Annotated in this window: 98 protein-coding genes, 1 tRNA gene and 1 pseudogene (1 of these 100 running past the window's edge); 34 read left to right on the top strand and 66 right to left on the bottom strand. The window is 57.4% G+C overall.

Features of this window, described 5'->3' with window-relative positions; all coding sequences use genetic code 11:
* A protein-coding gene (leuS, locus tag HMPREF0183_RS02555) for a leucine--tRNA ligase (RefSeq protein WP_005882510.1) crosses the window boundary here: on the bottom strand, nt 1-1,573 show its 5' portion. The gene continues 1,256 nt to the left of window position 1, outside the view; only the first 1,573 of its 2,829 coding nucleotides appear in the window; the start codon lies at nt 1,571-1,573; its stop codon lies beyond the left edge, outside the window.
* Between the two features lie 208 nt (nt 1,574-1,781).
* Here leuS and HMPREF0183_RS02550 point away from each other — a divergent pair, with 208 nt between their 5' ends.
* From HMPREF0183_RS02550 to HMPREF0183_RS02520, 7 genes are all read left to right on the top strand, one after another.
* The gene (locus HMPREF0183_RS02550; RefSeq protein WP_005882508.1) at nt 1,782-3,599 is read left to right on the top strand and encodes an AMP-dependent synthetase/ligase; all 1,818 of its coding nucleotides are present in this window, start codon (nt 1,782-1,784) and stop codon (nt 3,597-3,599) included.
* Between the two features lie 69 nt (nt 3,600-3,668).
* Entirely contained in the window at nt 3,669-4,721 is a 1,053-nt protein-coding gene (ppk2, locus tag HMPREF0183_RS02545; RefSeq protein WP_005882505.1) for a polyphosphate kinase 2, read from the top strand.
* A gap of 10 nt (nt 4,722-4,731) precedes the next feature.
* A complete protein-coding gene (locus tag HMPREF0183_RS02540; RefSeq protein ID WP_005882503.1) occupies nt 4,732-5,769 on the top strand; it encodes a YhjD/YihY/BrkB family envelope integrity protein in 1,038 nt (345 codons plus the stop codon).
* 88 nt (nt 5,770-5,857) lie between these two features.
* Nucleotides 5,858-7,291 carry a glyceraldehyde-3-phosphate dehydrogenase gene (locus HMPREF0183_RS02535; protein WP_005882502.1) on the top strand — a complete coding sequence of 478 codons (1,434 nt, stop codon included), beginning with the start codon at nt 5,858-5,860 and terminating at the stop codon, nt 7,289-7,291.
* Between the two features lie 2 nt (nt 7,292-7,293).
* Nucleotides 7,294-8,769 carry a glycerol kinase GlpK gene (gene glpK / locus HMPREF0183_RS02530; RefSeq protein WP_005882500.1) on the top strand — a complete coding sequence of 492 codons (1,476 nt, stop codon included), beginning with the start codon at nt 7,294-7,296 and terminating at the stop codon, nt 8,767-8,769.
* A gap of 1 nt (nt 8,770) precedes the next feature.
* On the top strand, nt 8,771-9,955 hold the full coding sequence (locus tag HMPREF0183_RS02525; protein WP_005882498.1) for a sensor histidine kinase: 1,185 nt from the start codon (nt 8,771-8,773) through the stop codon (nt 9,953-9,955).
* Nucleotides 9,952-10,566, top strand: coding sequence for a response regulator transcription factor (locus HMPREF0183_RS02520; protein WP_005882496.1), 615 nt, complete (start codon nt 9,952-9,954; stop codon nt 10,564-10,566). Before HMPREF0183_RS02525 ends, HMPREF0183_RS02520 begins: the two co-directional genes overlap by 4 nt.
* 2 nt (nt 10,567-10,568) lie before the next feature.
* On the opposite strand, the gene dnaG is transcribed toward HMPREF0183_RS02520, so the two are convergent.
* Genes dnaG through HMPREF0183_RS12005 form a run of 8 tightly spaced genes read right to left on the bottom strand, consistent with a single transcriptional unit; the run spans nt 10,569 to nt 18,925 of the window.
* Entirely contained in the window at nt 10,569-12,446 is a 1,878-nt protein-coding gene (dnaG, locus tag HMPREF0183_RS02515) for a DNA primase (RefSeq protein ID WP_005882494.1), read from the bottom strand.
* 14 nt (nt 12,447-12,460) lie between these two features.
* Entirely contained in the window at nt 12,461-13,741 is a 1,281-nt protein-coding gene (locus HMPREF0183_RS02510; protein ID WP_005882493.1) for a deoxyguanosinetriphosphate triphosphohydrolase, read from the bottom strand.
* Entirely contained in the window at nt 13,742-14,917 is a 1,176-nt protein-coding gene (gene dusB, locus HMPREF0183_RS02505; RefSeq protein ID WP_156798060.1) for a tRNA dihydrouridine synthase DusB, read from the bottom strand.
* A gap of 53 nt (nt 14,918-14,970) precedes the next feature.
* A complete protein-coding gene (locus HMPREF0183_RS02500; protein WP_005882489.1) occupies nt 14,971-15,579 on the bottom strand; it encodes a response regulator transcription factor in 609 nt (202 codons plus the stop codon).
* Entirely contained in the window at nt 15,576-16,634 is a 1,059-nt protein-coding gene (locus HMPREF0183_RS02495) for a sensor histidine kinase (RefSeq protein WP_005882488.1), read from the bottom strand. The genes HMPREF0183_RS02500 and HMPREF0183_RS02495 overlap by 4 nt, the downstream gene beginning before the upstream one ends.
* A gap of 10 nt (nt 16,635-16,644) precedes the next feature.
* Nucleotides 16,645-17,424: an ABC transporter permease gene (locus tag HMPREF0183_RS02490; protein ID WP_005882486.1), complete on the bottom strand. Its 780-nt coding sequence runs from the start codon at nt 17,422-17,424 to the stop codon at nt 16,645-16,647.
* A complete protein-coding gene (locus HMPREF0183_RS02485; RefSeq protein WP_005882484.1) occupies nt 17,421-18,353 on the bottom strand; it encodes an ABC transporter ATP-binding protein in 933 nt (310 codons plus the stop codon). Before HMPREF0183_RS02485 ends, HMPREF0183_RS02490 begins: the two co-directional genes overlap by 4 nt.
* Before the next feature lie 26 nt (nt 18,354-18,379).
* Nucleotides 18,380-18,925 (bottom strand): hypothetical protein, encoded by a 546-nt coding sequence (locus HMPREF0183_RS12005; protein ID WP_005882482.1) that lies wholly within the window; start codon nt 18,923-18,925, stop codon nt 18,380-18,382.
* A 130-nt stretch (nt 18,926-19,055) separates the two neighbouring features.
* On the opposite strand from HMPREF0183_RS12005, the gene HMPREF0183_RS02475 reads away from it, so the two are divergent.
* Nucleotides 19,056-20,405 carry an L-lactate permease gene (locus HMPREF0183_RS02475; protein ID WP_040347720.1) on the top strand — a complete coding sequence of 450 codons (1,350 nt, stop codon included), beginning with the start codon at nt 19,056-19,058 and terminating at the stop codon, nt 20,403-20,405.
* A 4-nt stretch (nt 20,406-20,409) separates the two neighbouring features.
* Here HMPREF0183_RS02475 and HMPREF0183_RS02470 read toward each other — a convergent pair whose 3' ends face one another.
* From HMPREF0183_RS02470 to HMPREF0183_RS02445, 6 genes are all read right to left on the bottom strand, one after another.
* Nucleotides 20,410-21,240: an amino acid ABC transporter permease gene (locus HMPREF0183_RS02470; protein WP_005882478.1), complete on the bottom strand. Its 831-nt coding sequence runs from the start codon at nt 21,238-21,240 to the stop codon at nt 20,410-20,412.
* On the bottom strand, nt 21,237-21,899 hold the full coding sequence (locus tag HMPREF0183_RS02465; RefSeq protein WP_005882476.1) for an amino acid ABC transporter permease: 663 nt from the start codon (nt 21,897-21,899) through the stop codon (nt 21,237-21,239). Before HMPREF0183_RS02465 ends, HMPREF0183_RS02470 begins: the two co-directional genes overlap by 4 nt.
* 54 nt (nt 21,900-21,953) lie before the next feature.
* The gene (locus HMPREF0183_RS02460; RefSeq protein WP_005882474.1) at nt 21,954-22,841 is read right to left on the bottom strand and encodes a glutamate ABC transporter substrate-binding protein; all 888 of its coding nucleotides are present in this window, start codon (nt 22,839-22,841) and stop codon (nt 21,954-21,956) included.
* Nucleotides 22,842-22,851: 10 nt separating this feature from the next.
* Entirely contained in the window at nt 22,852-23,604 is a 753-nt protein-coding gene (locus HMPREF0183_RS02455; RefSeq protein WP_005882472.1) for an amino acid ABC transporter ATP-binding protein, read from the bottom strand.
* 93 nt (nt 23,605-23,697) lie between these two features.
* Nucleotides 23,698-24,837 (bottom strand): YibE/F family protein, encoded by a 1,140-nt coding sequence (locus HMPREF0183_RS02450; protein WP_005882470.1) that lies wholly within the window; start codon nt 24,835-24,837, stop codon nt 23,698-23,700.
* Nucleotides 24,831-26,207, bottom strand: coding sequence for a glycine--tRNA ligase (locus tag HMPREF0183_RS02445; protein ID WP_005882468.1), 1,377 nt, complete (start codon nt 26,205-26,207; stop codon nt 24,831-24,833). The genes HMPREF0183_RS02450 and HMPREF0183_RS02445 overlap by 7 nt, the downstream gene beginning before the upstream one ends.
* Before the next feature lie 243 nt (nt 26,208-26,450).
* Between HMPREF0183_RS02445 and HMPREF0183_RS02440 the strand changes: the two genes are divergently transcribed.
* Genes HMPREF0183_RS02440 through HMPREF0183_RS02430 form a run of 3 tightly spaced genes read left to right on the top strand, consistent with a single transcriptional unit; the run spans nt 26,451 to nt 31,711 of the window.
* Complete coding sequence (locus tag HMPREF0183_RS02440) at nt 26,451-28,211, top strand: DEAD/DEAH box helicase (RefSeq protein WP_005882466.1); 1,761 nt, start codon at nt 26,451-26,453, stop codon at nt 28,209-28,211.
* 12 nt (nt 28,212-28,223) lie between these two features.
* On the top strand, nt 28,224-29,969 hold the full coding sequence (locus HMPREF0183_RS02435) for an ABC transporter ATP-binding protein (protein WP_005882464.1): 1,746 nt from the start codon (nt 28,224-28,226) through the stop codon (nt 29,967-29,969).
* The gene (locus HMPREF0183_RS02430) at nt 29,966-31,711 is read left to right on the top strand and encodes an ABC transporter ATP-binding protein (RefSeq protein WP_005882463.1); all 1,746 of its coding nucleotides are present in this window, start codon (nt 29,966-29,968) and stop codon (nt 31,709-31,711) included. The genes HMPREF0183_RS02435 and HMPREF0183_RS02430 overlap by 4 nt, the downstream gene beginning before the upstream one ends.
* On the opposite strand, the gene HMPREF0183_RS02425 is transcribed toward HMPREF0183_RS02430, so the two are convergent.
* The 4 genes from HMPREF0183_RS02425 to HMPREF0183_RS12000 form a co-directional block, all read right to left on the bottom strand.
* The gene (locus HMPREF0183_RS02425; RefSeq protein ID WP_005882461.1) at nt 31,708-32,484 is read right to left on the bottom strand and encodes an isoprenyl transferase; all 777 of its coding nucleotides are present in this window, start codon (nt 32,482-32,484) and stop codon (nt 31,708-31,710) included. The genes HMPREF0183_RS02430 and HMPREF0183_RS02425 overlap by 4 nt on opposite strands.
* The gene (recO, locus tag HMPREF0183_RS02420; protein WP_005882459.1) at nt 32,481-33,209 is read right to left on the bottom strand and encodes a DNA repair protein RecO; all 729 of its coding nucleotides are present in this window, start codon (nt 33,207-33,209) and stop codon (nt 32,481-32,483) included. The genes HMPREF0183_RS02425 and recO overlap by 4 nt, the downstream gene beginning before the upstream one ends.
* Nucleotides 33,206-34,966: a 2-isopropylmalate synthase gene (gene leuA, locus HMPREF0183_RS02415; protein WP_005882457.1), complete on the bottom strand. Its 1,761-nt coding sequence runs from the start codon at nt 34,964-34,966 to the stop codon at nt 33,206-33,208. The genes recO and leuA overlap by 4 nt, the downstream gene beginning before the upstream one ends.
* A gap of 179 nt (nt 34,967-35,145) precedes the next feature.
* Nucleotides 35,146-36,114, bottom strand: a complete 969-nt coding sequence (locus HMPREF0183_RS12000) for a DUF6636 domain-containing protein (protein WP_050775315.1) — start codon at nt 36,112-36,114, stop codon at nt 35,146-35,148.
* Nucleotides 36,115-36,197: 83 nt separating this feature from the next.
* On the opposite strand from HMPREF0183_RS12000, the gene HMPREF0183_RS02400 reads away from it, so the two are divergent.
* Together HMPREF0183_RS02400 and HMPREF0183_RS02395 are read left to right on the top strand one after the other, a co-directional pair.
* Nucleotides 36,198-36,989 carry a L,D-transpeptidase family protein gene (locus tag HMPREF0183_RS02400; RefSeq protein WP_005882451.1) on the top strand — a complete coding sequence of 264 codons (792 nt, stop codon included), beginning with the start codon at nt 36,198-36,200 and terminating at the stop codon, nt 36,987-36,989.
* The gene (locus tag HMPREF0183_RS02395; RefSeq protein ID WP_005882449.1) at nt 36,986-37,762 is read left to right on the top strand and encodes a dihydrofolate reductase family protein; all 777 of its coding nucleotides are present in this window, start codon (nt 36,986-36,988) and stop codon (nt 37,760-37,762) included. The genes HMPREF0183_RS02400 and HMPREF0183_RS02395 overlap by 4 nt, the downstream gene beginning before the upstream one ends.
* An 18-nt stretch (nt 37,763-37,780) precedes the next feature.
* Here the strand turns inward: HMPREF0183_RS02395 and HMPREF0183_RS02390 are convergent, their stop codons facing one another.
* Nucleotides 37,781-38,974, bottom strand: a complete 1,194-nt coding sequence (locus HMPREF0183_RS02390) for an alpha/beta hydrolase (RefSeq protein WP_040347718.1) — start codon at nt 38,972-38,974, stop codon at nt 37,781-37,783.
* Between the two features lie 84 nt (nt 38,975-39,058).
* On the opposite strand from HMPREF0183_RS02390, the gene msrB reads away from it, so the two are divergent.
* Nucleotides 39,059-39,445 (top strand): peptide-methionine (R)-S-oxide reductase MsrB, encoded by a 387-nt coding sequence (msrB, locus tag HMPREF0183_RS02385; RefSeq protein WP_005882446.1) that lies wholly within the window; start codon nt 39,059-39,061, stop codon nt 39,443-39,445.
* 49 nt (nt 39,446-39,494) lie between these two features.
* Here the strand turns inward: msrB and hemQ are convergent, their stop codons facing one another.
* Genes hemQ through hemE form a run of 3 tightly spaced genes read right to left on the bottom strand, consistent with a single transcriptional unit; the run spans nt 39,495 to nt 42,648 of the window.
* Nucleotides 39,495-40,199: a hydrogen peroxide-dependent heme synthase gene (gene hemQ / locus HMPREF0183_RS02380; protein WP_005882444.1), complete on the bottom strand. Its 705-nt coding sequence runs from the start codon at nt 40,197-40,199 to the stop codon at nt 39,495-39,497.
* Nucleotides 40,196-41,605, bottom strand: coding sequence for a protoporphyrinogen oxidase (gene hemG, locus HMPREF0183_RS02375; protein WP_005882442.1), 1,410 nt, complete (start codon nt 41,603-41,605; stop codon nt 40,196-40,198). Before hemG ends, hemQ begins: the two co-directional genes overlap by 4 nt.
* Nucleotides 41,602-42,648, bottom strand: coding sequence for a uroporphyrinogen decarboxylase (gene hemE / locus HMPREF0183_RS02370; protein WP_005882440.1), 1,047 nt, complete (start codon nt 42,646-42,648; stop codon nt 41,602-41,604). The genes hemG and hemE overlap by 4 nt, the downstream gene beginning before the upstream one ends.
* 121 nt (nt 42,649-42,769) lie before the next feature.
* Between hemE and HMPREF0183_RS02365 the strand changes: the two genes are divergently transcribed.
* Both HMPREF0183_RS02365 and HMPREF0183_RS02360 read left to right on the top strand, forming a co-directional pair.
* Nucleotides 42,770-43,381, top strand: coding sequence for a DUF3000 domain-containing protein (locus HMPREF0183_RS02365; RefSeq protein WP_005882438.1), 612 nt, complete (start codon nt 42,770-42,772; stop codon nt 43,379-43,381).
* 2 nt (nt 43,382-43,383) lie between these two features.
* Complete coding sequence (locus HMPREF0183_RS02360) at nt 43,384-44,541, top strand: HRDC domain-containing protein (RefSeq protein ID WP_005882436.1); 1,158 nt, start codon at nt 43,384-43,386, stop codon at nt 44,539-44,541.
* Between the two features lie 4 nt (nt 44,542-44,545).
* On the opposite strand, the gene dxs is transcribed toward HMPREF0183_RS02360, so the two are convergent.
* The gene (gene dxs / locus HMPREF0183_RS02355) at nt 44,546-46,483 is read right to left on the bottom strand and encodes a 1-deoxy-D-xylulose-5-phosphate synthase (protein WP_005882434.1); all 1,938 of its coding nucleotides are present in this window, start codon (nt 46,481-46,483) and stop codon (nt 44,546-44,548) included.
* A gap of 231 nt (nt 46,484-46,714) precedes the next feature.
* Here dxs and HMPREF0183_RS02350 point away from each other — a divergent pair.
* A pseudogene (locus tag HMPREF0183_RS02350) lies at nt 46,715-47,689 on the top strand (DUF5129 domain-containing protein); the annotation flags it as partial.
* Between the two features lie 98 nt (nt 47,690-47,787).
* Here the strand turns inward: HMPREF0183_RS02350 and acnA are convergent.
* The 3 genes from acnA to HMPREF0183_RS02335 form a co-directional block, all read right to left on the bottom strand.
* Nucleotides 47,788-50,475 carry an aconitate hydratase AcnA gene (gene acnA / locus HMPREF0183_RS02345; protein WP_005882429.1) on the bottom strand — a complete coding sequence of 896 codons (2,688 nt, stop codon included), beginning with the start codon at nt 50,473-50,475 and terminating at the stop codon, nt 47,788-47,790.
* A gap of 156 nt (nt 50,476-50,631) precedes the next feature.
* Nucleotides 50,632-51,885 carry a class I SAM-dependent RNA methyltransferase gene (locus HMPREF0183_RS02340; RefSeq protein WP_005882427.1) on the bottom strand — a complete coding sequence of 418 codons (1,254 nt, stop codon included), beginning with the start codon at nt 51,883-51,885 and terminating at the stop codon, nt 50,632-50,634.
* Entirely contained in the window at nt 51,882-53,801 is a 1,920-nt protein-coding gene (locus HMPREF0183_RS02335; RefSeq protein ID WP_040347748.1) for an APC family permease, read from the bottom strand. Before HMPREF0183_RS02335 ends, HMPREF0183_RS02340 begins: the two co-directional genes overlap by 4 nt.
* Before the next feature lie 130 nt (nt 53,802-53,931).
* Here HMPREF0183_RS02335 and HMPREF0183_RS02330 point away from each other — a divergent pair, with 130 nt between their 5' ends.
* Nucleotides 53,932-54,603 carry a potassium channel family protein gene (locus HMPREF0183_RS02330; protein ID WP_005882422.1) on the top strand — a complete coding sequence of 224 codons (672 nt, stop codon included), beginning with the start codon at nt 53,932-53,934 and terminating at the stop codon, nt 54,601-54,603.
* Nucleotides 54,600-55,253, top strand: coding sequence for a potassium channel family protein (locus tag HMPREF0183_RS02325; RefSeq protein ID WP_005882420.1), 654 nt, complete (start codon nt 54,600-54,602; stop codon nt 55,251-55,253). The genes HMPREF0183_RS02330 and HMPREF0183_RS02325 overlap by 4 nt, the downstream gene beginning before the upstream one ends.
* Before the next feature lie 9 nt (nt 55,254-55,262).
* Here HMPREF0183_RS02325 and HMPREF0183_RS02320 read toward each other — a convergent pair whose 3' ends face one another.
* The 3 genes from HMPREF0183_RS02320 to dut all read right to left on the bottom strand — a co-directional run bounded on the left by HMPREF0183_RS02320 (nt 55,263) and on the right by dut (nt 56,808).
* Nucleotides 55,263-55,484 (bottom strand): single stranded DNA-binding domain-containing protein, encoded by a 222-nt coding sequence (locus HMPREF0183_RS02320; protein ID WP_005882418.1) that lies wholly within the window; start codon nt 55,482-55,484, stop codon nt 55,263-55,265.
* A gap of 83 nt (nt 55,485-55,567) precedes the next feature.
* Nucleotides 55,568-56,362: a DUF3710 domain-containing protein gene (locus HMPREF0183_RS02315; RefSeq protein ID WP_005882416.1), complete on the bottom strand. Its 795-nt coding sequence runs from the start codon at nt 56,360-56,362 to the stop codon at nt 55,568-55,570.
* A 5-nt stretch (nt 56,363-56,367) separates the two neighbouring features.
* The gene (dut, locus tag HMPREF0183_RS02310; protein WP_005882415.1) at nt 56,368-56,808 is read right to left on the bottom strand and encodes a dUTP diphosphatase; all 441 of its coding nucleotides are present in this window, start codon (nt 56,806-56,808) and stop codon (nt 56,368-56,370) included.
* A gap of 81 nt (nt 56,809-56,889) precedes the next feature.
* Here dut and HMPREF0183_RS02305 point away from each other — a divergent pair, with 81 nt between their 5' ends.
* On the top strand, nt 56,890-57,339 hold the full coding sequence (locus HMPREF0183_RS02305) for a DUF3093 domain-containing protein (protein ID WP_005882413.1): 450 nt from the start codon (nt 56,890-56,892) through the stop codon (nt 57,337-57,339).
* 18 nt (nt 57,340-57,357) lie between these two features.
* On the opposite strand, the gene HMPREF0183_RS02300 is transcribed toward HMPREF0183_RS02305, so the two are convergent.
* Nucleotides 57,358-57,660 carry a DUF4193 domain-containing protein gene (locus HMPREF0183_RS02300; protein WP_005882411.1) on the bottom strand — a complete coding sequence of 101 codons (303 nt, stop codon included), beginning with the start codon at nt 57,658-57,660 and terminating at the stop codon, nt 57,358-57,360.
* 271 nt (nt 57,661-57,931) lie between these two features.
* Here HMPREF0183_RS02300 and HMPREF0183_RS02295 point away from each other — a divergent pair, with 271 nt between their 5' ends.
* Nucleotides 57,932-58,153 carry a hypothetical protein gene (locus tag HMPREF0183_RS02295; RefSeq protein ID WP_040347742.1) on the top strand — a complete coding sequence of 74 codons (222 nt, stop codon included), beginning with the start codon at nt 57,932-57,934 and terminating at the stop codon, nt 58,151-58,153.
* 14 nt (nt 58,154-58,167) lie between these two features.
* Here HMPREF0183_RS02295 and HMPREF0183_RS02290 read toward each other — a convergent pair whose 3' ends face one another.
* Entirely contained in the window at nt 58,168-59,265 is a 1,098-nt protein-coding gene (locus HMPREF0183_RS02290; RefSeq protein ID WP_005882408.1) for a ferrochelatase, read from the bottom strand.
* A 115-nt stretch (nt 59,266-59,380) separates the two neighbouring features.
* Here HMPREF0183_RS02290 and sepH point away from each other — a divergent pair, with 115 nt between their 5' ends.
* Nucleotides 59,381-60,319, top strand: coding sequence for a septation protein SepH (gene sepH, locus HMPREF0183_RS11995; protein ID WP_169309652.1), 939 nt, complete (start codon nt 59,381-59,383; stop codon nt 60,317-60,319).
* 13 nt (nt 60,320-60,332) lie between these two features.
* On the opposite strand, the gene cydC is transcribed toward sepH, so the two are convergent.
* From cydC to HMPREF0183_RS02265, 4 genes are all read right to left on the bottom strand, one after another.
* Complete coding sequence (gene cydC / locus HMPREF0183_RS02280) at nt 60,333-63,590, bottom strand: thiol reductant ABC exporter subunit CydC (protein ID WP_245527085.1); 3,258 nt, start codon at nt 63,588-63,590, stop codon at nt 60,333-60,335.
* Between the two features lie 14 nt (nt 63,591-63,604).
* Nucleotides 63,605-64,639 carry a cytochrome d ubiquinol oxidase subunit II gene (gene cydB / locus HMPREF0183_RS02275; RefSeq protein ID WP_005882402.1) on the bottom strand — a complete coding sequence of 345 codons (1,035 nt, stop codon included), beginning with the start codon at nt 64,637-64,639 and terminating at the stop codon, nt 63,605-63,607.
* Between the two features lie 9 nt (nt 64,640-64,648).
* Complete coding sequence (locus HMPREF0183_RS02270; protein ID WP_005882400.1) at nt 64,649-66,220, bottom strand: cytochrome ubiquinol oxidase subunit I; 1,572 nt, start codon at nt 66,218-66,220, stop codon at nt 64,649-64,651.
* 167 nt (nt 66,221-66,387) lie between these two features.
* Nucleotides 66,388-68,490: a DNA gyrase/topoisomerase IV subunit B gene (locus HMPREF0183_RS02265; protein WP_005882398.1), complete on the bottom strand. Its 2,103-nt coding sequence runs from the start codon at nt 68,488-68,490 to the stop codon at nt 66,388-66,390.
* A gap of 71 nt (nt 68,491-68,561) precedes the next feature.
* On the opposite strand from HMPREF0183_RS02265, the gene HMPREF0183_RS02260 reads away from it, so the two are divergent.
* Nucleotides 68,562-69,410, top strand: a complete 849-nt coding sequence (locus tag HMPREF0183_RS02260) for an N-acetylmuramoyl-L-alanine amidase (protein ID WP_005882396.1) — start codon at nt 68,562-68,564, stop codon at nt 69,408-69,410.
* Complete coding sequence (locus tag HMPREF0183_RS02255) at nt 69,407-70,150, top strand: VOC family protein (RefSeq protein WP_005882394.1); 744 nt, start codon at nt 69,407-69,409, stop codon at nt 70,148-70,150. The genes HMPREF0183_RS02260 and HMPREF0183_RS02255 overlap by 4 nt, the downstream gene beginning before the upstream one ends.
* Nucleotides 70,151-70,178: 28 nt before the next feature.
* On the opposite strand, the gene HMPREF0183_RS02250 is transcribed toward HMPREF0183_RS02255, so the two are convergent.
* Nucleotides 70,179-71,585 (bottom strand): RNA polymerase sigma factor, encoded by a 1,407-nt coding sequence (locus tag HMPREF0183_RS02250; RefSeq protein ID WP_040347716.1) that lies wholly within the window; start codon nt 71,583-71,585, stop codon nt 70,179-70,181.
* Between the two features lie 114 nt (nt 71,586-71,699).
* Nucleotides 71,700-71,975, bottom strand: a complete 276-nt coding sequence (locus HMPREF0183_RS13170; RefSeq protein ID WP_156798055.1) for a hypothetical protein — start codon at nt 71,973-71,975, stop codon at nt 71,700-71,702.
* Nucleotides 71,976-72,949: 974 nt separating this feature from the next.
* Between HMPREF0183_RS13170 and HMPREF0183_RS02240 the strand changes: the two genes are divergently transcribed.
* The 3 genes from HMPREF0183_RS02240 (at nt 72,950) to HMPREF0183_RS02230 (ending at nt 76,714) form a co-directional block, all read left to right on the top strand.
* Nucleotides 72,950-73,708 carry a spermidine synthase gene (locus HMPREF0183_RS02240; RefSeq protein ID WP_005882388.1) on the top strand — a complete coding sequence of 253 codons (759 nt, stop codon included), beginning with the start codon at nt 72,950-72,952 and terminating at the stop codon, nt 73,706-73,708.
* 91 nt (nt 73,709-73,799) lie between these two features.
* On the top strand, nt 73,800-75,986 hold the full coding sequence (locus HMPREF0183_RS02235) for a HelD family protein (RefSeq protein ID WP_245527084.1): 2,187 nt from the start codon (nt 73,800-73,802) through the stop codon (nt 75,984-75,986).
* A 62-nt stretch (nt 75,987-76,048) separates the two neighbouring features.
* The gene (locus HMPREF0183_RS02230) at nt 76,049-76,714 is read left to right on the top strand and encodes an 8-oxoguanine DNA glycosylase OGG fold protein (protein WP_342610854.1); all 666 of its coding nucleotides are present in this window, start codon (nt 76,049-76,051) and stop codon (nt 76,712-76,714) included.
* A gap of 163 nt (nt 76,715-76,877) precedes the next feature.
* Here the strand turns inward: HMPREF0183_RS02230 and nrdR are convergent, their stop codons facing one another.
* From nrdR to mraZ, 22 genes are all read right to left on the bottom strand, one after another.
* On the bottom strand, nt 76,878-77,345 hold the full coding sequence (nrdR, locus tag HMPREF0183_RS02225; protein ID WP_040347715.1) for a transcriptional regulator NrdR: 468 nt from the start codon (nt 77,343-77,345) through the stop codon (nt 76,878-76,880).
* A complete protein-coding gene (hisD, locus tag HMPREF0183_RS02220; RefSeq protein WP_245527083.1) occupies nt 77,345-78,652 on the bottom strand; it encodes a histidinol dehydrogenase in 1,308 nt (435 codons plus the stop codon). Before hisD ends, nrdR begins: the two co-directional genes overlap by 1 nt.
* Nucleotides 78,653-78,714: 62 nt before the next feature.
* A complete protein-coding gene (dnaE, locus tag HMPREF0183_RS02215; RefSeq protein ID WP_050775323.1) occupies nt 78,715-82,206 on the bottom strand; it encodes a DNA polymerase III subunit alpha in 3,492 nt (1,163 codons plus the stop codon).
* A 50-nt stretch (nt 82,207-82,256) separates the two neighbouring features.
* Nucleotides 82,257-83,186, bottom strand: coding sequence for an RluA family pseudouridine synthase (locus HMPREF0183_RS02210; RefSeq protein WP_040347714.1), 930 nt, complete (start codon nt 83,184-83,186; stop codon nt 82,257-82,259).
* Nucleotides 83,183-83,677: a signal peptidase II gene (locus HMPREF0183_RS02205; protein WP_040347713.1), complete on the bottom strand. Its 495-nt coding sequence runs from the start codon at nt 83,675-83,677 to the stop codon at nt 83,183-83,185. Before HMPREF0183_RS02205 ends, HMPREF0183_RS02210 begins: the two co-directional genes overlap by 4 nt.
* A gap of 118 nt (nt 83,678-83,795) precedes the next feature.
* Entirely contained in the window at nt 83,796-84,551 is a 756-nt protein-coding gene (locus HMPREF0183_RS02200) for a DivIVA domain-containing protein (RefSeq protein WP_005882374.1), read from the bottom strand.
* A gap of 101 nt (nt 84,552-84,652) precedes the next feature.
* Nucleotides 84,653-84,952, bottom strand: a complete 300-nt coding sequence (locus HMPREF0183_RS02195; RefSeq protein WP_005882372.1) for a YggT family protein — start codon at nt 84,950-84,952, stop codon at nt 84,653-84,655.
* A gap of 68 nt (nt 84,953-85,020) precedes the next feature.
* Nucleotides 85,021-85,509, bottom strand: a complete 489-nt coding sequence (locus HMPREF0183_RS02190; RefSeq protein ID WP_005882369.1) for a cell division protein SepF — start codon at nt 85,507-85,509, stop codon at nt 85,021-85,023.
* A 58-nt stretch (nt 85,510-85,567) separates the two neighbouring features.
* Nucleotides 85,568-86,353, bottom strand: coding sequence for a peptidoglycan editing factor PgeF (gene pgeF / locus HMPREF0183_RS02185; protein ID WP_005882367.1), 786 nt, complete (start codon nt 86,351-86,353; stop codon nt 85,568-85,570).
* Nucleotides 86,354-86,355: 2 nt separating this feature from the next.
* Complete coding sequence (ftsZ, locus tag HMPREF0183_RS02180; RefSeq protein WP_005882365.1) at nt 86,356-87,507, bottom strand: cell division protein FtsZ; 1,152 nt, start codon at nt 87,505-87,507, stop codon at nt 86,356-86,358.
* A gap of 121 nt (nt 87,508-87,628) precedes the next feature.
* Complete coding sequence (locus HMPREF0183_RS02175; protein ID WP_005882363.1) at nt 87,629-88,318, bottom strand: cell division protein FtsQ/DivIB; 690 nt, start codon at nt 88,316-88,318, stop codon at nt 87,629-87,631.
* Complete coding sequence (gene murC, locus HMPREF0183_RS02170) at nt 88,315-89,673, bottom strand: UDP-N-acetylmuramate--L-alanine ligase (protein WP_005882362.1); 1,359 nt, start codon at nt 89,671-89,673, stop codon at nt 88,315-88,317. Before murC ends, HMPREF0183_RS02175 begins: the two co-directional genes overlap by 4 nt.
* Nucleotides 89,670-90,824 (bottom strand): undecaprenyldiphospho-muramoylpentapeptide beta-N-acetylglucosaminyltransferase, encoded by a 1,155-nt coding sequence (gene murG / locus HMPREF0183_RS02165; protein WP_005882360.1) that lies wholly within the window; start codon nt 90,822-90,824, stop codon nt 89,670-89,672. The genes murC and murG overlap by 4 nt, the downstream gene beginning before the upstream one ends.
* Nucleotides 90,817-92,073 (bottom strand): putative lipid II flippase FtsW, encoded by a 1,257-nt coding sequence (ftsW, locus tag HMPREF0183_RS02160; protein ID WP_005882358.1) that lies wholly within the window; start codon nt 92,071-92,073, stop codon nt 90,817-90,819. Before ftsW ends, murG begins: the two co-directional genes overlap by 8 nt.
* 2 nt (nt 92,074-92,075) lie before the next feature.
* Nucleotides 92,076-93,581 carry a UDP-N-acetylmuramoyl-L-alanine--D-glutamate ligase gene (gene murD, locus HMPREF0183_RS02155; protein ID WP_005882356.1) on the bottom strand — a complete coding sequence of 502 codons (1,506 nt, stop codon included), beginning with the start codon at nt 93,579-93,581 and terminating at the stop codon, nt 92,076-92,078.
* The gene (mraY, locus tag HMPREF0183_RS02150) at nt 93,574-94,665 is read right to left on the bottom strand and encodes a phospho-N-acetylmuramoyl-pentapeptide-transferase (RefSeq protein WP_005882355.1); all 1,092 of its coding nucleotides are present in this window, start codon (nt 94,663-94,665) and stop codon (nt 93,574-93,576) included. The genes murD and mraY overlap by 8 nt, the downstream gene beginning before the upstream one ends.
* On the bottom strand, nt 94,662-96,107 hold the full coding sequence (locus HMPREF0183_RS02145; RefSeq protein WP_005882353.1) for a UDP-N-acetylmuramoyl-tripeptide--D-alanyl-D-alanine ligase: 1,446 nt from the start codon (nt 96,105-96,107) through the stop codon (nt 94,662-94,664). Before HMPREF0183_RS02145 ends, mraY begins: the two co-directional genes overlap by 4 nt.
* Nucleotides 96,108-96,121: 14 nt before the next feature.
* Complete coding sequence (locus HMPREF0183_RS02140) at nt 96,122-97,597, bottom strand: UDP-N-acetylmuramoyl-L-alanyl-D-glutamate--2,6-diaminopimelate ligase (protein WP_005882352.1); 1,476 nt, start codon at nt 97,595-97,597, stop codon at nt 96,122-96,124.
* On the bottom strand, nt 97,584-99,368 hold the full coding sequence (locus HMPREF0183_RS02135; RefSeq protein WP_005882350.1) for a peptidoglycan D,D-transpeptidase FtsI family protein: 1,785 nt from the start codon (nt 99,366-99,368) through the stop codon (nt 97,584-97,586). Before HMPREF0183_RS02135 ends, HMPREF0183_RS02140 begins: the two co-directional genes overlap by 14 nt.
* A gap of 13 nt (nt 99,369-99,381) precedes the next feature.
* Nucleotides 99,382-99,891 (bottom strand): cell division protein FtsL, encoded by a 510-nt coding sequence (gene ftsL / locus HMPREF0183_RS02130; RefSeq protein WP_050775312.1) that lies wholly within the window; start codon nt 99,889-99,891, stop codon nt 99,382-99,384.
* Nucleotides 99,888-100,859, bottom strand: a complete 972-nt coding sequence (gene rsmH / locus HMPREF0183_RS02125; protein WP_040347712.1) for a 16S rRNA (cytosine(1402)-N(4))-methyltransferase RsmH — start codon at nt 100,857-100,859, stop codon at nt 99,888-99,890. The genes ftsL and rsmH overlap by 4 nt, the downstream gene beginning before the upstream one ends.
* Nucleotides 100,860-101,013: 154 nt before the next feature.
* The gene (mraZ, locus tag HMPREF0183_RS02120) at nt 101,014-101,445 is read right to left on the bottom strand and encodes a division/cell wall cluster transcriptional repressor MraZ (RefSeq protein WP_005882343.1); all 432 of its coding nucleotides are present in this window, start codon (nt 101,443-101,445) and stop codon (nt 101,014-101,016) included.
* Nucleotides 101,446-101,754: 309 nt separating this feature from the next.
* Between mraZ and HMPREF0183_RS02115 the strand changes: the two genes are divergently transcribed.
* From HMPREF0183_RS02115 to HMPREF0183_RS02105, 3 genes are read left to right on the top strand one after another with little or no spacing between them, the layout of a single operon-like run.
* Nucleotides 101,755-102,705, top strand: coding sequence for an AAA family ATPase (locus HMPREF0183_RS02115; protein ID WP_040347711.1), 951 nt, complete (start codon nt 101,755-101,757; stop codon nt 102,703-102,705).
* Entirely contained in the window at nt 102,705-103,841 is a 1,137-nt protein-coding gene (locus HMPREF0183_RS02110) for a DUF58 domain-containing protein (protein ID WP_005882339.1), read from the top strand. The genes HMPREF0183_RS02115 and HMPREF0183_RS02110 overlap by 1 nt, the downstream gene beginning before the upstream one ends.
* Nucleotides 103,838-105,967 (top strand): transglutaminase TgpA family protein, encoded by a 2,130-nt coding sequence (locus HMPREF0183_RS02105; RefSeq protein ID WP_005882337.1) that lies wholly within the window; start codon nt 103,838-103,840, stop codon nt 105,965-105,967. Before HMPREF0183_RS02110 ends, HMPREF0183_RS02105 begins: the two co-directional genes overlap by 4 nt.
* 2 nt (nt 105,968-105,969) lie before the next feature.
* On the opposite strand, the gene HMPREF0183_RS02100 is transcribed toward HMPREF0183_RS02105, so the two are convergent.
* Together HMPREF0183_RS02100 and dinB are read right to left on the bottom strand one after the other, a co-directional pair.
* Nucleotides 105,970-106,368: a DUF3040 domain-containing protein gene (locus HMPREF0183_RS02100; protein WP_005882335.1), complete on the bottom strand. Its 399-nt coding sequence runs from the start codon at nt 106,366-106,368 to the stop codon at nt 105,970-105,972.
* Between the two features lie 15 nt (nt 106,369-106,383).
* On the bottom strand, nt 106,384-107,664 hold the full coding sequence (gene dinB / locus HMPREF0183_RS02095) for a DNA polymerase IV (RefSeq protein WP_005882333.1): 1,281 nt from the start codon (nt 107,662-107,664) through the stop codon (nt 106,384-106,386).
* A gap of 24 nt (nt 107,665-107,688) precedes the next feature.
* Between dinB and HMPREF0183_RS02090 the strand changes: the two genes are divergently transcribed.
* Nucleotides 107,689-108,753: a polyprenyl synthetase family protein gene (locus HMPREF0183_RS02090; protein WP_005882331.1), complete on the top strand. Its 1,065-nt coding sequence runs from the start codon at nt 107,689-107,691 to the stop codon at nt 108,751-108,753.
* A 28-nt stretch (nt 108,754-108,781) separates the two neighbouring features.
* On the opposite strand, the gene HMPREF0183_RS02085 is transcribed toward HMPREF0183_RS02090, so the two are convergent.
* Nucleotides 108,782-109,114 carry an Rv2175c family DNA-binding protein gene (locus HMPREF0183_RS02085; protein WP_005882330.1) on the bottom strand — a complete coding sequence of 111 codons (333 nt, stop codon included), beginning with the start codon at nt 109,112-109,114 and terminating at the stop codon, nt 108,782-108,784.
* Between the two features lie 104 nt (nt 109,115-109,218).
* Between HMPREF0183_RS02085 and HMPREF0183_RS11990 the strand changes: the two genes are divergently transcribed.
* Together HMPREF0183_RS11990 and pknB are read left to right on the top strand one after the other, a co-directional pair.
* Nucleotides 109,219-110,319, top strand: a complete 1,101-nt coding sequence (locus HMPREF0183_RS11990; RefSeq protein WP_005882328.1) for a lytic transglycosylase — start codon at nt 109,219-109,221, stop codon at nt 110,317-110,319.
* Nucleotides 110,316-112,208: a Stk1 family PASTA domain-containing Ser/Thr kinase gene (gene pknB / locus HMPREF0183_RS02075; RefSeq protein WP_005882326.1), complete on the top strand. Its 1,893-nt coding sequence runs from the start codon at nt 110,316-110,318 to the stop codon at nt 112,206-112,208. Before HMPREF0183_RS11990 ends, pknB begins: the two co-directional genes overlap by 4 nt.
* Before the next feature lie 28 nt (nt 112,209-112,236).
* On the opposite strand, the gene HMPREF0183_RS02070 is transcribed toward pknB, so the two are convergent.
* From HMPREF0183_RS02070 to HMPREF0183_RS13470, 3 genes are read right to left on the bottom strand one after another with little or no spacing between them, the layout of a single operon-like run.
* Complete coding sequence (locus tag HMPREF0183_RS02070; protein WP_050775320.1) at nt 112,237-113,601, bottom strand: class II 3-deoxy-7-phosphoheptulonate synthase; 1,365 nt, start codon at nt 113,599-113,601, stop codon at nt 112,237-112,239.
* Nucleotides 113,602-113,628: 27 nt separating this feature from the next.
* Nucleotides 113,629-114,096 (bottom strand): bifunctional nuclease family protein, encoded by a 468-nt coding sequence (locus HMPREF0183_RS02065; protein ID WP_005882321.1) that lies wholly within the window; start codon nt 114,094-114,096, stop codon nt 113,629-113,631.
* A 2-nt stretch (nt 114,097-114,098) separates the two neighbouring features.
* Nucleotides 114,099-114,923 carry an FHA domain-containing protein gene (locus HMPREF0183_RS13470; protein WP_005882319.1) on the bottom strand — a complete coding sequence of 275 codons (825 nt, stop codon included), beginning with the start codon at nt 114,921-114,923 and terminating at the stop codon, nt 114,099-114,101.
* Nucleotides 114,924-115,267: 344 nt separating this feature from the next.
* Between HMPREF0183_RS13470 and HMPREF0183_RS02055 the strand changes: the two genes are divergently transcribed.
* Nucleotides 115,268-115,341 (top strand) — tRNA-Pro (locus HMPREF0183_RS02055).
* The last annotated feature ends 2 nt before the right edge of the window (nt 115,342-115,343 follow it).

Genomic DNA, 115,343 nt, shown 5'->3' with positions numbered 1-115,343 from the left:
GGGGTGTGCCTTCTTCGTCATAGACGATAGGGAACGGTTCGCCCCAGTAGCGCTGGCGGCTAAACAGCCAGTCACGCAAGCGGTACTGCGTGGTTTGTTGCGCGAGCCCCTGCTCAGCCAACCACTGGACCACACGGTTCTTAGCCTGGTCGACGTCCACGTCGTTGACATCGATGTGTTCGTTCGCCGAATTGATCTTCCGACCTTCGCCCAAATACGGCTGATCTTCATCGTGATCCGCAGGAGGTTCAACCGTGCGAATGTAGGGCAAACCAAATGCCTTCGCAAAGTCCCAGTCGCGGCTGTCTTCAGCTGGCACACCCATGACCGCGCCGGTTCCGTACCCCATGAGCACGTAGTCGGCCACAAACACGGGCATGTTGTGTCCAGTTGCAGGGTTCTTCACGTAGCTACCTGTGAACACACCCGTTTTGTTCTTGTCTTCCTGACGCTCGGCCGGGGTCTTCGCTGCCGCGGCACGCTGGTACTCAGCTACCGCCTCGGCGGGGGTTGCTGCCCCCTGGGTCCACGCGGGGTTCACATCTTCTGGCCACGTAGCAGTCACAAACTCATCGACCAGCGGGTGTTCCGGGGAAAGAACCGCGAACGTCGCACCAAACAGCGTGTCGGCGCGAGTGGTGTACACCTCGAGCTGGGGGACGCTGTGGCCCGTGAAACGCACCAACGCACCCACAGATTTCCCAATCCAATTGCGCTGCATGTGCTTGACCGCCTCGGGCCACTCCACCGTGCCCAGGTCAGCGTCCAAACGGTCGGCGTACGCGGTGATTCGCATGTTCCACTGCTTGAGTTTGCGCGTATAGACCGGGAAGTTACCGCGTTCAGAACGACCTTCGGCAGTCACTTCTTCGTTAGCGAGCACCGTACCCAAGCCGGGACACCAGTTGACTGGCGATTCGCTCACATACGCCAAACGGTAATCTTGCAAAACTTCTTCACGTTCACGCGGGCTCAGCTCAGCCCACGCGCCCCGCCCGGTGTCACGCGCACCAGTTTCGAACTGCTCAATCAGTTCACTGATGGGGCGTGCCTTGGCCGCATCGGCGTCATACCACGCGTCAAAAATTTTGGCGAAGATCCACTGTGTCCACTTCACGAACTCAGGGTCGGTTGTGGCAAACGAACGGCGAGGGTCGTGGCCCAGCCCCAAGCGTCGCAACTGCCTGCGCATGTTGTCGATGTTTTGGTTGGTGGTGATGCGTGGGTGCTGTCCCGTTTGCACTGCGTACTGTTCAGCTGGCAGACCAAACGCGTCATATCCCAGCGCGTGCATCACGTTACGGCCCAACATTCGCTGGTACCTGGCATACACGTCTGTTGCCAAGTACCCCAGCGGGTGTCCTACGTGGAGACCCTTCCCGGACGGGTACGGGAACATGTCCATGAGGTACATAGGTGCACCCAAGTTGCGGTTGTCACTCGCCAAGTCACCTACCGGGTTGGAAGACGCGAAAGTACCGTCTTCTTCCCACCGGTCTTGCCATTTAAGTTCAATGTCTCCCGCCAGCTGCGCATCGTAGCGATAGGTGGGCTGCTCGGGAGCGTTACTCATTGGCGTCCTTTCGGTTTTTAAGACTCAGCTTTGCATAGCGAGCCTTATGTGGCGTGGCGTACGTACAGTCACTTTAGGCTATCTCACGCCCGCCAACGTAACTCTTTCACTCGTCAGTAGGTACAGCTTAGAAAATACCTCTCCACCCCGTAGGATAGGTACTTGAATATTCACGCCGATGGTGCCGCATACACGACAGGGAGCTTCGATGTCCGCAACGATGAGTTCATCTTCCACGCCTTTAACTTTTGACCTGCCAGAACGCGACACCATCACCGACGTGTTTGTAGCCCGGGTCGCATCAGATCCTCACGCACACATGCTGTCTCTTTTGGAAAACGACCGCGAGGTCGCAATTTCTGCTCAGCAGTTCCACCGCGAAGTAGTCGAGGTAGCCAAGGGCCTTATTGCAAAGGGCATCAAGCCTGGTGACAGGGTAGGTATTTTCGGAGCCACCAGTTATGAGTGGACCACATATGACTTCGCTATTTGGTTCGCTGGTGGGGTGTCAGTTCCTTTCTATGACACGTCGAGTGAAGATCAACTGGCGTGGATCCTCAAGGACACTGACCTCACATTTGTTGTTGCCCAATCTCAAGACCACAGTGACCGCGTCGCCCAGGCCGCTCAGGCAAGCGGGATCGAAGCAACCTTGGACATCAGCGTGTGGGATGAGGAAGGTCGCCGTTCACTTGTGGCCGCTGGCCGTGATGTGACCGCCGAGGCCGTTGAAGCTGCCCGCTCCTCGCGCAGCAAGTCCGATGACGCGACCATCATTTACACCTCGGGAACAACGGGCCGTTCACGCGGGTGCGTTCTCACCCATGCGAACTTTGTCGACACTGCAGCCAGTGCCGCAGTACAGATCAACCAGGTGGTGACACCCGGTGCACGGTGCCTTCTGTTTATCCCCACCGCGCACGTTTTCGCCCGGTTCATTGAAGTGATGAGCATTCTGCACGGTGTCACGCTGGCACACGAATCGGACCTGACACGGCTCACGGAAGCCTTGGGAGTGTTTCGACCGACGTTTATTCTGGGTGTTCCACGCGTCTTTGAAAAGGTCTTCAATTCAGCATTGCAAAAGGCTGAAGCTGAGAACAAAGCACCTATTTTCCGTGCTGCGGAAGCCGTTGCCGTGCAATATTCCGTTGCCTTAAGTGAAGGCAAAGTGTCCCCGTGGCTCAAAGCCAAGCACAAGTTCTTCGACGTTTTGGTCTACTCCAAACTCCGCGCCGTTCTGGGCGGACAGGCAACGCACGCCGTGTCTGGTGGCGGTCCACTGGGTTTCCGTTTGGGGCACTTCTTCAAGGGAATCGGCGTGGACATTCTCGAAGGATACGGACTCACGGAAACCACCGCCCCAATCGCGGTGAACACGCCCGGGAAGTCCAAGATTGGGACCGTGGGCGTTCCTCTGCCTGGAAACACGGTTGCTGTGGCTCCTGATGGCGAGATCCTTGCCAAGGGTGTCAGCGTTTTCAAGGAATACCTCAACGACCCGCAAGCTACCCAGGACGCTTTTATCGACGGATGGTTCTGCACGGGAGACTTTGGAACGCTTGACGAAGACGGATATGTCAGTGTCACCGGGCGCAAGAAGGAACTCATTATTACTGCAGGTGGCAAGAACGTTGCTCCTGCCCCGTTTGAAGATGAACTTCGACGCCACCCAGTCATTGGTCAAGCGGTCGTGATTGGTGAAGGTAAGAAGTTCGTTTCGGTACTCATCTTCCCAGACATGGAAATGCTCCCAGCCTGGTTGGAAAACCGTGGCCTTCCTGCTCTGTCACTTGAAGATGTGCCTGGCAATGAGAAGATCAACGAATCTGTCTCCCGGGCAATTGAAGTGGCCAACCGCAGGGTTTCACGTGCTGAGTCGATCCGTGAGTACCGGATTGTTCCTGCTCAACTCACGGAACAAAATGGGTACCTTTCAGCCAAGCAGTCTGTGAAGCGTCACATCGTCAATAAGGACTTCAGCTCCTACATTGACGACATTTACGGTCCAGAAAACGCACGATAAAGGTCTTCACGCGGGCTCTGGTCCCACCACTTGTGGCACCTGGGTACTTCAAAATATAGACTTAAAGGTATGAGTGAACACACGCCCACAAACGACACCGAAACAACTGCCCCACACAACGTGAAAGACGGTGTCGAGGCCGACGCCAAGCAGGTTGATTCCACGAAGGCTGACGCTTCACAGAACGAATCAGCTGAGGAAACACCTAAGTTTGAGCTGACCCCTGAAGGTATTCCTGACTTCGCCAACGAAATTGACTCTCTACGTTCCTTGCAAAGGCAGGTAGAGGGAACAAAGTCAAAGTCCAAGGCATGGAAGAAGGGGTACCCGTACCGCACCAAGATGGCGCGGCCTGCGTATGAGCGTGAGAAGCGCAAACTGCAGATTGAGCTCCTCAAGCTTCAAACGTGGATCAAGGAGACCGGCGAACGCGTTGTCATCATCTTCGAAGGACGTGACGCTGCCGGTAAGGGCGGCGCGATCAAGCGGTTCACTGAACACCTTAACCCGCGTGGAGCCCGCGTTGTTGCCCTAGAAAAGCCCACCGAACGCGAACAGACCCAGTGGTACTTCCAGCGCTATGTCCAGCACTTGCCCGCTGCGGGCGAAATCGTCATGTTCGACCGCTCGTGGTACAACCGTGCCGGTGTTGAACGTGTGATGGGCTACTGCACACCGGCTGAGTACCTCGACTTCACCCGTTCGTGCCCGCAGTTCGAAACCATGTTGGTGAACTCGGGAATCAAGATCATTAAGTTCTGGTTCTCAGTTGGGCGAGAAGAACAGCTCCACCGCTTCACATCCCGTTCAACCGACCCTGTCAAACAGTGGAAACTCTCCCCCACTGACCTTGCCAGCTTAGATAAATGGGACGCATACACTGAAGCCAAAGAAGCAATGTTCTTCTACACGGACACGGCTCAAGCACCGTGGACCGTGGTGAAGTCCAACGACAAGAAGCGCGCTCGCCTTGAAGCGATGCGCCACGTGCTCGCACAGTTCGACTATCCAAACAAGGACCGCCGCATCGCACGTCGCCCCGACCTCTTGCTGGTGGGTCACCCCAAAGATATCTACGATCAGGGCGAGGGCCCCGCAGACTTTAGCGCTCTGGAAATCTGACGAGGATTGAATGTCACACGTAGCTCTTCTGACTAAGCGTTCGTCAGCGCTTGCACGTTCACAGCAACTACTCAACAAACCCTTTGTCGTTCACCTCAAGGACACGGTGACACGTTTTGGGGCCCGCCTCGGAAACCAGTTCGCCGCTGCGATTACGTACTTCCTCGTTCTTGCGATCATCCCCATCCTCATGTTCGCGTTCGCGATCCTGGGCTTCACACTTGACGTGCTCAAGCCCGAATGGGTGGGTGTCGTCAACGACTGGATAACCGAAACGGCACCCGGCCAAGATGAACTCGTCGCAATGCTCCAGAACTTCCTGGACAACTGGCAAGCTGTTGGAATCGTGGGTGTACTGTCTGCCTTGTTCACGGCTCAGGGTTTCATTGGGAACCTCAAGGACGCTATTCGGGCGCAGCTCACCGACGACATGGACGACATTCCCAAGGAACCGTTCCTTGCGCGCACCTTCAACAACGTGTATACGCTCCTGGGAATTCTCGTTCTTGTTTTCCTCACGCTGACCGCGACCGTGCTGGGTACTGGTTTGCAGAGCGCAATCGCAAGCTGGCTGGACCTCCCCGGCTGGTTTGCGGTCGTGTTTAACATCCTCACAATCGCGCTCACCGTTGCCATGAACTGGCTACTCTTCATGTTCGTGTTCACCACGATCCCGGACAAGAAGATCCCCATGCGGACGCGTGCGATCGGTTCTTTGACTGGTGCTTTGGCACTCGCTGTCTTGTTGAACCTGGCAACCGTGCTCATCAGCATCTTCTCCGGTTCGCCCACAGCGGCGCTCTTTGGTCCCATCATTGCGATCATGTTGTCCATGAACTTGTTTATCAGGATCCTACTCATGGTTGCTGCCTGGATGGGAACCAGTCATGACGATCGCGTTTTCGCCAAGGTCCCCGAAGGCAAACCAGTTCAAACAGAACAGCAGGACGACATCGACATGACGAGCTCTCTGCTTGCCGTTCTGACTGCTGTGGGGCTCATTTTTCTCACACTGTTTGGCCTCAAACGGTACGAGGGTCGCGAATAATCACATCACAACACAAGGTTTAAGCGCAGCAACCCTGCGAGCAAAATAAATCAGCACAAAACGTGCACACAAACACGAAGGAGTCGCTGTGAGCGAAGTGGCAAACACCAAACTGCAAGAGTGGAACACTAAGTCCGAACTTGCCGAACAGATCCTGCCTGGAGTTGGGCGTCTGTTCCGTAACAACGACGTTCTGCTGACTATCTATGGACGTTCTTTACTGAACAAGTCCACCATCGGAATCGTCAAGGCGCACCGCTACGCACGCCACTTTGACGGAAAAGACCTGGACCTCAACGAAACCCTTGCGATCGTCAACGAACTCCAGAAACTCAACTTGACCGGCGCCCGCCTGGACCTGGGACGCCTGGCTGCCGGATACCGCGAAGCCGGCGGCGACCTCGGCGAGTACCTCAAAAACGAACTTTCCACCGTTATTGACGGGCCAGAGTCCCCAGAGCCACGCGACGTTGTCCTCTACGGGTTCGGACGTATCGGTCGCCTGGTTGCCCGAATTCTGGTGGACCGCAACGGCGGAACCGGGATGCGTCTTCGCGCGATCGTGGTCCGCAAGAACGGTGAAAACGACATCATCAAGCGCGCCTCGCTTCTGCGTCGCGACTCCGTTCACGGAAAGTTTGACGGCTCCATTACGGTGGACGAAGAGAACAACACGATCCTGGCCAACGGTGTCCTCATCCAGGTCATCTACTCCTCTGACCCATCAACCGTGGACTACACCCAGTACGGCATCAACGACGCGATCGTCGTGGACAACACTGGTCGTTGGCGCGACGAAGAGGGTCTGGGCCAGCACCTGAAAGCCAAGGGCGTTGGCAAAGTCATCCTCACCGCTCCTGGTAAAGGTGACATCAAAAACATTGTGTACGGTGTCAACAACTCCGCTATCGAAGACAGCGACACGATCCTCTCCGCCGCGTCGTGCACCACGAACGCGATCACCCCGGTGCTCAAGGTGCTCAACGACGAATACGGTGTGAAGAACGGTCACGTGGAAACGGTTCACTCTTTCACGAACGACCAGAACCTCATCGACAACTTCCACAAGGGTGCACGCCGTGGACGTGCCGCCGGACTCAACATGGTGCTCACCGAAACCGGTGCAGCTAAGGCTGTTGCCAAGGCACTTCCTGAACTCAAGGGCAAGCTTTCGGGTAACGCGATTCGCGTCCCCACCCCTAACGTGTCCATGGCGATTCTGAACCTCAATCTAGAGCGCGAAACCACGGTTGACGAACTCAACACGTTCCTGCGCAACACTTCCTTGCACTCGAGCCTGCGCAACCAGATTGACTACATCAACTCCCCCGAGGTCGTTTCCACCGACTTCGTGGGTTCAAAGCGTGCCGGTGTGGTGGACGGTCTGGCGACGATCGTCGACGGCGACCGTGTTGTGGTGTACGTGTGGTACGACAACGAGTACGGCTACTCGTGCCAGGTAGTCCGTTGCTTGGCTGACATGGCTGGAGTCGACTTCCCTGCCCTGCCTAAGCGCGCCTAAAGATGGGTTACGTTCTTTCACTCGACGAAGGAACGACGTCAACACGTGCGGTCATCTTCACTGAGGATGGCCGCACTGTTGCTCAGTCCTCCCAAGAGTTCACACAGCACTTTCCGCGTGGCGGTTGGGTCGAACACGATCCGCTAGAAATTTGGCGCACAAGTCGCCAAGTGATCGGTTCTGCTCTGGGTAAAGCCCAGTTGACAGGCGCAGACATCGCCTGTGTGGGGGTGACGAATCAACGCGAAACCACAGTCGTGTGGGACGCCTCCACCGGCCGGCCCATTTACCCGGCAATCGTGTGGCAAGACACGCGTGGAAGTGAGTATGTCGAACAGTTAAGCGAAAACGCTGACGACATCGCCGCCATCACCGGATTACCCGTCAACACGTACTTTTCAGCCATCAAGCTCATGTGGATCCTGGACCACGTGGAGGGCGCCCGCGCACGCGCAGAAAAAGGTGAACTCCGGTTTGGCACGATCGACGCGTGGCTCCTGTTCAACCTCACCGGTGAGCACGTCACTGACGTGACAAACGCGTCGCGCACCATGCTCATGGACATTCGCACCGGCCAGTGGTCCCAGCACATGCTGGACCTCACCGGCATCCCTGAGCACCTGCTCCCCCGTATCTGCCCGTCGGTGGGCGAACTGGGCACGGTGCGTTCCAACCAGCTGTTGAGTGGAACTGCCGTGACCGGTGTTCTAGGTGATCAGCAGTCTGCCGCATTTGGGCAGGTGTGTTTCAGCCCCGGCGACACCAAGGTCACGTTCGGCACTGGATGTTTTTTGCTGACCAATACGGGCACGGAGATTGTCCGTTCGAACCACGGCCTCGTATCCACCGTGGCGTATCAGATCGCTGACGGACCACTCCAGTACGCGTTGGAGGGCTCAATTGCGGTTGCCGGTTCCTTGGTTCAGTGGTTGCGCGACAACCTGGGAGTTATTTCCTCATCAGAGCAGGTCGAAACGCTGGCTGCTTCCGTGGAAGATTCCGGTGGCGTGTTTTTTGTTCCCGCGTTCGCTGGGCTGTTCGCACCCCGGTGGCGACCGGATGCGCGCGGCACCATTGTGGGCATGACTGGTTTTACCACCGCAGCTCACATTGCCCGCGCGGCTTTGGACTCAACGGCTTTTCAGGCCGCCGAGGTCGTTGACGCTTTGGTTTCGGACGTGGGTACGGATTTGAGGGCGATCCGGGTAGACGGCGGGATGAGCGTGAACGACGCGTTCTTGCAGTTCCAATCCGATATTCTCAGCACTCCGGTTGTGCGCCCAAAAGAAACCGAATCGACTGCCGTTGGGGCGAGTTTCGCCGCTGGCGTGGGAGCGGGCTTGTATTCGCACGGGGATGTCGCGTCGTTGTGGAGAAAAGACCGCGAATTTGTCCCTCACATGGATTCTCGTACGCGTGAGCATTTGCGTGCCCGGTGGAATGAGGCGGTCGAACGTAGCCTCAACTGGGAGCACTAGGATGTCGCACAGTCAGTTGCCGCAGATCCTGCGCGCTATGCGCGTGACCCTGCATGTCGCTTTTGCTGTCATGCTGGGTGTGGGAGTCGTGCGCTTCATCGTCACATTTGATCAGCACCCGGCCGTGCTCATGATGATTCTCATTTTGACGTTGATGCTTGCGGGGCTGTACCTGGTGGGCACGGTCGCCGAAATGCAGCACTCCAAACATCCTGAGCGTTTCAACCCTATTCCGCTCAGGTCGTGGTGGCTAGCGGCGATCCTCATTTTGTGGGCGGGCCTGATGCTGTCGTCCATGAGTTTCGCGTGGGTGAGCTTTCCCCTGTTTTTTATTGTTCTCCACGCGTACCGGCCGTATGTGGCAGCTCCAGTGATCCTGGTCATGTTGTTCACGATTCTGGCCAGTTCGTATCGCCACGGAGTATTCAATACCGGGTACTTGTTGGGCCCTACGATAGGGGCGTGTGTCGCAACCGTGGTGAGCATCCTGTACCAAGAGCTGCGAAAAGAGGCCGAAGCCATGGGCAACGCGTACGAGGAACTGCAACGTGCACAAACGCAGATTTCTTTGAGCCAGCACCGGGCGGGTCGTCTTGCTGAACGTGAGAAGCTCGCCGCAGATGTCCACGACACGCTTTCACAGGGCTTCACCTCGATTCTTCTTTTGAGCCGCTCGCTCGAACCGCATGTGGACACTTCCGGGCGTGAAACCCTTCATCTCATCGAAGATACCGCTCAAAGCAACTTGCAACAGGCCCGTGAATTCTTACACGGGTCCCCTCTTGGCACCTCTGACTTACACCCCACTCTGAGGGCGGAATGTCACGCAGTTGAACGGGCGAGTACCGCAGTGGGCGCTGACATCGACTGCGAGTTTGAAGTGACCGGGGACCCATACCCGCTCACACCGGAGGTGAAACAGTCGCTGATCCGTGCCACGCAGAGCCTGTTGTCCAATGTGTCATTCCATTCACGGTGCACGCGTGCAAAGGTGACTTTGGCGTACTGGGACGCCCACGTGAGCTTAGACGTTGTGGATAACGGAGTGGGCTTTGCGGGGGCGTACGGCTACGGCTTGCGCGCTTTGACTGAAAGGGTAGCGAGCGTACGAGGTCAGCTCTCTGTCGAGACCGCTGTTGGCGAAGGCTGTTCAGTGCACATTGTGATTCCGGTGGAGGATAGATGATTCGGGTTCTCTTAGTCGATGACCATCCGGTTGTCCGAGCGGGTTTGAGCGCGGTTCTTAACACTGGGGACGACATCGACGTAGTGGCGCAGGCTGGAACGGGCCGCGAAGCACTCGACATTCTGGCTTCCACCCAGGTCGATGTTGTGGTCAGCGACATTCAGATGCCCCAGATGGACGGCGTGGAGCTCACTGCGGAGCTGGGAAGAATGGGCGGCCCACCGGTGTTGATCTTGACCACTTTCGACACAGAGAACCTCATCGTTGCTGCCATGAATGCAGGTGCGCAGGGGTATCTTCTCAAGGACGCGCCACCAGAAGAGCTCACGCGTGCTGTTCGCGCGGTGAATGAGGGCAGACCGGTCATGTCTGATGAGGTGACTGTGGCCCTGACACGCAGGCTCACGCAGCCGCGCACGTCACTTTCTGCCCGTGAGCTTGAGATTCTCCAAGCTGTTGCCACCGGACACACGAACAAAGAGATTGCCCAAGAGTTGTTTATTTCCCAGGCCACAGTGAAGACACACTTGGTTCATATCTTCGACAAGTTGGGTGTGGACAATCGCACCAGCGCTGTTGCGAAAGCACGCGAACAGCAGCTGATTGACTGACGTCACATGAACTGCCGTAGGTGAACGCGTTGCTGTTCTAACAGGGTGAGTTGTTGTAACAATTCCGAGGTCGTTGCGGTGTCGTTCGGGTCCGTGCGGCGCAGGCGGGCGTGGAGGAGTCCGCTAATTCGCACCATGTCTTTGTCGAACAGGCGGGCTACGATTCCTCGGCTGTAGCGCTCGATTCCGTCGGCATTGGTGGCAGGAAGTGGCGCCATAGTGAGTTCGCTCACCAAGGGGACAAGCTCGTGGGGTGTTGCTTCGCGGACGGCATCTGCCCAGCGTGCGGGGTATTCGGCGCCGCTCCGCACTCCCCCGGCCTGTTTCATCGCTTCGTGAATGGCGCGGTGGCGAGGGTCGTCGAACACTTTTCCGTTGAGCGCGTCAAAGAGTTTGGCGTTGACGTACTGCGGGTACTGGAGTGCCACCATGAGTGCTCCGCGTTCCACCCGGTACCCCGCTGACTGGGTGGGGTCCGGTCCGCTGAGCGGGCTCTGAGTAGCCTGTTGAAACTGGTGTTGAGGCTGGTTGGGTTGTTGCTGGTTTGATTGCTGACGCTGGTTCTGATTGCGCTGGTACGCCCGCACCGCGCGTACCACTTGGTCGGTGTCGACTCCTACCAGGCCCGCTACGTAGCGTTCATATCCAGGTCGCAGCGCCACGTCTTTGATGCCCGCGATCACGGGTGCGGCCGCTCTGATCGCTGCTACTTGACCTTCGACTGTTGAGGCGTCGAACTGTGCGACGGTCATGTCGATGACGAACTCAAAAAGCGGGCGTCTGGATTCGATGAGGTCACGCACGGCCCCTTCGCCTTTTTCCTTCCAGAGGTCTGCGGGGTCACGTCCGCCCGGTTCAACCACGACCGAGGTCTGCGCCAAGAACCGCTGATCGTCACCGAATGCTTTCAAGGCTGCTTTCTGTCCGGCTTCGTCACCGTCGAAGGTGAAGATCACTTCCGCGGTCGCGTCGTCGTTCATCATGCGCCGAAGGATACTCACGTGTTCAGATCCAAAAGCGGTTCCACACGTGGCGACGGCTTGCGTGACACCGCTGATGTGGGCGGCCATGACGTCCGTGTAGCCTTCAACAACCACTGCGCGTTTCGTCTTTGCGATAGGACGTTTCGCGAGGTCAAGACCGTAGAGCACTTTGTTCTTGTGATACACAGGCGTCTCTGGCGTGTTGAGGTACTTAGGGCCTTGGTCCTCATCAAACAGTTTGCGAGCCCCAAAACCGATCACCCGCCCGGTGACATCCCGGATGGGCCACATGAGACGACCTCGGAAACGGTCATAGTGACCGCGCCTGCCCGCAATGACAAGACCGCCTTTTTCCATGTCCTCAACTCGGAAACCGCGCCCGCGCAAGTGCGACAGCAAACCATCCCAACCCTGCGGGGAGAAACCAACGCCGAACGTGTCCAGCGTCTGCTGTTCGAAACCTCGGCCCGCCATATATTCCCGTGCAACGGACGCGACAGGTGACGCGAACTGTTCACGGTAGAAGTCCGCTGCGACCTGGTGCATTTCCATAATGCTTTGACGCACGGAACCCGAATCTCCACTGGGTGCGCCGGTATAGGACAGTTGGACTCCGGCGCGTTCGGCCAGGCGTTGAACGGCTTCAACGAAAGTGAGGCCGTCCATTTCCATGATGAACTCAAAAACGTCACCGGATTTCCCACACCCAAAACAGTGATAACGCCCGATCGAAGGCCGGACGTTGAAGCTGGGGGTGCGTTCGTCATGGAAGGGGCACAGGCCCTTCTTCGAGTCGATTCCCGCGTTCTTGAGCGATACGTATTCGCCTACGACTTCGTCGATAGGCGAACGCGACCGAACCTCGTCGATATCTTCTCTGCCGATACGTCCCACCATGGTGCCTACGCTACCTACAACAGAGTTGCGGTGTTGGCTTGCATCTTGTGGTATTCCGCCCATGCTGAGTGGTCGGTGAGCGAGGCCACTTGGTCGACGACGATGCGCACTTTTGCACTGTCGTCTTCAGCGTCCCGGTAGTCGCACCAGAACATGGTGTCCATGGACTCCGGGTGGGTCATGTAGTAGTCACACAGATCGCGCAGAACCCCGGCCTGAATACGCTGGAGGCGCACGCGGTCTTCGGCCACCATGACCGTCACGGTGGCGAGTCCCTTGAGAACCGCGATTTCATGGCGCGTGGCAGCCGGAACGACGACGTTGCCCGCGTACCTGGTGAGGGGTTCCCACCCGTATTCTTCACGCGTGGCCGCTTCGGTTGCCGAGGTGAACCGTCCGATGAGCTGGCTCGTCATATGCTTAAGCGTTGCCTGTGCCCGGCGCGATCCGTCGTAGGGTTCCTTGGGCCAGTACTTGGCGGCTTGCAGGCGGTCGAACGCCGCCACAATGTCGTCGTCGCGCGCCCCTGGCATGTACCACGACCGGGTCACGTCGATGAGTCCTGCGAGCGCTTCGTCATGTGTGTAGGCGAACAGGTTCAAGTGACCGGAGTTCACTGCGTCTTCCACGTCGTGAACGCAGTAGGAGATGTCGTCGGACACGTCCATGATCTGGGCTTCGATACACCTGGTTCCGCTGTCCCGGCCCTCGCGTACAAAGTCGTAGACGTCGCGGTCGTCGTCGTAAACGCCAAATTTTCGGATCGACCCTGACGCGCTTTTCGGCGTGGGGGCTTCTGCGCGGCTCCACGGGTATTTGATACAGGCGTCCAGAGTTGCGCGCGTGAGGTTGAGGCCAGCAGACCTGCCGTCTTCCAGCAGAACTTTCGGTTCCAGACGGCTTAAGACTCTCAGCGTCTGCGCGTTCCCTTCAAACCCACCAATGTCTTTGGTCACTTCGTCTAGGACGGTTTCGCCGTTGTGTCCAAAGGGAGGGTGCCCGAGGTCGTGGCTCAGGCACGCTGTTTCGACAATGTCTGGGTCCGCGCCTAGGTACCGGCCCAGTTCACGTCCTACCTGGGCCACTTCGAGTGAGTGGGTGAGGCGGTTACGGACGAAGTCGTCCGTTCCGGGTGAGACCACCTGGGTTTTTGCCGCGAGACGGCGCAGTCCCGAGGAGTGCAGGACACGACCTCGGTCGCGTTGGAAAGCTGAACGGCGCGGGTTCTTTGCGGCTTCGTCGACCCACCGTTCGCGGTCGGTGCCGCTGTATTCGCCTGTCTGACTTACCAGCACTTATCCGCCTGACACGTCGAGTTCAGCAAGGGACAGTTCTTCGCGCAGGTCTTCGCTAAAGGTGCGCGATGACAGCCACCCGTCGGGAAGGTGCGGACGCTTCGCCCGGGTGGTGCGACCTCGGGACCCTTCTGCCGCCTCACCGGGGTACGGTGCGGTGTGGTCGAGTTCGTCTAGCAGCGCGCGCAGTTCCTCTAACGAGGACACGTGCGCCAGCCGTTTGCGGAGGTCTCCACCCACGGGGTAGCCCTTGAAATACCATGCGATGTGTTTGCGCAGGTCACGCACACCGTAGAACTCGTCGTCATAGTATTCGGCCAGATACACGCCGTGGGTGTACACGGTTTGGGCAACTTCACCTAAGTTGGGACGAATGCGTTCATCAGATCCGTTCAAAGCCGCCTGCAGATCACCAAACAGCCACGGACGGCCCTGACAACCTCGGCCAATCACAACTCCGTCGCACCCGGTTTTCGCCATCATGGCTTGAGCGTCCTCGGCGCTGAAAATGTCGCCGTTACCCAACACGGGTATGGCGTCACCGATCGTGTCTTTGAGCCTAGCGATCGCGTCCCAGTCGGCGGTTCCGGAGTAGAGATCAGCAGTAGTGCGACCGTGCAAAGTCATGGCTGCGACTCCAGCGCGGGCTGCGATCTGACCGGCGTCAAGGTACGTCAAGTGATCTGCGTCGATGCCCTTGCGCATTTTCACGGTCACGGGAATGTCGCCGGCTTCGCGAACTGCGGTGGTGACAATCGCTGTGAAAAGGTCGATCTTCCACGGAAGCGCCGATCCCCCGCCTTTGCGGGTCACTTTGGGCACTGGGCAACCGAAGTTGAGGTCAATGTGGTCGGCCCGGTCTTCTTCGACCAGCATCCGTACCGCCTGCCCTACGGTTACCGGGTCGACTCCGTAGAGTTGAACCGACCGAGGTGTTTCATAGGGTTCGTGATGGATGATCCTCATGCTTTTGGGGCTGCGTTCGACCAGTGCGCGTGTGGTCACCATTTCGGTGACGTAGAGGCCAGCGCCGTATTCGCGGCACAGACGGCGGAAGGCCGTGTTGGTAATTCCAGCCATGGGCGCCAACACAACCGGGGAGTCCAATTCAATAGGACCGATTGAAAGCGCAGGCGGGGTGGCAGGCACATTGGGTCGTTCGATTACAGCAGTCACCCTTCTATTGTCTCGTGGTAGTCAAATTGGGTGAAGCTGACTCACAACCATTCTCACAACCATCCGCGTTTGGCAGCTTCGATTGCTGCCGTTGAACGGTTGTCGACCCCGAGCTTGCTGATCGCTGATGACAAGTGATTGCGGACTGTTCCCTCGGATAGGAACAGTGAGTCTGCGATTGTACGGACACTTGCCCCGGTGTGGGCAACTGCGAGGACTTCGCGTTCGCGTTCTGTCAGCGGTGACGGGCCCAAGGAAATCGACTCGATCGCTAATGAAGGGTCGACGGCCTGTTCTCCGCGGTGGACTTTTCGGATGGCTTCAGCAAGTTCCTCTGCAGGAGCGTCTTTGACGACAAAGCCTTTCGCACCAGCGGCAAGTGCCCGTTGCAGATATCCCGGGCGACCAAATGTGGTGACAATGAGAACCTTGGTATCGCACCCCTTGTCGTGTAGTTCACGTGTCGCCTCTATTCCGTTGAGGCCCGGCATTTCGATGTCGAAAAGCGCTACATCAACACTGTTATTGAGGCACATGTCGACAGCGTCGGTGCCCGATGCCGCTTCGCCCACAACAGTGATATCGGGTTCTAACCCGAGGAGTGCCGACAGTGCTCCCCGGACGAGCGCCTGATCGTCTGCGATAGCAATGTTGATGGTCATGCAAACTCCACACGTAGCTCGGTTCCGTCTCCCATGTCGCTCAACGTCACGGTGCCGCCTGCTTCGTCTACTCGGCGACGTAGCCCAGTGAGACCGTGTCCTTCACGGCTTCCTTCTAGGCCGTTTCCGTTATCCGTTACGGTGACCCCGTTGTCATCAAATGCGAGTGTGCATGATGTCGCGTTGGCGTGGCGGATGATGTTGGTACTGGCCTCGCGTACAGCCCATGCCACGACTGCTCGGCGTTCCGGATCCCATGTCGCCCAGTCTCCCTGGCGCGTGACGTGAACACCGGCGGCACGCATGGCATTCTCTGCTTCATCTACCTGTGTTGCCAGATCTGGTGTTCGTAGGCGCCCAACGGTCGTTCGCACATCCTCAAGCGCACGCTGGTTCAGGGTCATGAGCTCCCTCAGTTCAGCTTCACATCGCGCTGGGTCGGTGTGCACAGTTTTCAGAGCAAGCTGGGATTTCAAGGACACCACAGTGAGCGTGTGTCCTAGCATGTCGTGCACGTCGCGTGAGATAGCTTCGCGCTCCTTAACAAGATCGAGCTCGTTCTTCATTTTCTGTTCGGCAACTTCACGAACCTCAATGAACTTCACCAACGTCAAACACAGGATCACGAGAGCGGGCCCCGCTACGGACATGAGAAAACTCTGTGGACTAAAAATCAGAGGCACTGCAACCGTGAAAAATAGCGTCGCAGTTGACCAGCACAGAGCAGCAACGAATGACAGTCCGAAGACACCCAGGGACGCGAAGTACGGAGCAAAGGACGTCACCGCCACGCCCAAGGAGGGAATCGTCAAACACACCGGAATGAGCAGAAGACCCGCCGCGGCAACCACGTGTCGTATTTTCAGTGGTTCGACCCGGTCAAACGGCTTCTGCCCACTCACCGCAATCCAGCAGTAGACCACACCGAAGAGAACCGTTCCACAGGTCCCTAGGACCTTCCACCCGACTGCTACCGGATGCAGCGTCCACACGAGCACCAGCGGGATGATCAGAAAAACGAGCCAGATCAGCCCGTACATATTCCGCGCGTTCATGCCCTACTTCCTATTTGCGCCCAGTTCCGCGACGAGCGCCTATGACACAAAGTACCGCGAAAACAATCGACCATGCCACCACGTTGAGAAGGATCTGCCAAAATTCGTACTGAATCACATCACCTGTAGCCGCGTCGAAGCTTTCACCTTGATCAAGTGGGTACGCCGCCAACCGAGTGATGCCCCATACGGGGACAAACACGGACACTTTGAGCAAGATTCCGGACAAGGGCATAAACGCGTTACCCAAAAACATCATGACGACAACAAGCCCGCTAGCAGCGCTTACTGCTGCTTCACTGCGGAACAGCAGTCCAAAGGCTAGGCCGTAAAGTGCAAACGTGACTGCGCCTAAAATCAGTAATCCAAACGTCGCTGGCCACACCCACGCGTCCATGCGCGTGCCAACAAACAGCCCCGTAACATACACCGCTCCCACCGCAAGGATCGAATATGTCAGTGCAACGACAACCTTGCTTGTGATGAACCCAGCTGTGGGGAATGGAGTAATGCCGATTTGCCGACCCCACCCCTGCTGAAGTTCGACCGCCGCTGACCCAGCGAGTCCTGTCGTTGCCGTAATCGCGGCGTAGGCGCCCATGTTGACCATAATGCTCGCGGTGACATTCCCCCGACCGCTGCCCAGTTCGTTACTCGAGAAGTCTGCCATGGTTCCGAAAATGACGAACATGAAAACCGGCAAGAAGACTGCGAAGAAAAGCCCCACGTACTGTCGCAGATTGCGCTTGAGGTCAATCCAGATGTATCCCGTGTTCAGAATCGTACTCATGAGTTCTCCTTGGTTGTGAGGAGCGCGAACACGCTGTCAAGGCTGGCCGTGTGGATTTCTAGATCACACGCTGTGGTTTCGGTGAGCAGATAGCGTGCAGCGGAGTCCGCGTCGTCACATGTGAGCTCAACGCGGTCGCCTGAGCGCTGTATGTTCGTCACACCCGGCAGCTGACTGATATCAAAATCAGCCTCCAGATGCGCAGTGATTGTTTTGCCTCCTAGACGAGAGCGCATTTCACTCGTGGGACCATCGGCAATAATCTGCCCGTGTGCCATGAGCACCGTTCGCTGTGCGAAGTCTTCAACTTCCTTCAGATAGTGCGAAGCGAAGATGATAGTGCGTCCTTCGGTTGCTTCGGAGCGCATCGTTTCCCAGAACGCGGTACGAGCATTCACGTCCATCCCCGTGGTGGGTTCGTCAAGAATCAGCAAACGGGGATCCGGAAGCAACGCCAAAGCAAAGCGGAGCCTCTGCTGCTCACCGCCCGAACACTTGGATACCCTGCGGTGCGCAAGTGCCTCAATACCGGCCCGGTTGATGGCCTCATCGGCACCAATGTGGTTTGTATGGGTGGAAGCGATCATCTGCACGGTCTCCTTGACCGTGAGGTCCCCTAGGAGCGCACCCGTTTGAAGGATTGCCGACACGTGCCCTAAGCGCACCGCTTCTTTTGCACTCACCCCCAGCACGCGCAACGAACCGCTGTCTGGTTGCGACAGTCCTAACACCATGTCAAGGGTCACGGTTTTCCCTGCCCCGTTGGGACCTAGAAGGGCCACGATCTCGCCTTGGCCAACTGTGAGCGAAAGGTCGTTGACCGCGCGTACCTGCTTACCCTTTGGACCCCGGAAGGATTTAAGGACGTGTCTGATCTCAAGTGCGGGAGTATCCGCATCACTGCATGTGACCGAGCTGTTTTCGTTCATACTTTTATTCTTGAGAACCAATCGTTTCAGAACGGGTAGCCGTGTTTGATGAGGAAGTTGATGCCCGAGACGATGGCGAAGAGGAGAAACGTCACCGCGATCCAGGGGCAGGCCCAGCGACTCGTCGCATAGGTACCGCGTCGCAACGCCGGCAGCATCAGCAACAGCCCGATCACCTGCACGATCGTCAGCACGAGATACGACCAATCCTCGAACACCCAGACCAGCGCCACGAAGTGCAACGCCACGCACAGCCCGATCCACCATCCGTACCATCGTGTCTGCTTGCGGCGAGCGAGCACGATGCATCCACCGCCGATGATCACTGTCTCGGCCAGCACGACGAGGCCGAACACCCAGTAGCGCCCCTCGAGCATGGTCGGCGTCGACCAGTTGCGCCACACCAGGATCCCGAACGCGATCGCGAAGAGGAGCCCGATGACGGAGCCTGCTCCCAGCCAGCCGCGAAGTCTCGGCTTCGGGTCTTCCTGTGACCATCCGAACCATCCGGCGGCCATCACAGCGAGCCAGGCGATTGCGAACGCCTGGTCCCGCACGAACTCGGTCAGCATGATTCTTCTTCCTCAACCGTGAGCGAGCTGTTTTCGTTCATACTTCTAACTTTAAGGACCAAGCGTTTGAGCACATGAGGCAAAAATCATGACCTAGCCATGACAAATGTCATGCTGATACAACAGAGAAGTGAATCCGTTACTCGCGTCTGTCCCCCTCGTGCTTCCGTGCGTGTTGTTGGCGTGCAGGCTGTCGCCCACAGTCGCCGGCGTGTGTGCGGTGGGCGCAGCCGTGCTGGTGGTCTTGTTCACCGGCGCTCCCCTCGACTGGCCCAGCCTGCCCGACTATCTGGGTATCACCGCTGAAGTTCTGTTCATCTTGCTCAACGGCATGATCTTGGCCAGGCTCATGCAGATCAGTGGTGCGATGCGCTCCATCGGCAACTGGGTCTCAAACGCCACTCCCGGAATCGGCGCTGGTACCGCGTTCGTCGTCTTTGGAGTGGTGCCGTTTGTCGAGTGCGTCACCGGATTTGGGATCGGCGTGACCGTGGGTGTCCCGATCCTGGTGACCTTGGGCCATAAACCGGCAAAAGCTGCCCTTTTTGGCCTTCTGGGTTTGTGCGCAGTTCCGTGGGGCGCCTTGGCTCCGGGAACCGCTGTTGCGAGCTCGCTAACCGGTTTTGATTTCACCACCCTGGGAGTCATGTCCGGGTGGTACAACTCGGTGGTACTTGTGGTCGTTGCGCTCACAGTTGCGTGGGGAACAGGGCTTGCGCGAGCGGCTCTTCCCACGTTCGCCTCAGCCGGGTTCCTGTGGGGTTCAATCCTTGTGACAAACCTGCTCATTGGAACTCCGCTTGCCGGTGTGATCGGCTCCGCGCTACTCATGGGTCTGTCCCTGGTGGTGTACCGCTTGGGTGGGGCCCGTATCCCGGCTCCTCCGGTTCGCGAACTCGTGCCCTATGCGGTGTTAGCGGGCGGTCTGTTGTGCGCCAGCGTGCTTGCCATGTTTGTTCCTGCCCTGGAATGGTTGGCGCTCCCGCCCGTGTGGTTGGCTGTTGCGTGCGTCGTTGCGTACCGGGTGTTGCCCGGGCAGTCGGGGATGATCGCCGAGGTGCCAGAGGCTTTGCGCTCATGGGTTCCCATTGGCGTGAGCACGGGGCTGTTTATGATCCTGGGGTGGGTCATGGCGGCCTCCGACATGAGTACCGCAATTGGGGAGGCGCTGAGTCCGGCAGGCGCGTGGCCGGGTCCCCTCTTGGGTGCCGTGGGATCGATTCTGACCGGTTCAAACACCGCATCAAATGCGATGTTTGCCCCTACCATTGCAACACTCTCAGTAACGGGTAGCTTAAGCGTTGTCGCCGCCGCTAATGTGGCTGGTTCGTTCATGATTTTGGCGGCCCCGCCACGTGTTCTCATGGCCGTCACGTTGGCTGGTGACCGAGAGTCATACGGCCGCACGCTCATGTGCGCAATAGCAATCGCCAGCGCTCCCCCACTTGTAGGTGCGGTAGCGCTGGCGATATGGCTGTAGTCCTTTAGTCTTCGCCCTTGGAAGTTCCTGTGGTAGCCGCGGTCTTGCGCTGCATGCGCGATTCGAGCCACCGCGCAATTCCGGCGACGATCAGGTTGATCGCAATGTAGATCACCGCGCCCACGATGAACGTGGGGAGCAGATTTCCGTACTGGCGACCAATGATGTTGACCTGGTGGAGAAGGTCTTGGTACGTCACCATATAGCCCAAAGCCGAGTCTTTGAGAAGAACCACGATCTGAGCAATCAGCGTGGGCATCATAGCCCGGAACGCCTGTGGCATGAGCACCAGACTCATCGTCTGCGAATCGGACAGTCCGATCGACTGCGCTGCTTCACGCTGCCCGCGGGGCACTGCCAAGATCCCGGCGCGAACGACCTCGGCGATCACCATGCCGTTATACAGTGTTAGCCCAATCACCACCGGCCAGAACGACCCAATGGTCTTTCCGAACAGCAGGTACGTTGCAAAGATCAACAACAGAACCGGGAGTCCACGGAAGAACTCCAGCACTAAGGTCGCTGGGACCGAAATCCACTTCTTAGACGACAGGCGCAAAAGCGCAAACACGACCCCCAGAATGAGCGCCAGAACGGACGCGACAACCGCGACCTTGAGGGTAGCGAGGAGACCTTTGAAAAGTGCCTTCTGGATCGTCGCGTAGGCGAATGGTTCCCACTTAGCTGCGTCGAGCTGACCGGCAGCAGAGAACTTCCACACGACAAACGCAACAATTCCAAGGAGCAGAACACCTGAGACGATCGACAGGATCACATTGTTGCGCTTGCCTTTGGGTCCTGGCTCATCGAATAGCACCTGAGTAGATGCGCTCATCGGTGAATCACCCACTTGTTTTCCAGAATTGTGAATACTCGGCCAAGAATCAGTGCCAAAATCAGATAGGACACGGCTGCTCCGGCAATGACGAGAAGTGTGATGTCACCACGCATCTCGATCGCGTTGCGCATCGCTGAAATGATCTCTCGGTTGTTGAACGCTGATGCGATTGACGTGTTCTTCAGCATCGCAATAATGACGCTTCCCAAGGGTGGAATGACCGTGCGAAACGCCTGTGGCATGATGACGTAGCGCAAGGTTTGACCAAAGTTCAGACCAATCGCACGGGCTGCTTCTGCCTGCCCTACCGGGATCGTTGAAATACCTGAACGGAGAACTTCAGCGACGAAGCAACTGGTGTAAGCGATGAGTGCAACACATGCGAGCACAAACGAGTTGATAGCCGAATCATGGCTTGCGCGGATATCCAAAAACGGCAACCCGAACACGCAGAAAAACATCACAAGCGTCAGAGGCGTGTTTCGTACCGTGGTGATGTACACCGAGGCAGCAGCTCGCAACACCGGGGTTGGTGACACGCGCATGGCAGCCAGGATTGAACCCAGCACCAGGCACCCCACCAAGGTGACGCCAAAAAGCTTCACCGTTCCCCATACACCGCTGAGGAACAGCATGACAATATCAGCGAAATCCACAAGGATCCTTCTCAGACTGGTGGTCGCCGGGAGAACCCGGCGACCACGTCAACATTAGTAACGGTCAGGTTGAGGCTGTTCAACACCACTGGAGTCACCCAGCGTGTATTCGAATGCCTTCTTCCAGTCGCCGCTGTCCTTCGATGCTTCGAGAGCGTCGTTCACTGCGTCACGCAGAGCCTTGTCGTCCTTTGGAAGACCAATTCCGTAAGGCTCTTCTGTGAATGGTTTGCCAACGACCTTGAATTCGTCCTTGTACTGAGCAGCGTATCCGCGCAGGATCGCGTCGTCAGTGGTGACGGCGTCGACGTTGCCACTCTGGAGGTCGGTCACACACTTGGAGTATGCGTCATAGGTGACCAGTTCAGCGTCTTTGTACTTCTCCTGAATGTTCTGAGCGGGGGTCGATCCGTCTACCGAGCAGACCTTCTTTCCAGCAAGGCTGTCAGGTCCATCGATGTCAGAGTCAGCCTTCACCAGGAGGTCCTGACCAGCTACGTAGTACGGACCAGCGAAGTCAACGACTTCCTTACGCTTGTCATTGATGGTGTAGGTTGCCACAATCATGTCGACGTTGCCCTGCTGCAGGAACGGTTCACGGTTAGCTGAAACCGTTTCCACGAACTCGATTTCGTCAGCCTTGAATCCCAGGCTTGCGGACACCATCTTGGCGATTTCGATGTCGAAGCCTTCGGGCTTGTCAGCACCGGCGCTGATGTTACCCAGACCTGGCTGGTCGTACTTCACGCCCACCTTGATCTTGCCAGCGTCCTTGGCCTTCTTCCACGTTGGGCTGTCTGCCAGGTCGACGCCTTCAGCAACCTTGTATTCAGGAGCTTCTCCGCCGGAGCCCTGTTCGCCAGGTGCACCTTCTTTACCGCAACCGGTAAGCGCGAGAATGCCCACAGCCAAGCCCGCAACGAGTGTCGTTACTTTCTTCATTGGTTTCTCCTCAGTGAGTCAGGATCTTAGACAAGAAATCTTTTGCCCGATCCGATTGGGGGTTGGTAAAAAACTCTTCTGGTTCGGCGACTTCAACAATTTCGCCGTCTGCCATGAACACCACACGGTTTGCTGCTTTGCGAGCAAATCCCATTTCGTGAGTGACGACCACCATGGTCATACCTTCTTTTGCCAGGTTGACCATGGTGTCCAGAACTTCGTTGATCATTTCTGGGTCCAAGGCCGAGGTGGGCTCATCAAACAGCATAAGTTTGGGTTTCATCGCCAGCGAGCGGGCAATCGCCACACGCTGTTGCTGACCACCAGAGAGCTGTGCCGGGTACTTTTGAGCTTGGTGATCCACGCCAACACGCTTGAGCAGTTGCATCGCAAGTTCGTCCGCGTCCTTTTTCGACATTTTGCGAACCTTGATGGGGCCCAGCGTGACGTTTTCCAAAATGGTCATGTGCGCGAACAGATTGAATGACTGGAATACCATTCCCACATCCGACCGCAGGGCTGCTAGCTCAGCACCTTCCTGCGGGAGGTCTTTTCCATCAATCGAGATGGAACCTTCGGAGATGGTTTCCAACCGGTTAATGGTGCGGCACAACGTGGACTTACCTGAACCGGACGGCCCAATCACAACAACAACCTCGCCCTTGTCGACAGTGAGGTTGACATTTTTTAGGGCATGGAAGTCGCCGTAGTACTTTTCCACGCCCGTAATCTCCACAAGCGGAGTTGAAGTCTGATCGGTCATAAAGTGAACTCTAATGATTTATTGATCTACGTCACAATTCGGATTGCCGATCAGTGGCCAATTACCGCATTTTGTAACCGTTTCTTGACCTAACTACGCGTTTTCACGCAAGTGATGGGACGCGTCGTCATCGCTCGTGACGACAAAAGCAGCAATGAGTGTCGAAAGCGGAATGGCACACACCAGCCCAATGGATGTCACAAGAGTGAGTACGACATGAGCCGACATTTCGCCCAAAGTGAGTTGCGTGAAAAGATTGGCGCCACTTGTCACAGTCACCAGAAGAACCGCAAGTGAACTACCTGCGAAAGCAAAAACCACGGTATAGACGGTCGAAGCGATATGGTCTCTTCCGATTCGCATGGCCGAGCGGAAAAGAGATCGCACAGAGGAAACTTGAGCAGTTTGTGCAAGCTCCCACACCGTAGCAACCTGCGTGATGGCAACATCGTTGAGTACGCCAATACCGGAAATCAGCACCCCACAAATCACGATGTCGGATGCTGAAAGTTCGTAGTAGGTGTTCAGAATGAACAGTTCGTCTGTATAGAGCCCACCCAAGTGCGCCCAACGTGTCCAGATCACCGCGAGAACCCCAGAGATCGCGACACCGGCCAGCGTCCCAATGAGCGCCACAGTTGTTCTAGCGCTTAATCCGTGGGCCAGATACAGGACAGAAAAAAGAATGGCAGCCGATGATGTCAGCCCCGCACCGATCGCTGAGTGACCGCTCAGAATCGAGGGGAGCATGAAACCAACAATGACCACCATCGCGATACTCAGACCAATGAGCGCACGGGCACCTCTGAATCCTGCCACCACAAGAATCGCTAGGACGTAGATCGCGCCTAGAACACCCAAAGGAACGCGCCGGTCGTAGTCGATGAACACCACCTCTTCATCGGTCTGCCCATCAACAACACGCAGAGTATCTGACACCTCGGGAATGGACGCTTCTTGAGGAAGCTTCACCACTGTGTCCCCAGCCTTCACCGTCACGCAGGCAGGCGTGACCGCTTCCTGGCACTTACCGGCGTCAACAGCGGTGACAGTGACCGTATAAATATCACGATCGTCAGTGCTCTCGACGTGATGGGGCCAGTACACGATCACGCCCACAATTGTCAGGAGCGCGAACGGTGCGAGCGCTACGAGCATGAGCGCCCACACGTACCGCGACGCGCGGGGCTCATGCTGAGAAGTGACGTGCACGCGCTCTGAGCGCTCTAGCACCCCAGGCCTTGCGCCAGGTAGTTTTCGACGTCGTCGATAGCGATACGTTCCTGGCTCATGTCGTCACGCTTGCGCACCGTGACAGCGTTGTCGTCAAGCGAGTCGAAATCAAACGTGATGCAGAATGGTGTACCGATCTCGTCTTGGCGACGGTAACGGCGACCGATAGCACCGGCGTCGTCGAAGTCGATGTTCCAACGCTTGCGCAGGTTCGCGGCCAAAGCGCGTGCCTGTGGTGACAGTTTTTCGTTGCGCGACAATGGAAGAACCGCAGCCTTGACCGGTGCCAAACGTGGGTCGAGTTTGAGCACAATGCGCTTGTCTGTTCCGCCCTTTGTGTTGGGAGCTTCGTCTTCGCTGTATGCGTCGACAAGGAACGCCATCATGGAACGAGTCAGACCGAAGGACGGTTCGATGACGTACGGCGTGTACCTGTCTCCGGTCGCCTGGTCGAAGTACTGGAGTTTAGCCCCAGAAGCCTCCGTGTGGTTGGACAGGTCGAAATCAGTGCGGTTTGCCACACCCATGAGTTCTCCCCACGGGTTGCCCTGGAAACCAAACTTGTACTCCAGGTCAATCGTGGCGTCCGAATAGTGCGCGCGCTCATCTGCTGGAACATCGAACTTGCGCATGTTGTCCGGGTTGATGCCCAAGTCCACGAACCAGTTCCAGCACGCGTCGACCCATTCGTCGAAGTATTTTTGCGCGTCGTCTGGGTGGGTGAAGTACTCGATCTCCATCTGCTCGAATTCGCGGGTACGGAAGATGAAGTTTCCGGGAGTGATTTCGTTGCGGAACGCCTTACCCACCTGGCCGATACCAAACGGTGGTTTACGACGGGCAGCCGTGACGACGTTGTTGAAGTTCACGAAGATACCCTGGGCTGTTTCCGGGCGCAGGTAGTGCAGGCCTTGACCGTCGTCAACAGCGCCCAAGAAGGTTTTCATCAAGCCCGAGAACTGCTGTGGTTCGGTCCAGTTACCCGGTTGCCCTGTTTCTGGGTCGTTGATGTCAGCCAACCCGTTTTCTGGTTCTTTTCCGTGCTTTGCGACATACGCTTCAATGAGGTGGTCAGCACGGTAACGCTTGTGCGTGTGCAGGGATTCCACAAGAGGGTCCACGAAGGTTTCGACGTGGCCAGAGGCTTCCCACACCTGACGCGGAAGAATGATCGACGAGTCCAGCCCCACCATGTCTTCACGACCTCGGACAAATTCTTGCCACCACAGTCGCTTGATGTTTTCTTTCAGTTCCACGCCCAGCGGGCCGTAGTCCCATGCCGAACGAGACCCGCCATAAATGTCACCGGCCTGAAAAACGAAGCCACGTCGTTTAGCCAGGGTGATGACGGAATCTAGTGTCGATGCCACGAATCTCTCCTTTTAGTTAGGTGCAACCGGCTGGCTGCCGGGCCAATGTGCACACGTGCACGTGAGTAAGCGTACCCAAGATCACACCCGGGCTCACACTCGCCCCGTTCAAGCACGGGTACACTTGAAAGGCACCCAAACCATCTCATGGCTCCTCGTGCTTTCGGGTTGCACACGCGAGCCTCGGTAGACCGCCAAACAGTCATCTGCGGTCAAGTGTGTTCAATCAAGAAAGAGATATCCATGGGTAATGCCACTGAACAGGCTTCCGAAAACACTGACATTCGTTTTTCCGACTTTGACCTCGACGAACGTGTCGCTCGAGCAGTCGCCGATCTGGGATATGAGTCCCCTTCCCCCATCCAGGCCAAAACCATTCCGTTTCTTCTTCAAGGGCGCGACGTTATTGGGCTGGCACAAACCGGAACGGGTAAAACCGCTGCTTTCGCTCTTCCACTTTTAAGTAGCATCGCGGGGCGCGAACGCCCCACAAGCCCACTGGCGCTTATCCTTGCTCCTACCCGCGAACTCGCAATCCAGGTAGCCGAGGCTCTCACCAGCTATGCCACCCACCTCGGCGACTTTTCTGTTCTCCCCATCTACGGTGGACAGTCCTACACTCCACAGATCTCCGGTCTGAAGCGGGGCGCACACGTGGTCGTGGGAACACCCGGCCGCGTCATCGACCACATAAAGCGCGGAACGCTTGATTTGAGCCACGTCGAACATTTGGTTCTCGACGAAGCCGACGAGATGCTCAAGATGGGATTCCAAGAGGACATCGAAGAGATCTTCGCGAAGACCAACCCTGACCGCCAGGTGGCGCTGTTTTCGGCAACCATGCCCGCGTCTATTCACCGGATCACCGGTCAATACCTCAACGACCCGGCCGAAGTTCGCATCCAGGCCAAAACTACGACCAGCGCGAACATTCGTCAGCGCTACCTCACCGTCATGCACTCACACAAGCTCGACGCCCTCACCCGCATTCTCGAGGTTGAAAAGTACGACGGCATCATCATGTTCGTGCGCACCAAACAAGAAACGGAAGAACTGGCCGATAAACTCAAAGCGCGCGGTTTTTCCGCTGCAGCCATCAACGGTGATATTCCGCAGGTCGTCCGCGAACGCACGGTTGAAGCACTGCGCTCCGGGTCCATCGACATTCTGGTCGCCACCGATGTCGCTGCCCGCGGGCTCGACGTTGAGCGCATCAGCTTGGTAGTCAACTTTGACATTCCGCACGACACCGAATCGTACGTACACCGGATTGGCCGCACGGGCCGCGCCGGGCGCACGGGTGAAGCGATCCTGTTTGTGACACCTCGGGAAAACCGCCTTCTCAAGGCCATCGAAAAGGCGACGCGCCAGAAGGTCGAGCCCCTGGTGATGCCCACGGTAGAAGAACTCACGGTCACTCGCACGCAAAAGTTCCAGGATCGAATTTCGCACACGCTGAACTCACAAGACCTGTCCGAACTGCGTCCCGTTATCGAGGAATACGTCAACACGCACAACGTCCCAGCGGAAGACGTGGCGGCTGCCCTGGCGAGCCTCGTGCTGGACGGAGCAACCCTGACCGCGGAGCCTCTCCCCGAACCACAAGCTAGGGCCAGCCGCAACGAACGCGCGCGCACGGCTGACGGCATGACCACGTACCGTTTGGCAGTGGGCCGGATGGACAAGGTGAACCCCGGCGCAATCGTTGGTGCGATCGCCAACGAAGGTGGAATCAGCTCTCAGCAAATCGGTAATATTTCAATCCGTTCGAACCACTCGCTGGTCGACCTTCCACAGGACCTTGATGCAAGCGTTCTCAAGCGTTTGAGCAAGACCAAGGTGGCGGGTCGGCACATCGATATCCGCCCGGACCGAGGTCGTCCCGGCCGCCCGTTCAAAAAGCGCAGCAACGACAAGGGCGCTGGTGAAGGCCGTAAGTTTGGCAAGGACGGGTTCCGGGGCCGTAAGGGGAACAACTTCGGCGGAAAGAAGTTTAAAAAATAGGAGAATTCGCGCATGAAGAGTCTCGCACGTTTTTGGCCCGACCTTCGCGCGCGAGCAGGCATATACACTTTCGTCTGCGTTCTCGCCTTTGTTGCCGTCGCGCTACCCCTGGTGGTGCCGGTGATTACTGGGCGTATCATTGACGGTCCTGTGGCCCACGGTGATGTGGCGGGCCTATGGGGGCCGGTCGCGTTCTTAATGGTCGTGTCCATTGCCGAGGTCGTTGCCCTGTGGGTGCGTCGTCATGCCGTTGCCGGGATTGTGTCGAAGTGGGAGATCACGTGGCGGCATCGCCTGTTCGACCATTTGCAATACGTACCAGTGTCGACGCACGACGCCTGGGAGTCCGGGCAGTTGCTGTCCCGCGCCGTTAACGACATGAGTCAAATGCGCCGTTTCTTTGCGTTCGGTCTGCCGTTTCTTGTGTGTACGCCCTTGGCGATCATCGCCGGCGAAATCATTCTCACGGTCATCAATCCGTGGTTTGGGCTCATCATGCTCGTTGCGGCCGTACCCACCGTGATCGTCATTGTGGTATTCGAACGCAAATACCGGATCACGTCCCGGGCTGCGCAGGACGCACTGGGCGAAGTGACCACCGCCGTTGAAGAGTCAATTCACGGCTTGCGGGTCATCCGGTCGTTTGGTCGTTCCCCGTGGATGACGTTGCGGTTTAAAGCGCTCGCGCTCACGGTTCGTTCGCGCGAAATCAACAAAACGAAACTGGACTCATGGCTGTTCAGTGTTATGAACGTCGTCCCTGCGCTCGCCCAGATCGTGATCGTGGGGTTGGGCACCTGGGGCGTGGTTCAAGGGTGGATTACCGTGGGCCAGGTCGTCGCTGCCGTGACTACCACCATGGTGATGCGCATCCCCATCGAAAATTTCGGGTTCTTACTGTCTGATTTTCTCATGTCGGTCACCGCAGCCACACGCTATTGGGAGGTCATGGACCTCCCCGTCAGCATTGCCGACCCACACGCGGGCACCGGCACATCTGCCATCGACGACGAACCTCACGTCCCGCATGTGCGTGGAGAACTCACGTTCGACAACGTCCGCTTCCGCTTTGACGACGCATCGACGGATCTGCTCACGGGCGTCAACCTCCATGTTGAACCCGGCACCACGGTGGCTCTCGTGGGCGCGACCGGTTCGGGCAAGACCGCGCTCGCTGCCATGGTCCCCCGTCTGGCCGATGTCACCTCGGGACGCATTCTCATTGACGACACCGACATTCGGGACATGCCGGTCAACACCCTGCGCAGCCTGGTATCGGTGTCCTTTGAAGATCCGCTCCTCTTCTCTGCCTCCGTGGCTGACAATGTGCGATTGGGGAAGCCGGATGCCTCCGACGCCGAGGTGTGGGACGCCTTGGAGATCACCCAAGCCGCCGATTTTGTGCGGGAGCTTCCCCAGGGTCTTGACACACAGGTCGGTGAACAAGGAATGTCGCTTTCCGGCGGTCAGCGTCAACGCATTGCCCTGGCCCGCGCGATTATCGGAAGTCCACGCATTATTGTTCTCGACGATCCGCTCTCGGCTGTCGATGTGGACACCGAAGACCGGGTGCAGACGCGGCTTGCACGAGTCCTGCCTGATTCCACCACCATCATTGTGGCTCACCGACCGTCTACCGCAGCGCTTGCGGACAGGGTCGCCGTCCTCGTGGATGGGACGATCCTAACGGAAGGGACGCACGAACAACTGTTGGCCACCTCGGCCGTGTACCGCGACCTCATGGGAGGTGACGCATGAACGCCCGTACCCTGCTCAGCCAACTCGTGGCCCCTCAAAAGTGGGCGATCGCGTTAGACGTCGTGCTCACGGTGTGTGCCACCGTGGCCAACGTAATTGGTCCCGTGTTTATTGCCCGAGCGATCGACAGTGGCCTTCCCCACGCGCAGGCCGGTGACTTCACTCCCCTGATCAACAACCTCGGGATTTTCTTAACCGTGACGCTGGCAGGTGGTATTGCAACGTTCGCGAGCAACCGCTACACCGGTTATATTGCCCAGCGAATCGTGTATAACCTGCGCATGCGTATGTACCGGCATGTACAAAGCGCCGATATTGCGTATCACGAATCGACGACCTCAGGCCGCCTGATCGCCCGCCAGACCTCCGATATGGAATCTGTGCAGACATTCCTTTCGTATGGTCTCATCGAAACGGTGTTCGCAGTCCTCCACATGGTTGCGATTGCGATCATGTTGCTGTTCCTCAACGTCCCGCTCGCCCTCGTTGTGCTAGTGGGGCTGGTACCACTGGCGGGCATTACCGTGTGGGCCGGGCGCAGACAACAGACCGCATACCGGGCCACCCGCACCGCAATTGCACAAGTGATCGGCCACTTCACCGAAACCATGGGCGGTATCCGGGCAGTGCAGGCATTTAGGCGCCAACCGGCGGGCCGGGCAAAGCTCACTGCCGAAGACAGTGGTTATCGAGACGCCAATGCGCACGCCCTGCGCGCTATGGCCGCCTTTTCGGGCCTCACCCGCCTGGTGACCAACGTGTGCCAGATCGCCGTGATTCTGGTGGGTGCGTTCATGGTGATAAATGGCCACACCGAGGTGGGTGTTCTGACCGCGTTTCTCATGTCTCTTCGCCGTTTTTACGGGCCGCTAGATGAGCTAGTCCAAAACGTTAACCTGTACCAGTCGGCCAAGGCTGCGTTGGAAAAGATCGCCGCGGTCCTTGCTGTGTCCCCCACCGTGACCACCCGACCGGGTTCGGAGAAGGAACTGCCGGAGACGACCTCGGGACGCCGGATTGAGTTCACCGGTGTGGAGTTCGCGTATGCCGACGGAACGACCGTTCTCCCTCGTATGGATCTCACTGTGGGTGCGGGACAGACGGTGGCCCTGGTGGGTGCGACGGGTGCGGGGAAGTCCACCTTGGTCAAACTCATCACCCGGTTTTATGACCCCAGCGAGGGCGTCGTGAGTGTCGACGGGGTGGATTTACGAGATATCAGCGATGCCGAACTACGCCGCAATATCGTCATGGTGACGCAGGAGTCGTTCCTGTTTTCGGGATCGATTGCCGACAACATTCGAGTGGGTAAACCGGACGCCACGGACGCCGAGGTGGAAGATGCCGCGCGTGCTGTGGGCCTGCACGACTATGTGGCTGGGCTTCCGGACGGGTACAACACCGATGTGAAGAAACGCGGTGGACGGTTAAGCTCTGGGCAACGACAACTCGTGTCGTTTGCGCGGGTGTTCCTGGCCGATCCGCGAGTGATCGTGCTGGATGAGGCCACGGCGCATCTGGACATTCCTACAGAGCGGCTCGTGCAAAAAGCGCTCGAATCGGTTCTTGCTGACCGCACGGCGATCATCATCGCGCACCGTCTCTCCACGGTCGCGATAGCCGACCGAGTTTTGGTCATCGACGCCGGTCGGGTGGTTGAGGACGGTACAACCGATGAGCTCATTCACGCCCGCGGGCGGTTCTCGCAGCTCCACAGCGCGTGGAGGGACACCCTTGCTTAAGTGTTCTGGGGCTTATCCACGGCCCCGCCGAAACGCCGGTCACGCTGAGCGTACTCGAGGATCGCGTCCCACAGGGTCCGCCGGTCGACGTCGGGCCACAGCACGTTTTGGAACACCATTTCCGCATACGCGGACTGCCACAGGAGGAAATTCGAGGTGCGTTGCTCCCCCGATGACCTCAGAAACAGGTCGACGTCAGGAATGTCGGGGTTGTAGAGCCTGCTGTGCAGACTCCGTTCCGTGAGCTTCCCGGGCTTGATCCTGCCCGCAACCGCATCTTCGACCGCAGCATTCATGGCGTCGACCAGCTCAGCTCGCCCACCGTAGTTGACACAGAACTGAAGTGTAAGTGCCGTGTTGTTCTTAGTGAGTTCTTGCGCGTCTTCCAGTTCTTTAATCACCGAACGCCAGAGGCGACCACGTCGTCCCGCCCACACGATGCGCACCCCGGCGGCGTGGAGTTCTTCTTTACGTCTGCGGATCACATCGCGGTTAAAACCCATGAGGAAGCGAACTTCTTCTGGGGAGCGCTTCCAGTTTTCGGTGGAAAAAGCGTAGGCACTCAGATACTTCACGCCGATTTCCATGGCCCCATAAATCACGTCGAGCAGCGACGCTTCGCCTGCCTTGTGGCCTTCGGTTCGCGGAAGACCGCGTTCGTTCGCCCAACGACCGTTTCCGTCCATCACCACTGCGACGTGCGTGGGAAGGATGTGTTGCGGGATGTCCGGTGGGGTTGCTCCGCTAGGGTGGCGCGGAATCGCTTGGCTCATTGGACCTCCACAAGGTTGAGGGATTTCACGCGACGTTCCAAATGCCACTGGACGTAGTCATACACAATACGGGACGCTCGATTGACCGCGTGTGCTTGTGCCACATGAGCCTGGGCCCAGTTCGCGTTGAGCAGGTTGTGCAGAAGAACGGTAGCGTCTTCCCCGGCATTGGTGTCGGCAGCAGTCCGGCATGCCACACACACGACTCCCCCGCTGTTGAATGAGAACGCGCGGTGGGGCCCCGGTGCCCCGCAGCTCACGCACGCGTCCAGCCCAGGCTCCCAGCCGGCTGTGCGCATAGCGCGTAGCAGATAGGCGTTGAGGGCTAGCCGAGGTGGGTGTTCCCGGTTGCACAGCGACCGTAGGGCTGCTGACAGCAAAAGGTACTGGTCGCGCGTATTGGGTTCGTTTTCGGTCAGTTTGGCCGCTGTTTCGGCCATGGCAGCTGCAGCTGCGAACACGTCGTAGTCGCCTACGATCCCGTGCCCAAAGGGTTCGATGAGCTCTACTTGCGTGACGATGTCGAGGTTGCGTCCAATGTGAGCTTGGAAGTCGACCATCATGAACAGGTCGAGCCGTGAGCCAAAACGGCTTTTGGTGCGTCGTACTCCCTTGGCGACAGCACGGACCAGGCCGTGATCGCGGGTCAGGATCGAGACAATGAGGTCGGCCTCACCAAGTTTGGTGTGGCCAACCACAATGCCCGTATCCCGATAAAACCTCACGCGTTGTCGCGAACTGCCCGGTTAACAGCGGAAATGAGAGCGCGGATCGATGCTCGTGTGATGTTCGGGTGCATTCCGGCACCCCACAGCACTCGGTCACCGACGGAGACTTCAACATAGGCTGCCGCCATGGTGTCCGCACCGGCTCCAATAGCGTGTTCGGTGTAGTCCTGAACCCGAATGTCGAGGCCGAAGTGCTCGTTGAGCACGTTCACGGTTGCGTCCAGTGGACCGTTGCCGTGCCCCACGTATGAGCGTTCCTGACCGTCGACCAGAAAAGCTAGCTCAATGCGTTCCGTCATGCGCGAATCGAATTCTTCTGACTGCGATTCGGTCTTAAAACTCAAGGGGCGGAAACGGCCCCATTGCATGTCTGAGGCTTCGGCTGGCAGGTATTCGTCCCGGAAGAGTTGCCACATGTCGCGAGCCGAAACTTCTCCACCTTTTTCTGTGCGGTTTTGCACGACTTTCGAGAATTCGACCTGCATGCGACGGGGCAAGTCCAGTCCGTATTCGCTCTTGAGCAGGTAGGTGACTCCACCCTTGCCCGACTGCGAGTTCACGCGAATAACCGCTTCGTATGAACGGCCCAAGTCCTTGGGGTCCACCGGCAAGTACGGCATGTCCCATTCCATGTTGTCGACCGCGATGCCGGCTTCCTGGGCTTTCTTTTCACGGTCCTTAAACGCTTTGTTAATGGCGTCCTGGTGTGACCCAGAGAACGAGGTAAACACCAAGTCTCCACCGTAGGGGTGGCGTTCGTGAACTCCGATCTGGTTGCAGTGTTCAACCGTGTGGATGACTTCGTCGATGTTGGAGAAGTCGAGTTCAGGGTCAACACCTTGCGTGTACAGGTTCATCGCAACCGTAACCAAGTCGAGGTTTCCGGTACGTTCACCGTTTCCGAACAGGCAGCCTTCTACGCGGTCGGCTCCTGCCATGAGTCCCATTTCAGCTGCGGCGACTCCGGTTCCACGGTCGTTGTGCGGGTGAAGCGAGATCGCGATCTTGTCGCGGTTGTCGATGTTGCGACAGAACCATTCGATCTGGTCTGCGTACGTGTTGGGGGTTCCACGTTCTACCGTTGCTGGCAGGTTCACCACAGTGTCGCGTTCTCCGTCGGGACCCCACTGATCCATGACGGCTCCTACGATGTCCACGGCGAACTGCGGTTCCGTGTCAACGAAGATTTCTGGCGAGTACTGGTAGCCGAAGTCGGCATCTCCCAGCATCGATTCGGCGTACTTCATCACGGCCTGCGTGCCTCGCACCGCGATGTCTGTGGTTTCTGCGTAACCGTTGCCTTTGAAACCAAAAACAACTTTGCGGAAAACCGGCGCGGTGGCGTTATACATGTGGACTGTTGGTTTCTTAGCCCCCACGAGCGACTCGACCGTGCGTTCGATGAGGTCTTCACGCGCTTGTGTCAGAACGGAGATGCGCACATCATCTGGGATTGCGTCTTCCTCAATGATCTGGCGCACGAAGTCAAAGTCGTGCTGGCTGGCTGCTGGGAACCCTACCTCGATCTCTTTGAAACCGAGCTTGACCAGCAGGTCAAACATCTTGCGCTTGCGCTCTGGAGTCATGGGGTCGATGAGCGCTTGGTTACCGTCGCGCAGGTCCGTTGAGAGCCACCGAGGTGCCTTCGTGATCCGCTGGTCTGGCCAGGTGCGGTCTTTCAGGTCGATCTGAATGCGATCAAAGAACGACTTGTACTTGTGGAAGGGCATGGGGCTTGGTTTTTGGTTGTTCATATGTGTCTCCTCGTTGTGAAGTTTGGGGCCACGACAAACTCCGCGACGAGGATTGGCCTAAGAAAGCTCGTCGCGGCTGATAAGGAGGAGACTGAACATGTGGCCATGTTATGCACGCTACGCTCGCGTTTCATAGCCATGACACCATGTGAGATGTTGTCCATCGCTCATCACAGTTGCTAGTCAAACTCGGCAGCGGCTCGTGCTACTCGAAACTTGTGGCCTTCGGAAGATTCGCAGGTCATTCCGTCTTCACCGGACCGGCAGGTGAACCCGTGTGCACTAATCGATTCCCCATAGTCCAAGACGTTTGCCTCTGTGGGCAGGCCACGGTTCACACACGAGAAGCCTGCGCCGTCCTTTTCCACGACGACCACTGAGCCAAATGGGTCAACATCGCATTCGTTCGGTGCATCGCCGGGGTCAAAGTCAAATTCGCGTATGGTGCAACGCGCCCGGTCTGCGTCGATCGTGCACACGATGTTGCTCGACGGTGCCATGAACGCTTTCACGTCTTTCGCTTCTGCGTCCTGACCTTCTTCGGAGTCACCGGATTTTTCACCGGCCCCTTCCTCGCTCCCGCCAGTGTCGCCAGATTCGTCTTCGCCAACACTTCCGCTGTCTCCGCCGGGCTGGTTCGCAGACTGCGTGTTCCCGTCTGAACGCTGCAACTGGTCGACCACAATGTATCCGCAAATTCCCAGCGCTACGACAACCGCAATCACCACCATGGCGATCGCAACTCCTGGCACCTTCCGCTTGGGTTTTGTGGGCTCAGCGTGAGGGTACACCTGGGGGTGTTGGGGTTGAGGTTGTTGCGGTTGGGATTGTTGGGGTGGTGTCTGTGGTGGCTGTGCCGGAGGGGGTTGCACCGGAGGCGAAGGGAAAGAGTGTTGGGGTGTCCCCTGTTGCTGTTGTGAGCGCTGTGACTGAATGGAAGGACCGTATGCGCCGGGCCCGGAGGGGGTGAACTGTGTGGTGGGTGCAGAATAGTCGTCTGTTTTGCTCTGACGGCCCATTTCTTGCAGTTCTTCAAGGCTGAGACTACGCGTAGCTTCCTGAGAGCTGTCGCCCGGCTCGTCCGAAGTTTGGGGACGCACAAAAATCTGCCGAGTGAGAGATTCACGCTCGTGGTCACGGTTGCTCATAACCCTTAAGTCTACAGACTGCAGAACCCTTTTCCCGCGTGGCTTACCTCATGTGCAAAGTACGAACATGACATAATGAGCGCATGTTCGCAAAGAAGACTGTGGCCCTAGCGCTATGCACAGGCGGTGTTCTCGCCGCCCTCACTGCATACCCCGCTGTTTCGGACGAACAGCAGAATCTCCAACCACCGGTAGTGCGGACCCCGTCTCCTGCCACCAACGACAGCCCTTCTCAAAGCACGCACCTTGAAGCACCTCGGGTAAGCCTGGGAACAGACCGTGTCACGCAGGGACTCATCCCGGGCGTTGGCCCCGACACCATGGCGAAGCTTCCCTCTGACGCACGCCAAGTGTTGGTCGCGACTTCGCCCCGAGCTGCCGATAACACGTCGACCCTCAACATGTACGAATACCGCGACAACGAGTGGCAGCAGGTCAAATCTTTCGCATCCCACAACGGTCGGGCCGGATGGCGGGAGAACCGCACCGAAGGTGATGAAACGACCCCAGCTGGCGTGTTTTCCCTCTCTGATGCGGGCGGAACACTCAAGGACCCCGGTTCCAAACTGCCATATTCGCAAGACGTGAACCTGTCCGCAACTGCGCAGAACGTGTACGGACCAGACTACGCCCAGGTTTTTGACTACGTCATCGCGATCGACTTCAACCGTGTCACTGGCACCGCACCCACCAACACCGAACGCCCGCAGGGCAAGAAAATCGGTGGGGGTATCTGGTTGCACGTGGACCACGGAAAGGGCACCAACGGGTGTGTAACTGTGCAAAAGAATGAAATGGCCTGGCTTCTGCGCAGCCTTGACCCGGACAAGAACCCCCACATCATCATGGGCGACCAGGCGTTTATCTCCCAGTGACCTCGGCCAAGCCAAGCACCGAACTCTGGGCGGTCCTCCCCCAGCACCGCGCACTGCCTGACACCTCGGGCGAACCCGATCTTGTTGACCTCTACGACTCCCACGTGCCTGCCGGCGGTGTGCGCGTGCAGTCGAACATGGTCATCAGTGTCGACGGTGCGGTCGCAGGAGCCGATGGACTGTCTCGTTCCGTCTCCACTCCAGCTGACATGCGCGTGTTTTCCGTTGTCCGGTCCCTGGCCGACGCCGTAGTGGTAGGCGCGCAAACTGTACGCTCCGAGCGACTCACGCGCATGTCCCCCAAACCAGCCCACCTCAACCAGCGTCACGCACGTGGGCAGACTGATGTGCCCATCATGGTCATTGTGACGTCCAGCGGGGACCTTCCGTGGGATCGCATCAATGAGCGCGGAACTTCTCCTGTTTGGGTGGCCACGAACACTTCAGACCCGCAGGTTCTTGCTGAACTGCGCCGCCACGCTGACGAAGTTCTCACTGGTATTGAAAGCCCGCAGGCGGTGAAAGACGCCCTCGTTGCCCGAGGTCTGCGCCGCCTTGTGTGCGAAGGTGGTCCCAACGTGTTAGCGCAGTGGATGGACGCAGGCCTCATTGACGAAATGTGCCTCACGGTTTCACCTAAACTGCACGGCACTCCGGGGGCGCCACGGCTGTTCGGTGAGGGTATTGCGACTGCACGCGACGTAGAAGTTTTGAGCCTGGTCACCGACGGGCAGTCCATGATGTACCGGCTCAAGGTGCGTAGCGCTCTCTAGTTATTGCGGACGGTCCTTTTAGTCACTGAGCAACCGGGTCATCCAGTTAGCGACGTCGTCATTCCACTGCACGGGGTCCACGTTCCATTCTTTTGTGTGACGCGCTTTGCCCCACGGTGGCATGGTCACCAGGTCATTGCGCACAGCAGCCAAAGCACGCGACGGCCCCACCGGCACAAATTCGTCGTCTTCAGAGTGGATCAAAAGCACCGGCACGGCCAGTTCTGCTGCCCTGCGCACCCAGTCCATCCGGTCCAGGTCCAACGGGGTTTCAAGGCCGGTAAACGGACGCGCCCACGGACGAGTGATCATGTCCAAGGTCAAACGCGCAACCGGCGTGGGCAAGAAATTCTTCCGGGCCTGGTGGTCTACAACGTTGTACCAATCGACAACCGGGCCATCCAAAACCATGCCTTTCACACGGTCGATGTGACGACCTCGGGACGCAGCCTGGAAGACAATCGCACCGCCCATTGACCAGCCGAACAGCACCACGTTCTTAGCGCCATTGGCCAGCGCCCAGTCGATCGCAACATCCACGTCAAGCCATTCGGTGTCCCCCAGGCCGTACCGGGACGTGCTTTCGCGGGGAACCTCAGTGTCGTTGCGGTATGCAATCGCTAAAGAAGGCACGCCGAGGTCGTTCAGGACGCCCGCTGCCCGCAGGCCTTCCGCGCGGGTGCCTGCACGGCCGTGGACCAGGATCGCCCATGTGTCCGACGGGTTGGGATCAGTTGTGGGAAGGAACCACGCGGGCAGTTCGCCTGCGTCGGATCGGAGTGTGATGTCTTGGTATGGAAGTCCTGTTGAGCTGGGGTGCGGGTAGACAACTCCGGTGATTCTGCCCCAGCGGGCGGTGCGCAAATCACCTCGGGTGACGGAGATGACTTCGCGCGACACAGTTTGGGAAACCGGGTCATATTCAATGATGTCGCCAATCTGAGCGTGACCTTGACCAGAGTTGAAAAACAGGCCATATGTCCCGTTGACCAGAACATCTTCGTCTGCACTCAAGTGCACAATCATGTTGTCGTCGAAACCTTCGACGTGCAAGATCTCAACATCTTCTGGAGCTGTCTCTGGGACAATCAGGCGGCGGGCAAAATACACTGCCAACCCTGAGGACGCGGCCGAAACGAGCAAGCTCGCTCCAACACCTATCCCAATTCCAGTCAGAGCGTACCGCCAACCGCGTGGCACGTGCGATGTCATAAGAACCTCCTTGTCAATCCTAAACATGTCACGCCAAACCAGAAAGGCATAAAGTTCACATAAAGAGGATAAAGGAGGAAAAACATGGAACGTTCAGAGGCTGAGTGGCGGGAAATCCTAAGCCCAGAAGAGTTTTATGTTCTGCGCCAAGCCGGAACCGAACGGCCACACACGGGCAAATATGTGAATGAGACGCGCACAGGAACATATTCGTGTCGCGCCTGCGGGGCTGAGCTCTTCAGTTCAGAAACCAAGTTTGACGCAATGTGTGGCTGGCCCGCGTTCTTCGCCCCGCTAGCAGAAGACCGGGTGCGCTACATTCGCGATACGTCCCTAGGCATGGAACGCGTAGAAGTACGGTGCACGGCATGTGACTCCCACTTGGGCCACGTGTTCTACGGCGAAGGGTTTAATACACCCACAGACGCCCGCTATTGCATCAACTCGGTGTGCCTGACATTCGAGGAGTAGCGGGCGTCTGTGGGTGTGTGGCTGGGCGCTTGGACGGCTCAAGTGGCGTTTAGCGCCAGCCGGAAATGATGTCGACCAGTTCCTTACGTGGACCAGTGAAGAATGGGATCTCCTTGCGCACGTGCATCCGCGCTTCGGTGTTCCGCAAGTCGCGCATGAGGTCAACGATGCGCTCAAGGTGCTGGGCCTCAAACGCGAGCAACCATTCGTAATCTCCCAAGGCAAAGCCGGACACGGTGTTGGCTTTAATGTCCTTGTATCCTGCTGCGGCCTTTCCGTGGTCGTGGAGCATCTTGCCACGTTCACGCGGTTCCAGCAGATACCACTCGTACGAACGGACGAACGGGTACACGCACAGATATTCGCCTGGGTCGTCGTCGGTGAGGAACGCAGGAACGTGCGAACGGTTAAATTCGGCCGGGCGGTGGATACCCACAACCGACCACACGGGTTCAAGAACCGATCCCAGCGCGGAGGTTCGGATCGCCGCGTACACCTTCTGCAGGTCTTCTACTGTTGGTGCGTGGTACCAGAACATGATGTCGGCGTCGGCACGGAACACCGACACGTCGTAGATTCCGCGCACCACCACACTGTCGATGTGAGCAATGGCCTCGGTGAGTTCCTTGGCCAAATCTTCACGGTTTAAATCGCCCAAGTCTTCTGCGACACGGAACACCGAATATGACAAGTACCGGATCTGCTCGTTGAGTTCTTCAGCCTCTTGCCTCGAGGGCGCTTCATAGTCTTTCATGATGTCCTTTCTGTTATGAGACGCCGTGCTTCATGACGGGCACGATTGATACAGGCTGGGATACCGACGCCTTCAAACGCGTTACCCACAAGCCCCAACGTGGGAATTGTTCTTACAACTGAATCTACTCGTGAAACCATGTCTGCATGTCCAGGTTGGTACTGTGGCAACGCCCCCATGTGGCGCCTCACTTCAGTGTGCAGCACCCGGTCGCTGCGCCCAGTAATCGACATCCAATCAGCCACGGACTTACCGGCGAGCTCTTCATCTGTGTGCGTCGCAAGTTCCGTACTGCGATACCGGCCAACGCTCATGCGCACAACAGCAGTTCCTTCTGGAATACGTGCCTGCAACCACGGCCATTTGTTCGACGCGAACGTGGACGCCTTGATGAACGTGGGCTCCTTGGGCGGAATCAAAAAACCGGAACCGTTAAGATCCGACGCACACTCCACAACAGCCGTGACCACGGCCGAATCAGCCGTTTCTACCCGCTCAAGTGACGCCCCAACACCAGACAGTTCAGAACTGCCCAGGTGCTCACCCAAGGACCCAAGCAACCGCCCCGCAACAGGGGCAGGTGTCGCTATCAACACACGGTCTGCCGCCTCGGCGATCTCCCCCTGCTGACCACTCACCGTGAGCGAATACCCAGCCCGCACACGGCTCACCTTCTCCCCCAACCGGAACGCCACTCCCAGTTCGCGGCAACGCTCATACAGGGCACGCGCTAAGCCGTTCATTCCACCGTCCAGGCTCACAAAAACTGGGCGGGAGGTGGTGCCAGGAATGTTCGCGCCCTGGGTCACTTTCCGGGAGGCCAGAATCTGATCGACAGCGTCCAAGACCGAGGTGTTCTCCCGTGCCGCTTCAAGCAAGGCTGGCAGGGTGGAGCGTAACGACAAGTGGTACGCCGACCCCGCATACACCCCGGCAAGGAGGGGGTCCACCAGAGTGTCAACGACCTCGGCCCCTAAACGTTGGGCAATGAAGTCCCCCACAGACGGGTCGTCCTGCGACCTGTTCAGCTGTTCCTGCTGTAGACGCTCAACCCCAGCTGGGCTCACCACGCCAGTCACATCCGTGTGACGGCCGGGCACGCCCATAAGAGTGCCCGCGGGAATCTTCATCAACTGGCCGCCCACCAAGAGCTGCGACTTGTGTTCTGTCGACGGGTACTGAGGTTCAAGACCTAGCTGTTGCATAAGTTCCCGGGTCTCAGGGCGGGCGTACAAACTCGCTTCAGCACCCACATCGCCGTGGGCATAACCGCCAAGATCAGATCCCACGAGGCTTCCGCCTATTCGGTCATTCGCCTCATACACGGTCACCTGTTCACCGGCTTGAGCGAGCTCAAACGCGGCGGTCAGACCGGAGATACCTGCGCCAATAACGGCTGTGGTCACTCGAACTCACCCGATGCGATGAGCCGGGACGACACCGTGTGGACTTCCTCCACAATGCGCGTGAGCACGGTTGGGTCAGAAGTTGGGAGCACCCCGTGGCCCAGGTTGAAAATGTGGCCGCCGTGACGCAGACCCGCCCGCACAATGTCTTCGATCCTGGAAGCGATCACGTCCCACGGGGCAAACACCAAAGCCGGGTCCAGGTTCCCCTGGAGCGCCTGGCCAGGTTGGACGCGCTTCGAAGCGTCATCCAGATCCACCCGGAAATCAACACCCATCACCGATGACCCCGCTGTGGACATCGACCCCAAAAGCTCCCCAGTGGTGACACCAAAGTGAATGGACGGGACATTGTTGTGGGCAAGCGCGTCAAAGACTGTGCGCGAATGAGGGAGAACATAGCGCTCGTAGTCAGCACGGTTCAGGTATCCAGCCCATGAGTCGAACAGCTGGAATGCGTGCGCCCCCGCGTCGAGTTGAGCCTGGATGAACGTCGCGGACATGTGGGCGAGTTTGCCGAGGATCGCCGAAAACAGTTCCGGGTCCCCCAGCATCATGGCCTTGGTCTTCTCATGGTTCTTACTGGGGCCACCTTCAATGAGGTAGCTGGCCACCGTAAATGGCGCACCCGCGAACCCGATCAGCGCTGTGTCTTCCGGGAGACCTTCGCGTGTGAGGGTCACCGCTTGGGCGATTGCTTCACACATGTCTGCCGTGAGGTCTGGGATCCGGGCGAGGTCTTCACGTGTGCGCACGGGCTGGGCGAACACCGGGCCTATACCTGGCTGGATTTCCACATCCATTCCCGCGATTTTTAGGGGTACCACAATATCGGAGAAGAAAATAGCGGCGTCCACGCCGTGCCTGCGCACTGGCTGCAACGTGATCTCAGCGGTGAGTTCCGGCATGAGACACGCGTCGAGCATCGCAATGCCTTCGCGTGCCTTTTTGTATTCCGGAAGAGACCGGCCAGCCTGCCGCATAAACCACACGGGGGTACGTTCGACAGACTCAGACAATGCAGCACGAGTAAGGGTCACCATGCCTTCATCTTTTCAGACTTGGCCGGCCTATCGCTACACGCTCACTGTTCAATATGCGAAGTCTCACGTAACCTCCGCGTGGGAACTTCATTCCCCTAACCGCAATACGTACATTGGAAGCGTGGTTGCTCCAGTCCCTTTTACCCCAGAGCCTTTTGCGCAGGCCTCAGATGCGCTGCGCAGGTTTTGCTCGTCAGGCGCTACGCCACACATCAGCCTGGAAGAAATCCCTGCCCCAGGGCGCTTGGCTCCCTGGGCGTTCGCCCTTAACGGTGACGTCGATGCTTCGGCTGTCCCCCACACGCCCAGTTGCGAAGACGAAGTCGCAACCGGCAGGGTTGTCCTCCTCTACGACCCGTCCGAACCAGAGGCGTGGAACGGGCAGTTCCGGATGGTGACTTATATCCGCGCTGAACTCGAACACGAACTTGGTCAAGAAGCTCTTCTAGGTCCCGTCGCGTGGTCGTGGCTCACAGATGCACTCGAAACCTACGATTGTGACGTGACCGAGGTGGGAGGCACCACAACCCGGGCTCTCAGTGAATCTTTTGGCACCCTGGCAGCACGGCCCGCCACGATCGATTTAGAAATGCGCGCGTCCTGGACGCCCGTGGTGAAACAGCCTAAAGAGCTTGAGGCTCACGTGCACGCGTGGGCGCACCTCCTGTCCACTGTGGCCGGAGTTCCCCCGCTTCCGGAAGGAGTCTCGGCATTTCCGGGTCGCCTTCGCTAACTTTGTTATCAGAACCAGAACACGGAGTCCCTCCCGTCACCGACTCACCGGAGGCCCTCCACACTGTTGCTACCCAACTGGCCCACGGACACGGTCCGGTAGGGATCGACACGGAACGCGCCTCGGGTATCAGATACGGCAACCGGGCATTCCTCGTTCAGCTCAAACGCGAAGGCGCAGGGATTGTCCTGATCGACTCAGAGGCACTCCCCGTCCTGTCGTCCGTCAACGCCGCTCTGCACGGGGTCGAATGGATCCTCCATGCGGCAACGCAAGACCTGGGGTGCCTGGCCGAAAAAGGGATGCGCCCCGACGCCCTCTTCGACACCGAACTCGCCGCACGCCTCCTCAATTTTGAGCGCTTCGGTCTCGCCTCACTGACAGAAGAGATCATGGGAGTGACCTTGGCAAAAGAACACTCGGCGGTCGACTGGTCCACCCGGCCACTGCCCCACGAATGGCTTGCCTATGCTGCTCTCGACGTCGAAGTGTTGAACCACTTACGCACCGAACTCGCTGACCGTTTACATGCGCAAGGCAAATGGGAATACGCAAGGCAGGAGTTTGACCACCTTCTGTCGTTTGCTCCTCCCGTTCACGACGAACCCTGGCGGCGCACCCACGGTTTGGGACGGGTCAAAACCGCCCGAGGTCTGGGTCGCGTCCGCGCAATGTGGGCCCTGCGCGATGATCTGGGGGAAGACCGCGACGTGGCCCCGTCTCGGATCCTTCCCGACCGCGCGATGATCGCGCTCGCTACGGAGTCGGTGAAATCAGACAAAGACATCAAGCGTCAGTTTTCGCGCATAACCGCCGAGGACGCTGGCGAGTTCTTCCGCGTCATCAAGGCAGCTGACCGTCTGCCGGACTCCTTCATGCCTCCGCTACGGAACGCGCCCAGAGTAGGGCGTGCGGATCGGGAGACGTCAAAACAGCGTTTAGAACACATGAAACCGGTAATTGCTCAGATCGCTCAGGAGTTGGATATGCCGCACGACCTGGTGGTGACTCCTCGGTATGTGAAACGACTCGCAGCACTCACCACGGTTGGCGACGAAGGTGACATCGCTGACTTCTTGCGGGAACAAGGGGCCAGGCCGTGGCAGATCGAGCTGGTGGCACGGCCTCTCGCCAAGGCTGCCCACGCAGCGGGCTCATAGGACGCTACTCGCTGACCCGTTTGAGTAGTTCAGGCGGAAGCATGTCCATGATTTTTTCCACCATGTCGTCGATGTCGAGGCCGGCGTAGGACAGGATCTCTTCACGGGTTCCGTGAGGGAGGAACGAATCGGGAACACCCAGTTCAACAACCCCGGTGCGCACAAGTTCATCACGTAGGTCCTGACGGATCTGTGAGCCGATCCCACCAACTTTGACCCCGTCTTCAATGACCGCGACCAGCGCGTGTTCAGCGGCCATGTCCAGGACCGACTGCGGAACGGGAAGAACCCAACGCGGGTCCACAACGGTTGCACTCAAACCCTTCTTCGCCAAAGCCTCTTTCACGGCCAAGGCACGGTCTGCGAGCGCTCCCACTGACACGATGAGGATGTCGGCGCTTTCGAGATTCTCTACGTCCGTGCCTTGTGGAACGGCGAGGATGTCCACGCCATCCGAGGTGCGGGTGAGTGCGTCGATGTCTGACCCGACCTTGCCCCTGGAGAAGCGCACAACGGTTGGAATGTCACGGATTTCGATCGCTTCGTTGAACTCTTCTGCCAGGCGTTTGGCGTCGCGTGGGGCAGCCAGTCGCAAATTGGGCACGATCTGCAACATTGCCATGTCCCAGATTCCGTGGTGGGAAGCTCCGTCGGGTCCTGTGACACCTGCGCGGTCCAAAACAAAGGTGACTCCCTGGTTGTGGAGGGAAACGTCCATGAGCAGTTGGTCGAATGCCCGTCCAAAAAAGGTGGCGTACAGGCACACCACGGGGTGTAACCCGCCGTAGGACAAACCAGCTGCCGAGGTCACGGCGTGTTGTTCGGCGATCCCGACGTCGAAAACGCGTTCGGGGAATTCGTGGGCAAACTTATCTAAGCCTACGGGTTTGAGCATGGCTGCGGTGATCGCCACGATGTCTGTGCGTTTACGGGCGGCTTTGACAATCTCTTCACCAAAGACCTGGGTCCAGGAAGTTGAAGATTTCGTTGTCGCTTTCCCGGTTGCCGGGTCGATGACACCTACCGCGTGAAACTGGTCGTCTTCGTCCTGAATCGCTGGGGCGTACCCGCGACCTTTTTGGGTGATGGCGTGCACAATGACGGGCCCGTACTCATACTTTTTGGCCCGGTGAAGCGCACGTTCCATCGCTTCGAGGTCGTGTCCGTCTACGGGGCCAATGTATTTGATTCCGAGTTCGTCGAACATGCCGGCTTCACGCGAAGACACCATATCTTTGAGCCCACGTTTCATTCCGTGAATAGCTGAGTACACGGCTCGACCAGGCGGCCCGGATTCTTGGAGTTGTTCTTTGCCCCACGACAGGATCTTTTCGTAGCTTCCCATGGTGCGCAGGTGGTCGAGGTGTTGTGCGAACCCTCCTACCGTAGGCGCGTATGAGCGTCCGTTGTCGTTAACGACGATGACCATTTTCCGAGGTGGTTCCGACTTGTCAGCACCAATATTGTTGAGTGCTTCCCACGCCATTCCACCGGTCAGCGCGCCGTCTCCGATCACGGTGACCACGTGCCGGTCGAGCTCGCCGCGTAACTGGTACGCTTTCGCGATTCCGTCGGCCCATGACAGAGCGGCTGAGGCGTGCGAGTTCTCGATGACATCGTGTTCGCTTTCAGCCCGCGACGGATAACCTGACATGCCGTGACGCTGACGCAGGGTGGGAAAGTCGTTGTACCGACCAGTGAGCAATTTGTGAACATACGCCTGGTGGCCCACATCGAACAAGATCGTGTCGTGGGGCGACTCAAAGACACGGTGGATCGCCGTTGTCAGCTCGACAACACCCAAGTTGGGCCCCAAGTGTCCACCCGTTGTCGACACAATTGAAATGAGGTAGTCGCGAATCTCTTTTGCGAGAACCTGGCATTCTGCCGCAGAAAGTGCTCGCACATCAGCAGGAGATGCGATGCGTTCAAGAAACGTCACAAACTTACCTCGTGTTGTAGTCCATATAGTCGAGTCACTATCCTAACGCCTGCAGAAAGCGGACTGCACGTGCCACACAGCCATGTCTAGTGGTAGTCAAATGTACGATGGAGTAGACGCCTTCCCTCACAGTAAGTCTTAAGGTCTGCGCATGACGAAACTACGTTTGAATCTCATTTTTGTGGCTGTCTCCAGTTTTGTCGTCACAACTGGGCGCGCCAGCACCAGGAACTCAATCTGATCTCCGGCAATGCGTGGTCCAACGGTACGTTCATCATCACCGTCTCCGTTGAAGACAACTCAACCCGAGGCTCTGGCCAAGTGGGCACGTACTTTGGCGAGGACATTAAAATTTCCAGTGCGGAAGAACAGACGGAACTGCGTGAGCCCGGCTACGAGTACTTCAAACAACGCAACTGGTCTCAAGGGGTCATTGCGATTACTGAAGCTAACGCGAAACGCATGGCGCGCCCAGCCCTGCGCAACCCCATCGTGTTACAAGGAGCCACGGTTGCAGTTGCCGTGTTGAGCCTTGTGAACTTCGTTGCCGTGTTCAGGCGTGTCAGATGGTTCGAATCTGACGCCGAGGTTTTCGACTCCGTCACCGTGAACGTCAACGAACGCGTCGCGGGCACGGACTTCATTCTTGACGAAGGTTTCGGAGCCAAGATCCACAATGCGTCGGCAACGCTTTTGCGTAATTACACGGATGCCCTGGACCTCCGCGACTCTATTAAGTCCACGTCTTTTTTCGCGCTACATGCACTCAACCTGCCGCTGAAGAAGCGCATCGACGAGTTTTCTGACAAAACAGACCAGATCGAATACGGTGCGATGCACGATGACGGAACCAACACCTCGGCGTACCTGGAACAGATTGCAAACATCAGGGAAGAACTCACGTCCCGCATGACGCATATTCAGGACGATGTTCTGGCACGTTCGGGCAAACAGCAACGATTCATCCGGGACGCAACAGAACAAACCCTTCGAAGCAACCGGGCACGTTCACGATCGCTCACCGGATACTTCGACATGCGTTCCTTCTACACCCCCGCCGCGTTCTCCATTGGATACAACAGAGGTCTACGCGACTACCAGAGTTACAAAGAGTCGCGTAACAGCGGCGGCGGTGGCGGAACCACCACTGGCTACGGCAGCAGCGGAGGCGGGTTCTCCGGGGCCGGAAGCTCTTCACGCTTCTAGACACATCCGCACACGTTGGAGGAGCAACGACTCCCCCAGCGTTTGGCACACATAAAAGCGCTCCGGGTAAACGCCCGGAGCGCTTTTATGTGAGGCTGTTAGTCCTTCTTGACCAGCTGGCGCAGAACGTACTGCAAGATACCGCCGTTGCGGTAGTAGTCTGCTTCACCTGGTGTGTCGATACGTACAACCGCGTCAAATTCGACCTTCTGGCCGTCTTCCTTGGTCGCCGTAACGTGAAGGGTCTTAGGCGTGGTTCCCGAGTTAAGTTCGGTGATGCCTTCGATGTCGAAGACTTCCGTGCCGTCCAGACCCAGCGATTCAGCGTTTTCGCCTGCAGGGAACTGCAGTGGAAGAACACCCATACCGATCAGGTTTGAACGGTGGATACGTTCGAAGGACTCCGCGATAACAGCGGCTACACCCAGGAGCTTGGTACCCTTGGCTGCCCAGTCACGCGAGGAACCTGAACCGTATTCCTTACCACCCAGAACGACCAGTGGCGTGCCAGCCTTCTGGTAGTTCATCGCTGCATCGTAAATGGTGGTCTGAGGAGCGCCTTCCTGCGTGAAGTCACGCGTGAAGCCACCCTGAACACCGTCGAGCAACTGGTTCTGGAGGCGGATGTTTGCGAACGTACCGCGCACCATGACTTCGTGGTTACCGCGGCGCGAGCCGTAGGAGTTGAAGTCCTTGCGTTCGACACCGTTAGCCACCAGGTACTGACCTGCAGGAGTGTCAGCCTTGAAGGAACCAGCAGGTGAAATGTGGTCGGTGGTCACCGAGTCGCCCAGCTTCGCAAGAACACGTGCGCCCTTAACATCGGCAACTGCGTCGGGTTCAAGCGACATGCCGTCGAAGTAGTTTGGCTTGCGCACATAGGTCGAGTTTTCGTCCCATGCGAACAGGTTGCCTTCTGGGGTCTCGATTGCCTGCCAGCGTTCGTCACCATCGAAGATGGTGGAGTACTTGCTGTCGAACATTTCGGTGTCAATCGAGGTTTCGATGACTGATTCGACTTCTTCAGGTGTAGGCCAAATGTCCTTGAGGTACACGTCAACACCGTCAGCGTCCTTGCCCAGAGGCTGGGATTCGAAGTCGAAGTCCATGCTTCCCGCAAGAGCGTATGCGATGACCAGCGGAGGTGATGCCAAGTAGTTCATCTTGACGTCAGGGCTGATGCGTCCTTCGAAGTTACGGTTACCAGAAAGAACGGCGGTCACCACGAGGTCGTTGTCCTGGATCGTCTGCGAGATTTCAGGCTCCAGTGGACCGGAGTTACCAATACAGGTCGCACATCCGTAACCAACGACGAAGAAGTTGAGAGCTTCGAGGTCTTCGAGCAGTCCCGACTTTTCGTAGTAGTCGGTCACGACACGCGAACCGGGAGCAATAGAGGTCTTGACCCATGGCTTGGAGTTCAGGCCACGCTTGCGAGCGTTACGTGCCAACAGACCAGCAGCCATCATGACCGATGGGTTCGAGGTGTTGGTACATGAGGTGATCGATGCGATTGCAACGCTACCGTTGGTCAGCTCGAACTCACGTCCGTCGCCCATCTTCACCGGAACCGACTTTGCTTCTTCACCTGGCTTGGTGTAGTTAGGCAGGTCCTTAGCGAACTGCGACTTAGCGTCGGAAAGTTCAATACGGTCCTGAGGACGCTTAGGTCCGGCAATCGAAGGAACAACCGTGGAGAGGTCGAGTTCGAGGTACTCGGAGTATTCGACTTCGTTCTTAGGGTCGTGCCACAGGCCCTGTTCCTTGCAGTATGCCTCAACCAGGGCGATCTGTTCTTCGCTACGACCGGTGAGCTTGAGGTAGTCAAGCGTCACATCATCGATTGGGAAGATCGCTGCGGTGGAACCGAATTCGGGGCTCATGTTACCGATCGTGGCGCGGTTCGCGAGAGGAACAGCGGTCACACCTTCACCGTAGAACTCTACAAACTTTCCAACCACACCGTGCTGACGCAGCATGTCGGTGATGGTCAGAACAACGTCGGTTGCGGTGACACCGGAAGGAATCTCACCGGTGAGCTTGAATCCGACAACACGAGGGATGAGCATGGAAACTGGCTGACCCAGCATCGCTGCTTCAGCTTCGATACCTCCAACACCCCATCCCAGGACACCAAGACCGTTCACCATGGTGGTGTGCGAGTCGGTACCGACCAAGGTGTCAGGGTATGCGCGCTTCACACCGTCAACCTCACGGGCCATAACGACGCGAGCCAAGTGCTCAATGTTGACCTGGTGGACAATACCCATGCCTGGAGGCACGACCTTGAAGTCGTCGAATGCGGTCTGGCCCCAGCGCAGGAACTGGTAGCGTTCACCGTTGCGCTGGTATTCGATGTCCATGTTGCGTTCGATTGCCTGCTCGGTTCCGAACGCGTCAATCTGAACAGAGTGGTCGATCACAAGTTCAGCAGGAGCCAGTGGGTTGATCTTCGAAGGGTCTCCGCCAAGTTCCTTCACAGCTTCACGCATGGTTGCCAAGTCCACGATGCAAGGAACACCGGTGAAGTCCTGCATGACCACGCGAGCTGGGGTGTACTGGATTTCCGTGCTTGGTTCAGCCTTAGCGTCCCACTGAGCGAGCGCTTCGATGTGCTTCTTGGTGATGTTGGCGCCGTCTTCTGTGCGGAGCAGGTTTTCCAGAAGCACCTTCAGGCTGAAAGGAAGCTTTTCGGATCCTTTAACGGCGTCTAGACGGTAGATTTCGTACGACTGAGCACCTACGTCCAGGGTGCTCTTCGACTTAAAGCTGTCGACAGTACTCATGGTCTCCTCTTTTAGTTGCGAAGATACCGGCAACCGCGGGTCTGTCCCAACGCGCACCCGGAACCGTCAGACGATCCATTTAGGGCACACATCTGTTACCTAAAGTATCTTGACATCAAGATAAATTCTATCGCATATCCCAGTAGTTCTCTACCTTCACACCCGGTCGAACGTCCCAATAAATTCGACGTGGGCAGTGAGCGGAAACAGATCGAACGCTTGAATGTCACGACACTGGAAACCGGAGTTTTGAAGGCGTTGTGCGTCACGCGAAAATGTGGCCCCGTCACACGACACATACACCACACGCCCACACGTCGACGACGCAATTAAACGGATAACGGCAGGATCAAGACCCGCCCGAGGTGGGTCCACCACGACCGTGTCAGCGCCTGTGAGTGCGTCCAGCTTTTCGACCCGGCCTACATCGAAGGTGGCATCTACTCCGGCGCGCTTCGCGTTAGAACGCGCACTCTCAATCGCGAGCGCAGATCCCTCCACGCCCCACACGCGAGCCCCGGTTTCTCGGGCGACCATAACGGCGAGCAAACCCGCACCGCAAAACAGATCAGCCACATCGCCGCGCACCCGCTCCACGACACCTCGGCTCAAAATATCAGCCGCGTCCGGGTGCACCTGCCAAAACCCTTCAGCGTCGAGGTCAAAGGTCACCCCGCGCACCGTGTGGCTCACGCGCCCAGGCCCCGCAAGGAGCGTCGTTGCCGCACTTGACCGGTTCCGCCTGCCGGCAGCGCGACTCATGAGCGACCACCCTTCAGGAACGACCTCGGCGAGCCTGTGCGCTATCTCTTCACCCCCCACCACGGTCACCGCTCCCCCGGCTTCACCCACGGCGATTTCAACGCGTTCAGCGCCCGTGAGGTCCACCTGGTGCAGATTCAGGTCATTGATAGCCGGAACCGCGAGCGGCACGTGAGTCACGGGAACAATGTCATGGCTACCCGCCCGGTACATGCCAACACGCCCGCCGGCCACGGCGAGTTGAACACGGGTACGCCACTCTTCCCCGTCGTTCACCGGAGGTGTCACGCGAAACTCGCGCTCAAGCTGGTCCATGAGTTCGCGGTCAAACTTCCCGATGCGAGCGAACTGGTCAAGTGCGGCGACACGTTTGAGTTCGCGCGAATGATCCACAGTGACGTGAGCGTACTCGACCCCACCCACGTCCGGGCACCCCCACGCAATCCGCCTATCGGGCACACGGTGTGGGGACGGCTCACACACCTCGGCCACCCGGCCACGCGAAAATGACTTCTTCGTTTCGGTGATCTCAACACGGACGCGCTCGCCCGGGATCGCACCGGACACAAAAATCACGCCGCCCTCGGTACGCGCAACAGACTCTCCGCCGGCAGCCGGCGCGTCCACTGTGAGTTCTACCTGATTCATTCGTACATCCTCATGACGCGCTCATCGACGTGCCCGCCTCTACCCATGAGCAGTTCGCGGTTGCGGTTAAAGGACTTGAGCCGCCACGGCACGGTGACCACCTGCACATTGGGCAAAAACAGTAGCCGCTTGCGCAGCCCCAAGAGCGCCTGGTTGTGCAAGAGCTGTTCCCACCAGCGTCCCACAATGTACTGCGGAACGTACACCGTGATGAGGTCGTCTGGCGATTTGGCGTGCATGTGCGCAATGTAGTTCATGACTGGTCGGATGAGTTCGCGGTAGGGCGAGTCCAAGAGGGTGAGCCGGATGGGCAGTTTAAGTTCGTCCCACTGCTTTTGGACCAGGGCGGCCTGGTCTTCATCAACCGCGATGGCGACAGCGCTGAGGAAATTGGGCCGGGTAGCGCGGGCAAAAGCAACCGCCCGCATGGTGGGTTTGTTGATCTCGGAAACCACAACCACGGCCCGGGTCCGAGGTGGTAGCGCCTTGACGTTGCCGTCTTTGGGGTTGACGTTCAGTTCCCGCGAGACCCTGGTGTAGTGCCGGTGAATGAGCCCCATGGCCACATAGGCCACGAACATCAGAGCCAGTGCGAGCCACGCACCTAACAGGAACTTGGATACCAAGACAACAGCCAGGATCCCTGAAGCGGTCACCGCACCAACAGTGTTGACGACCCGGTTGAACATCATGCGGGTGCGCACAGGACCCGACACGATCGCCCTGATCCGGTTGTTCCAGTGCTTCACCATGCCCCACTGTCCCAGGGCCAAGGACGCGAAAACTCCCACCAGGTACATGTCAATAAGCCGTTCAGCGTTAGCGCCTGTGAGGACAACCAGCACGATCGAACTCACCGACAGCACCACCACGCCGTTAGAGAACGTCATGCGGTCGCCCAGAGATGCTAACTGTTTGGGCAAGAATGAGTCGCGGGCTAGTTTAGAGGCAAGTCCAGGGAACCCCTCCATGGATGTGTTTGCTGCGACCAGCAGAACAAGCGCAGTGATGAGTGTGATCGCCGTGGCAACGGCTGGCAAGTGGTCAAAGACTGCGTCTGCGCACTGCGCCAGAACCGGCACTTGGTGGAAGGTGTCTCCGACTGGCTGGCTGTGTTCGAAGAGCTGAGTTGACGGGTCGCTTACGTATTTGACGCCCACTTGAGTAGCCAGCCACGTGAGACCAATCAACATCGTGGCGCTCAAAAGGCCTGCGAACACCAGGGTGTTACCTGCGTTGGCGCCACGTGGCTTAGCGAACTTGGGCACTGCTGTTCCCACGGTTTCGATTCCCGCTACGGCGACCAGACCAGAAGAAAACGCGCGAAGAATAATGATGGTGACAACCGCCCCGTGCCATTTCATATCACCGTCGAGTGGGATTACCGACAGATGGGCGGTTGCGGCCTCGATCTCATCACCACGCGCAATCCGAATCGCCCCGTAACCCACTGTGACAAGCACAGCTCCCACGAACAGATAGGTCGGAATAGCCAAGAGCAGCGGCATGGCTCGTCCACCGCGCAAGCCAAACAAGGTCACCACTGCGATCCCAATCGTGGTGATAAGCGTGAGATAGCCTTCGAGCACGTTGAAGGCTGACGCGAGATAGCTAGCGAGGACTGCCATGGAGACAGACAGCGTGAGGACATAGTCAACTAACAGGGCCGCCGCGACTGCCCGCCCGGGACGATTCCCCAGATTGCGAGTGGCCACATCATAGTCGGCTCCCCCGCCTGGGTAGGCCTTCAGATTCAGTCGGTAACTTCCCACCAAAATGAGGATGAGAACACCCACTGCGATCCCGATCCACGGGGCCGTCGACATGGCGACAAAACCTGAAAGGGATAAGGCTAGAAGAATCGCGTCAGGCGCATACGCAACAGACGACAACATATCTGATGCGAAAATTGGCATGGCGAAACGTTTTGGGAGAGCTTCGCGTCTAAAGTGATCACTGCGGAAAGGTCGCCCAACAATCATTCGCTTAAGAAGAGCAAAATTGTTTGCCACGGGCACCAATGGTACGTCAAAGGGAGTTTGGATCGTGCACTTCGTCATCATGGGATGTGGACGCGTAGGGGCCCAACTGGCCCGCGGGCTCGATGCTAAAGGCCACACGGTTGCAGTGATCGATAAGAACGCCGACGCGTTTGTGAAGCTGGGTAAAAACTTTACGGGAACAACCGTGACCGGTATTGGCTTTGACCGCGACACACTCGTGCGGGCACGCACCTCGGACGCATACGCTTTCGCCGCCGTCTCCTCGGGAGACAACTCCAATATTCTGGCAGCCAGGGTTGCCCGGGAAACCTTCGGAGTCAAACACGTTGCCGCCAGGATTTATGACCCGCGACGCGCCCAAGTGTTTGAACGTTTAGGCGTGCCCACCGTCGCAACCGTGCGGTGGACAGCTGACCAAATGATGCGCCGACTCATTCCATCCGGGGCAGTCAACGAATTCCGCGACCCATCTGGACGCATGGTGCTGTCGGAGGTCCATGTTCACCCCGACTGGGTGGCCCATTCCGTCAGCGAAATTGAAACCCACAGCAAAGCTCGCGTCGCGTATTTCACACGGATGGGCGAAGGCATCGAAGTCACGCCAGACACCCTCCTCCAAGACGGAGACTTGGTGCACGTGATGTGCCGCGCAGAGTCTCTTGACGACGTCGTCCGCTCACTTGACGGCCCAATAACAGAAGGGGATAACCGATGAAGGTCGTGATCGCAGGCGCCGGGTCAGTAGGACGTTCGGTTGCACGGGAACTCATCGACAAAGGCCACGCAATCGTCATGATTGACAACGACAAGCAGGCGATTCGGCGTGACCTGGTCCCCGATGCCCGGTGGGTTCACACGGATGCGTGTGAACTAGACGGCCTCGCTGACGCCCAGTTAGAAGACTCCGACGTGGTTGTTGCCGCAACGGGTGATGACAAAACTAACTTGGTGTTGAGTTTGCTCGCCAAAACCGAATTTGGGGTTCCCCGCACGGTGGGTCGTGTGAACAATCCGCGCAACGAATGGCTCTTTGATTCCAACTGGGGCGTCGACGTAGCCGTGTCCACGCCACGCCTCATGACCGCACTGGTAGAAGAAGCTGTTGAGGTGGGGAACCTGGTACAGCTGCTCACGTTGCAACAGGCCGGAACCACGCTTATGGAGATGACTCTTCACGAAGCCTCGGAGGTCTTGGGTAAGCGCGTGGGCGACATCGAACTCCCCCAGGACACTGTTCTTGTTGCTGTTGTGCGTTCGGGCAGAGCTTTCGCGCCTCAACAAGACGACACCCTGGTAGATGGGGACGAACTCTTCTTCCTTGCCGATGCCTCGGTAAAGCCGCGCTTGCGTGAACTGTTCAGCTAGTCGTTCCGGTTAGCTCGGCGCACTGTCCACGGTGGTGAGCAGTTCATATTCCGGGTTAAGTGTCACCAAGTCACCATCAACGGTTGTAAAACACCCGCACAGAATGACGGGCCGGCCCACGGTGAGGCCGCGAACTTCACGCCTTCCCATGAAAACGGCGTGAAGTTCCGCACGCCCGTCTGACACGGTGATTTCTAGCCGAGGTGGTTCCAGCGGGGTGGATCGTGTCACCGAGGACACCACCCCGCGGGCACACAACTGATCGCGGGTTTTAACGTCCCCGAAGTTCGAGATTGTGTTCAGCGTAACCGCCTCTAGCGCACTTCTGCGATTTCGGGCCCGCGTTCAAACGGGTCGATGTCGTCGTCAGAGGAGTCCTCTGAGCTTTCGTCTGACTGCAAATTGGGTGGGGTGAGTTCAAGAACCTGACCGGGAGGCATTGGACCGTCGCCACGGTCCACAATAATTCCCCGGAATACCTCTACCAGTTCCGTGCGAACTTCCTCTGGCACGCCATCAGTCTGGGCGATAATTCCCATGAGGAACCAGCGTGGCCCGTCAACCCCCATGTATTCGTGGTTCTGTACCGTTACGTGGTCTTCGTCGATCTTATGAGGAATGACGGCTGACAGTCCGTAGCCCATGTCGGTGAAGACTTCATTCGCGGTTCCGCCGGCGGCCGTGACGCTTGCTGAAACCTGCTTGCGCACTTGGGCCCACAGGCCTTCGGTCTTGGGAGCCGCCATTGCCTGAACGCGCAGTGCACCGCCCTTGTGGATGAGCGACACAGCGAGGATTGACCCGTTTTCTTCTTGCGATTCGAGCTGAACCTGCATTCCGTCGATAACGGGAATGCGCAAGGCTCCGAGGTCGATCCGGTTAGCTTCCCCCGCGTCCTCAGATTCGTCCCAGGGGCCGTTCTTTACACGGTCCCGAGGCGCTTCTTTTTGCGGTTCATCATCATCGTCACTATTGCCAGTAACCTCGCTCTCACGCAGTTCTTCGTCCGCACGGTCGTCGTCTTCTGGCTCGTTGTCGACATCTTCGACATCGTCAACAATGTCCTCTGCCTTGTCCTTACGACCAAAAAAACTACTAAACAATCCCATGGTGTCTACTTTCCCGTTGATCCAAACCCAGCGTCACCGCGCCTGGTTTCGTCGAGTGAATCGACAATTTCAAAGTCTGCACGTTCAACCTTTTGAATGAGAAGTTGGGCGATCCTGTCGCCTGCCGAAATTTCCACTGGCTCGTGCGGGTCCAGGTTGATGAGCGCTACCTTGATTTCCCCACGGTAGCCCGCGTCGATCGTGCCCGGAGCGTTGACAACAGTGAGGCCGTGTTTGGTGCTCAATCCCGATCGCGGGTGCACAAGCCCCACATACCCCATAGGGATCGCTAGCGCAATGCCCGTGGGAACGGTAACGCGTTCAAAGGGTTGGACCGTCACATCGATACGTGCGCGCAGGTCCGCACCGGCGTCCCCCGGATGACCATATGTGGGGACCTGGGCGCTTTCATGTACGCGCATGAGTTGAATGGGTAAGATTTCCACGCCCTTGACTCTATCGACCTAGGAATCGTAATAAAAGCCAGGCGACAAAAGAAACGCATGGGACATGAAAGAATAGCCCCTATGACTGCACCTTCTTCCCTTTATTCAGAACGCGTCACGCCATCGATCTGGTGGTGGGTTGTTGCGCTCGTTCTCTCCGCGATGACGTCGCTTATGGTGATCCCGCTTTCCTGGATCGCAGGGATTATCGTCCCGATTGTCGTTTTCATCGCGGTCGCTTTAACCCTGCGTTCGCTTATCCCTCGCGTGACGGTGACACAGGACGTGTTGTTCGCTGGCCCCGCTCATATTGAGCGGTCATTTATCACCGAGGCAACACCGCTGAAGGGCGAGGATGCGTTTAAGGCACGTGGTCAAAAGCTCGACGCGCGGGCATTCCTGGTCACCCGCCCGTGGGCTAAAGACGTTGTGAAAGTCGACATTGAGGACCCGAACGATCCCACGCCCTATTGGATTGTGTCGACGAACAATCCAGACGAACTCGCTCGGGTACTCACCCAGCAGGGTTAAACACCCGCTGGTCAGCTACTAGTCAGCGCAGTCTGTGCAGACTGGGCTACCTTCTTCTGATTCGTCGGACATCTGTGAACGGTGACGAACCAGGAAGCACTCTGTGCAGGTGAATTCGTCGTTCTGTTTAGGCAAAACGCGCACCGACAGTTCTTCGTTGGAGAGGTCTGCACCAGGAAGTTCGAAGCCTTCAGCAGCCGCAGTTTCGTCCTCATCAACCTGACTTGCCTGCTGCTGATTGCGTTGGGCCTTCAGTTCCTCGATCGAATCGCTCGAAAGATCCTCGTCCTGTTTACGTGGAACGTCGTAGTCGGTGGCCATGAACCCTAATCACACTCCTGTAAAAGTGTCAGATGCACACATGGTTTGCGCAATGTCTAAAGCATTTTGCATTCTCAAGTAGCTTTTGGCAAGAATCCAGAAGCGACTGTGCATGTGATTTACCGCATAAGAGTAAACAGTAGATGAACTCACGTCAATAACTGGTCTTTCTGCGATAAAAAGACACCGTGTGACGGCACGGGTACTGTTCGTCATGTACGTTGTCTACATAACGCAGACGCAGTCACGTACTGATGCAGAGGGGAAACGCATGAGCGAATTTACCGACGAGATCGACCGCAAAGCTGATCTGTTGCGGGAGAAAATCAACGAGGCTCGCGAAAACGATAACGAGTTCCTCGCAGAACAGCTCATTGACGAACTCCGCAACATCGAGTTGATCGCCCGCGAGCACGACCTCGACACCTCGGAGATCCGACAGGTTATTGCCACCGAAACTGGCCAGCTCCCCGTTATTAACGAAGAACCCTAATCCCCCACCGCGCTTTATGGCATGACTGGCTTGTCAGTTCTGCCCTTACAGCACTGACCTGACTGGGCCAAGGTACATCCGTCGACCGGACCTTCTGGGGTGAGTGTCGGCTGTTCAGGCTCTTCACCACGAACCTGAGCGGCTTTCTCTTCAAGCAAGTCCACAAGCCCCATGACAAAGGCCGGGTTGGTTCCAACCGTTGCAGCCCGCACATAGTCCAAGCCCACCCGTTCAGCTGTTTCAGCGGCTTCGACATCGAGGTCGAACTTCACTTCCATGTGGTCTGATACGAACCCGATTGGCGCCACAATCACCCCGGTGATTCCCTGTGAAGCGAGCTTTTCCATCCGGTCGTTCACATCTGGTTCGAGCCACGGAACCTGCGGAGGCCCTGACCTAGAGCAGAACACAAGTTCGTGCGGAAGCGAGTCGTCTAACTGCTGATCGATTGCGTTCATCAGCTGCAGATGCTGGTCTGCGTACCCAGCGGTTGCCACCTCGGACGCCGCTTGCATCGTCGTGGGAATCGAGTGGGTGACGTACAGAATGCGGTGCTTCTGTGGGTCGAGTTCGCCCACTTTCGCTTCAAAGTCAACCAGCGCGTGCCGCATGATCTGTACTTGCGCGTTCACAAAACCTGGGTGGTTGTAGTACTGACGCACCTTGTTGATGGTCACGTCAATACCTTCGCCCTTGAGGGTTTCTACGGTTGCCCCAAAGTCTTCCCTATACTGCCGGCAAGAAGAATAGGAAGAGTAGGCCGAGGTGGTAATCGCCAAGTATTTCGTGGCACCTGTGCGTTCGCGGTGGTCGCGGATCACGTCGGTGAGGAATGGATCCCAGTTGCGGTTACCCCACAGGATAGGCGTTGCTATGCCACGGCGTTCAAGTTCGCTTTCGAGCTGCTGCAGAAGCGCAATGTTCTGTTCGTTGATGGGTGAGACCCCGTCGAACATGTAATAGTGTTCGCCCACTTCCTTGAGACGTTCTTCGGGAATTCCCCGACCGGCGGTGACGTTCTTCAGGAACGGGACCACGTCGTCAGGGCCTTCAGGGCCTCCGAAAGACATGAGAACTACTGCGTCGAATGGAGACAGGGACGATTCACTCATACAACCACTTTAACCCGCTGGATATGGCCCAGAGAATTTCGACTCGCCACGTGAAGATCACGGTGAGACGCACCCGGACGTGACACGCTTAGAAAGACTAAAAGGATGGTGTGTTGTGACTAGATTGTCTTTTCAAAGTATTGAAGATGACTCGCTCAAACTCGTTGATGGGCAAGGCAATGAGTATTTTTTGCCCGCTACCGAGGACGTTTTTGCTGCGATCCGTCGAGTGCGCACACACACGGTAACCGGCCACAGCACCGGTCATGTGCGACCAAAAGTGATCCAGTCGATGATTCGCTCCGGAATGTCGGCCGAAGACGTTGCGCACGACACCGGTGCGCCACTGACGCAGATCCAGCAGTACGAAGGGCCCATTCTGGCTGAACGGCGCCACATCGCGCACACCGCTGGTCAGTGCCCGGTGTACTCCGAATCGGGTTCGCGTCCGCTCAGCGAAGTTGTCACCGAACGCCTTCAGGCACGCGATATTGAAGAATCGGACCAGACGTGGGACGCGTGGCGTACCGAAACCGGAGCGTGGCACGTTGAGTTGCGTTATCCAGCGGGCAACACCACCTCGGTCGCAAGCTGGGAATACCGGTCCGGCTCCGTCACAGCACTTGACGATGAAGCCCGTTGGCTGTCCGATACCGGCCCAACGGACTCCGGCCCGATCCCCGACTACGGTTCGGTGTTCAACGTCGAGGCCGATCACACACAGCGCGACACCCGTGACACGCAAAGCGAAACCGGGCGCATTTTGGAGAGCCTGCGACGCCGCAAAAACGAAACACAGCCAATCGTGCGTTCAGTTCCGGACGCGCCTGAGTCGCAACCAGATGGCGCTCACTCAGCACTGTCGCGCCCACAAGACGCTCACGACGACGCCGTTTTGGCAGCTCCCGCTCACCACGATGACGACCAGCCGTCGCTTTTGGACGAGCCAGGAGTGACAGACGACGCGGACGAACAACTCGAAGAACAGCCTAGAAAGAAGGGACGTTCTTCCGTTCCCAGCTGGGACGAAATCATGTTTGGGAAAAAGGACTAGGCTCTACGGATCACTAGCGTCGTAGCTCACCCACGGCAATCACGCGATCGTTCGGCCGGATAAGCGTGTGGTCGTGGGTCACTACGACTACCGCTTTGTCGTGCAAGATCTCACGCAGATCGTCCATGAGCGAAGTCGCCAACTGTTCGTCTAAGTGGGCGGTGGGCTCGTCAAGAATGATGACCTGCGCCCCGGCCAGCAAAGTTCTGGCGACGGCTAATCGCTGACGCTGACCACCTGACAAATACGCGCCGGACGCTCCAATCCTGGAGTCGACTTCTGCCAGTTCTTCCAAGCCCACACGGACAAGAACATCGCGAATCTCGTGATCTGTTGGAGCGTTGTCCCGGTCACGTGCAATCGCCAGATTATTGCGCACCGTGGAGTCGAAGACGTGTGACTCTTGCGGACACCACGCAAAGACCGAAGACAGTTGTGTGGCCGCCAGCTTAAGTGCGTCACCGCCGTTGAGCGTGTACTTTCCGCTCACTGGATTAATGAAACGCAGCAGGAGGCTTATCAGCGTGGTCTTTCCTGATCCTGAACGGCCCGTCACGGTTGTCCACGACCCTGGGGTAATGGAAGCTGAAACGTCACTAAAGACGTCCTCGGTCATGCCTGGCCAGCGGGCAGCCACCTTTTCAAGTCCCGCAGAGTCGAACTCCGCGACAGGTTCGCTAGTGTCCTTACGGATCTCGCCACGTTCATCGAGCGCTGGAACCCGGGCCAGGCTGTGCTTGAGCGCCGGCCAGTTCTGCACCGCAGTCAACGAGTCAATGTAACAGTCAATGAGCGCTAGAGGCAGCAACACCGTCACTGCGAGAAGTTCGGGCGTCACCTCTCCACTGGCCACTGCAGATGCTAACAACGGCAACATGAGAACCGCGTTGAGCGTCGTTGCCACGGTGACAATTCCCTCACCAATTCCAGCAGCCCACAAAACCCTGAGTTCGGCGCTCGAAGCCTGCCTGTCGGTTTCGCGAATACTGTCGACCACCTCGGCGGCCCTGCCATTGACCAGAACGTCCTCACGTGCCCACAAGAACGCACTGATACGCGACAACACCTGCGTGCGCGTGCTCAAACGTGCGGAACTCGCCTGCCCGTCCACCACAAGCGTCACCGCAGGGGCACACACCACAGACACCAGCGCGCACACCGCGGTCAACACAGCAGCCCACGGGTGAATGAGCGCCATCACAACAATCGCAGCCACCGCAACCACGGCGGCGACAATCGGAGGTTGAACCACGCGGGGAGCGCCGTCACGCACATCGTCGACATCAGCAACCAGCCGGGTGAGTGCCAACTCCCCTCGGAGCAAGGTGCGGTTCGCGGTGCCGGCCCGCGCAAAACCTAACCACACGCGTTCGCGTAGCTGCGTCAGCGACGTCAGCATCGCATCGTGAAGCAACAGCTGCTTCACGTACGTAAACACCGACCGCGACAGCCCAAAGAACCGCACACCCACGATCGCCACCAACAAATACATGATGGGCGGCTGGAAAGACGCGTGCACAATGAGCCACGCGGACACACCCGAAAGCGCCGCCGCCGACGCAACCGCAGCCACCGCGAACAAGGTAGATCCGATGAACTTCGCAGAAAACACGTTCATCGCATTCACCAGCCTACGAAGAGCCGTGCGGGTGCTGATCCGGGTTTCGGGCGCCGAGGTGGGCGCTGCTTTGGGCGTATGCGCAGGCTGGTTTTCGGGGGTGGTTTTGGTCGTTGTTTCGGTCGAGTTAGGAGTCCCGTCTAAGCGGAGTTCCGTGCCCAGGTTGATGAGCTCTGGGTCGTGGGTCGCAGCGATCACGGGGATCGACTGAGAAATCGTGAGCAGTTCCGTGCGGATCGTGTGCGCCGTCTGCGCGTCTAAGTGGGCGGTTGGCTCATCGACAATGAGCAGTTCTGCCCCTGCGTCCACCCGCATGAGAGCGCGCGCAATCGCAAAACGGCGCAACTCCCCCGGGCTCAACGCAGACGGAGGCGTTTGCGGGTCAAGGTCTAGGCCCACGCGTTGGAGATAAGGCGTGAGCTCAGCGCCATACAGTTGAGCTTCTTCTTCTAACGTTTCTCCGCACGTACGTGGCGCCTGACCGGCATACGCGATCCTTTCGGGAACACCCACAACGTGTCCGCTCACGGTACACGTGTCGTTCGTCCTGACAAGACCTGCCAACACGCCCAGCAACGTTGACTTACCCGTTCCAGAGCCACCCGTCACAACTGTGAGGCCTGAAAAGGTCGCTGACACTGGGGACAGCGCAGGCCGAGGTCGACCCGCATAGGTGACGGACACCTCGGCGATGGCCAGGGAACCAGGGCGGCACTCAACAGGCGCGTTCACCGGCCGTGAAATCAACCTTTTAACGCGCTCATACGCGGCCATCCCGTCTTCTGTTGCGTGAAAAGCAGCACCCAACTGACGCAGAGGCAAATAGCATTCAGGGGCCAGGATCAACGCGAGCAGACCGGCCTGTAAATCCAAACTGCCGCTGACCAAGCGAACACCAATGAACACCGCAACCACTGCAACCGAAAGGGTCGCAATGAGTTCAAGCGCGAGCGCAGAGAGAAAAGCAACGCGCAAAGTCTGCAAGGTGGTGGTGCGATACGACTCGCTCATGGACTTCAACGCCGCAGTTTGTGCGTACACGCGCCCCAAGCCCACCAGAACAGGTAAGCCTCGGGCTAGCTCCACAAGATTGTTCGACAGTTGATCAAGTGACTGGGTCGCTTCACTGACACGCTCAAGCGTGTACTTGCCGATCAGGATCATGAAGAGCGGCACCAGCGGAAGCGTCACAACGATGACGACGGCCGAAACCCAATCGGCGAAAAGAATTCGCACGATGATCAGTGCCGGTACGCACATGGTGGTTAACAGTGCTGGTAAGACACGGACAAAATAGTCGTCAAGTTCATCCAGAGTGCGCGTGACGCTCACCGCCAGGGCTCCGTCAGAAACTCCTGTGTCCCGGCCTGAACCCGCTGTGACACGGTCCAACACCCGCGAACGGAGCTCAGTTTTAAACCCGACCGAGGCACGCGCTCCCACGGCTTTTGTCAGCCACACGGCGACTCCGCGGATAGCCGCGCCAACACACCCCAGAAGCAGAGCAAACTCGAACGGCTCGCCGTGCATGAGCGCCACGATTCCACGCGCACAGGACTCGGCGATGAGGACCAGGCCTACCGCTTTAAGGACAGCGACGAGCCCCAACCAAGCGAGCGCCCGGGCGCCCTGAGGTGCACCGAGCGCTATCACTACGGGAGACTTACTCACGCTTTGATGCGAGCAGCCACCGGAATCTGGTGTGCTTCCGGAATGTGCTCAACGTGCAGACGCTTAGCCCACAGCGTGTACGAGAAGACCGTGTACGCCAGGACGATGGGCACGAAGATCACCGTCACCCACAGCATGACGCCCAACGTGTAGTTAGACGACGATGCGTTTGCAAGGGTGAGCGAGAACTCCGGGTTGATGGTGGATGGGAGAACGTTGGGGAAGATCGAGGCGAAGACGCTCACGACTCCCGCGACCAGGAACAGACCCTGGAAGATAAATCCACCCTTTTCGGAACCTGCACGCAGGCGTACCCAGCTGATTGCTGCGAACACTGCGGCAAGCGCGATCACTGCCCAGCCCCACACAGGACCGTGCATCACCTGAACGATGACGACCCATACGACGATCGGAAGCAAGAACACAGGGCCCCACTTCGCGGCTAGCGCGTGAGCACGGTGACGAATGTCGCCGTCAGTCTTGAGGCTGACGAAAAGCAGACCGTGCAGGATCGAGAATCCAAGGACTCCCAGACCGCCGATAATGGCGTACACGTTTACCCACGCGAATGGGCCACCGATGTTATCTCCGTTTTCGTTCAGAGGCAGTCCGGTCGTGGTCAGGGCGAGCATGGCCCCCACGCAGAAGGCGGCTACGGCTGAGCCTCCAGCCATGGCCCACGTCCAGAAGTTACGCCACTGATCCGAATGACCTTTTCCGCGGTACTCGATCGACACAGCCCTGAGGATCAGTGCAACGAGAGCGAGCGTCAGCGGCAGATAGAGAGCCGAGAACAGGGAGGCGTACCACAGGGGGAAGGCCGCGAAGGTAGCACCACCAGCGGTCAGCAGCCACACCTCGTTACCGTCCCACACCGGACCGATCGAGTTGAGAAGAACGCGACGTTCTTTTTCGTTTTTCGCCAGTGCCTTCATGAGGACACCTACGCCCAGGTCAAAGCCCTCGAGGAAGAGGTATCCCAACCACAGAACGGCGATGAGAATAAACCAGATAATCTGCAGAATTTCCATTGCCACTCCTTAGTAAGCGAACGCCAAGACGTCGTCGTTCTTCGCATCAACGGTGGGCTTGTTGTTGCGGATGTCGAGTTCGGGCATGGCAGAAGCAACACCACCCCGGGTGTACTTGATGATGAGCTTAAGCTCAACCACCATGAGCGCACCGTACAACAGTGTCAGCGTGATCAAACTGAACAGGAGTTCAGCGGCCGTAACTGACGGTGAAATCGCTGCGGCCGTGTAAAGGAACACGCCGTCAACACCTGACGGGTCAGGGTTGGGGGCCACCACAAACGGCTGGCGTCCCATTTCGGTGAACACCCATCCTGCCGTATTCGCGATAAAGGGAGCGAAGATCGACAAGACTGCGAGAGTGTTCAACCATTTAGCTTGTGGCACAGTGCCCTTGCGAGTGAGCACCAATGCCAACGCGGCGAACGCTGCTGAGAGGACACCGAATCCGATCATCATACGGAAGCCCCAGTACGTGACGATCATGAGTGGCTGATAGTCCACGGGTGCGCCCGAGTACTCGCCGTACATGTCGCCTTCCGGCAGAGTGGTGCCGTACTTCTCTTCATATTCCGGAATCAGGGTGTTCACACCGGGCACGTCGCTAGTGAAGTCGCCCTTTGCCAAGAAGGACAAGAGGCCAGGGATCTCAATAATGGGCTTAACCGAGTCACACGAGTTGAGGTCGGGCTTACCGACGGTCAGAACCGAGAACTGTCCGCCGTCGTGGCACGCAGCTTCTGCCGACGCCATCTTCATGGGTTGCTGTTCGTACATGAGCTTCGCTTGGAAGTCACCTGTAATTGCTACGAACACAAACGCGATGATGGCCGTCCATGCACCCATGCGGAGCGATTTGATCCACACTGAGTGATCTTTTGCGTCACGTCCAGCAATTTCTGGAGCGTCTCCGACGACAACATTGCCCTTGTCATCAACCGTGTCGATGCCATCCTTGCGACGGCGCCACAGGTGGTACCACGCGATACCCACAAGGAACCCGCCACCCACGGCGACCGCACCAGCCAATGTGTGAGCGTAAGCCCACAGGGCCGTGTTGTTGGTCAAAACAGCGACAACATCAACCATCACTGGACGTCCGTCGATCATTTCAACGCCCACGGGGTGTTGCATCCATGAGTTGGCCACAATAATGAAGTAGGCCGACAGCCATGATCCGATCACGGCGGCCCACAGAACAGTCAAGTGCAACGGCTTGGAAAGTCGCTTCCAACCGAAGATCCAAATTCCCAAGAAAGTCGATTCGAGGAAGAACGCGATAAGTGCTTCCATCGCAAGAGGCGCCCCGAAAACGTCTCCCACAAAGCGTGAGTATTCACTCCACGCCATTCCGAACTGAAATTCCTGAACAATACCGGTCGCAACACCCATGATGAAGTTAATCAGGTAGAGCTTGCCCCAGAACTTTGTGGAGCGTAGCCACCGCTCATCACCAGTGCGGTAGTACAGGGTCTGCATAATACCGACGAGCAGTCCAAGCCCGAGGGTGAGCGGGACCATCCAGAAGTGGTACACGGTGGTAATTCCAAACTGCCACCGGCCGATGAGTACCGGGTCCACGTCGCCTCCTCAAATGTGCACACCACGTGCGCAACAGTGTGGTTAATCCACCACAATTTTAACGATACTCACAGGATTTCAGGCTATGCGAGACGCATTCGAAATAGTTGGTCTCATTTTTCGGCTAGCGGGAGTTGCCTGATGGACAGTGCGGTTAAACGTGAGGCTTACGCGTCGATTCGCTGGGCATCAAGTGAGGCAGCGCCGGACACAATGAACTGCTTACGCGGGGCCACCTCGGAACCCATCAGGAGGTTGAACGTGGTATCAGCCTTTGCGACATCGTCCATGGTCACCCGACGAAGCATCCGGTGTTCTGGGTCCATGGTCGTTTCCGCCAACTGGTCAGCGTCCATCTCTCCCAGTCCTTTGTAGCGCTGAGGCGTCTTGTAGCTCTTTTTCTGCCTGTCTAACCGCGCGATTGTCTTGTGCAGTTCGGCTTCCGAATACGTATAGATGACATCGTTTGCCTTGCCCCGGTTGACCACTTCAATGCGGTGCAGAGGTGGAACCGCGGCAAACACCCTGCCGGCTTCGACAAGTGGACGCATGTAGCGGAAAAACAGTGTGAGGAGCAGTGTGCGGATGTGCGCGCCGTCAACGTCAGCGTCGGTCATAATGATGACTTTGCCGTAACGCGCTTGTTCTAGGTCAAAACTGCGCCCCGAACCCGCACCGATGACCTGTGTAAGCGCAGCGCATTCGGCGTTGGCGAGCATGTCGGCAACAGAGGCCTTTTGCACATTGAGGATTTTTCCGCGGATAGGGAAAAGCGCTTGCATTTCTGAGTTTCGTGCCGCTTTTGCCGTCCCCATCGCCGAATCACCTTCAACAATGAAGAGTTCTGTTTCGTCTACATCGGACTTCCTGCAGTCGTACAGCTTGGCAGGCAGGGACGAACTCTCCAATGCGGTTTTACGCCGCTGATTCTCACGGTGCGTACGTGCCGAAATCCTCGATTTCATTTCCGCAACCACTTTTTCCAACAAGGTATTCACCTGGGACTTAGTAGCGCGATGTGAGGACTCCAGGATGGATGTCAGTTCTTTTTCGACTGCCCGAGAAACGATTCCTCGCACAGGAGGCGTTCCTAGCACTTCCTTTGTTTGCCCCTCAAACTGTGGTTCAGCGAGAGCGACAGTCACAACTGCTGTGAGGCCAGCAAGAATGTCGTCTTTCTCTAGCTTGTCCTTGCCCACTTTGAGGCGACGAGCATTGCTTTCGACTGCCTTGCGAATCGTTTTGACAATTCCTTGTTCAAAACCAGAGACGTGCGTTCCGCCTTTGGGAGTCGCGATGATGTTTACAAACGACTTCAACATCGTGTCGTAGCCGTTTCCCCACCGCAGCGCGACATCGACCGTAATATCGCGTTCAACTTCTTGCGATTCCATGTGTCCCGAAGAGTTAAGGACTGGAACTGTTTCTTTAAACGACGACTGGGTTGTAAAACGCCACGTGTCCGTCAGCGCGGCATCATGCGCCAAGTGGTCAACAAATGCGGAGATCCCGCCGTCGAACTGAAACTCTTCGACGCGGTGAGGAATCGGCGCACCGGTTTCGTCGACTGCTACTCCCCTATTGTCGACAAGCGTGATTTTAAGACCCGGAACCAAAAAGGCCGTCTGACGTGCGCGATCCACAAGGTGGTCATAGTTGAACTTAGCGTCGCGAATAAAGATCTGAGGGTCGGCCCAGTAGCGAATCTTGGTACCGGTGACACCTCGTTTAGCCTTGCCGACGACCTCCAGTTTGGACTCTTTTTTAAATGGGGTGAAGTCGTTATCCGGGTGTGGCTCGTTCCTATCCGTGAACATTCCGGGCGCTCCCCGCTTAAAGGACATGCGGTACACCTTGGAAGACCGCGTCACTTCGATGTCCAAGCGGCTTGACAGGGCATTGACAACCGACGCGCCTACACCGTGGAGGCCACCCACTGCGGAATACGAGCCACCACCAAACTTTCCTCCGGCATGGAGCTTCGTCATGACAAGTTCAACACCGGTAAGCCCCGTACGAGGTTCAATGTCGACTGGAATTCCACGCCCGTTATCTTCGACCGTGACAGATCCGTCTTCGTGGAGGGTCACCGTGATGTTTTCGCCGTAACCGCCTAACGCTTCGTCGACAGCGTTGTCGATAATTTCCCACAGACAGTGCATAAGGCCACGCGAGTCGGTGGACCCGATATACATTCCGGGACGCTTACGCACCGCCTCGAGACCTTCGAGGACCTGCAGTTGCCGTGCTCCGTAATCCGATGTTGCCACCGTCCCAGTCTAGGCCGAAGCCGGCGCAAAACCTTGGATTCACGGGGCTTGTGTCGAGTAGACTGACACATGTGAAACACGCAATTGCGCTATACGCGTGTGCAGTTATGGTCCTTCTGGGTGGCTGTGGGGGCACCCAGACGGCACAGCCCCGCACCACCGTCAAACCGGAGCCCATTACGCACGAGCAGAATCCCGGGGACACCTCGGCGTCGGAAACTCCTCAACGCAAACCTGACGAGTCAGACGGCACCGACAAACCGGCCAACTCTCTCGACGGCGTGACCATTGCGTTAGACCCTGGCCATAACGGTGGCAACGCGTCACACCTTTCCCGCATTAACAAAAAGGTGCCGGACGGGCGCGGTGGAAAAAAGGCGTGCAACACCACGGGCACAGCAACCGACGGTGGCTTTCCTGAACACGAATTCAACTGGAACGTCGGCACAAAGGTGCGCGACGAACTCGGAAAGCGTGGCGCTCGCGTCATCATGTCGCGCGACTCCAATGACGGGGTCGGACCCTGTGTGGATGAACGCGGGAAGTTCGCTGACGAAGCCGACTTCTTGGTCAGCATTCACGCCAACGGCTCAACAGACTCGTCGATTCGCGGATTCGGAGTCATCCTGGCTCCGGGCGAAAAAGTGGAAGAGTCCACCAAGCTGGCAGAAGCAATTGTGCGGGGGTTTAAGGATCACAACTTCCCTATCAAGCGCGCCGGATACGGCAAAGACGGCATGGTGGAGCGCACCGACTTAGCTGGCTTGAACCATGCGTCAGTCCCTGCCGTCATCGTCGAATGTGGCGAAATGCGCAACCCTGAAGAAGCCGAACGCATGCAAAAGGACCCTGACGCATACGCGCGCGCATTAGTCGATGGCATCGACACATTTGCGTCCTATGCAACAATGGGGCTGTGACTGAGAACAAGCCTGTAACCCCTTGTTGGATTGAGCTGAGCTCTCCAAACGTTGAAGAATCGCAGTCGTTCTATTCCGCCGTTTTTGGCTGGGATTTTGACGGCGAGGGCCCCATGGGAATCGGAACACGCGCCGTCGTAAACGGTGCGTCAGTTGCGGGTATCAGCCAACAACCCGCCGAGGCACCCCAGGGTCAGCCAGGGTTCTGGTCGCTGTATTTCCATGTCCCAGATTTTGAAGGATTCCTGCAGGAAATCGCTGAAAACAAGGGACAGGCGCTCATGGCGATCCCCAACTTTGGCGACAATGCTTCGGTTGCTCTCGTTGCCGACTCAGCCCAAACCGGATTTGGTGTATTGGCGTATGACGATGACCGCGGGTTCTCGCTCACAGACGCCGTGGGCGCCCCGGCATGGTTTGAACTGCACACCACCGACACCGGAGTCGCAGACTTTTACACCACTGTTTTCGGCTGGGACGTCCAGTCCAGCACAGACGAGTACACCACCTTTTCTGCTGGGGACTCCCCCGTAGCAGGAATGGTTGACATCTCTGAGCTGTCAATTCCTGCGCACTGGAAAATATATGTGCGCGTCAGTGACGTAGATGCAACACTTGAGCGTGCTCAGGAACACGGTGGCGCTATTTTGTCGAAGCCCGTTGACACGCACTTGGGTCGCGTCGCGCAGATCATCGACTGCCACAATGCCGCTATTGCGATTGTGAGCACAACTCGCTGACCTGCGCGGGGCGCGGCTACCTCGAATATCAGTCGAGGTAGTCGCGGAGTACCTGGGAACGCGACGGGTGGCGGAGCTTAGCCATCGTCTTCGATTCGATCTGGCGGATACGCTCACGGGTCACACCGTAGACCTTGCCGATCTCGTCAAGAGTCTTGGGCTGACCATCATTGAGCCCAAAGCGCATCGAAACCACACCAGCTTCGCGCTCTGACAAGGTGTCGAGAACCGAGTGGAGCTGTTCCTGAAGCAAAGTGAAGCTGACTGAGTCAGCGGGCACTACAGCTTCTGAGTCTTCAATGAGGTCACCGAATTCCGAGTCTCCGTCCTCACCCAGTGGGGTGTGCAGAGAAATCGGTTCACGTCCATACTTCTGGACTTCGACGACACGTTCGGGTGTCATGTCGAGTTCTTTAGCGAGTTCTTCCGGTGTGGGTTCACGGCCCAAGTCTTGAAGCATCTGGCGCTGCACACGAGCGAGCTTGTTGATGACTTCCACCATGTGAACAGGAATACGAATGGTACGTGCCTGGTCGGCCATAGCGCGGGTAATTGCCTGGCGGATCCACCAGGTTGCATACGTGGAGAACTTAAAGCCCTTGGTGTAGTCGAACTTTTCGACGGCACGAATCAGACCCAAGTTACCTTCCTGGATCAGGTCCAAGAACAACATGCCACGACCCGTGTAGCGCTTTGCGAGCGACACCACGAGTCGAAGGTTAGCTTCGAGCAAGTGGTTCTTAGCAATCCGCCCGTCGTGAATAATCCACTTATAGTCGCGCAGGTCCCGCGCATCCGTAACCTTGCCTTCGTCGACAAGGTGTTCGGCATACATTCCGGCCTCAATACGCTTTGCTAGGTCGACTTCTTCGGCAGCGTTAAGCAGTGCGACCTTACCGATCTGCTTGAGGTAGTCCTTCACCGGGTCAGCGGTTGCACCGGCAGTCGCAACCTGCTGTGCAGGCTGGTCCTCATCGTCGGCATCGGACACCACAAAGCCTCCGGCTTCCTTAATCTGGGCGTCCTTTTCCTCTTCTTGAGAATTACGAGTTTCAGTCGATTCGTCGGTTGTGGCGAGTTCTTCCACCTCGTCGGTTTCGACCTTGTCATTCTCACCGTCTTCTGCGTCCTGGGCCTTCTGTCTGGTGGCCGTCTTCTTAGCGGCTTCTTTGGCTGCAGTTGCCTTGGCCGCACGCTTAGCGGTAGCTGCTGACTTAGCTGCAGTTGTAGTCTTCTTTGGAGCAGCAGTGGACTTCTTAGCAGTAGTCGCACTCTTCTTAGCAGCGGTGGAAGCCGTCTTCTTTGCGCCGGTTGTCTTGGAAGCTGTTGATTTAGATGTCGACGTGGCCTTCTTTGCGGTGGTAGAGGCTTTAGATGTTGTTGCCTTCTTCTTTGCAGTAGTAGAGGCTTGCTTCTCTTTCTCAACAGCTGGCACGAAGTCACCTTTCACCTAAGTTGCCACACGGGCAGTACTAAGACCCAAGTCAAATCCTCGCGGATACAACTGGGTCAACACCCAATTTTCGCACGATATTCCCGGCAAGTGAAATCAACGCGTCCACACAGCGGTGATCCCGCGTTCCACAAACGCTTCAACAGTGCCAGCGAAACTATTGGCCGAGTCGACAGCGAGCGCTGACCGTGCGAAATGATGCGCGTAGGAGTTGTGTCCGGCGACCCATTCGAACCAGGCGATCACGCCCAAGAGTTCACTAAAGTACTCATCAGATGCGTGGACTGCAACGAGTTTGAGATACATGAGGACGGAGTATGTGTATGGCATGTGGGGCCGGATCGCGTCCATTCCAGCAAGATGCCGCTCCATGTCCCCTTCTAGGATTTCCAAAATTGTTTCCAGAAATCCTTCTGGACTCAAGTGCCCCACTACATCGGGTCTAAAGCTAGGGTGCCGTGCAGAAAACAGGGTGATAAGAGCATCTCTGCCAACGCCGTTATCGCTCAACATCTCGATCGCTCGGACCGCCCCAGGGCTCACATGGATACTGTCCCAATCGGACGGGGTAGCTTCTGAAAGAGCAAAGGAACAAAGCTTACTCGCATCCCTAATAAGCGCTTCGAGATCACTCCGTTTATCACCGGTGCAATTCTCTAGTTGCCTACGCACGTGGTCCCTGGCGTGTGGGAGTGCGGATAACGGTGGCAGGTTTGTTGTGGTTTCTACGTTCGGGACAGGTACGCATTCTTCCGGATCAAGGATCCATCCACATTTATTGTGGCCTGTCCACACAGGAGGAATTGATCTCACGCCAACTTTGAGGAGTTCACGTTTTATCGCAATCCACGCATGCACAAGTGCGTGAACATCCCGGCTGTTCTTTTCTTCTCCTGCATGTCCAAGAGCTCTGGCGATTTCATCACACGAAAAAACGGGGAAAACCACTTCACACGGCTCAAAACGACAAACCACCTGCGCTATTTGATCAGCGAGGTCGTCGCTGAACCTGCGGACGGCTCTCATATCGAAATTGACACGTACGCTTCCGCTGAGAGCCCCAACACCTGTTGCGTTTCGTTTCAGAACAAAAACGAGCGAATCGGGAGGGACATGCCCCATGGCCATGTTGACGAGATGAACAATATCGACTGGTGTACTGATGTTTATTGTTTCCATGACTTCACTGTCATGCTCATCCGCTTGACCCGTAACCCACTCGTTTCGCCCTGTGGAAAAAGGCGTATTCTCCACAGCTGCGGACCACTGCAACACAGTGAATGTGCACATCCCCGTACCCCTAACATCACCGCTGTGACAGGGGAAGACAATTACACTTGGGCCGTATGGGACGGAAACGGGCACGAGACACCAGCGTCGAGGTCGAGATATCCACAGGAACTGCGCGCAAGGAAAACATTCCGGGAGAGTCCAACTCGTGGGTCCTTTACGTCAACTCCGTACCAAGTTCGTCGATCACTATCGGCGAACCTACCCGCTTAGATTTTCCATATCTCCACTGGATGACAACCACAATTGATCACGTGTTCCCACCCGGAACCTCGGTCAGAGCTGTCCACATTGGAGCAGCCGGATGCTCTCTAGCACGGCGTTTGCACGCCACCCACCCGCGGTCTCGCCAAACAGCCATCGACGTCGACGCACTTCTCATGGAATATGTCCGCGAGTGGTTCGATCTTCCTCGCTCCCCCGCCCTTGCTCTACGGGTGGGAGACGGGGCACGCGAAATCCACACGTTCGCACCCGGCAGCATCGACATCGTCGTACGCGACGCGTTCGCAGGAGACACCACTCCCCAAGCACTCACAACCAACGACTACTTTGCCCACACCGCCGCGGCGCTTAAACCAGAGGGCCTGGCGTTGTTCAATATTGCAGGAACCCCCGGCCACGCGCGCCAAGAAATCCAGGCAATATCATCCCACTTTGCGCACGTCTACATCATCCACGCAAGCGGACGAACACGGGGGCAACGTGCAAATGTGGTTATCGCGGCAACGGCATCGGCGAGCACCCTCGATACGACAAGACTCGCGGCCTCCCTGCGAACAGGGCCTGCCCCGGCGACAATTACCCAAGCATGATTTAACTCACTGCGCACACACCAAAATTCACATGGAATTCGATGCCAAGGTCGTTCGGTTCCGGCATAATTGAATGCCGGAAAGGTACAGGGTGAACAATTTGAACGAAATTTCCATCGAGCAGCAACACGTCGATGCGGTCTACACGAGGCTAGACGAACTCCGTACCGAAACCACCCAAAAACTCCAGAACGTACGGCTCACCCACGTGGGAAACCACCACCAGAACAGGTCCGAGCGCGACGCTTTTGCCACGGTGTACGAAGACCAGCTCATTCGCCTCAACAGCGCGGAAGAAGGCCTGTGCTTTGGTCGTATTGACGACCGCGACGGCACTACCACGTATATTGGGCGGATCGGTATCAGCGACCAGGACCGGTCTCAGCTACTCATGGACTGGCGGGCACCGGCCAGCGAACCATTCTATCGCGCAACTGCAGCGCAGCCAGAAAACCTTGTTCTCAGGCGCCATCTCACAACGCGCGGGCGTGAAGTTGTGGGCATTGAAGACGATGTCATGAGCTTAAGCGACCTAGACTCCGACAAACGTAGACACTTGCGTGGAGAAGGTGCGCTGATCGCCTCACTCGACGCGCACCGTACGGGTCGTATGTCTAATATTGTCGAAACGATTCAGGCAGAACAGGATGCGATTATTCGCAAGCCGCTGTCTGGTGTCGTAGTCGTTCAAGGTGGACCCGGAACCGGAAAAACCGCTGTCGCCCTCCACCGCGCCGCATTCCTTCTGTATAAGCACCGCACCAAAATTGCGCAGTCGGGCGTCCTCATCGTTGGGCCGTCTCCGGTGTTCCTCAAATACATTGAAAAGGTTCTGCCCAGCCTGGGCGAAACCGGTGCTGTCCTGTTAACGCCGGGCCAGTTATTCCCAGGGATCGACACGACGCTCCGGGACTCTTTTTCGACCTCGGCGGTCAAAGGCGACCTTCGTATGGTCAAAGTGCTGTCCCGCGCAGTACGAAACTACCAGCGAATCCCGGCTTCAGATATCGAGCTGAACGTAGGGCTGCGACGGGTCACACTCACACGCGACATGGTCAAGACGGCACGGGATCGGGCACGCAGGTCCGGGTATAAGCACAACCGCGCACGCGAGGTTTTTGCAACCACTTTGATGAACGCGCTGGCGCAGCGGATCGTGGAAAACGGTGAAGGGGGCGCCTCAGAAGATCAGATCGCCGAGGTCGTTGACGATGTGCGTCGCTCTCGCGACGCGCGTGTTGCGATCAATACGCACTGGCTCCCGTTGACTCCCCTAGGTGTCCTGGACGCCCTGTTTTCGAAGCCGCACAAGCTGGTGGCGGCAGCCGACAACGTGTTGAGTTTTGAGGAGATGGCGCGGCTACGGCGTCCTGCAGGGTCAGAGATCACGATTGAGGACGTCCCCCTTTTGGACGAGTTGGCTGAACTGTTAGGTACCGCACCTGGCCAGGCGCAGGCACCGTCCCAGGAGGTCGAGTACGCCGAACGTGTCCTTGAGATGACAGGAACGGGCGATCTCATCTCTGCTGAGCAGTTGGCTCAGCGGTATGCGGATGCGAGTTCGGCTCAGACCCTAGCCGAACGGGCCAGCGAGGACCGTGAGTGGACATATGGCCACTTGATCGTCGATGAGGCGCAAGAGCTCAGCCCCATGCAGTTGCGACTTCTGTTTAACCGGGTGCCGTCCAAGTCCGCCACCCTTGTGGGGGACCTTGCGCAGGCTTCGGTTGTGGACTCAGAGCGCACGTGGAACACCATGTTGTCCCCGCACGTCGACTCCTTTGACGCGCAAGAGCTCACTGTTTCGTACCGCACACCGGGGCGCATCATGTCGATTGCCAATCAGCTTCTCATGGACCACTTCCCCACGCTGGCTGTTCCCACTCCGGTCAGGGAGGGCACCCACGATCCCGAGGTCGTCCGGACGTCGTCGGTCTCTGAGTCTGCGAGCCGCTTGGCTTCAGTGCTGGGCGAGCAAGATTTAGGTGGCACGTGCGCGGTGATAACGGCGGTTGAGCACCGCGAAATCATTGAAGCTACACTGACCGACGCCGGACTTGACTACGGGGTTGGGCCCGCTGGAATCGACCGTACGGTTGCGGTTCTCACTCCTTTTGGAGCCAAGGGTCTCGAGTTCGACAACGTGGTGATTTTTGAGCCTGCATTTGTTGCGCAATCGCAGAAGGGCGTGGGTGAGTTGTACGTTGCGTTGACGCGCGCTACTTCGCGTCTCACAGTTGTCACGTCGAATGAGTCAGTCTTAGACGCGTATCTGTAAACCGAAAACTGTGTCAGTGCCTCCTGTCACGATCGTGTACACAACACAAAACAGGAGGAAACATGTACACCCAACTCATTCAAACATTTAGTCCACATATCCCCCACGTACCGTCTCTGTCGGCCCCCGTGCGCAGAGCTCACTGGGACAAATACTGGACAGGCAACCGCCCTCCCATTCTCGATGGGGCGAGTGAAGTCATGAGTCGCTGGACTCTTTTTAATCTGGGCGCACACATTGATGGCCCTCAATCAGCACTGAATTTCTACGCCGGCGTGAGCATGTGGGCTGCTGGAAACGCTCCACGGTCTGTTTATCGAGCGTGCAAGCCACCTACCACGGAAGATTTTGCTGAACGGCTTTTCGAGGCGATCACGCACACACGTGAATGTGAACCCGAAGACGCGTACTGGGCATGGAGTACAGACATGCGTATTCCATTCGTGGGACCGTCACATTTCACTAAGCTCATGTACTTTTCGCGCCGTAACCCGTTGTACGAAAGCGAGAACATGCCATTGATACTCGACGGTCGAATTGCGCGGGCTTTAAAGATGAAACAGCGGTCAGCGTGGACCGCGTCAACCTACGGAACGTATCTGCGGACTTTGGCTGAAATCGCTCACGAGTGGGGCCCTGGCGCAACAGCGGAAGATGTGGAATGTCAGCTCACTGCGCAGGGAATTAGGGCCATTACGCGCAAGACCCAGTTGGCGCAAGCGGCGTAGAGGAACAGCCTCAGTGACCTGCAGAAATATGAAAAGGCCACTGGTGGCGTCGGCTTCCCCTCCGAAGCCACCAGTGGCGGGCGCCATAGCGCTCTTTTATCTTACACAGAACGCCAGGCAAAGGCGCAAATCGAATCGTTCTCTGCTTACAAAAGTGCCTGATTCACTCTTCGCTACGTGCGGTTTCGCGTTCTGCACGTAGCGAGGAAATAGCGGCTTCAAAGTCCTCCAAGGAATCGAATCCTTGGTACACGCTTGCAAACCGCAGGTACGCGACTTGGTCCAATTCGCGTAGGGGGTCAAGAATCGCCAGGCCCACCTCATCCGCGTCGATTTCAGCAATGCCTTGTGACCGGATATTTTCCTCGACACGTTGCGCGAGTTTCGCCAAATCGTCTTCGGATACTGGTCGTCCTTGGCACGCTTTTCGTACACCGGCGACCACTTTCTGGCGGGAAAACTCTTCGGATACTCCCGAACGCTTGATCACAGACAGGCTCGTAGCCTCAATCGTGGTGAACCGTCGTGAACAGTTGGGGCACTGGCGACGACGCCGGATTGATGCGCCGTCTTCAGCGGTCCTCGAATCGACGACGCGCGAATCACTGTGGCGACAAAAAGGACAGTGCATTAGCTCTCCCTCCGTAGGTGCACAGCATAACCGTGTGCGGGAAGGTTTTCAGCATTGGCAAGTGTTTCAATGTGATCGGCGACATCTAATAAACCGTCGCGCGTGTAACTCACGATCTGGCTGCTCTTCATAAAACTGTGAACCCCCAGTGGAGACGCATGGGTCGCCGTTCCGCTCGTGGGCAACACGTGGTTCGAGCCAGAACAGTAATCCCCCAGCGCCACCGGTGAGTAGTCGCCAATGAAGATTGTTCCACCGTGGCGCAGTTCGCGTGCAAACTCGTGAGGGTCCTCAACCATAACCTCTACGTGTTCTCCCGCATACACATTGGCCACGCGCACCATGTCTGAGCGTGAATCAACCAACAAAATACCCGACTGAGGCCCCGCAAAAGCTTCACGAATCCGCTCACGGTGTTTCGCCGTCTCGAGCTGACGGGCCAGTTCATCCTGCACGCGAGTCACCAGATCAGCCGAAGCCGTAACAAGAACTGACGCCGCTAACGGGTCGTGTTCTGCCTGACTGATGAGATCAGTGGCGACGAGCTCTGGCTTAGCCTGAGCGTCAGCGCACACAATGATTTCAGTGGGTCCAGCAATCGAATCAACGCCCACGAATGACCGGACAAGTGACTTAGCACCTGCCACATATGCGTTGCCTGGCCCGGTGATCACGTCCACAGGTTCGCATACTTCGCCGTCGTCAAAACCGTAAGCAAACGCGGCGATCGCTTGGGCACCGCCCATGGCCCACACTTCTTCAACGCCTAACAGTTCAGCTGTCGCCATGACCACCGGGTGCGGCAATCCAGACGGGCCGGGAGGTGACGCGAGAGCCAGTGACTCCACTCCTGCAACCTGCGCGGGAACCGCGTTCATGACAACCGTCGACGGATACACCGCACGACCCCCAGGAACATACAAACCAACACGGTCAACGGGCGTCCACCGCGTCGATACAAAAGAACCGTCAAACTCCGTTGTCGAACCCTGCGGAACATCGCGGGCACTTACCTGGCGCAACCGCGCAATCGACTCTTCAAGAGCCGCGCGTACCCTTGAGTCCAACTCGTCACAAGCACGAGCGAGCTCTTCGTGCGGCACCCGGATCTGTTCCACCGTAACCCCGTCAAAACGCGAGGTTGCCTCAAGAACTGCTGCACGACCTCGGGCACGGACATCCTCTACCACCGGGGCAACACTGGAACGGGCCCTGTCCAAAGAATCGTGTGCCCGGGGAACGAGTGAGCGAAGCTCACGAGTAGAAACTTCGGCTGGCACATTGATGATTCTTAGCAGTTCAGTCACACAGCCATTCTACTCAGGCACCGTAGCGACACCTCGGCGCCCCTGCTTTCACACACGGCTCGTCAGCCCAAACAGCGTGGCCCTAACAGCGCCTTCAAATCTCCAAAGAGACTGGGCCCAGTTTCCACCCGCCGGTTCAAGCGAATCAATGTCCGCTTACCCGGTTCCAATACGTTGACTCGTACTTCAGTGGGCCCGGGGTTCGCACGCAGGATCTCGTCCAGTTCCTCAATAGTGCCCTCAGTTGCACGATCCAGCGGGATCGTCAGCTGCAATGGAGTACCAGAAGCGTTGGAAATGTCTGGAAGAGTCACGGACTGCGCCATCAAGCTAATGGGCCGGTCCTCAGACTGTTTGACACGTCCACGAATCGTCACAACCAAGTCACTTGTGAGTATGTCAGCAACAGGTTCATACACATCGCCAAAGAACAGAACCTCAATTGAGGCTTCCAAGTCTTCGATCGTAACAATCGCGTACGGACGCCCCGAGTTCTTGGACACTCTCCGCACCAACGACGTGATCATGCCACACACCGTAATAGTGGAACCTTCGGACCGTCCCTGACTGATGAGATCCACAAGAGGCAGATCAGACTCAGAGGCGATGACTCCCTCAAGTCCGTTCAACGGGTGGTCAGAAACGTACAGCCCAATCATCTCGCGCTCAAAGGCCAGCTTCTCTTTCTTATCCCACTCCACGCGGTCAGGGATCGGAACTGAAAAGCTCGCGGCGTCATCACCACCTAAGCCAGCAAAAAGATCGAACTGACCGGCTGCTTCCTGGCGCTTCACTCCTACTACTGAATCAACGGCTTCTTCGTGGATCTCCACCAACGCCCTGCGGGTGTGCCCCAGGGAGTCAAATGCGCCGGACTTAATCAACGACTCCACCGTACGCTTGTTGCATACATGCGACGGAACCTTGTCAAGAAAATCAGAGAACGACGTGAACGCGCCCTTTTCGGTACGCGATTCCACAATGCCGTCAACCACGTTGTGACCCACGTTGCGCACTGCTCCCATACCAAAGCGAATGTCATTCCCAACAGGTGTGAAGTTCAGTTCAGATTCGTTCACATCTGGCGGCAGAACCGTAATGTGCATCTTGCGGCACTCACCCAAGTACACCGCCAGTTTGTCCTTGTTGTCGCCCACACTCGTCAGAAGTGCGGCCATGTACTCGGCCGGATAGTGGGCTTTTAGGTACGCCGTCCAGTACGACACCACACCATACGCAGCGGAGTGGGCCTTGTTGAACGCGTAGTCGGAGAACGGCAGCAAGATGTCCCACAGAGCCTGGGCGGCCTCTTCGGAGTATCCGCGCTCCTTCATGCCCCCAAAGAACCCGACCTGCTGTTTGTCCAGTTCGGCCTTTTTCTTCTTACCCATCGCACGGCGCAAAATATCTGCCTGGCCCAATGAGTACCCGGCCACCTTCTGCGCGATCGCCATCACCTGTTCCTGGTAGATGATCAGACCGTACGTGGTGTCCAGGATTTCCTTGAGCGGTTCGGCAAGCTCAGGGTGGATCGGCGTGATTTCTTGTAAACCGTTTTTACGCTTGGCGTAGTTCGTGTGCGAGTCCGCGCCCATGGGCCCAGGGCGGTACAGCGCCAAGGTTGCGGAAATGTCTTCGAAGTTGTCCGGTTGCATGAGCCTCAAAAGCCCCTGCAGGCCCCCTCCGTCGAGCTGGAACACGCCCAGTGTGTCCCCGCGCGCCAGAAGCTTATACGTGTCTTCGTCGTCAAGCTCCAAACGCTCAAGGTCGATCTCCACATCGCGGTTGCGTTGAATATTCTCAAGAGCATCCGAAATGATAGTGAGGTTTCGCAGGCCCAAGAAGTCCATCTTGATAAGCCCCAACCCTTCCGAGGTGGGGTAATCAAACTGGGTGATCACCTGGCCGTCTTGGAAGCGCCGCATGATGGGGATGACATCAATAATGGGCTCGGAGGACATGATGACGCCGGCCGCGTGAACTCCCCACTGCCGCTTCAGCCCTTCGAGACCTCGGGCGGTTTCAAATACTTCGCGGGCCTGCTCATTGGTGGCGAGCAGGTTACGGAAGTCGCCGGCTTCGTTATACCGAGGTGCTTCCGGGTTTTCGATGTCGGTAAGGGGAATGTCCTTTGCCATTGCGGCAGGTGGGAGGGCTTTTGTGAGTTCTTCACCCATGGAGAACGGATGCCCAAGCACACGAGCAGCGTCTTTGAGTGCCTGTTTGGTCTTGATGGTTCCGTACGTCACGATCATGGCGACGTATTCGGAACCGTATTTCTGTGTCACATAGTCGATGACCTCGGAGCGTCGGCGGTCGTCAAAGTCGACATCGAAGTCCGGCATGGACACACGTTCCGGGTTGAGGAACCGTTCAAAGATCAGGCCGTGTTGAAGGGGGTCGAGGTCGGTGATACGCATCGCGTACGCCACCATTGAACCCGCTCCAGACCCACGACCTGGGCCCACGCGGATCCCGTTGTCCTTGGACCAGTTGATGAAGTCGGCGACCACCAAGAAGTAGCCGGGGAAGCCCATTTTGATGATGATGTCGAGTTCGTAGTCGGCTTGTTTGCGCACCTCATCGGGGATGCCCTGTGGATACCGGTAGTGGAGACCTTTGTCCACTTCTTTGATGAGCCACGACGTTTCGTCTTCGCCTTCTGGCGTTGGGAACTTGGGCATGTAGTTCGCGCTGGTGTCAAAAGACACTTCGCACATGTCCGCAATTTTAAGCGTGTTGTCACATGCTTCAGGCAGTTCTTTGAACAGATGTCGCATTTCAGCCGGCGACTTGAGGTAGTACCCGGTGCCAGAGAACGCGAACCTGCTTCCACCTTGTTCATAGGTGGGTTCGAGCAGCTTGGACCCAGACTGTAGGGCCAGCAGAGCTTCGTGCGCTGTGGCGTCTGATTCGTGTGTGTAGTGCAAGTCGTTCGTGGCGACGAGAGGCAGGTTGAGTTCTTTAGCCAGTCGCAACAGGTCCTTGGTGACTCGGCGTTCAATTTCGAGTCCGTGGTCCATGAGTTCACAGAAGTAGTAGTCTGCTCCAAAGATTTCGCGGTACTCCCCCGCTGCTTTGCGAGCTTCTTCGTACTGGCCCAGCCTCAGACGTGTCTGGACTTCACCTGACGGGCATCCCGTGGTTGCGATGAGGCCATTCGAATAGTTCTGCAAGAGTTCCCGGTCTAAACGCGGACGGTTCCCCAATGCGGAGTCCAAGGAGGCCAGTGAGGACGCTTTGAACAGGTTCTGCATGCCTCGGTTGTTGCGCGATAGGAGGGTCATGTGCGTGTAGCGCCCACCTCCTGACACGTCGTCGGAGCGCTGTGATTCGTCGGTGCGCCATTTGACGACCGTTTTGTCGTTCCTGGCGGTTCCGGGGGTCACATAGGCTTCGACACCAATGATGGGTTTGATACCGGCTTTGGTTGCTTGGTTCCAGAAGTCGAAAGCGCCGAACAGGTAGCCGTGGTCGGTGGTGGCCAACGCTCGCATTCCCAATTCGTTGGTCGCTGCCATGAGGTCGCCCAGGCGAGCCGCCCCGTCGAGCATGGAGTACTCGGTGTGAACGTGCAGATGTACGAAGTCGTCAGCCAATTACCTCACCACTGTGCTGCTCGTAGACGTTCGAGCGCGGTTGCTAGATCCTCTGGATAGTCCGATTCGAACTCAACATATTCTCCGGTTTCGGGGTGCTCAAAACCAAGTTTGACGGCGTGGAGCCACTGGCGGTTGAGTCCGAGTTTTTGCGCCAGCACTGGGTCTGCCCCGTAGGGAAGGTCGCCGCAGCAGGGCCGCTTGGTTGCGGACATGTGCACACGGATTTGGTGGGTACGTCCGGTCTCAAGCTTGACCTCGACAAGCGAGGCCGACCTGTACGCTTCCAGCACTTCGTAGTGAGTGACCGCGTGTTTGCCGTCTGTGCGTACCGCGTAAAGGCCGTCTTTGCGTGGGTGGCGCCCAATGGGGGCTTCGATTGTGCCCACGACGGGGTCTGGGAGTCCCTGGACGAGCGCGTGGTAGGTCTTGTCGACGGTACGGTTTTTAAAGGCCCGTTTCAGAACGGAGTAGGCGTGTTCGCCTTTGGCGACCACCATGACTCCCGAGGTGCCCACATCCAGGCGGTGTACGATCCCCTGTCGTTCCGCCGCTCCCGAGGTGGCAATCTGGTATCCGGCCGCGGCAAGTCCGCCTATCACGGTGGGGCCCGACCACCCAGCTGCTGCGTGTGCTGCAACGCCCACGGGTTTGTCGACAACCACAAAAGCGTCGTCATCATAGATGACGTTCATTCCCGGGACTGGTTCTGCCACGATTGAGAGCGGTTCTTTGGGTTTGGGCATGGTCACGTCGATGCGTGCACCCGTCGTCACGCGCATCGATTTGGGAACTTTAACTCCGTCGACTTCAACGTCGCCGCTTTCGGCCATTCCAGCAGCGACCGAGCGGGAGAGGCCAAGGAGACGCGACAGTGCGGTGTCGACGCGCTCGCCTTCAAGCCCTTCGGGCACCAGAATTGAGCGTTCCACTATTCTTCCCTCCCGTCGATACTGGTTCCTTTGAGTGTCAGGAGTGCGATAAGGACGGCTGCACCGGTAATTGCGATATCAGCAATGTTGCACACAAAAAAGTACAAATCAATGAAATCGACAACCGCTCCGTGCATGAACTGCGGAACTTCCCCGTTGGCTGGCATGCGGAAAAACCTGTCGATTAGGTTTCCCGTCAGACCGCCTAATAGCAACCCCAAACCGATCGCCCACCACGTCGAAGCAAGTTTCCGCGAAATAAACACGATGACAGCAAACACCGCTATCGCGATGACGGAAAAGACCCAGGTGGCCCCCGAACCAAGACCGAAAGCCGCTCCGGGGTTGCGGAGGAACGTGAGTCCAACAAAATCGCCCACAATGGCAATGCGTGGCTCGCCTTGCAGGAACTTCACTGCGAGAACCTTTGTGAGCTGATCGATCGCAATGACACCTAGTGCGAGTGCATACAGCGTCACAGCTCGAGTGCTCACGTAGTTCTCCTTAGGGCTCTTTATCAGGTTTGATCTTAGAATATACAAACGCACCGCACGCCGAAACGTGCGGTGCGTTTAACGTGTTTGTGTCAAAGACTACACACGGACCCTGACGTTACAGGGACTGGTTGGTGTTCTGCGAAAGGGTTTCCGGTGCGAGTGATCCAGAGCTTTCGAGGGCACGCAACTGGTCGCTGAGGTAGCTCTTGAGACGGGTACGGTACTGGCGTTCGAAGTTCTGCAGGCCGTCGATGTCCTTCTCCAAGTTGACCTTCTGCAATTCGAGCTGCTGCAGGGTTTCGTCACGCTTATTCTGAGCTTCGGAAACGATATCAGCAGCCCTCTTCTTCGCTTCGCCGATCAGGCGATCACGGGTCTTCTCACCTTCAGCAACGTACTCGTCGTGAACGCGCTGTGCCAGCGCAATCAGGCCGTGAGCGTCCTTGTCGCTAGATACTGGGGCTGCGGCGGGTGCGGTAGCGCTTGCAGCAGGTGCAGCCGGAGCGGCTGCTGGCTTAGCAACAGGAGTCGCAACTGCAGGTGCGACCTGAGTTTCTTCACCTGCCTTAGCGGCTGGTTGCTGAGGAGGGACGACAGGCTTAGCCTCGTCCTTCTTAGGAGCACCCATGGCAGCTGGCATGGCCTGGGTAGCGTTCACGTCTTCACCCTGTGAGCCCTTGGCTTCGAGTTCAGCTACACGCTGCTCAGCCACAGACAGTTTCCGACGAAGCGAATCATTCTCTTCGTTCAAACGACGCAGCTCAACGACTACCTCGTCGAGGAAGTCGTCGACCTGGTCTACGTCATATCCCTCACGGAATTTAACGTGCTGGAACTGTTTGTTGACTACGTCTTCAGGCGTAAGAGCCATGTGGCCACCTTCGGTTGTGCGTACAAATACTTATTTCGATGATCACTGCCACAATACCGCACCACCAGCATGAATGTGTCAAGTCATCATTTGAAGTCAGTCTAACCTACCTGAGTCGAGAGCACGAAGAGAAATCTCGAAAGCATCTGAACCCCAATAAATAAGAGGATAAACCCCAGGTCAATCGCCACGTTTCCCAAGCGAAGGGGAGGAATAACTTTCCGAATCGCCTGCACTGGAGGATCGGTGAGGGTGTAGATAGTTTCACACAGCACCAGCACCACACCGGTTGGGCGCCAGTCCCGGGCAAAGATTTGAATGAGATCGATAATGACACGTCCGATCAGTACGTACACATACAGAGACAAAAGCCACGCAAGAATCTGTAGGACTATCGCCACGAGACCTCTTTCAGAAAAAATTGACGGACCACCGTATACGGTAGCCCGTCAGAGGGAACAATCACGAATTAGCTCTGGTTAAAAAAGCTCGCCTGTGTTTTTGCTACCGAATCAGTTTCTTCGCCAACTTCAACATTGGCAGGCGTCAGCAAGAACACATTATTGGTAACTTTGGAAATCGATCCGTGCAAACCAAAAATCAAACCTGCAGAGAAGTCAACAAGTCGCTTTGCGTTGGCTTCGTCCATTGCGGTCAAGTTCATGACGACAGGAATCCCGTCGCGGAAAGCCGTTCCGATCGCTTTTGCGTCGTTGTAGCTACGTGGGTGGATCACGTGAATGTTAGACATGTTCGCAGGTGATGCCGTTTCTACTGGGCGGACAGAAGAACGGATGGGCGTCACGTCAGCCGGCTCTTCCTGCTCTTCCTCTTCGTACACAGGAGCTTCGTACTCGCTTGCTTCGTACTGAGAGTTGCGTTCGTGACGTGGTTCAGTGTTGTATGCTTCTTCTTCACCGAAACCGAAGTAGTTGCCGATTTTCTTCAGGGTGGACATTAGCCCTCCTCGTGGTTAAGTTCCCTCACCTTTTGAAGGTACCGGAGCTCATGCGTAGTTACGCGTCTTTGAGTGGGTGTGTCGCCATTTCTTCTAACCACACAAGTGCCCCGAACCGCCCAGTGACGGCATCTTTTCTGTATGAAAACAGGTCGGAGGACTCACGTGTACACGTACTGGAGAAGTCGACAATTTCACAGCCTTCTCGGGCCGCTTGTTCCGCAACTCCCGCGGCCACATCGATAGCCGGAGTGCCTTCACGTGAAACGGAGGCCGTCACCGGTTCAACGCTCCCAACTTGATCACGCATATCAGCCGGCACTTCGTAACAACGAGGGCAAATAGACGGCCCAATAGCCACCTGGATCTGGGAAGCTCCCAACTCACGCATCGCAGCCACAGTCGCAGACACGACCCCGTCAACCATTCCAGCCCGCCCCGCGTGCGCAGTACCAACAACTCCCGCCTCGGGATCAGCAAACATCACCGGAACGCAATCAGCGACCATGACGACCAACCCCAAACCAGGAGTTTTTGTCACGTGTGCGTCCGCGGTCACCGAGTCCGTGCGATCCCCCGTCAGCGGGTCATATGCGCCGTTTTCATCCCACGCAATGACACGGCTTCCGTGCACCTGGTCCACAAACCGCAAGGCTTCTGGGTTGAGCCCCAGCGTGTTCGCTACGATTCCTCGGTTGGCTGCCACCACGGTTTCGTCATCCCCCACATGCAGCGCCAGGTTCAGGCTACTGAAAGGGGTTGAACTGAAACCTCCCCAGCGGTCGGTGACGGCGACATGTGCGCGCGCCTGACTACTAGGGAGGACGAAACGGCTGTAGAGCACGGTTACTTCAGGAAGTCCGGAATTTCGATGTTGTTATCGAAGTTCTTGGTGCGTTCTTCCGGAAGAGACTCCGGAACTGGAGGAGCTTCGGCAGGGGCCTCTGGTTGAGCGGGAGCTGGACGCTCTTCCGCTTCCTCGGAAGGGACGTCCGAGGTGGGAGTCGCCTCTTGCGATGCGACCGCCGGGGCTGCCGCCTGAGTTTCGCTCACTGGGACGTCGAAGCCTGCAGCGATTACGGTTATGCGGCATTCGTCGCCCAGGTTGGAGTCGATAACCGTACCGAAAATGATGTTGGCTTCCGGGTGGGCAGCTTCCTGCACCAGGCGGGCAGCTTCGTTGACTTCGAACAGACCGAGGTCGGTGCCACCCTGGATGGAAAGGAGGACTCCGTGCGCACCTTCGATGCTGGCTTCCAGAAGCGGTGAAGCAATGGCCGCTTCGGCTGCCTTGACAGCGCGGTCTTCACCAACTGCCGAACCGATTCCCATGAGCGCTGTTCCCGCGTCTTGCATGACTGACTTCACGTCTGCGAAGTCGAGGTTGATCATGCCTGGGGTAGAGATGAGGTCGGTGATGCCCTGAACACCGGAGCGCAGAACTTCGTCAGCCGATTTGAATGCTTCGACGACTGAAACGTTGCGGTCAGAAATCGTGAGAAGGCGGTCGTTCGGAATAACGATCAGCGTGTCGACTTCTTTTCGAAGCGCTTCGATTCCGGCTTCTGCCTGCGCTGAACGGCGACGTCCTTCAAACGTGAAGGGGCGAGTAACAACACCGATCGTCAAAGCACCCAGCGAACGTGCGATACGAGCAACAACTGGAGCCGCACCGGTTCCTGTTCCTCCACCTTCACCGGCGGTGACGAACACCATGTCGGCACCTTCGAGTGCTTCCTGGATTGCTTCTTCGGAGTCTTCGGCTGCTTTGCGCCCAATTTCGGGGTCGGCGCCGGCTCCGAGGCCGCGAGTAAGTTCGCGACCAATTTCGAGTTTGGTGTCAGCTTCTGACAGCACGAGCGCTTGGGCGTCAGTGTTGATCGCGATGAATTCGACACCGCGGAGGCCCACGTCGATCATGCGCTGTACAGCGTTAACACCACCGCCACCGGTTCCAGCGACCTTGATGTCTGCTCCGGATTGAGGGTATTCAGCCAAGTCGGTTCCTCTTTCGACGCTTAAGGGACAGGTGTCTTTGTCTTGACGCTATTGCCACTCACGGGCTCGCGCAACTACCGCCCCGGTGTGTCGTTCAAGCCGTGTGGATCTGGATTCAACTTTAGCGCGCAACGGGAGTATCTGGGGTAGAAACGTCGACGTACTCTTTCGAGTGTTCGAGGAGTTTAAAGGCAACGTCAAACTTCTTCTCGATGTTGCTGGAGTCCCCCACTCGGATTTGGCGCGTCGACTCTTCGTGCGTCACCACCACTGTGATGTCATTTTCTTTTTGTGCTTCGACGGATTCGACACGCGAAAGGTCCGGCACATGTTGAACCACGATGAGGGCCTGTTCAATTCCACCTGGGCTTCCGCCGCGAATGTTGACCAGATCGGGGTCGTTTTGGACCACATCGATCTCTTCGCCATGCGATGAGTACCTCACCCAACCATTGCTGGTTTTAAATGCAGCGACGGGTTCTTTATCCGTGACCGTGACGTGCAAAGTGTTGATACCGGACCACCTCACACTGACATATTCAGACTTGGTGAATTTCTCTCGGATATCGCGCGAAAGTCCCGTCATCGAAATTCTGGGAAGTGGCCGCCCTGTTTCTTGTTCGAGCACAAAAGCGCGCACCTCATCTCCTGGAGTCAAATCACCGGTTTCTACACTTACGTCTTTGAGACCCATGATGGGTGTGAAGAACATGAGGCAGACAATGAGCACCAGTCCTGCAACTATTCCGAAACCCACTTTTACGGCAGTGTGGATCCCGCGCTTCTTCCCAATCACCGGGATAGTGGTCACTGTGCAAGCGCTCCCAGTAACTCAGGCCCCAGAATCGTGACATCACCAGCGCCAACTGTGAGCACGATATCGCCGGGTTTCACTCGCTCCACAACTGTGGGGACTGCGTCGGAAAATGCGGGAACATACGTGACGTCGCTCGTGACTTCACGTGCAATCAGTTCCCCGGTCACGCCGGGAATCGGGTCTTCGCGCGCCGGAAAAACATCCAAAACAATAACGTCATCTGCCAGGCTCAACGCGCGCGCGAACTCCCGGTAAAAGTTCTTGGTGCGGGTAAACAAGTGCGGTTGAAAAATAACGTGCACTTTATTCGACGGGTCGACCACCTTCTTCGCTGCCGTCAGCAAAGCCGTCACTTCTGTGGGGTGGTGGGCGTAGTCGTCATAAACGCGCACGCCCTTCTCTATTCCACGAAGTTCAAAACGGCGACGGGTCCCAGTGAAACTCTCTAAGCCTTGAATAATTCCTTGCGGGTCCCCACCTACTGCGCGTGCACTTAAAAACGCTGCTGTCGCGTTCAATGCGTTGTACGTTCCCGGAAGCGCGATGTCGAAAGCGTACTCTTGACCTTCAAAAGCGATCGAGACACTGACCCCTTGTCCGTGGGTGGACGCATTCACACGCGCGTCAGCAATGTCGCTCTCGCCATAAAGGATCACGTTGGTTCCCTGCTCGCGAGCCTCACGCCCAATCGATGCTGCGCCCTTGTCATCTGCACACACAATGAGCGTCCCGCCCATGTTGCCCACATGGGAACCAAACTCGACGAACGCTTCCCGCACTCGCTCCCAACTCCCATAGTGGTCAAGGTGGTCGGCTTCGGCGTTTGTAATGACTCCGACCTCAGGACGGTACTTCAAAAACGAGCCGTCAGACTCATCAGCCTCAGCGATAAACACGTCACCTGATCCAGCGTGCGCGTTGGTCCCGGTTTTTGACAGCTGACCACCAATAGCAAAGGACGGGTCCTTTCCGGCCGCTTGCAAAGCTACAGTGGTCATCGAGGTGGTAGTAGTTTTTCCGTGTGTCCCAGCGATCGCTATGGTCCGCTTTCCCTCCATGAGGGTGGCAAGAGCATCCGAACGGTGGATGACTGGAATGCCCAGTTCTTCTGCACGCACGATCTCAGGGTTCGTGTGTCGAATAGCAGAAGACACAACCACCGTATCCGCCCCTTCGACGTGTGAACCGTCGTGCCCAATGAACACGTGAGCGCCGTGAGCCCGCAAAGCTTCGACTACCGAAGACTCCTTTGCATCAGAACCAGTCACGGTGTAGCCCCGGCTGAGCATGATGCGGGCAATACCGGACATACCGGCTCCCCCGATCCCAATAAAGTGGTACGTGCTCACGTCAGGTCCTCTCGTTCGTCACGGGTCATCAGTTCATACGGGTACGGCCGGTCTGGATATGGGACGTTCGCCGCCTCAAAAATCATGCGCGTCATGTCGCGGTCCGCAGTTGCCGGGAACTTAAGCTCCTTCAAACGTTTGGTCATGTTGCGCAAACGGTGTGGATCTTTAGCCAGCGGAATGACCGTGTTCCTAATCGTCGTTGCACTAAACGCGGCGTTGTCCACCATGAGGGCACCTCCCGCGGTAACCGGGTCGTGCGCATTCTTGACCTGCTCGCCGTTGCCAATCGCCAGCGGAACATACAGGGCGGGCACCTGGGCGACGGTCACCTCGGCGACGGTCCCTGCGCCAGCACGACAAATCAAAAGGTCCGCAGCCGAATACACCGTTTCCATTCCGTCAACGTACTCAGTCACGTGGTAGTTGCGCAGATCAGCCGTGCTCCCCCGGATCTTGTCAGCCTTCCCGGCACCCGTGATGTGAAGCACCTGAACACCTGTGCGCTGGATTTCGTCTACCGCGTCACAGAAAGCGTCATTAATAGCCTGGGCTCCACTGGAACCACCCGTGACAATCACGGTCGCAAGTGACGCGTCTAAGCCAAGCTTCTGCATCGCTTGGTAGCGGGTCAAAGGGTCTTTGCGGTTGATCTGGGCAATCTCGCGACGCATGGGCATCCCCACGTGCTTCCCCTTCAACGGAGTGGACGCAAACGTGTAACCCACGTGCTTGGTATAACGCGCCCCCAGCTTGTTCGCAAGCCCAGGAACCGCATTGCCCTCATGGATCACAATAGGCACCCGCAGGGATTTCGCAGCCAAGTACGCAGGCGTGGACACATACCCACCAACACCCACAACAACTTCAACGTTATTCTTCTTGATCAGATCCTTGGTGCGTGAAACTGTACGGAGCAAACGCCCGGGAAACTTCACTGTCGAAGCGTTGATCGAACGGGGAAACGGCACCTTTTCGATCGTGTTGAGCTCATAACCAGCCTGCGGAACCAGCCGGCTCTCCAGCCCTTCTTCGGTTCCCAGGATCGTCACATGACCGTCCGGGTCTTGGAACTTGAAGTCGCGCACAATGGCGAGCATTGGCGCCACGTGCCCCGTTGTTCCTCCACCAGCAAAAAGAACGTTAACCATTCTTACTCTTTCTTGACATTCGGCCCAGCAACGCACTCCGCACGTGAAAACCACGTGACGCCAGCGCCTCTGAAGCACCAGGCTCAGACCGTGCAAAAGACAACAAAACCCCCGCACCCAACAGTGTCGCAACCAGTGATGAACCACCGTAGGACACAAACGGCAACGGAACACCAATAACAGGTAAAAGGCCCGTCACTACCGCGATGTTAATAAACGCTTGGCCAGCCAGCCACGCCAAAAGCCCAGCAGAAACTGTTTGCACAAACCGGTCTTGGGAACGCATGATGATGCGCACGATTCCGTAGCTCAGAAGCCCAAACAGGACAACCACAGCAAGGGTGCCAACAAGTCCTAACTCTTCGCCGATAATGGCGAAGATGAAGTCATTGTGAGCTTCTGGCAGCCACGCCCACTTTTCCCGGCTACCCCCAAGACCAACTCCCAGCCATCCACCGGAGGCCAGCGCGTACAGGCCGTGGTTAGACTGCCAATGCTGTCCAAGAGGGTCTGAGACATCGGATGAGTGGCCAGTGAAAAGTGCTTGAATACGGGCCAAACGGTTGGCGTTCGTCAAAACCAGCACAGCCACGCCGGCGACTGCGGCAGCTGCGAGCGTCAGAAGCCACTTCCACGGCAACCCACCCACAAAGAGCGAACCAAGTGCAACAGCGATAAGGACAATCCCAGTCCCGAGGTCGTGCCCAGCGATCACAAGCCCGATAGACAGGCTGGTGGCGGCGAGGACGGGGATGACGACGCTGAAAGATGAAAGCGCTTTGTTTTTCGCGGCCATAAAACGGCCGATGTACAACGACAGAGCAATTTTGACGAACTCTGCCGGTTGAACGCGGAAGCCACCACCCACAGAAAACCATGACCGGTTCCCGTTGACCTCCACGCCAAGGGGGGTCAGTGGAAGTACCTGCAAGGCAAGACCCCCAATAAGAAGCACAGGAGCCAGTTTTTTCCACGTCTCAACTTTGAAGCGCGCAACGATGAACATGACGATCAGTCCAACCACTGCGAAGAGAGCCTGCCTCATAAAAACAGTAAAGGGACTGCCTTCACCACCCGCATATGACGTGATTGACGAGGCAGAGAGCACCATGATGAGACCAAACGACGTCAGGATCACGACACTCCACAACACGATGTGGTAAGTGGCGACCGGAGCGTCCAACAGTTCTTTCCACTGCTGCGCCCAACGCCGCACACGTGACGTGTTCTCGACTGCCTGGCTTGCCACGTTTACAGCTCGCTTACTGCCTGTTCAAAAGCGTCCCCGCGCTCAATGTAGTTGGTGAACTGGTCCATGCTGGCAGCCGCTGGGCTCAACAGCACGGTGTCACCTGGCTGAGCAAGCTCGCGGGCAGCGTTTACAGCACGTTCCATAACGCGCGGACCTGGTTCAATGCGGATCGTGTCAACGTGCGACGCTTCCAACGCGCTACTCAGCGCCGAATCGTCTTCACCGATGACAACTACAGACCGGAGACGGTCTTTAAAACCTTCAACGATGTCGTGGTAGTCCGCGCCCTTCGGCAGACCACCAGCGATCCACACAATGGGGTCAAAAGATCCCAGTGCGGCAGACGCCGCGTGCGGGTTCGTGGCCTTTGAGTCATTCACCCACGTGATGTCGTCGAGTGTGCGCACAACCCGCATCCGGTGGTCACCGGGGGCAAAGGACCGCAGGCCGTCACGCACCGCTACAGGCGGGAGGTCAATACTGCGAGCAAGCGCGGCCGCAGCGAGTGCGTTCATGACGTAGTGATCTGGAGCAGACGTGGTTCCAGCTGCTTTCGCAACATCATCCAGGCTGGCGAGTTCCAACGCGCTCGAATAACGATTAGGTGCAAAGGCACGGTCCACCAAGATGTCTTCTACCAGGCCAAACTCTCCTGGCCCTGGAACACCCAAACCAAAACCTACCGCGCGGGCGCCAGCGACCACCTCGGCGTCTTCAACTAACTTACGCGTAGCAAGGTCTTCGCGGTTGTACACACAGGCCTTCATCACATTCGAGTACACCCGCGCCTTATCGGCGACGTAGTTCTCATACGACCCGTGCCAGTCCACGTGGTCGGGAGCCAGGTTGAGCACGGCAGCCGAGTGAGCGCACATTGAGAACTGCCAGTGCAGTTGGAAACTTGCCAGTTCAATCGCAAGCACTTCAGCGGCCGGATCCAGAACAGCTTCAAGGAGTGGAGAACCGATATTGCCACACGCGACAGCGTTGACTCCAGCGGCCCTAAACATGGACGCGAGCATGGAGGTGGCCGTGGTTTTGCCGTTTGTTCCCGTGATGACGAGCCACGGTGCAGCGTTCGTTCCACGGACGCGCCATGCCAGTTCCACTTCCCCAATAACCGGCACGCCCTTAGCTTGAGCATCTACCAAAAGCGGTTGGTCTGGGCGCCATCCTTGGGACGTGCACACCAGATCAGGAAGCGAACCGTCCGAGGCTGTTGGCAGCTCGGTGACGTGTTCGGGGCCACGGCGAATGTCCACATCAAACACGCGCAGAATCGTCTCATGTTCGCTTCGGTCGATCTGTGTATCACCGTCGACGCAAATGACATGGGCACCGCGTTCAGCCAGGTGGACCGCCATGGGGTATCCAGAAACACCTAAGCCAGTGACCACGATCGTGAGTCCGTCTAAAGAGGAGTCCGGGCCAATGATCTGTTCAGGGATCTTGTCAGCGAGTGGGTAATCCACCGGGGTCGCACCGGGTACCAGAACATCAGGCAAGGTACGACACCCACTCGGCGTAGAAGAGAGCAACAGCAATAACTACCCCAATGAGGGCCACGATCCAGAATCGGATCACAATCGTCACTTCGCCCCACCCTTTGAGCTCAAAGTGGTGCTGAAGCGGAGCCATCCGGAATACACGTTTTCCGGTGAGCTTGAACGACGTCACCTGGATAATCACGGACAGCGTAATAATGACAAACAGGCCACCCAAAACCACCAGCAGAAGTTCGGTGCGCGACATCATCGCGAGCCCGCCAATCGCTCCGCCGATACCCAGTGAACCGGTGTCGCCCATGAAAATCTTGGCTGGTGAAGCGTTCCACCACAAAAACCCAATACATGCAGCACCCATTGCTGCGGCGACGATCGCCAAATCACGTGGGTCTCGTACGATGTAACACCCGGCACGCGCAGTGGTCATGAGATCACAGTTTTGGATCGATTGCCAGGACGTGATGATGACGTAACCGGCAAACACTACTGCGGCGGCACCCGATGCGAGTCCGTCCAAACCGTCAGTGAGATTCACCGCGTTCGAGGCAGCCGTGATGATGAGGTTGGCCCACACCACGAACAGGACCATTCCCAGAACTGTTCCCCAGAAAGCGAGGTCTAGGGCGTCAATATCACGCAAAACAGAAATCTTTGTTGACGCCGGAGTGCGCCCGTGTTCGTTCGGAAACAGCAGTGCCAAAACCGCGAACGACACTCCGACAAAACCTTGGCCAATGAGTTTGCCCGCAGGCCGTAGACCCAGTGACCGCTGCTTCGATACCTTGATGTAGTCGTCCAAGAATCCAACGATTCCCAGACCCACAGCAAGCCACAGCACCAAAAGCCCTGACGAGGTGGGACTAGAACGTGTGAACAGGTGGCCTAAAAAGTACGCGATAACGGCAGACAAGAGAATGACAACACCACCCATGGTGGGGGTGCCTCGTTTCGTTGCGTGGGATGCGGGTCCGTCATCGCGAACGAATTGCCCATATCCGCGTTTGACAAGCACACGAATAAAAAGTGGTGTTCCCACGAGTGTCAGGACGAGCGCAATACATGCTGCGAGGAGTACGGCAATCACTGGGCCCCCGAAACTCCGGCGATCTCATCACCGAGGAAACGCAGTCCAGCGTCGCGTGAGGACTTAAAGAGGACGATGTCTCCAGGTTGAAGTTCTGACTGCAGAAGGTCACGTGCTTCAGAGATGTTTTCAACCCATGCGGCTTCGTTTCCCCAGGAGCCTTCGAGGTTGGCGGCCTGGTAGATGGGACGCGCGCCTTCGCCCACTGCGATCGTGCGGGAAATGTTCAAGCGCACCACAAGGCTTCCAATTTTGTCGTGTTCTTCTATTGAAGTGTCGCCCAACTCAAGCATTTCGCCCAACACCGCGACCGTACGCCGAGGTGGGTTCTCGTCATCGCCGCGTCCCATCTCCGCGAGTGTGATGAGGGCAGCGCGCATCGAGTCAGGGTTGGCGTTATAGGCATCGTTGATGACGGTAACGCCATTAGGAGAGTCGACAAGTTCCATCCGCCACCTGCTTGCAGCGCCCGCGGTCGCAAGCGTGGTCACGATTGAGCGTGCCGTCACTCCACACAAGTGAGCAACTGTTGCTGCCGCTAGAGCGTTTGACACGTGGTGCCGTCCCAATAGGGAGAGTTCAACCTGTGCCGGTTCTTCGCCTGGGAGGTGTAAAACGAACGATGAACGGCCCGTTGCTCCTGTCGTGACATCGCTTGCCCACACTGTTGTGTCTGGGCGGGTGGGTTCACCTTCGCTGAACCACATGGTGTTAACACCCTGAGCGAGAACGTTCTGCATGTCACGGACGCGCGGGTCGTCGGCATTGAGAACCGCCCACCCTGGTTCCTGGAGCGACTCAACCAGTTCTGCTTTAGCCCGGGCAGTGTTGTCGATCGAGCCAAACACTCCAGAGTGAGCTGCACCGACGTTGAGTTCAACTGCAATATCAGGACGGATGAGCGATGTGAGATATGCGAGGTTTCCAATTGACCGCGCACCCATTTCGAGTACAAGGAAACGAGTCTCTTCACCGGCGCGCAAAGCTGTCAGTGGAACACCGACTTCGTTGTTATACGAGTTAGGCGGGTAGACGGTCTCACCTTCACCGGCCAAAAGAACAGACACGAGGTCTTTCACTGAAGTTTTTCCGCTGGAACCGGTGATCGCAATGACAGTCATGGTTTCACGCAAGGCCTCGACACTGGCCGATGCGAGTTTCCCAAGAGCGACAGTGGCGTCCGTAACGACACACGACGGAAGAGTGTCATCGCCAACGGTCGGGACCGCCTCGGCAATCACGATAGCAGCTCCGGCAGCTATCGCAGACGGCGCGAACTCGATTCCATTGGTCGTCTCTCCCCTGCGAGCGACAAAAATATCGCCTGGAGAAACCTCGCGGGAATCGGTTTCAACTCCGGCACTCAGAGTTGTCTGGGGGTCAATGCCATATAGCTCTCCCCCAACGATGTCAGCAATCTGCTGTGCGGTGAATTCCTTCATATCATTCCTGAACTTTACCGGTTCTCATGACGGACATGAGCTTCAATGGCTTCGCGTGTCTTGTCACGGTCGCTAAAAGGAAGCACTTCACCAGCGATTTCTTGACCGGTTTCATGCCCCTTCCCAGCAACAACAATAGTCCCGTTTGCGCCCGCGAGCTCAACTGCTCGACGGATCGCTGTGCCACGGTTCTCGCACTCTTCAACGGTATGGGCACGGGCGCCTGCTGCTTCGCGGGCACCAGCCAAAACCTGTGCCCTAATAGCAGCCGGATCTTCCGATCGCGGATTGTCATCTGTGACAATCACAACATCGGCGCCACGCGCTGCAGCCACACCCATCGCTGCCCGTTTCGTTGAGTCTCGGTCGCCTCCAGCGCCCACAACCACCACGACAGGGTCGCCCGACAACCGGTCCAGAACCTTTTCGATTGCATCTGGCGTGTGTGAATAGTCAATGATTGCCCGAGGATGTTCCGCATTCACCACTTCCATGCGCCCGGGAACAACGACCTCGGTCCCGTTCGCAATTGACGCGACCGCGTCAAACTGAACCCCGAACTCCAACAGCATCGCAAGAGCCAGCGCAGTGTTCGTCACGTTGAACAAGCCGGGCAGAACGGGGGTAAATGGAATTCTGCCCTGCGGCGTGTGGAGTTCCCACGAGTCGCCTTGAACCACCAGATAGTCCGGTTTGTCCTCGCTGTTCATCGACACGGTCACTACTGGGATCTGAGACACCGAAACGAGTTTGCGAGCCCAGTCGTCAGCCAGGACAACTACTCCGCGGGAGGCAAATTCCGGGGTAAAGAGGGCAGCTTTCGCACTGAAATACTCGTCCATGGTGCCGTGGTAGTCCAGGTGGTCCTGCGAAAGGTTCGTGAAACTCACAACGTCAAAGTGCACACCATCCACCCGGTGCTGGCTCAGTGCGTGAGAGGACACTTCCATCGAACATGTGTCGACACCTGCGTCCCGCATTCGGGCCAAAAGTTGGTGCAACGCCGAAGCCTCTGGGGTGGTGCGTACACTGTCGACCCGGTCTCCTGCGATCACCGTGGCGACAGTGCCAATGAGACCCGTTGTGTGACCCAGCGCTTGAAGAAATGCGTCGAGAATGAATGTGGTTGTGGTCTTACCGTTCGTGCCTGTCACTCCGAACATCGCCGGGCTCTCACCCGTGCCGTACACCTGGGCTGCAATATGCCCGGCGATTGCTCGCGGAAATTCGTGGACAAGGATTGTCAGATCAGTGAGGTCCACCTGTGCCTCGCGCATGATCTCCACACCGGCTGGGTCAGTAAGGAACGCTCGCACGCCCTTATCAACCAGCTGGGTAACAAAGCTAGCCCCGTGGACGTTAGCGCCGGGAAAAGCCGCGTACAGACCACCTGGCTTGGTGGTACGGGAGTCGTTGTCCACGCTCGTGATATCACGGTCTGGATCTCCCATTACCGTGGTGTGCTCAAGCGTAAGGTCAGCGATCTTCATTTTTCCACTCTCTAGCTGGAAGTTCTGGGACAGGGCCGGATGGAGGTACGCGCATTTGTTTTAACGCGTACCCGGTGACATCGGAAAACACTGGCGCGGCCACCGAACCACCATAGTGGCCTGTGCGTGGTCGTTGCAGGGTCACCGACACCGTAATTTTGGGATCGTCAATGGGAGCGATGCCAATGAAGCTTGCCGTGTAGCCGTCAAATCCGCCACCTTTATCCGCTGGTGCTTGGGCCGTTCCGGTCTTACCACCCACACGGTAACCGGGAACTTTAGCGTTGCCTCCAGTCCCGTCTACAACCGTCGCTTCGAGAATCTCGCGCATGGTCCGAGCGGTCTGGGGCTTCACCACTTGAGTGCCGTCTTTGAGCGGAATCTCCGCGATTTTTCCAGTGGGGTCCACGGTTCCGTTGACAATCCGTTGAGGAATCGCCTTTCCGTCGTTAGCGATGATGGCAAACGCTTGAGTGGTCTGCAGCGAGGTCGCTGCAACACCTTGACCGAACAGGACCGCGTTTCGGGTGCGCGCGTCCCACGCATCAGGTGAGCGCAGGATTCCGCGGCTCGTTCCGGGGAACTCAAGGTCAGGAGGTGTGCCGAAACCGAACTTCTTAAGCCACTCATAGCGTTCTTGATCGTTCATACCCTCTGCGGCGATGAGTGTTCCCGTGTTGGAGGAGTCCATGAGGATCCCCGCCAGGGTGAGGTTCTGGTCTTCGTGGTTGTGGGAGTCACGGAAGACTTCTCCGTTGGGGGCCTTCCATTTGTCGGGCACCACGTATTGCGAATCGGCGGTCGCTTTTCCGCTGTCGATGAGCGCCGAGGTGGTAATGAGTTTCGCTGTTGACCCAGGTTCGAAGGTTGCGGTAAAGGCGCGAGATCCGCGGTCTTCGGCTTTGCTTTTGCCTGGATTGTTGGGGTCCACGGTGGGTGATTCGGCAGCGGCGAGGATGCGTCCAGTTCCTGCTTCTTGAATGACGACGGTTCCCCATTCGGCCTTGTGCTTTTTGACAGCTTCGCCAATAGCGTTCTGGGCTTTCATTTGAATGTTCGTGTCGATGGTGAGCTGCAGGCCTGTCCCGTCGACAGGTGGAACTTGCGAATTGTTTCCCAACGGAATGGGGTCGCCTGACAGTCCGCGTTCGTACTGTTGTTTGCCGTCTTTTCCGGTCAGAAGGTGGCGGTACTGGCGTTCGAGTCCAGTGAGCGCTTCCCCGTCGCGTCCCACAAACCCCACAACGTTTCCGGCTATTTCTCCTGCCGGGTAGGTGCGGACGGAGGATTCGTCGACGGTGATGCCGGGTATTTTGAGGTCACGGATTTTCACCCAGACTTCATTGGTGAGTCCGTCCGCGATGGGACTCCACCGTGTCTCTCCTTGAGGTTTGAGCTTGGGGTAGATGAGTCCAGGGTCGGTGTTGAGGATGGGTGCGATCTTATTGGCAGCTCCCCAGGCTCCAACAACCTTGCCCTGTTCGTCCTTGTACGCGGCGACGTTCACGGGGTCGGCTATCAGTTGAAACCGTTTAGCGTTGTCGGCTAGGACGGTTCCGTCGGCAGCGAGAATGGCACCACGTTTGGCCGGTAGGGTTTTGTCCACGAGCCTAGAATCCAGTGCTTTTTCCGCTAGCTTCGCGGTATCCATACCCTGAATCGTTACGAGCTTGGCCACGATGAGAACCAGGGCAACGACGATTGCGAGTACGACGAATGCCATGCGACGCTTGGGGTTAGCAACCTTTCGGCTGGCCGTCGTCGCGGGCATTCGTCATCCTTTTCTACGGGGTTTTCACTGTGGGCGCTTCGAGATCTTTTCCGCTTTCTCCAACTGCGGGAAGCTTCTCATCCGATCGTAGGTTTGGTCGGACGTCATCCCGTGTATCGGCACGCGGGCCGGGCACGGTTCCCACTTTCTTGCCAGGATCTTCGCGTGCTGCGACGATTTTGCCGTCGGCCGTCACAAAGAACACCTTGTCTGCGGGCACTAGACCCATCTGGCGGGCGGCTTTGTGAACATTTTGTGGGCTTTGCCTGTACGCAATGTCTTCTGATAGCCGATCGCGTTCAGATTGCAGGTCTTCGTTTTTTTGGCTCAAGTCGTTGATCTTGTAGGTCGTGTTCGACACGAAGATGTTGGCCAGCAGCACCGCGACAACACCGACGAACAGAATCCCCATGCAAATAAATGGGAACGTACGTGTTCGGCGCACCGGGGACGTGATGAGTTTGAGTGGTCGTTGGGTGGTGACTGGGCTCCGCTGAACGGAGCGCTTTAGGGCTGTGCTCACGCGGGATCAACTCCAGTTTTTCTCACGGCTCTCAGCCGCACAGATGCGGCGCGGGGGTTGTGGTCGATTTCTTCTTGGGGCGCTTTGTAGGCACCTCGGACAATTTCTTCTAGCCACGGTTTGAGGTGGTCGGGCACAACGGGGAGGTCGGGTGGTGCCTGAACAGTGGTTCCCTGGCGAAAAATGCGCTTGACGATTATGTCTTCGCCCGACTGGTAGGACTCCACAACAGCCACACCCCCGAGGTGGAGGGCAGAGAGTGCCGCAGGCAGCGACCGGGTGATGTTGCCGAGTTCGTCATTGACTTCGATGCGCAGGGCTTGAAAGGTGCGCTTGGCTGGGTGGGAACGTTTCCGTTGGTTCTTGGGATCTGGCACTATCCGACCGATCAGGTCGGCGAGTTGTTGAGTCGAGGTCCACGGCGTGTGTTCCCGGTCGGCAACGATCGCGCGGGCGATTCTGCGCGCGTACCGTTCTTCGCCGTATGTGGAAATAATCCGTGTGAGGTCGTTTTCGGAGTATGTAGCGAGAACGTCGGCGGCGCTGATACCTTCCGTGGGGTTCATGCGCATGTCCAGCGGGGTGTCGCGGGAGTAGCTGAAACCACGTGCGTCATCGTCGAGTTGTAAAGAGGAGACGCCGAGGTCGAAAAGGACTCCGGAGATCGGCGGGTTTCCACGTTGTTCAAGAACCTCGGAAATGTTGTCGTCTGAGGTGCACACGGCCTCAAAGCGGGAACCAAACGGGGCGAGCCTGGAAGTCGCGATCTCGATAGCGGCAGGGTCACGGTCAATTCCGATGACGTGAACGTCGTCGAAAACGCGCAGGATTCCTTCTGAGTGGCCACCCATGCCCAGCGTGAAGTCGATAACGACGGGCGCAATACCGCGTGCCCGTGCTTCTTCTATTCCGTGCCCCAGGAGTTCGACGCACATGTCAAGCAAAACGGGAACGTGTGGATATGTCATGGCCACCTCCTTCCTGGCTGTTGTTGTGTTGCTGAAAACTGAACTCCGTTCGTCCACGGCCCTGGCACCGGGGAAGTGTGTCAGGACTGGGGCTTTGGAACCGGGGAAGTGCTCCAAAACAACATGGACGAACAGAGATCGGAATCCAGCAACATCAGAAGACTCCCTGGATGACTTCGTCGGTCCGGTCCGCGAATCCTTGTTCGGTTTCGTTCAAGTAGGACTCCCATGTGTGGGCGTCCCAGATTTCAACCCGATTCCCTAGGCCGATCACCGCAAGTTCACGCTCGAGTCCCGCGTATTTGCGGAGAATCTGCGGGATGGTGATGCGCCCTTGTTTATCGGGTTGTTCTGCCGAAGCCCCAGAGAGGAACACGCGTAGGTAGTCACGTGCGTCCTTACTGGTCATGGGTGCGGTTCGCAGTTTTTCGTGGACTGCCTCGAACTCTCGGGCTGAGAACAGGGTGAGGCAGTGCTCTTGTCCGCGAGTTACTACGAGTCCACCGGCCAGTTCCTCCCGGAACCTTGCGGGCAGGATGAGGCGACCTTTGTCATCGAGCCGCTGCATATGCGTACCCAAAAACATGCCGTCTCACCCCTTTCGAAACTCCACGAGCTTCGACAGGGACCACTGTACTCCACTTTCCCCCACCAAATACAGGTTATTGCCCATAAACACCCTGAGAACATATATAACCGCAGGTCAGATAGGTGGAGGAAAGTGGGAGAAATTCTCGCACCTACCTAGAATTCTGGCGTTGCAACCGTGTTCGTACCAGGTTTCACCGCACTTCAAGCGCCATGGGGAGGAAAGTGGAAGCGCCATGGGGAGGAAAGTGGAGGCGCCAGGTGGGGCAAAGTGGAGATGCCTGGAGCAATGAGCCAAAATAGAGAAATGAGCACACCCACAGAGGCAGAAATCGCATCCATCGCTGACCTTGCGGCCCGCGCCCGCAACTCCATTAATACGGTTCTCGACGGCAAAGACCGCGTTGTTGAGCTCAGCCTGATTACTCTTTTGGCTGGCGGGCACCTTCTCCTCGAGGACGTTCCGGGCGTAGGTAAAACCTTGCTCGCTAAAGCGCTGGGGCGAGTGGTGGATGGCTCAGTTCGACGCATTCAGTTCACACCGGACCTCCTCCCCTCCGACGTCGTGGGTGTGAACTTGTTCAACCAGGAAACCCGCCACTTTGAGTTCCGCGCAGGACCAGTTTTTTCCAACGTCGTCATTGCCGATGAAATTAACCGCGCTTCGCCTAAGACCCAGTCCGCAATGCTGGAGTGCATGGCGGAAGGACAGGCGAGCGTCGACGGGACCACATATCTCATGCCACAACCGTTTATTGTGGTGGCGACTCAGAACCCTATTGACATGGAAGGCACGTATAGCCTTCCAGAGGCTCAGCGAGACCGTTTTATGATCCGCACCTCGGTGGGTTATCCGTCGGTTGAGTCCGAGGCTCAAATGCTGGCGCACAACACTGGACGCGATCCTCTTGATGAGTTGAGCCCTGTGACCACGTTGGATGAAATTGAGCGTGCCCGCACGGTGGTCACGAATGTCACTGCAACGGATGAGCTGCGCGCCTATATGGTCCGCTTACTCACCGCCACCCGATCGCATGACGCCATTTCCGTGGGGGTATCTCCACGTGGTGGTGTGCTGTTGCTGCGTGCAGCTCAGGCCCATGCTGTTCTCAACGGTCGCAACTACGTGACACCTGATGATGTGCAGAACTTGGCTGAAGAGGTTTTAGCTCACCGCATTATCGCGGTTGAAAGCGACCACCCTGAACACACTTCTCAACTGATCCGTGACGTGGTGGCCGCAACTCCGGTTTCCTGATGCGCGTTACGACTTCTGGCATTGTCTTTCTGATTGCAGGCGTGAGTCTGTGTATTGCCGCGTACCGTTTTCAGCTTCCCGCGCTGTTGCCCGTGGGTATTCTGTTGGTGTTCCTCACGGTTTTTTCGCTTCTCTTCGCGCTTGTGACCAGTACCCGTATGAAAGTAAAGCTCCGGGCGTTCGCGCCGCATGTCAGCGGATATCCCCTCACGTATGTGGGAGCTGACACTGATGTGCGTGTCAGCGTGACGAACGCTCTTCCATTTCGCAGTGGCGCGTTTTATCTGGAAATTGAACCAGAAAACGGGTTCGGTTTCCCGCAGGGCGTCAACGTGCCGTCTGTAGCTGGCGGTGGAACCGTCGAGGTGGACGCGACCTTCACTCCTTCAGCCCGAGGTCTTCGCGGGCTTTCCGCTGTCACAGTGGCGATCAATGGTCCCTTTAGGCTGACGATGTTTAAGAAGAAGGTGTCTCAAGGGCTCAAAGTTGCGGTGGCTCCCCCGCGGGTTCAGTTGGCGGGACCGGGAATGAGTGGCCGCCCTAATCCGCTGGCTGAAACAGACCGCTTGTCACGCGGAACTTCAACCCGTGATTCCTATACCCGCGAATATGCGCCGGGCGACGACTTGCGCCACGTGCACTGGAAAACGGTTGCGCGAACCGGTCAGTTGATGGTCAGGCAAGAAGCGGATGAAGATAATCCTGCAGCTGCTGTGATCGTGCACGGGGAAGGCATTTCGCACCCCGTCAAGTTCGATCTTTTGGTCTCCGCGGCAGTGAGCGCCACTCATGCTCTCACCCGGTCTGGTTTTACGGTTCACGTCGTTATGGGTGAACAGTCGGTTCGAGCCGAGGCAGGTGAACGCAATTTACCGGTCGACGTCTTAGCTGCCCGCGCAAGTGCAACACCGGCGCGCATGCCGTCTGCTCGCGAAGTGCGCGCCTTGTCAGAACTTGTTGTCTGTGCCCCTGACCCTGACCACGTTCCGCGCATTACCGGGGGCCAACGTGTTCGCACTCACCGGTGGTACGCCTCGGATATTGACAGTGAAACGATTGAGGATATGAACTTCACAGGCATGTTCGGCGGCGATGTGGATCTTCCTGCTCAGTGGAGCCTGCGAGGTGTGGCATGAGAATAGTGTCAGCTCTCACAGTGTTCGTTGCTATGGTGCTCTCCGTGGTCGCGACCTCGGCTGTTTTCAGCGACTGGAACTGGTTCGTGCCCACCGTGGCGGTCATCTTCCTTACGGTTGCGACAGGGTGGCTGGCGCGGCTGTCCGAGGTCGCACGAAGCACCGGACTCACCGTGCTCGTGCAGTTCGTAGTGGGGTTTTTTGCTGTCATTGCAGTTACCTTGCCAGAAACTACACTTCTGGGAATCATCCCTACAGGGAGCAGTTTTACTGAACTCGCAGGGTCGATCGCACAAGGCTTCCGCGATGTCTACGCTGCTCCCGCTCCAGCCCCATCGACTGCTGGGCTGACCGTCCTCGCAGCCGTGTCTTTTGCGCTTCTGACCATGCTGGTGGACTGCCTGGTCCACGACCTGCACTTAACCCACCTCGCCGGGGCGTTAGTCCTGGCCACGTGGCTCATTCCCGTGTTCATCGCGGCTTCATCAATCCAGTGGTGGCACACGTGCGCCGTAGCGGTCGCGTTCATTCTGCTTTTGCTCACTTCACATGCCGGAACGTCGCGCGGTTTCTTATGGGCTGTCACAGCCGGCGCTCTTGCCCTTTTCTTAGGTATTGGCCTCCCCCTTCTCATGCCACCGATTGTTCCGCAAGCGAACAAGCCAGCTGGGGACGACCAGAACGTCAAAGTCATCAATCCGTTCCTCGATCTGCGCGCCAATCTGACCAATAAGAGTGACGACGTCGTCTTCTCCTACGAATCTACCGACCCACTCGAACCTCCTGTGCGGTTAACCTCGGTGACGGAATTTGACGGCAAGAAGTGGGCCCCAGCGGCTTTCTCTTTTAAACGCGGAGCCTCTCCCGACGCGGGCCTCCCCGCAGGCGACCTCGGGCCGGACATTGAAGCCAACACCTACACCAGCACTTTTGCGATTACCGGGCTTGGTGGCAACCACTTACCGGCACAGTATGCGCCACTGGAGACCTCGGGCCTGGGCGACAGGTGGATCTACGACCGCGACACTCTCACCATAGTGGGTAACAACGTGGGTGTTGACGGTCTCAACTACTCGGTGAAGTACCGTTCGGTTGAACCCACTGCAGAACAGTTGAAAAAGGCTCCGTCTGCGAATAAGGACGCCTTTGAGCAGTATTTGAAACTGCCCAACGATCTGCCCAGCGACATCCGGGAAGAAGCCACCAAAATCACCAAGGACGCTGAAACAGACTGGGACAAAGCCGCGAAGATGCAGGCGTACTTCCGTGACTTCGAATACTCGCTCGACGCTCCTAACGAGGCCTCAGGAAGTGTTCTTTCCCAGTTCATCAAAGACCGTCGCGGGTACTGTGTCCAATTTTCAGCAGCGATGGCCACGATGGCGCGCATGGAAGGGATCCCGGCGCGCATCGGCGTTGGGTTCACTGCCGGCGAGCCCAATGACGCTGGCGGTTATGACGTGACCATGCAACGGTCCCACGCTTGGCCAGAACTGTACTTCGAAGGTGCAGGATGGGTGCGTTTCGAACCCACTCCCGGAGGGCCCGCCGGTCCTCCACCTCCGTGGTCGATTGAAGGTGGCCAGGCCCCTGAACCGGAAGAGCCTACTCAGGAGCCCTCAGAGGAGCCCGCGCCAGAAGAAGAGGAGGCAGCCGAACCCACTCCCACCCCATCGGAGGAGCCGGCGCTTGAAGAGGAACCGGAAACCACCTCGGCGGTTCCGCTCCTTGTGGGAGCAGGCGTGCTTGCGTTGATCCTTCTGGCTCTGGTGCCGTGTGTATTGCGCACTCGCGCCCGTAGCCGGCGCTTGCGCACCCCACTGGACGCGAATCTGGTGTGGGAAGAAATCCGGGCGACCGAGGTGGATTGCGGTTACTCTGCTCCTGCGTCAGATACGCTTGCCAAGCGCGGTCGAGACCTGGCCGAACAATATCCTGACCACGCGCAGGACATTGAAGCGCTCATAGGTGCATTGGAACGCGAACGCTACGCAGGCACTGCCCGAGAAGCCCTGGATATTGACGCGCGCGGGCTGGTCGCAGATGTGAAAAAGGACAGGACGGGCTCAGTGATTGCGCGTGTACGAGCCACCCTGTGGCCACGGAGCTTGTGGAAGAAAAAGTAAGGTCAGAACGAACCGCGACGCTTGTCCCAGCGTTCTTCGACTCGGTTCATGAAGCCACCTTTGTTGGGCTTGTTTGCCTTCCCCTGAACCTTGGGAGCGGACCCTTTCGATTTTCCTGCCGGGGCCACCGCGAAAGCGTAGTAGGCGCCTCCCACCATGAGGAAGAACCCGAGCACTCCACCCACGGTGGAGAGAGGTGAAGTCAAAAAGAATACTGCGCCCAGGGCTACGGCTAAGCCGACGACCATCACCAACGTGCCAGTGACGAGGTGTTTGGGTGACAGTGCGATACCTGCTGGGCTGTGGGATTGTGAAATGCTTTGCGCAAATCGAGGGTCTTCATTTCGCAACTGCTTTTCCAGCTGGTCAAGAAGTTGCTGCTCATGTTCCGACAGCGCCATCACAAATCCCCCATTTCAAAGCTCGGTATCCCTATCATAGTCGGTCTTGCGCGTGGGTGCGTCATGGGTTTTATCAGGATTCGTACGAATGAGTGACGCACGTGAAATTGCGCCCTTCCCAAAACGATTCCGAACAGCGTCTAGCGCGATTTCTGAATCCCGCTTTCCGGTGCCGTGATCTTCCAAGGTTGCTTGCCGTCCCACCTCGCCGAGGTCGTTGAGATCCGCCGCGCGAACGCCCAGTAGGCGCACCCCGGTCCCTCGTTTGTGCAGGTTAGCCAGGGCAGGCAGAAGGGCGTCGCGGAATTCACTGGCGACGTCGCTGGGTGCTTCCAAGGTCGCGGACCTGGTGAAGGTTGAGAAGTCCGAGGTGCGATATTTCAGGCCCACGGTTCGGGCTGCTTTACCTTCTTTGCGCACTCGGCTCGCCACGGTGTCAGCTAAGCGGATGAGCTCGAGTTCAAGTTCGTGGAGCGAAAAGATGTCGGCTGGGAAGGTGTGTTCGGCACTGATCGAATGGTCCCGTACCCGGTTTGGGTCTCGTGAGTCCTCGCCATGGGCAGATGCGTATAGACCTTTTCCGTGTGCACCAAAGCGGGCGTTGAGCCAATCGGGAGAACACGCAGCGAGCTGACCAATAGTGGTGATTCCATACCGTGCGAGTTTGTCTTGCGTCTTACCCCCTACTCCGGGGATTGCTTCAACTGGCATGTCGTGAAGAAACTGGGCAACTTGAGCGCGGGGAACAATCAGCATGCCGTCGGGTTTGGCCCTGGCAGACGCCATTTTTGCGACCACGCGAGAATGGGCGACTCCAATTGAGGCAGCCAAACCAGTAGCCTCGCGGACCTGGGCGCGCATGTCCTGAGCGATGACCCCCGGGCGTCCCAGTCTGCGTACGGCCGAAGCGACGTCGATATACGCTTCGTCGACGCTCACTTGATGCACCTCGTCGGTAAAGGTTTTCAGAATGTCGAAAACCCGGGCGGAGTACTGGGAGTACAGGCCACGGGACGGTGGGATCACCACGGCAGACGGGCACTGGGCGAGTGCCCGGCTCATGGGCATGCCCGCATACACCCCATATGCTCGCGCTTCATATGAAGCCGACACCACCACTCCTCGACCTGCACGGCCGCCCACAATCACCTCGGCGCCCTTGAGGTCTGGGCGATCTAACAGCTCAACGGACACGAAGAAGGAATCCATATCCACATGCAGGGTGGTACACCCGGTGTCGTCGCCGGACAGTGCGGACAGGTCCCCACCAGACCGGGCGAGTTGCTTGCGGCTCACACTTCCCCCTGTAGGCTTGCAGGCATGGATCGGTTACATCAGCCTGCGGACATTATTGCCCACGTCGACGCTGTTTTGGAACAGGAACTTGGCACGTTCGCTCATGAACTGGCTGGTTTGTCGCCCGTGGCCTCTGAACTCACCGACCCGATTCGCGCCTTCTGTGTGGGGGGAAAGCGGATTCGTGCGCTCGCCACGTGGTGGGGATATCAGCTGGCTGGTGGCACCCACCCAGGAATCGCGCATATGGCGGCGAGTGTTGAACTTCTTCACGCGGCCGCGCTCATTCACGACGACATCATTGACAACTCCGATATGCGGCGGGGTAACCCTTCCACTCACGCGTTCTTCTCCCAGATGCACGGCAGCGCAGGGTTTGAGGGAGACGCCCGGAGCTTTGGCATCAATGCCGCGATCATTGCCGGTGACGTGTGCCTAGGGCTGTCCGAACAACTGTTCAACGCTTCCGGTCTGAACGTGACTGACCCGAATGTCCGGGCCACACACGACGCGTTTCGTCGAGATGTCATGATGGGGCAATACTTAGACATCCGGATCCAAGCGGCACCGGTCCCGGACTCCCAGATTGTGGACCGGGCCATGGAAGTGCTCACGTACAAGTCCGCAAAGTACTCGGTTGAACAGCCCTTTGAACTGGGGGCGCGCTTGGCAGGTGCAAAGCCTCAGTTTGTGCACGATCTTTCGGCGTTTACCTTGCCACTAGGACAAGCTTTTCAGCTGCGAGACGATGAACTAGGTGTGTTTGGCGATCCGCAAGCGACCGGTAAGCCCGCGGGTGATGACCTTGTTGAAGGTAAGAAAACCGTTCTTGTGGGGCTGGCGTTGGCACGCATGAACGATGAGGACGCCCGGTGGTTCCGTGAGCGCTTGGGAACGGACACAGACACCGACCGCATGATTGCGCTCCTGGACGAGTGCGGTGCGAAACGCGAACACGAAGAGCTCATTGAGACCAAACTTCAAGACGCGTTCGTTGCGCTGGACACTCTGGGCCAGCACGGCGTGAGCTCGAACGACCTGGAGCTTTTACGCGCCTACGCCAACCGACTCACACGCCGGGATACGTGAGGGTTAGTACGTAAGAGCGCTACGGGTTTTACAACGCCAGTGCTTGAGCACGCCTACGGACTTCTGCTTTAGCACCTTTTCTCAAGTGGTCAATGGGACGTCCGGGAAGCGTTTGGTCTTGAGCGAACAACCAGTTGATGATTTCTTGGTCGTTCATACCCGCGTCGTCCAAGAGCGTGATGGTTCCGCGCAGAGCAGGTACCGGTTCGTTGTCCTTGAAGAACAGCTCCGGAATCTTCACCACGTGCCCATCCTTAACTCCGCACACATACCGGTCCTCCAGCAGGCGACGGACCTTCGACGGAGTGACTCCCAGAAGCTGGGCGACTTCTTCACGTGTGAGCCATGTGTCAACAGTCATGGTTTAAGAGTACTTGCGACACGCCGCACTGCAAACCCACCTAAACATGGCTCGCCGCAACTAATCTGGAGGTGCGAAACCCGTCTTCCCCCGGAGCATTTTTCATGACCAATTTCCGCTCGTCGCGCCAACGACCTCCGCGCACGCACCCCGGTGCCGATGCGCTCGAAGTCGAGGCTCTACTCCAGCGGGAACAGGAACAGCCACGCAAACTACCTGAACGCTTTGAAGAACGCCCGCTCATTGACGACGCGCCCGGATTCACCTCGGGCACCCTGACCGAGGCCGTTCCAGTCACGCACGGGGGTCGCACCTACCGGGTTAAAAGTTCAGACACAATACTGAGCATTGCGAAAAAACATGGGGTGTCGATTCCCGCTCTGGTGGAACTGAACAACTTGACAGGAGGGGCAGTACGTCCCGGTCAGATTCTGTCTCTGCCAGAAAAGAATGTTGCTCCCCCACCGGCATCGCACCGCGTGCGTCCGGGTGATTCGCTGGAATCCATTGCGTTAAAGTACTCAACTTCTGTGGGTGCGCTCATGCGAGCCAACGCCATGACCAGTCAACACATTGTGGTGGGTGAACTCCTGATGTTGCAGGGATCAGGCGCAACGTCCGGCAGGACCCGTCCCACATTTGACCACCGTCTGCCTAAACTTCCCACACACCACGGTGACGAACCGTACCCAGAGTCCGTTCTTGCAGCCGCGCGATTTAACAAGTGGGCACTGTCCACCAAACCTGCACCACGCCACGACTGGGTGTACGCAACTCTCACGCGGCTGGCTTCAGAAATTGGTGTGAGCCCACACCTAGGTCTTGCGATTGCCACTCAAGAGTCTGGCCTGAATCATCGAACCGTCTCCCCAGTTAACGCGATTGGCATTATGCAGGTGACGCCACGGGCCGGAATGTGGGCGTCTTCGCTCGCGGAGCGTCAGCTCAACATCACCGACCCAGCTGACAATATCGTGGCCGGACTCGTGATTCTCCGCTCACTTATTGGCTCAACCGAGTCGGTACCAGCCGCAATCGCCGCATACTATCAAGGTGCTGCAAGCATTGAAACGCACGGTCTCGCAGCAGATACACGCGCATATGTACGTGCCGTCCAAGTGCTCGCCAATCGGTACGCAACAACCGGATCCACGCAGTCAGCTGACAGCCACCTCGGCGGCCCTTCTGCGGACGGTGAACAGTGAAAGACCCTCTCGTAGGCACCGTGCTCAATGGTCGCTACCGTGTTGATGACAAAATCGCGCGCGGTGGGATGGCCATGGTGTACCTGGGCACCGATCTGACCACAGACCGGCAGATCGCCATCAAGGTCATGCACGCGCACCTGGCAACAGATTCATCGTTCGTTGAGCGGTTCGAACGCGAGGCCATGAACGCGGCACGGCTAGAGCACCCCAACTTGATTTCAGTCACTGACCAGGGTCGCGATGGGGACGTCGTGTACCTGGTGATGGAATACCTCGAATCCGTCACCCTGCGCAAGGAACTTCGCCACCGGGGCAAACTGACACCTCGGCAGGCGATCGTCGTCAGCAACGCGATCTTGGCAGCGCTCGAAGCTGTCCACGACGCGGGCATGATTCACCGTGACCTCAAACCGGACAATGTCCTGCTGGGCACGGAAGGCACAATCAAACTCACCGATTTTGGGCTGGCCCGCGCGGTCACCACGGCAACAACCACCAAAACGCTCATCGGAACGGTGGGGTACGTGGCGCCGGAGCTGGTCACCCGGGCGGGAGCGGACGCACGCACCGACCTGTACACGCTGGGCATCATGCTGTACGAAATGCTCACCGGGTCCCAGCCGTACACCGACGAGGTGCCCATTCAGGTGGCGTACCGGCACGTGCACGACCGAGTGCCCGCCCCCAGTGAAGCGCTCCCAGGACTGCCACCAGCAATCGACGCTTTGGTGCTGTGGGCGACCTCGCCGGAACCGGAAGATCGGCCAGAGTCTGCCAGAGATTTTAGGCAAGCGTTAACGGAGGCGCGTGCGGAACTTAGCGATGACGAGCTCGATTTTGGTGCAACAGACCCCGTGGATGACTCCGGACCAGTCATCACAGCGACCGCCGATGTCGAATCGTCAGACCCGATTGAGCTCCCTAACGAAAAGCCCTTGGTCAGCGAAGATGTGGAAGAGGAACGCGAGGAGCTGGAACACGGGGCGCAAAACGACGCCGTTGAGGCGCTCTCCCCCACTACCGTCGTACACACCGCTGAAGTGGAGGAGCGCAAAGCCGACGATGAGCACGCAAAGGTAGCGGCCACCTCGGCGCCCGATCCCCGGGTAGCGCGTAGGCGGCGCACCATTTTTGCCCTGATCGCGGTTGCCGCCATCGTGGCACTTGTTGCGTCTGGGATTGTGTGGAACCGCCAAGCGTCGAACGCTCCTAAGGAAGTACCAGCGATTGCCACTGGCGTGGAGCAGTCTGACGCGAAAAACATGGTTGAATCGGCTGGTTTGACCGTTGCGATTACCCAAAAATTCAGTTCAGACGTACCTGCTGGCAGGATCCTCGAAACGCACCCTGCCCCGGGAACACAGGTCGAACCGGGTGGCACTGTCACGCTGGTGGTGTCTAAGGGTAAGGACCTGGTTGCTGTTCCAAAGCTCACCGGTCTCAAACGTGGCGACGCGGACAAAGAAGCCGAAAAGGCTGGAGTCACGCTTGGCAACGTGGAGGACAAGTACTCTGACGCACCCAAGGGTGAAGTGATCCACCAGTCTCACAAGCCCGGTGACAAGGTTGAACGCTCTCAGCCAGTGAACATTACGGTGTCGAAGGGCGAAGAGCCTATTTCGGTGCCAAATGTGAAAGGTTTGGAGTTTAAGAGCGCCTACCACAAGATGCTCAGGCTAGGTTTCCGAGTGGGAACCGACGAGCGGTACCACGACACGGTTCCAAAGGGACGGGTCATCTCGCAACACCCCGCCCCTGGAACACCTAAGCACCCGGGCGACTTTATCCTTCTGCGTATTTCTAAAGGGAAGAAACCTGCAGAGGACAAAAAGCCTCAAGATGACAAGAAGGACGAAGCTAAAAAGGGCGAAAAGAAGGACAAGTAGCCCTTCTAATCCCCTAACCCCTGGTCCGTCAGTGAGACGTCAGGTACTCCGCGACTTGGAATGCCATTTCGAGTGACTGGTCGTGGTTCAGGCGTGGGTCAACACGTGTTTCGTAGCGACGACGCAGGCCCTCTTCGTCGATTTCAGCGCCTCCACCCATAACTTCGGTGACGTCGTCACCGGTGAGTTCCATGTGGAGACCGCCCGGAATGGTTCCAGCTTCTGCGTGTGCGTCGAAGAAGCCCGAAACTTCGCTCATGACGTCTTCGAAGCGACGTGTTTTGTAGCCGTTGGAGCTGGTGATGGTGTTTCCGTGCATGGGGTCGCACACCCACGTGACGTGTGGAAGGTTCACACTTGCGAGCAGTTTCGGGAGGCGTTCGCGGATCGTTTCTGCGCCCATGCGGGTAATGAATGTGAGGCGCCCTGGAGTACCGTTTGGGTCGAGTTTTTCGGCCAGGCGCAGTGCGTCATCGGCGGTGGCTTTAGGGCCGAGTTTGACGCCGATGGGGTTCTTCACACGGGATAGGAAGTCGACGTGTGCACCGTCAATGTCGCGGGTACGTTCGCCGATCCACAGGAAGTGGCCGGATGTCCCGTATGGTTCGCCAGTACGTGAGTCGATTCGGGTGAGCGCCCGTTCGTATTCGAGGAGGAGCGCTTCGTGAGCGGCGAAGAATTCTACTGAACGCAGGTTGTGGAAGTCGGCGCCGCAGGCTTCCATGAATTTGAGGGCCCGGTCGATTTCGGCTGCGGTGCGTTCGTAGCGCTTGTAGTTTTTGTTGGCGCTGAGGAAGCCGCGGTTCCACTGGTGGACGAAACGCAGGTCTGCGAAGCCACCGGTGGTGAAGGCGCGGATAAGGTTCAGCGTAGATGCCGAGGTGTTGTATGCCTCGAGTAGGCGTCGGGGGTCGTGGCGGCGGGCTTCTTCTGTGAATTCGTGCGAGTTGACGATGTCGCCGCGGTAGGACGGAAGGGTGACGCCGTCGCGTGTTTCGGTGTCTGCTGAACGGGGTTTTGCGAATTGGCCCGCCATGCGTCCGATCTTCACGACAGGTACTGATCCACCGTAGGTGAGGATGGCTGCCATTTGCAGAATGGTTTGAACGCGACGGCTAATTTGGTCAGCAGTTGCGTCTGCGAAGGTTTCTGCGCAGTCCCCACCAGCAAGAATGAAGGCTTCTCCGCGTGAGGCTTTTGCGATGTGTTCGGTGAGAACGTCTGCTTCACCGGCGAAGATCAGTGGTGGTTGCTGGCGTAGTTCGGTGAGTGCTGTTTCGAGTTCGTCAGCGTGGAGATAGGTGGGTTGCTGTAGCGGGTTGAGTTCTCGCCAACGTTCCAGACCGTCAATAGTCTGTTGTGTTGCTTGAGCGGTCCCTGCAGCGGTGAACATGTTGTCGTTCAACTTACCTACCTTCTGTTAGTCAAAATCTTCGGGCGACACGTGGTCGAGGAACTCGCGGAATTGTGCGACTTCTTCTTCGTCGGCTTGGGGCGCGTCGATTCCAATGTCGTCGAGTAGTTCTTGAGTGGTTTCGATTGTGCACTGGGAGATGAGTGCCATGGCGACGGCGTCCGAGGGGCGGGCGGATATGACTTTGCCGTCGCTTAAGTGGAGTTCCGAGTAGATGATGTGTCCGTCTCGGTGGGTGATGACGACTCGGTCGAGTTCGGTACCGAATGCCTCGATGATGTCGACGAGCAGATTGTGGCTGAGAGGCCGAGGTGGTTCCCACCCGCGTTCAGCGATTCCGATTGCGTTAGCTTCTTGGGCGCCAATCCAGATGGGCAGGAATTTGGGAACGTCTACTCCTTTGAGAAGGAGGACGCGCTGGTTAGCGGGCATCTCGACACGAATGCCCACGACTTCAACTTCGATGTGAACCACTGTTACTGGCGGGGGCGTTGTTGGAAAATCATGCGGAATTTTCCGATTTGCACGTCAGCCCCGTTGCGAAGTTCTACTGAGTCGATCAGTTGACGGCCCACGTAGGTTCCGTTGAGTGATCCGGTGTCACGCAGTGTGAACCCGGACGGGGTGCGCACGAATTCTGCGTGTTTGCGAGAAACGGTGACGTCATCAAGGAAGATGTCAGCATTGGGGCTGCGTCCAACTGTGACGACGTCGGTGTCAAGCAGGATTTGCGCGCCGGCATCAGGGCCGGAGACGACGACAAGGAGCGCGTCTGTGTCTTGGAGGCGGTTCAGGTCTGCTACGGGCATGACTTCGCCGGTGCGTGGGTCGTAGATGCCTGGCACGTTGTCGTGTTGTTGAGCGGGAGCCTGTTGTGCAGGCTGGTGTTGATCTGTCCGTTCGTTGGCGCCACTTGGTGCGGGTTCAAACGACTGGTGCAGGGCTTGTTCTGAGGACCCCGCTTGTGGGTCGATGCCACCACCGTACGGCCCTGGAGTGGTTCCGCGCTGTGGTGTGGAGGCTTGGTGAGGAGCAGAGCCCTGCTGTGGCGCGGATGCCTGCTGGGGAGCGGGCGCTTCCTGGTTGGGTCCACCGAAGGGGTTGAACGGGTTGGCGTTGGGCTGAGGTTGCGCCTGTGGTGGCACGTCCTGCTGTTGCGAAGGCACGTCGTGGTTCTGCGCACCACCATTAGGTGAGTCTTCGTTAGCAGGGCCACCTAGCGGGAACTTCTTAGCTTTTTGACCCGAGTCCTCCTGATACCACGAGTCGCCCTGACCAGTAGGCTGGTTGGGTTGAGACATCAGACCCCCTCGATCACGTGTTGCAAAAACCACTTAGTGTTCACTTGAGTTATCTGCTCAAGCATAGCCGTTCTCATCATATCGTGGCCGATATTGCGAGCCGATAGTACAAACAGCTGAACACATGCAGGCTAGCACTTTTGCACACGTCCGTGTAGCTTGCGTCACCGAATGATCATTTACTGCACTATTTCATTGTTTGTTGCACTACTTCTATCGGTTAAACGCCCTGCTGTGATCGGCTAACTTCCTTGTTGCGATCAGCTGACCGGTCACTGGCGAAGCAAATTGCTTTTGCTCATAGTCCATGTGTACACTAGCCGAGTTCGTGCGCAATGCATATACGGGCTATGGCGCAGCTTGGTAGCGCGCTTGACTGGGGGTCAAGAGGTCGTGGGTTCAAATCCCGCTAGCCCGACA

The sequence above is a fragment of the Brevibacterium mcbrellneri ATCC 49030 genome, assembly GCF_000178455.1.
Lineage (GTDB): Bacteria > Actinomycetota > Actinomycetes > Actinomycetales > Brevibacteriaceae > Brevibacterium > Brevibacterium mcbrellneri.
This window is presented reverse-complemented; position numbering and strand designations above follow the sequence as displayed.

Bases quoted from the DNA above. Each gene is read 5' to 3' on its own strand.
- nrdR (WP_040347715.1), bottom strand. From the start codon at position 77,345: ATGCACTGTCCTTTTTGTCGCCACAGTGATTCGCGCGTCGTCGATTCG.
- HMPREF0183_RS02335 (WP_040347748.1), bottom strand. From the start codon at position 53,801: ATGCCAATTTTCGCATCAGATATGTTGTCGTCTGTTGCGTATGCGCCT.
- HMPREF0183_RS02430 (WP_005882463.1), top strand. From the start codon at position 29,966: ATGAACGCCCGTACCCTGCTCAGCCAACTCGTGGCCCCTCAAAAGTGG.
- HMPREF0183_RS02485 (WP_005882484.1), bottom strand. From the start codon at position 18,353: ATGAACGAAAACAGCTCGGTCACATGCAGTGATGCGGATACTCCCGCA.
- HMPREF0183_RS02460 (WP_005882474.1), bottom strand. From the start codon at position 22,841: ATGAAGAAAGTAACGACACTCGTTGCGGGCTTGGCTGTGGGCATTCTC.
- HMPREF0183_RS02230 (WP_342610854.1), top strand. From the start codon at position 76,049: ATGTACACCCAACTCATTCAAACATTTAGTCCACATATCCCCCACGTA.
- HMPREF0183_RS02300 (WP_005882411.1), bottom strand. From the start codon at position 57,660: ATGGCCACCGACTACGACGTTCCACGTAAACAGGACGAGGATCTTTCG.
- HMPREF0183_RS02490 (WP_005882486.1), bottom strand. From the start codon at position 17,424: ATGAGTACGATTCTGAACACGGGATACATCTGGATTGACCTCAAGCGC.
- HMPREF0183_RS02400 (WP_005882451.1), top strand. From the start codon at position 36,198: ATGTTCGCAAAGAAGACTGTGGCCCTAGCGCTATGCACAGGCGGTGTT.
- HMPREF0183_RS02295 (WP_040347742.1), top strand. From the start codon at position 57,932: ATGAGCGAATTTACCGACGAGATCGACCGCAAAGCTGATCTGTTGCGG.
- HMPREF0183_RS02470 (WP_005882478.1), bottom strand. From the start codon at position 21,240: ATGAGCGCATCTACTCAGGTGCTATTCGATGAGCCAGGACCCAAAGGC.
- HMPREF0183_RS02240 (WP_005882388.1), top strand. From the start codon at position 72,950: ATGGGACGGAAACGGGCACGAGACACCAGCGTCGAGGTCGAGATATCC.
- HMPREF0183_RS02435 (WP_005882464.1), top strand. From the start codon at position 28,224: ATGAAGAGTCTCGCACGTTTTTGGCCCGACCTTCGCGCGCGAGCAGGC.
- ppk2 (WP_005882505.1), top strand. From the start codon at position 3,669: ATGAGTGAACACACGCCCACAAACGACACCGAAACAACTGCCCCACAC.
- HMPREF0183_RS02305 (WP_005882413.1), top strand. From the start codon at position 56,890: ATGACTGCACCTTCTTCCCTTTATTCAGAACGCGTCACGCCATCGATC.
- hemE (WP_005882440.1), bottom strand. From the start codon at position 42,648: ATGGTGACCCTTACTCGTGCTGCATTGTCTGAGTCTGTCGAACGTACC.
- dnaE (WP_050775323.1), bottom strand. From the start codon at position 82,206: ATGCTCGACGGGGCGGCTCGCCTGGGCGACCTCATGGCAGCGACCAAC.
- HMPREF0183_RS02500 (WP_005882489.1), bottom strand. From the start codon at position 15,579: ATGACCATCAACATTGCTATCGCAGACGATCAGGCGCTCGTCCGGGGA.
- HMPREF0183_RS12000 (WP_050775315.1), bottom strand. From the start codon at position 36,114: ATGAGCAACCGTGACCACGAGCGTGAATCTCTCACTCGGCAGATTTTT.
- HMPREF0183_RS02145 (WP_005882353.1), bottom strand. From the start codon at position 96,107: ATGAAGGAATTCACCGCACAGCAGATTGCTGACATCGTTGGGGGAGAG.
- HMPREF0183_RS02550 (WP_005882508.1), top strand. From the start codon at position 1,782: ATGTCCGCAACGATGAGTTCATCTTCCACGCCTTTAACTTTTGACCTG.
- rsmH (WP_040347712.1), bottom strand. From the start codon at position 100,859: ATGACATATCCACACGTTCCCGTTTTGCTTGACATGTGCGTCGAACTC.
- glpK (WP_005882500.1), top strand. From the start codon at position 7,294: ATGGGTTACGTTCTTTCACTCGACGAAGGAACGACGTCAACACGTGCG.
- HMPREF0183_RS02525 (WP_005882498.1), top strand. From the start codon at position 8,771: ATGTCGCACAGTCAGTTGCCGCAGATCCTGCGCGCTATGCGCGTGACC.
- HMPREF0183_RS02200 (WP_005882374.1), bottom strand. From the start codon at position 84,551: ATGGCTCTTACGCCTGAAGACGTAGTCAACAAACAGTTCCAGCACGTT.
- HMPREF0183_RS02455 (WP_005882472.1), bottom strand. From the start codon at position 23,604: ATGACCGATCAGACTTCAACTCCGCTTGTGGAGATTACGGGCGTGGAA.
- HMPREF0183_RS02110 (WP_005882339.1), top strand. From the start codon at position 102,705: ATGCGCGTTACGACTTCTGGCATTGTCTTTCTGATTGCAGGCGTGAGT.
- HMPREF0183_RS13470 (WP_005882319.1), bottom strand. From the start codon at position 114,923: ATGTCTCAACCCAACCAGCCTACTGGTCAGGGCGACTCGTGGTATCAG.
- murG (WP_005882360.1), bottom strand. From the start codon at position 90,824: ATGGTTAACGTTCTTTTTGCTGGTGGAGGAACAACGGGGCACGTGGCG.
- leuA (WP_005882457.1), bottom strand. From the start codon at position 34,966: ATGAACAACCAAAAACCAAGCCCCATGCCCTTCCACAAGTACAAGTCG.
- HMPREF0183_RS02520 (WP_005882496.1), top strand. From the start codon at position 9,952: ATGATTCGGGTTCTCTTAGTCGATGACCATCCGGTTGTCCGAGCGGGT.
- HMPREF0183_RS02540 (WP_005882503.1), top strand. From the start codon at position 4,732: ATGTCACACGTAGCTCTTCTGACTAAGCGTTCGTCAGCGCTTGCACGT.
- HMPREF0183_RS02425 (WP_005882461.1), bottom strand. From the start codon at position 32,484: ATGAGCCAAGCGATTCCGCGCCACCCTAGCGGAGCAACCCCACCGGAC.
- HMPREF0183_RS12005 (WP_005882482.1), bottom strand. From the start codon at position 18,925: ATGCTGACCGAGTTCGTGCGGGACCAGGCGTTCGCAATCGCCTGGCTC.
- hemQ (WP_005882444.1), bottom strand. From the start codon at position 40,199: ATGAAAGACTATGAAGCGCCCTCGAGGCAAGAGGCTGAAGAACTCAAC.
- HMPREF0183_RS02085 (WP_005882330.1), bottom strand. From the start codon at position 109,114: ATGACTGTTGACACATGGCTCACACGTGAAGAAGTCGCCCAGCTTCTG.
- HMPREF0183_RS02440 (WP_005882466.1), top strand. From the start codon at position 26,451: ATGGGTAATGCCACTGAACAGGCTTCCGAAAACACTGACATTCGTTTT.
- mraZ (WP_005882343.1), bottom strand. From the start codon at position 101,445: ATGTTTTTGGGTACGCATATGCAGCGGCTCGATGACAAAGGTCGCCTC.
- HMPREF0183_RS02100 (WP_005882335.1), bottom strand. From the start codon at position 106,368: ATGGCGCTGTCGGAACATGAGCAGCAACTTCTTGACCAGCTGGAAAAG.
- acnA (WP_005882429.1), bottom strand. From the start codon at position 50,475: ATGAGTACTGTCGACAGCTTTAAGTCGAAGAGCACCCTGGACGTAGGT.
- HMPREF0183_RS02325 (WP_005882420.1), top strand. From the start codon at position 54,600: ATGAAGGTCGTGATCGCAGGCGCCGGGTCAGTAGGACGTTCGGTTGCA.
- msrB (WP_005882446.1), top strand. From the start codon at position 39,059: ATGGAACGTTCAGAGGCTGAGTGGCGGGAAATCCTAAGCCCAGAAGAG.
- HMPREF0183_RS13170 (WP_156798055.1), bottom strand. From the start codon at position 71,975: ATGGAGCGGCATCTTGCTGGAATGGACGCGATCCGGCCCCACATGCCA.
- HMPREF0183_RS02070 (WP_050775320.1), bottom strand. From the start codon at position 113,601: ATGTTCACCGCTGCAGGGACCGCTCAAGCAACACAACAGACTATTGAC.
- HMPREF0183_RS02140 (WP_005882352.1), bottom strand. From the start codon at position 97,597: ATGAAGATCGCTGACCTTACGCTTGAGCACACCACGGTAATGGGAGAT.
- cydB (WP_005882402.1), bottom strand. From the start codon at position 64,639: ATGGAAATTCTGCAGATTATCTGGTTTATTCTCATCGCCGTTCTGTGG.
- HMPREF0183_RS02190 (WP_005882369.1), bottom strand. From the start codon at position 85,509: ATGTCCACCCTGAAGAAAATCGGCAACTACTTCGGTTTCGGTGAAGAA.
- HMPREF0183_RS02315 (WP_005882416.1), bottom strand. From the start codon at position 56,362: ATGGGATTGTTTAGTAGTTTTTTTGGTCGTAAGGACAAGGCAGAGGAC.
- HMPREF0183_RS11990 (WP_005882328.1), top strand. From the start codon at position 109,219: ATGACCAATTTCCGCTCGTCGCGCCAACGACCTCCGCGCACGCACCCC.
- HMPREF0183_RS02390 (WP_040347718.1), bottom strand. From the start codon at position 38,974: ATGACATCGCACGTGCCACGCGGTTGGCGGTACGCTCTGACTGGAATT.
- HMPREF0183_RS02290 (WP_005882408.1), bottom strand. From the start codon at position 59,265: ATGAGTGAATCGTCCCTGTCTCCATTCGACGCAGTAGTTCTCATGTCT.
- dnaG (WP_005882494.1), bottom strand. From the start codon at position 12,446: ATGGTGGGACGTATCGGCAGAGAAGATATCGACGAGGTTCGGTCGCGT.
- HMPREF0183_RS02340 (WP_005882427.1), bottom strand. From the start codon at position 51,885: ATGAATCAGGTAGAACTCACAGTGGACGCGCCGGCTGCCGGCGGAGAG.
- HMPREF0183_RS02495 (WP_005882488.1), bottom strand. From the start codon at position 16,634: ATGAACGCGCGGAATATGTACGGGCTGATCTGGCTCGTTTTTCTGATC.
- HMPREF0183_RS02105 (WP_005882337.1), top strand. From the start codon at position 103,838: ATGAGAATAGTGTCAGCTCTCACAGTGTTCGTTGCTATGGTGCTCTCC.
- HMPREF0183_RS02135 (WP_005882350.1), bottom strand. From the start codon at position 99,368: ATGCCCGCGACGACGGCCAGCCGAAAGGTTGCTAACCCCAAGCGTCGC.
- HMPREF0183_RS02115 (WP_040347711.1), top strand. From the start codon at position 101,755: ATGAGCACACCCACAGAGGCAGAAATCGCATCCATCGCTGACCTTGCG.
- HMPREF0183_RS02090 (WP_005882331.1), top strand. From the start codon at position 107,689: ATGGATCGGTTACATCAGCCTGCGGACATTATTGCCCACGTCGACGCT.